This is a genomic window from Blattabacterium cuenoti, from assembly GCF_014251595.1.
Lineage (GTDB): Bacteria > Bacteroidota > Bacteroidia > Flavobacteriales > Blattabacteriaceae > Blattabacterium > Blattabacterium cuenoti_Q.
Genome location: NZ_CP059192.1, coordinates 210,637 through 325,979 on the forward strand (window position 1 = coordinate 210,637; position 115,343 = coordinate 325,979).

Sequence of the window (115,343 nt, forward strand, 5' to 3'; positions counted from 1 at the left end):
ATTTAAATAAAAACGAGATGGAAGACCATTTAATTGCTTTTTGGATGATATTGGTTTAATTCCAGGGATAATAGGAACAGAAATTCCTTCTGATCTACATTTTTTTACGAAAGTAAAAAATTTTTTATTATCAAAAAACATTTGAGTGACAATATAATCAGCTCCTGCTTCTATTTTTTTTTTCAAAAAAAATAAGTCACTTTCTATATTTGGAGCTTCTAAATGTTTTTCTGGGTATCCTGCAACTCCAATACAAAAATCAAATAATGGATATTTTTTTTTTTCGACAAAAGTTTTATCGAGATATTTTCCAATATTTAAATCTTTAACTTGTTTGACTAATTCTACAGCATATTTATGTCCATCTTTTTGTGCAAAAAAACTTTTTTCAGATTTTAGAGGGTCCCCTCTAAGAACTAAAACGTTATCTATTCCTAAAAAATTTAGATCTATTAAAGCATTTTCCGTCATTTGTTTACTAAATCCTCCACAAATTAGATGAGGAACTGCATCAATTCCATATTTATTCATAATAGCAGCACAAATACCAACAGTTCCTGGACGTCTTGAAATTTTTCTTCTCTGCAAAAGTCCATTATCTTTTTCTACATAAATAAATTCTTCACGATGATAAGTGACATCAATAAAAGGAGGACAAAATTCCATTAGTGGATCTAATGTCGCAAAAATATCTTTAATATCACACCCTCTTAAAGGGGGTAATATTTCGAAAGAAAATAAACTTTTTTTTGCTTTAGCTATATGATCAATCACTTTCATAACACAAAAATTTTTACTTAATATGATCAAATTCTGTATAAGGAATCAAAACTTTAGGAATATTAATTCTACTTTCAGTTTGATTATTTTCTAACAAAGCGGCCATAATTCTCGGTATAGCTAAAGCGCTACCATTAAGAGTGTGACATAATTCTATATTTCCTGTTTTAGATTTTTTATATCTAAGATGTAATCTATTAGACTGAAAATCAGTGCAATTAGATATAGAACTTACTTCTAACCATTTTTTTTGTGCTAAAGAATAAACTTCAAAATCATAAGTTATAGAAGAAGAAAAACTAAGATCTGGTCCACTTAACTGTACAAGACGAAAAGGTAAATTTAAAGATTGTAAAATATTTTTTACATGTAAAATCATTTCTTTTAGAGAAAAATAAGAGGAATCTGATGTCGTTATTTGAATAATTTCTACTTTATCAAATTGATGCAATCTATTTAGCCCTCTAACTTTTAAACCATAAGAACCTGCTTCTCTTCTAAAACAAGAAGTATAAGTCGTAGCTTTAATAGGAAGATCTAAATCTGAAAATATTTTATCTTTATAACAATTCATAATAGGAACTTCTCCAGTAGGAATCAAATATAAATTATCTTTTTCTATAAAATACATTTGATTTTCTTTATCCGGAATTTGTCCTGTAGCATATACAGATTTTTCATTAACAAGGTAAGGTAAACTATATTCTTTGTATGATGCTTCTCTATTTTTATCTAAAAAATATTGAATTAAACTTCTATGTAACTTTGCTCCTTTTCCTACATAAACTGTAAAACCAGAACCACATATTTTCGTTCCTAAATTTGAATCGAATAAACAAAACTTTTTTGATAACTCCCAATGAGGTAAAAGATTTATGATGGAAGAATGAATTTCTCCTTCTTGAAAAAGAATATCATTTTTTTCAGAATCTTTTTTTATTTTTTTATCAGGAATATTAGGGATCTGATTTAATTTTTTTTCTAAAATATCATTAATTTTTTTCAATTTAAAAATAATACCTTTTCTTTCTTTTTTGAGGAAAGAAGATTTTTCTTTTAAAATTTTTATTTCATCATTATTATGATATGAATATAAAATTTTACCTATTTTTTTCGATAAAAAATTTTCTCTTTCTAATATTTTATTAAGAACGTTTTGAATGATTTTTTTTTTTTCATCCAAAATTAATATTTCATTTATAAGATGCAATTTTCTAAAATTGCGTTTTTCTAATCCCAATAAAACTTTTTCTTTATTTGTTCGTATAAAAGAAGTTTTAAGCATATTATATGAGAAACTAAAATCGTATTCTATACAATACGGTTTTTTGATGAACACAAGATACAAATAATATTTTCTATATTTGCATAACATAATGCAAATACATAAACTTACTTGTAAGAAAAAATTTGATCAACATTTTTTAAAAGATCAAAATATTGCTAAAAAAATTGTAAGTTTTCTTTCTTTTGAAAATTACAATACAGTAGTTGAAATTGGACCCGGTTTAGGCATTTTAACGAAATATTTATTAAATAATCCATATCATCATATTTTTTTAATAGAAATTGACAAAGAATTAATTTCTTTTTTAAAGAAAAATTTTTCAATTTCCAAAAATCAAATTATTCATAAAGATTTTTTAAAATGGAATCCTGAAGAAATGAACTTACGAAATTTTGCTATTATTGGAAATTTTCCTTATAAAATTTCTTCTCAGATACTATTTCATATATTAAAATATAATCATTATATACCAGAATGTATTGGTATGTTTCAAAAAGAAGTAGCCAAACGGATTACGTCTTATAAGGGTAAAAAAACTTATGGAATTTTATCAGTTTTAGTTCAAACATTTTATGATGTAAAATATCTTTTTACTGTAAAAGAAAAAGTATTTTTTCCTATACCTAATGTACAATCTGCAGTAATTTCTTTAAAAAGAAAAAAAAACATGATTTATTGTAATAAAAAGATGCTGTTTAAATGTGTTAAAATTGCTTTTAATCAAAGAAGAAAAAAGTTAAAAAATTCTTTACAAGAATTCAATCATATTCCAAATTTTTACAAAATTCCATTTTTAAACAAAAGAGCAGAGGAATTATCTGTAAAAGAATTTCTTCAACTAACAAAAGAAATAGAAATTAAAAAATGACAACCAAATTATTAGATGGAAATCTGTTAGCCAAAGAAATAAAAAACGAAATATCTAAGACAATAGAAAAAAAATTTTTAAATAAAAACAAACGTATTCCTCATCTGGGTATTATTTTGACGGGAGATAACACGGCTAGTATAACATACGTTAACAACAAAATTAAAGAGTGTCAAAATATTGGAATCGAATATTCTTTAAAACACTTACCTATTAACACTTCAGAAAAAAAGTTATTGGAAGAAATACAAAAAATGAATCAAAATTCATATATCGATGGTTTTATTGTCCAATTTCCTTTAGAAAAACATATCAATCAAGACAAAATTATTCTATCTATTAATCCTAAAAAAGATGTAGATGGATTTCATCCTGAAAATTTCGGAAAAATGGCTTTAAACATGAAAGCTTTTTTTCCTGCTACGGCATTAGGAATATTAACTTTATTAGAAAAATATAAAATTCAAATGTCAGGAAAATACACTGTAATAATTGGAAGAAGTAGAATAGTGGGAAGGCCTATTAGCATACTGATGAGCAGAAAAAATTACCCTGGAAATAGTACGGTAACACTTACTCATAGTAATACTAAAAATATAGAATGTTATACAAAAAAAGCTGATATCGTTATAGTAGCGGTAGGAATTCCTGGTTTTCTTAAAGGAAAAATGATTAAAAAAGGAGCTGTGGTTGTAGATGTAGGAATTCATAAAAATGAAAAAAAAATATTAGGAGATGTTGATTTTTGTAGTATTTATGGAAAAGCTTCTTATATTACACCTGTTCCAGGTGGAATAGGGCCAATGACTCGTATTATGTTACTTAAAAACACTTTGATAGCAGCATTAAATAATAGATTATAAAATGAAAAAAACCATTTACCCTATAAAAGAATCATTTTATTCTATTCAAGGTGAAGGTTTTTATTATGGAACCGCTGCTTATTTTATTCGTTTTGAAGGATGTAATATAAAATGTGATTGGTGCGATACTAAAGAAAGTTGGGATATTAAAAAAAAAGATTTTATTTCTGTTCATAAAATTATTTCTAGTATCAATAATTTTCAAGTAAAAACTGTTATAATTACTGGAGGAGAACCCACAATGTGGAATTTGTATCCTTTAATTAAAGAACTTAAAAAAAGAAGATATCGTATCCATATTGAAACTTCAGGTTCTTATCCTATTCAAGAAAAATATATAGATTGGATTACAATTTCTCCCAAAAAGAGAAAATTACCTTTGCAAGAAAACTACAAAAAAATTAATGAATTAAAAATTGTAATTTCAAATGAAAATGATTTATACTTTGCCGAAGAACAAGCTAAATATGTGTTATCTACTAATTGTTTTCTATTTTTACAACCTGAATGGAAAAATATTTTTGGAGTTCTTCCAAAGATAATTTCTTATGTTAAAAAAAATCCTAAATGGAGAATATCACTTCAAATTCATAAGATGTTAAATATTTCTTAAGATTTTGAATGTCTATTTTCTAGAATTTTAATAACGTCTTGTATTTCGACCCCTTTTTCATTCAAAAGAATGAGATAATGTAAAAGTAAATCCGCTGATTCATTTAAAAATAAATCTTTATTATCATCTTTAGATTCAATGATAAGTTCTATTGCTTCTTCTCCTAATTTTTGGGATATTCTGTTAATACCTTTTTTTGATAATTGATATATATAAGAATTTTTTTGTTTTTTTTCAATTCTGTCTGATATAATATTTTCCAAAAAAAATAAAAAATTATTACGATTGATTTCTTTCCAACATGTATCTGATCCTTTATGACAAATCGGACCTGTTGGTTTTGCCTTAATTAATAATGTATCTTTATCACAATCAATTAATATTTTTTTAATAAAAAGATAATTTTTACTAATTTCTCCTTTAGTCCATAACCTTTTTTTAGATCTACTATAAAAAGTCACTTTTTTTTCCTCAATACTTTTTTGATAAGCTTCTTGATTCATATAACCTAACATTAATACTTTATCTGTTCTTGAATCTTGAATAATCGTAGGAATCAATCTTCCTTTAAAATTTATCATTTGGATTTATATTATTAGTATATTCTGTTCTTATAGGGATGTCTAGTCGATTTAAATAACATTTTAATTTTGGAATTTCTATTTCTCTATAATGAAATATACTAGCTGCTAAAGCGGCATCAGCTTTTCCTTTATTAAATATTGTAAAAAAATCTTCTAATTTTCCGGCTCCACCTGAAGCAATTACCGGTGTATAGATATTTTCGGATATTTTTCTAGTGATGTCTAATGCAAATCCATTTTTTGTTCCATCATGGTTCATTGAAGTTAATAATACTTCTCCTGCTCCTCTACTGGTTCCTTCTTTAGCCCAATCTAAAGTTCTGGTATGAGTTGAAATTCTTCCTCCATTTAAATAAACCCACCATTCATTTGCTTCATATTTAGTATCAATAGCCAAAACAATACATTGACTTCCGAATCTTTTCGATAGATCTTCTAAAAGATTCGGATTTTTAAAAGCAGCAGTATTAATCGATATTTTATCTGCTCCTGCATTTAATAATAATTCTACATCTTTTTCCTCTTTAATTCCTCCACCAACCGTAAAAGGAATGTTGATATGACGAGAAATTTCTTTTACTAGACTAATTAGTGTTTTACGTTCTTCATTTGTAGCTGTAATGTCCAAAAATATTAATTCATCTGCTCCTTGTTTTGTATACCAAATCACTAATTGTATTGGATCACCTGCATCCTTTAAATCTTTAAAATTTATTCCTTTTACTGTTCTTCCATTTTTTATGTCTAAACAAGGGATAATACGTTTTGTTAACATGTTGAATTGTTGTTATTATTTTTTTTTATCCAATTTTTAATATGAGATAATGATATTTTATTTTCATATATAGCTTTTCCAATAATAACTCCATCGCAACCTAAATGAAATAATTTGTTTACGTCATTTATATCACGAATACCTCCACTTGCTATAAATTCAAAATTTGGAAATTTTTTAATAATTTTTTTATACAAAAGAAAAGAAGGACCAGATAAAGCCCCATCTTTTGATATATCTGTACAAAAAATTTTTTTAATTCCATGATTACTTTTTTCTTCTAAAAAATCCCAAAATGGAAAATCAACAAGTTTAGTCCAACCATGGGTTGCTATTTTATTATTTTTAACATCTACTCCTAATAAAATTTTATCTTTTCCATAAATTTCAATCCATTTTTTTAAAAGAAGAGGGTTTTGAACAGCAATACTTCCAATAGTCGCCATATGTCCTCCATTTTCAAATACAATACGTATATCATTTTCAGAATGTATACCACCTCCAAAATCTATAATTAGATGTGTATACTTTGCTATTTTTTCTAAAATTTTCCAATGAACAACTTTTCCTTTTTTGGCTCCATCTAAATCTACCAAATGAAGTCTAGATATTCCATAATTTTCTAATAAAAAAGCAACCTCTAGTGGATCTTTATTATAAATTTTTTTTCTTTTAAAATCACCTTGTATTAATCGAACACATTGTCCATCAATTAAATCTATAGCTATTATAATATCCATTATTCATATATTTATAATTGAATAAAATTCTCTAATATTTTATGTCCTACATAAGAAGATTTTTCAGGATGAAATTGCACGGCATAAAAATTATTTTTTTGTATTGCAGCACTATAATTAATAATATATTCTGTTTTTGCTGTTGTGTATTTTCCTAAAGGAACATAATAACTATGAACAAAATATTGATAACTACCATCCGGTATTTTTTCAAACAAAGGTCCTTTCAATTTATGAATGGTATTCCAACCTATTTGAGGTATTTTATTATTTTTATTAATAGATTTAAATTTCTTGACTAATAAATCAAATATTCCTATACATGTAGTACTACTTTCTTCCGAATATTTACAAAGTAATTGCATCCCTAAACATATACCTAATACAGGTTTTTCTATTTTTGATATAAGTAAATCTAATTTTTTATCTTTTAAATATTTCATGGCACAATTTGCTTCTCCAACTCCAGGTAAAATAATTTTTTCTGCATTTTGAATCAACTCTTTTGAATCTGTTACTGTAGCCTGTACTCCTATTCTTTCTAAAGAAAAAAGAACTGATTGTACATTTCCTGCAGGATATTTGATGATAATCGTTTTCATAATATTTGTAAATTTTACACCATACCTTTGGTACTAGGTATTTTAATAGAAGAATTTTTTTGTATTGCCATTTTAATAGCTCTTCCAAAACATTTAAAAATAGATTCTATTTTATGATGGTCATTTCTTCCTATAGCATGAATATGCAAATTGCATTTAGCGTGTAGAGAAAAAGATTTAAAAAAATGAAAAAACATTTCAGTAGAGATTTTGTTGATTTTTTCTCTACAAAATTTGACTTTCCAAGATAATTGGCTTCTTCCTCCAAAATCTAATGCTATCGTAGCTAAACTATCATCCATAGGAAGAGAATAAAAACCATAACGTTCTATTCCTATTTTATTTTTTAAAGATTTATCAAAAATTTCTCCTAAAGCAATAGCAGTATCTTCTATAGTATGGTGATCATCTATATAAAGATCTCCTTTTGTTTGAATATACAAATTTATACAGCTATGAAATGCCATTTGTTGTAGTAAATGATCAAAAAATCCAATTCCTGTTTGAATATTATACTTTCCTTTTCCATAAAGAATAATGGTAATTTTAACATTTGTTTCCAATGTAGATCGTTGATGAACGAATTTTTTTGCATGGATTGATAATAAATATTCATAAATTTTTTCCCAACTACTAGTTTTTAAAGATATTATATTTTTCAAATTTTTTTCGTCTATATCGTCTATAGTAGAAAAATAGTCTTTTTCTTCTTTTATTAAATTTTTATAATGATGATTCTTTTTTATCCAAATAGATTTGCATCCTAAATTTTTAGCTAATAAAACATCTGTTAATCTATCTCCAATTACAAAAGATTGAGAAATATTGTAATAATCTGATTTTAAATAATCAGTTAACATTCCTATACCCGGTTTTCTATTGGGCGATTTATCTTCGGGAAATGTGTTATCTATATGAACAGAAGTAAAATGAATATTTTCAGACTTTAAAATTTTTAATATGTGATTATGTATAGGCCAAAAAATACTATCAGGAAATTTATCTGTCCCTAATCCATCTTGATTAGATATCATAACTAAATCATAGTCTAATTCTTGTACTATTTTTGACAAGAAAAATATCACTCTTGGATAAAAATTGACTTTATCAATAGAATCAATTTGATAACTAGGAGGATTTTCTTCTATAATGGTTCCATCTCTATCAACAAATAATATTTTTTTTTTCATCACATTTTTATTTTATTAATGGAGTATTTTCGAATTTGATCTATTAAATACTCGTTTTCTTTATGAGTTCCTACTGTAATTCTTAAACAATTATCACATAACATTATTTTGGATCGATCTCTAACTACGATTTTTTTTATCATTAAATATTGATAAAGATTTTTTGAAGAGATATTTATTTTTACTAATAAAAAATTAGTTGAACTTGGATATACTTTTTGTATGATAGGAATTTTTTTTAAAGATTCTTGCATATATTTTCTTTCTGATAAAATATTTTTTAAATGAAAAAAAAACAAATCTCTATTTTCTAAAGCTTTAATAGCTATTTTTTGAGAAATAATACTGATGTTATATGGATATTTTATTTTATTCATCCATTGAATTATTTCTTCTGAAGCAATCGCAATTCCTATCCTTAATCCTGCTAATCCCCAAGATTTTGAAAGCGTTTGTATAATAATTAAGTTTGGATATTTATCAATATCTTTCGATAAAGATTTTTGAATGGAAAAATCTATATACGCTTCATCTAAAACAACAATTCCTCTAAATTTTTTTATAATATTTTCAATATCTTCTAATTTTATATCATTTCCAGTAGGATTATTAGGCGAACAAATAAAAATAATTTTACTATTTGAATTCAAAAATTTTTCTAGTTTATCCAAATTTAATTGATAATTATCTTCTGTAAGAAGAATTCTTATTATATCTACTCCATGAATTTTTCCAATAACTTCATACATTCCATAAGTTGGAGGAAAAATAATAGTATTATCTATTTTTGGACGAGAAAAAATACGATATATTAAATCAATAATTTCATCACTTCCATTTCCCAAAAATATCTGAGATGGAGGAATATTTTTTAAATTTGATATTTTTTTTTTCAATTTTGTCTGTAAAGGATCCGGGTATCTATTATAAGAATTAAAAAAAGATAAAGGAGAACCAAAAGAATTTTCATTAGCATCTAAAAAAATAAAATTTTTTTCTTGATGATGTTCCATTCTAGCAGATATGTAAGGATCCATATCTAAAATATTATCTCTAATTATAGAATTCAAATTAAATTTATTCATGTATTTATACATTTAAGATTCATTTTTTAATCGAATATTAATAGATTTTTTATGAGCAAATAATCCTTCTTCTGAGGATAAAATATTTACACATTCCGATAAATTTTTTAATCCTTTTTTAGATATTTTTTGGAAAGTAATTTTTTTTACGAAGCTATCTATAGATACTCCACTATAACATTTGGCATAACCATAAGTAGGAAGTATATGATTAGTTCCTGAAACATAATCTCCTGCACTAACTGGAGAATAATTACCTAAAAAAACCGATCCAGCATTAATTACTTTTTCACCCCAATAAGAAGCATTTCTGCAGTTTATAATCAAATGTTCTGGCGCTATTTGATTTATTAATGTCATACATTCATCTAAAGAATTAAAAATAACTATTTTGCTGTTCTTCAAAGATTTTTCAATAATATCTTGTTTATTAGAAATATCCAAAAATTGTTTTTTTAATTCTTTTTGAATTTTTTCTATCCAAAATTGATTATTGGTAGTGACCAAAAGAATATAACTTTCTGGATCATGTTCTGATTGAGATAATAAATCGGAAGCAACATATTCTGGATTTGCTGTATCATCAGCCATAATTACAACTTCAGAAGGACCAGCAGGCATATCTATAGAAACTATTCCTTTTTGAAAGACAATTTCTTTAGCTATTGTGACATAAGAATTTCCTGGACCAAATATTTTATATACAGAAGGAATACTTTCTGTTCCATAAGCCATAGCAGAAATCGCTTGAGCTCCTCCAACTTTATATATACGTGTAATTCCTACATATCTAGCTGTATATAAAATAGCTGGATGAATATCTCCATTTCTGTTTGGAGGTGTACATAATATAATATTTGAACATCCAGATAATTTTCCAGGAATTCCTAACATTAATATGGTGGAGAACAAAGGAGCAGATCCTCCGGGGATATAAAAACCTACTTTTTCAATTGGAATCATTTTTCTCCAACAAAAAACTCCTTTCGAAACTTCTATTGGAGTTTCCTCATGAATTTGTTTTTGATGAAAACATTTTATATTCTGATATGCAATTTCAATAGATTTTTTTAATTGATTTGAAACTTTCATATCAGCTTCATCAAAATCTTTTTCTGTTACCTGAATACATTTTACATCTGCATAATCATATTTTTTTGTATAAGTATTTAAAGCTAAATCTCCATATTTTTTGACATTATCAATAATAGGATATACTAATTTTTTTATGTTAGAACTATCTTGTATAGTTCTATTCAAAATAGATTTACATATTTCGGATGTAGGACGAATATATACTTGAATCATATTTTTATATTTTAGAGTATAATTTTTTCTATAGGAAGTACTAATATATCTTGAGCTCCAAGAGCTTTTAAGTTTTCTATTATTCCCCAAAAATCATTTTCATTAACGACAGAATGTACAGAACTACATTTTGAATTAGCTAAAGGAAGAATAACTGGACTTTTAATTCCTGGAAGATAAGATATTATTTTTTCCAACTTTTCATTAGGAACATTTAATAAAATATATTTATTATTTTTAGCTTTTCTTACAGCTCTAATCCGAAATAATAATTTTTCCATTATAATATTTTGTGGAGAACCTAAATGTAGATGTGAAGCTAATACGGCTTCAGATTGAAGAACGGTTTCTACTTCTTTTAATCCGTTCATAAACAGTGTTGATCCACTACTAACTAAATCACATATACAGTCTGCTAAACCTATTCCAGGAGCAATTTCTACAGCTCCAGAAATTTCGTGAATTTCTGTATTTATATATCTTTTTTTTAAAAATTCCCTAACTAAAAAGGGATAACTTGTAGCAATGCGTTTACCATTCAAATCATTAATTTGATTATAAACTAAAGATTTAGGAACGGCTATAGATAGCCTACATTTTCCAAACCCTAAAGTTTCTTTGATTCTTATTCTTTTCCTTTTTTCTAAAAGAACATTTTTTCCCACGATTCCTATATCAGCGACTCCATCTTCCAAATATTGAGGAATATCATCATCTCTAAGAAAAAGTATTTCTAACGGAAAATTTAAAGCCGTTGTTTTTAACTTGTCTATACCAATATTAACTTCAATACTGCAATCTTTCAATAACTTGATTGAATCATCATAAAGACGGCCAGATTTTTGAATTGCTATTTTAAGTTTATCCATAATTAATACAGTACAGAAAAAAATAATAAAAGCTTACTTTTGTAAGCTTTTATTATTATTACGTAGATCTAATCTCATTAACACATGACATACATGTATTGTCGCAAATATAAAAACTATTTTGAATATTTTCTAATTAATTTATTTAGTCTATTTCTTTAATTAAAGTTAAATAATGAAAATTATTAGTTATAATATAAACGGAATTCGATCTGGTATTCGTAAAGGGTTATATAATTGGATTGAAACAAATCAACCTGATATTTTATGTTTACAAGAAATAAAAGCATTTCCAGAACAAATAAATACGAGTATTTTTGATAATTTAGGATATAATCACTATTGGTTTCCTTCAAAGAAAAAAGGATATAGTGGGGTAGGAGTTTTATGTAAAAAAAAACCTATTCATATAGAATATGGTATAGGATTAGTTCCTATAGATGAAGAAGGAAGAGTATTACGTATAGATTTAAAAAATCTATCAATCATTAGTCTTTATGTTCCTTCAGGAAATGATATGGGAAAAAGATTGAATTTTAAGTTCTTTTTTATGGAAAAATTTTTTTTATATGTGAAAAAAATATATGAAACATTTAATAATCTTATTATTTGTGGAGATTTCAATATTTGTCATCATGAAATAGATATTTATGATCCTATTAAAAATCAAAAAGTTTCAGGTTTTTTACCTCAAGAAAGAAAATGGATGACGCATTTTTTGAAACTAGGTTTCATAGATAGTTTTAGAAATTTTATTCAAGAAGGTCATCATTATAGTTGGTGGAGTTACCGTTTTAATGCTAAAAAAAATAATAGAGGATGGAGAATTGATTATGCTATGGTTAGTGATTCTTTAAATAAAAAAATAAAAAATGCTTATCTCATGCCGGAAGTCTTATATTCTGATCATTGTCCTGTTGTATTAGAAATTTCTCAATAAATTATTATGAAAAATGACCTGACTGGGATTCGAACCCAGGACCCTTACATTAAAAGTGTAATGCTCTACCAGCTGAGCTATCAGGTCTTTATAATGTTTTCTTGAAAGAGTGTTTATTAATTTAAGCAAATATACTATAATTTTTTTCTTTTTATGAAAATCACTTTAATTGGATATATGGGAAGTGGAAAAACTACTATAGGAAAAATGTTATCTAAAGAATTGGATTTAGATTTTTACGATTTAGATGCTATTCTTGTTATTGAAAATAAGAATGATTCTATTTTTAATATTTTTAAAAAAAAAGGAGAACTTTTTTTTAGAAGAAAAGAACATTTTTTGTTAAAAAAATTTTTGAAACAAAAAAATGAATATATTTTATCAATTGGTGGAGGAACTCCTTGTTTTTACAACAATATTTATTTGTTAAATAAATATTCAAATACATTTTATTTAAAAACGGATAGTTATACCTTATTTAAAAGATTATGTCTAGAAAAAAAAACAAGACCTTTAATTTCTCATTTTTCTAAAAATGAATTATTTCAATTTATTATCAGGCATTTATTGAAAAGAGCGTATTTTTATGAACAATCTTTAAAAAAAATAAATGTATATGATAAATCCAAATATGATATTGTTCAAGAAATTATTAAATATATTAAAAATAAATCATGAAAAAAATATCATATCATCATTTATTTCTAGATAAAATAAGAAAGTATTTTTTGTTTAAAACAAGAAAAAAAGTATGTGTAGCTGTAAGCGGAGGATTAGATAGTATGGTACTCATTAATTTATTGCTTGAAATTCCGGAAATTGAATCCGAAGTTGCACATTGTAATTTTTTTTTAAGAAAAGAAGAGTCTGATGAAGATGAAATTTTTATTAAAAATTTTTGTAATCAAAAAAATATAATATGTCATGTGAAAAAATTTGATACTTTAAATTTTTCTCAAAAACACAAGTTATCGATACAAATGGCTGCTAGAAAACTTAGATATAATTGGTTTTCGGAATTATTAAAAAAAAATTCATACGAATATATGGTATTAGGGCATCATTTTGATGATTCAATAGAAACTTTTTTTATGAATGTTTTCAGAGGTACGGGTATTAAAGGTTTGTTAGGTATTCCTAATAAAAATAAAAAATTTATTCGTCCTCTTTCTCATTTTACTAAAAAAGAAATTTTAAATTATGCAAAAACAAAGAATATAAAATGGAGATTGGATAGTAGTAATCAAGAAATTAAATATTTAAGAAATAAAATTCGTTTGATTTTATCTAAATTTTATTTTTTTTCATTTTCTTTTCACAATGGATTAAAAAGAACTATAAGTCATCTTCATGATGAAAATTTATTAATAGAAAAAAAAATAGAAGAAGTTTGTCAAGAAATTACAATAGAAAAAAAAAGAAATCCATTTTTTTGGAAAATAAGATGTAAAAAGATAAAAAAGTTAGAACCTATATCTTTTTATTTATTCAGATTATTTTCTCCATATGGGTTCAATGATATAAATGGGATGAAACATCTTATTGATGCACAATCGGGTAAAAAACTTAAATCTAAAAATTATTGTATTATTAAAAATAGAAACAATTGGATTTTAGTTTCTCATAAATTTTTATCAAAAAATCAAAATAAAATATACATAATATCCAATCTCTCTATTGTTAATAAAATGTTATTACCTATTGATATAAAGTTTTTTGTTAATACAGAAAATACAGAAAAAAAAAATGAAAAAAATATCTATCTTGTAGATTTTGAAAAAGTTCAATTTCCATTATTATTGAGAACATGGAGAAAAGGGGATTTTTTTTATCCTTTTAATATGAAGGGCAAAAAAAAATTAAGCAAATATTATAAAGAAAAAAAATTTTCTATTTTGGAAAAAGAACATATATGGTTACTAATTAACGGAAATGGATATATTATTCTAATTATAGGAAACCGTTTAGATGATCGATTCAAAATTACGGAAAATACAAAGAAAGTATTAGGTATAAAAATATAATTAATTGAGTAGTTATATGTTTATTTGATAGTTTTAATTGATATAGTATTTTTTTTTAATTTTGAAAAGAATCAGTTATTTCATTTATGTATGAAAATACACAATTTCAATGCAGGTCCTTCTATTCTACCGAAAGAAGTAGTTAAAAAATCAGCTCAATCCGTAATTAATTTTAATGATACTGGATTATCAGTCCTTGAAATTTCTCATAGAAGTATGGATTTTTTAGAAATAATCGAAAAAACAACGTTTTTAATAAAGCGTATGATGGGATTAAATGAGGATTATGCTGTTTTATTTCTTCAAGGAGGGGCAACCCTACAATTTTCAATGATTCCATATAATTTAATGTATAAAAAAGCCGCTTATCTAGATACAGGATTTTGGGCTTATAACGCCATTAAAGAAGCTAAAAAATTTGGAGTGGTAAAAGTTTTATTTTCAGGTAAAAATATAAACTATACATCTATAGAAAAAGATTATCATATACCATGTAATATGGATTATTTTCATTGTACATCTAATAATACAATAGTTGGGACACAAATGAAAATATTTCCGAAAACATCTACTCCTATAGTTTGTGATATGTCTTCCGATATTTTTAGTAGAAAATTAGATTTTTGTCAATTTTCTTTAATCTATGCTTCTGCACAAAAAAATATTGGTTCTGCAGGAATGACTATTGTGATAATAAAAAAGGAAATTTTAGGAAAAAATAAAAAAAATATTCCTTCTTATATGGATTATAAAATCCATATACAAAATAATAGTATTTTAAATACTCCAAATGTTTTTTCCATTTATACTTCTATGTTGACTTTAGAATGGATTGAAAATCAAGGTGGTCTTTTTGTTTTGGAAAAAAAAAATCAACATAAAGCGAAATTGTTATACAATGAAATTGATAAAAATAGTTTATTTGAAAATAAAATACATGAAGAAAATCGTTCCAATATGAATGTTTCTTTTTTTTTAAAAAATAAAGATTTAGAAAAAGAATTTAATAAAATATGGAAAAAAGAAAATATTGTGGGATTAGATGGGCATAGATATTTGGGAGGATATCGTGCTAGTATATATAATGCTCTTCCATTAGAAAGTGTTCAATTTCTTATTGAAATCATGAAAGAATTTGAAAGAAAATTTTCATAATGAATATAATAGAAAATAGATTTTATAACATAAATAAACTCATTCCAAAACATGTAACAATTTTAGCCGTATCTAAAAATCAAAATATTTCTTACATAAAAAAATTATATCAATTAGGACATAGAGATTTTGGAGAAAATTATATTCAAGAAATCGTGAAAAAATATGAAAAATTACCCAAAGACATTCGATGGCATATGATTGGTAGAATACAAAGTAATAAACTTAAATATATACTACCTTTTATTCATTTAATTCATAGTGTTCAAAACTTAAAACAAATTAACATAATAAATAGAATAGGATTCAAGCATAAAAAAATCATAAATTGTCTTTTACAAATCAAAATTTGTGATGAAAAAAGTAAATCAGGAATCTCTTATCAAGAAGCTTTAAAAGTATTGGAATATTTGGAACATAACGCTTATAAAGAAATGAAAAATATTAAAATTATAGGAATAATGGGAATGGCATCTTTTCAAGAATTTACAAAAGTACATCATGAATTCTCATATTTACATAAAGTATATAATGAATTTAAAAATAAATACGGCCATTATGTCCTTTCTATGGGGATGAGTAGAGATTATAAAATAGCTATAAAACATGGAAGTACAATGATTCGATTAGGTACTATAATTTTTGGTCATAGACAAAAGCCTATCTAATAGATTTAATATATTTTTCAATACTTCCTTCTAAATTATTATGATCTAATGATTGAATAAAAGCACTTCCAATAATTCCTCCATTAGCATACTGACATGATATACTAAAAGTTTTTTTATCTTTTATACCAAAACCAATCAATTTTGGAATCTCAATAGACAATTTTTTGATACGTTGAAAAAAAGATGTTTGTTCTTTACCAAAAAAGAAATGTACATTTCCTGTAATAGAATTAGAAGATACTATATATATAAATCCATCACTGATTTTACTCAACATAGATATTCTGGATAAACAAGTTTTTGGAGTAATTAAAAATATCATAGATAACAAATATTGTTTGAAAGTATTTTGATATTTTTTTACAAAAATATCAACTGGTAGATCTGGTAAAATTAAACCGGAAATCCCTGATGTTTGACATCTTTTTAAAAATTTATCTTTTCCAAACTGATAAAACTGATTATAATATCCCATCAAAATAATGGGTATTTTTATTTTTTCTTTAAATTGTTCTATTTGATCAAATAATAAATCAATATTCATTCCATTATTTAACGAAATTTGATTACTTTTTTGTATAATCATTCCATCTGCTAAAGGATCAGAATAAGGGATTCCTATTTCAATTAAATCAACAGAAAGATTTTGTAAAATTTCTATTATTTTCACTGTACTATTTAAATAAGGAAATCCTGCTGTAAAATAAATACACAATATGTTTTTATTTTTCTTTTTAAATAAATTATATATTTGATTCATCATTTAATAATTTAACAAAAAATTTATTGTAAACATTAATATCTTTATCTCCTCTTCCAGATAAAATTACAATTACTATATCCTCTTTTTGAAAAGATATTTTTTTTAATGCTGCTAATGCATGAGCACTTTCTAAAGCTGGAATAATTCCTTCTGATCGAGTGAGTTCAAATCCAGCCCGTAAAGCTTCTTCATCTGTAGAATGCAAAAAACTTACACGTTTTTTTACAAAAAGATTAGCAAACATAGGGCCAATTCCTGGATAGTCTAATCCTGGAGATATGGAATGAGCAGGAAGAACTTGACCATCTTGATCTTGTAAAATAAAAGTCATACTTCCATGCAAGACTCCTTTAGATCCACAATGAATAGCCGCAGCTGTTTTATTTGTTTTTATCCCTAATCCTGAAGCTTCTACTGCTATAAGATGAACTGAATTATTATCCAAAAAATGATAAAAAGATCCAGCAGCATTACTTCCTCCTCCTATGCAAGCTATTACATAATTAGGGAAAGATACGCCTTCTAATTCTGTTAATTGTATTTGGATTTCTTCGCTTATAATGGATTGAATATCTGCAACCATTTGAGGATAAGGATGAGGGCCTACAGTCGAACCGATTAAATAGTAACTTTCAGGGTGGTTAATCCAATAACGAATAGATTCATTAACAGCATCTTTTAATGTTTTACTTCCACTTAATACTGGAATGACTTTAGCCCCTAAAGATTTGATTCTGTTAACATTACTCAATTGACGTTTAATATCTATTGAACCCATAAAAATTACGCATTCTAAATCCATTAATGCACAAGTTGTAGCTGTAGCTACTCCATGTTGTCCAGCACCTGTTTCTGCAATAATTTTTTTTTTCCCTAATTTTTTTGCCAATAAAACTTGACCTATTGTATTATTGATTTTATGCGAACCTGTATGATTTAGATCTTCTCTTTTAAGATAAATTTTAGCATTATATTGATCAGAATATTTTTTACAAAAAAATAACGGGGTAGGTCTTCCTACATAATTTTTTAGTAATTTTTTATATAGTTTTCGATACTCATAACTTGTGATAATATTTTTATATTGAGATTGTAATTCTGTTATATTATAATATAACATTTCAGGAATAAATGAACCTCCAAATTCTCCAAAATATCCATTTTGATCAACAAAATATTTCATAATTTTCTTATTTTCTTTATAAAAGAGTTGAGCTGTATGTCATCTTTATATCCTGGAAAAATTTCAAATTTACTGTTCAAATCAATTCCAAACATTTTAGAATGATAAAAATTTTGAATTTTATCAAAATCTTGTGCTCCTATTCCTCCACTTAAAAAAAATGGGACTTTAAAAGTATATTCATGAAGTTTTTTCCAACAAAATTTTTGTCCACTTCCTCCATAGAAAATTGTATTACTATCAAACAAAAAATAAATACAAAAAGGAATATAATCTATAATTTTTTGAAAAGAAAAAAAATTATCTATTCTAAAACTTTTAATTAATTTCAATCCTTTTTTGAATAATTTTTCACAATAAAAAGGACTTTCTGATCCGTGTAATTGAATAAAGTCTAACTTATTTTTTTTTTGTATTTCCAATACAAATTTTTCTGATTCGTTTACAAATACACCAATTTTTAATATTTCTTTTTTTATTCTAGGAATAGAAAAATCGAAACCTATAAATCTAGGAGAATGAGGATAAAATATAAAACCTATAAAATCAGGTAGTAAATTTGAAATTTTTTGTATATTAAATTTCATTCCGCATATTTTAATTTTCATAGACTAAAATTTCATATTTATTGATCAATTTTATTCAATTTTTTTGATAAAGATTCTATAAAATGTTTACAAGCTTTTCCAGGATCCTTTTTTTTCATAAAATATTCTCCAATTAAAAAACCTTTAAATCCTTGTTTTATTAATTTAACTACATAATCGACATTATCAATTCCACTTTCTACAATTTTTACATAATGATTAGATATTTTCGAGTATAATTTTAAACAATTATTATGATCTACAATAAAAGTTTGCAAATTTCGATTATTAATTCCTATTATATCCAAATTTTCTGAAATTTTATCTATTTCAAATTCATCATGAATTTCAATAATAACTTCTAAACCAATACTTTTTGCAATTTTAGAAAAATTATATATTTGATTTTTAGATAAAATTCTGGCAATTAGTAAAATTGCATCAGCTCCTATAGATTTAGATTCTATAATTTGATATTCATCAATAATAAAATCTTTTCTCAAAATAGGAACAGAAGCAATAGAACGTGATTTTTTTAAATTTTCCTTTTTACCAGAAAAAAAATGTTTATCTGTAAGAATAGATACTCCACTAACTCCTGATGTTTCATAATCTGTAATTACTTTTTCTATTGATCCCGTATTATTAATAATCCCTTTAGATGGAGATTTGCATTTAAATTCTGCAATAATACCACCAATATGATTCTTTATATTTTTTACAAGAGAAAAAGTCTTTCTATTGAAATAGGAACTATTTTCCAATTTTTTTATTGGATGTAAAATTTTGTTATTATAGATTTCTTTTCTTTTTACAGAAATAATTTTTTCAAGAAAATTCATAAACTTAACAATTTTTTTAGAATATTTTTCGCTTGACCACTTTTTAATGAATGTTTTGCTTTATCATAATTGTTTTCAAGACTATCTTTATTTAATAAACTTAATGCAAATGTGGCATTTGCTAAGACAACTTCATTTTGAGATAAAGTTCCTTCTCCAGACAAGACTCTCATGAATATGCGAATATTTTCTTTTGTATTATTTCCTCCTTTTAATTCATTTGGATTTACCTTAATATTTCCTATTTCTAATTCTTTTATAGAATAAAATTGTTCTCCTTTTGGAGTATAACATTTTATATCACTAGTTAATGTGATTTCATCGTAACCATCTAAACTATGAACAATAGCATAATTATTATTTGTATTTTGATACATATAATAATATATTCTGGCTAATTCTAAATTATTGACTCCTAATAATTGATTTTTAGGTTCTCCGGGGTTAAGCAATGGACCAAGTGTATTAAAAATAGTTTTAACTCCTAGTTCTTTTCTGACTTCAGATATAGTATTCAAAATGGGATGAAATATAGGAGCATGTAAATAGCATAACCCTACTTTATCCAATTGATTTTTTAAATTTTCTTCTTTATTAGTAAAATGATATCCTAATCCTTTTAATATATTTGAAGATCCAGTGATAGAGGAGGAACTGAAACTTCCATGTTTGATTACTTTTTCACCTGTTCCTGCTACTATAAAACTTGCTAAAGTGGAAATATTAAAAGTATTTTTTCCATCTCCTCCTGTTCCTACAATGTCAATGGCATTAAATTCTGTAAGATTAACTTTTATAGATAGATCCATCATAGCTTGTCTAAATCCTATTATTTCTTCTAAAGTAGGAGATCTCATATTATATATGGTGGTTAATGCTATAGCTTGTGTTTTATTAATTTTTCCTTTTGATATTTTTATCAAAATGTTTTTAGCTTCTTTTTTCGTTAATGTTTTTTCTAAAAAAAGATTTTCTAATATTTTATTCATATTTAATTTAAATTCAACCAGTTATCTATAATTTTTTCTCCATATGGAGTTAAAATTGATTCTGGATGAAATTGGACGCTACGTACATCATAAAATTTATGACGTAAAGCCATAATTTCTCCTTTATCTCCAATTGCTGTTATTTTAAGTTCTTTAGGAAAGTTATCTGGAGATATAATCCAAGAATGATAACGTCCAACTTTAATCTCTTTAGGTAATTCTTGAAATAAAATTTCTTTTGGATCAACTATTTTTATGAAACTAGATATTCCATGATAAACTTCTTTTGTATTCATAAGAGTAGCGCCAAATACTTCACCTATTGCTTGTTGACCTAGACAAACGCCCAAAATACTTTTAGTGGAAGCAAATGTTTTTACTAGAGGTTTTAAAATATGAGCTTCATCAGGTATTCCAGGTCCTGGTGAAAGAATAATTTTCTTGTATTTTTCTATATCTGAAAGTTTAATTTCATTATTTCTATATACTTTTATGGGATTTTTAGTTAGTTTCTTTACAGCATGAACAAGATTATAAGTGAAAGAATCATAATTATCCAAAATTAGTATTTTATTTATCATAATACTTTTATATATTTTTAGCTAATTCTATAGCCTTAAATAAGGCCATGAGCTTGTTATTTACTTCTTCTAACTCTTTTTCTTCTTTAGAATCAGAAACAATACCTGCCCCAGCTTGAAAAAATAAAGTACTATTTTTACTGACAAAAGAACGAATAACTATAGCTGTATTAATACAAGAATTTTTTAATCCAAAAAAACCAACTGCTCCTCCATATATTCCTCTATGTTGATTTTCGATTTTATCGATTAATTCCATAGCTTTATATTTAGGAGCGCCAGAAAGAGTTCCTGCAGGAAAAGTATCTCCAAATACTTTCATTATTGAAATATTTTTTCCTATTTTTCCAGATACTTTAGATACCATATGCAATACATGAGAAAAAACTTGAATTTCTTTAAACCCTTCTACTTTGACATTAGAAGAATTTTTACTAAGATCGTTTCTAGCTAAATCAACTAACATAACATGTTCTGCATTTTCTTTGGGGTTATTTGAAAGATCATCGGATAATTTTTTATCTTTATTTTCATTTCTCGATCTTTTTATTGTTCCTGCTATTGGATTAATATAGGCTATTTGGTTTTGAATAATGAGTTGTGATTCTGGAGAAGAACCGAACAATTTATAGTTCCCATAATCAAAGTAAAAAAGATATGGGGAGGGGTTTATAAATCGTAAAGCACGATATACATTAAATTCATCTCCTTTAAATTTTTGTTGAAATTGACGAGATAATACTATTTGAAAAACATCTCCACGCAAACAAGCTTTAATTCCTAGAGATACCATTTTTTTGTATTCTACATCTGTGACATTTGAATAACGAGTTCCAACTGATTTAAATGGAAAGGATGTAAAATTTTTTTTTTGTATTAATTTTATTAATTGATTTATATAAGTTTTTTTTTCAATTTTATAAAATTGATGTTCAATGACATATATTTCATGATGAAAATGATGAAATACAATTAAATTTTTATAAAAACCAAATCGTATTCTTGGAATATTATATATTTCTTTAATTGGAGTATAAAATTGAATATTTTCAAAATATTGAATACTATCATAAGATATATATCCATATAAACCTGAATAAGAAATGGTGGGATTTTCATTTTCAAATTTTTGAAAAAAATCCTCAATTAAAATTTTTATATCTAATTTATCATTTATAAAAATATGCTTATGAACACAATTGGGATATGATATTCGTAATACATTTTGATCTAAAATAAGTTCAGAAACAGGATTAATACAAATAATCGAAGAATGATTTTTGAAAATTTGATCATCAGAATATTCTAATAATAATATTTTAGGAAAAACATCTCTTAGTTTTAAATATAATTCTATTGGTGTAGCACTATCAGCCAAAATTTTTTTCTGAATAGTTCTAAAATTAAATTTAAACATGGTTTATGGTATTTTGACATGATAAAAAAAAGGCCGTCATAAAGACAAGCCTCAAAAATATTGGATCAACAATATTTACCTGAATTGAAGAATACCATTTACATTAGAAATGACATTTACATCATGCAAATATAAATAAATTTTTTCTATTTATGGATAATACTATTTATAATTCAATTATATGAAAATATTCATTTCTATTTTATTTCTTTTTGTATCTAATAAAGTGGATCAAAATAAGGTGGATAAAGATAAAGTGGAATATTATCATCCTACTTATCAAGATTACAAATTTTGGACGGAAGAAAAAAACTCAAAAGAAACTTTTATAGAGAAAAATTTTTCTATAAAAAAATATTATTCTCATAATTTTTTTAAACATGATAATATTGGTTTTTTTTTCAGGTATAGAAAAATTTTATCTATTCCTAATAGATATAAGCAATTAAATCAAGAAAATTTTAATGCAAATATGCCTAAAAATATGCTTTTTTTTAAAGATCCTTTTTTTTATCGCGAAAAAATTAAATATTTTGATGTTAAAACTCCAATTTCCGAAATTTTTTATATAAGTGATTTTTTCAAAAAAAAAAAAATATTAGGTGGTTTTTTTTCTCAAAATTTTAATAAAAAAATAAATTATTCCATAGAATATAGGAATTTTTATTTAGAAAATGAATTTGATTTAAAAGAAAGTAAAAATTTATTATTAACCACTTTTAATTATCAAGATAAAGATGATTATAATTATAAATTATGGGGACATTATATTAATCAAAAATTTGAAATAGAGGATAAAAAAATAACCCCAAAATGGAATATTAAAAATTATAAAAACGTTTTTTTATCCCATAAAGAATTTTTTCAAAATAGATTTTATATAAGTCTTATCCAAAAAATTTCTTCTTTCAAAGAAAAAAATAGATCATTTCTATTAAAAACTTATATGGAATACGAAAAATATTCCAATCAAAATTTACAAAAACAAAAAATCAATCATTCTTATTTAAGAAATAGTTTTTTTCTCATTTTTAATCATAAAAAAATGAATATAGAAATAGGATCTATTTTTGATAAAATCAATTATCAATTATTTAACAATAATCATAAAAAAGATAAAGAAATCAATAGTTTTTCAATTCAAACTAAAGTTTTTTATCCTATTAATAACATTTTTGAATTTTATTCAAATGGAAAATGGATTATAGAAAATTATAAAAAGTCTTATTTGAAGACTAATATTATGTTAAACGTATTTTTATTACCTAAATTTTTGTTTTTAACTCAATTAAGTATTAATGAGAACAATAATTTGATTCCTATTTTTATTATGAATAAAAATAAAGATTGTTACAATAGTCATGAAGAAAAAAATATCTTTTTTTTTGAAAAAGAAAAAACAATAAATTTTTCTTTAAGTTCTCATGAAAAAAAATATTATATTTCTTTTTACATATCCAGATTAAATCATTTTTTACGACATGAAGAAAAAAAAATAAAAGAGTTTTTATATCCTAAACATATTCAATTATATGGATTTAACATAAAAACTACACATGATCTATGGAGATTTCAATTTAATAATATTTTATTATATCAAAAATATAATTCTAATCCATTAATTTTTTCTGTTCCAAATTTTATATTGAGAAGTACAATTTTTTATCAAGATTATTTTTTCCATAAAGCTTTATTTGTAAAGACAGGTTTTTCTTTTCATTATTTTAATGAATTTTATTCCAAAAAAGTTTATTATCCTTTTAATTTTCAAACTTTTTCTTTTGATAAAGAATGTATTCCTAATAAAATTGGGGGGAGGCCTTTTTTAGATTATTTTTTTAATTTCAAAATATATAAAACTATATTCTATTTCAATATCCAAAATATTGGATTTTATGACAATGAAAATAAATTTTTTATTAAAATTGGTTTTTTGTGGAATCTTTTTACTTGATTATAAAAACGAATCTATAAAAAAAACGTAATTTTATTCGTCAAAAGTTAATAAAAATGAAAAAATTTTTTTATTTTATATTATTCTTTTTGATGTCATTATTTTCTTTTTTACAAGGAAAAGGAAATAAAAAAGAAATGGAAAATGTGATTGAATATATTAAAAAATATGCTGTTTTTGCTATTGAAGAAATGGAAAAATTTGGGATCCCAGCTAGTATTAAATTAGGACAAGGTATTTTAGAATCTTCTAGTGGAAATAGTTTTTTATCCAAAGAAACAAATAATCATTTTGGAATTAAATGTGGAAAGAGTTGGATGGGAAAAGTTTATTACTATAATGATGATCTTCCAAAAGAATGTTTTCGAAAATATAATTCTGTTCAAGAATCTTTCCATGATCATTCCAAATTTTTACATCAACCACGTTACTCTAAATTATTTCTTCTTAAAAAAAATGATTATCAAGGTTGGGCTTATGAACTTAAAAAAGCAGGTTATGCTACATCCTTAAATTACGCTAATTTATTAATTGATCAAATAGAAAAATATTATTTATGGAAATTTGATGAAAATACTACTTCTAGTATAGAAAAAAGAATTCATCAATATTTAAATTATATGGAAAAAAATAAAAATAAAGATTCTTTTTTCAGAATTTTTAGGAAAAAACTACATTTTTTTTATAAAATATTTTCATCAATTAGAAAAAAATTGGATAATATAAAAAATCGTTCTTCGAATTAAATTTATTGAATATGAATCCGAATAATTTAAGGTATAGTAAAAATCATGAATGGATAAGTATACCAAATGAAAAAAATCAATCTTATGTAGGAATTACTTTTTTTGCTCAGAATGAGTTAGGAGATATTGTTTATTTAGATGTAGATAGCTCTATAATTGGAAAAAAATTGAAAATAGAAAATACGTTTGGAACGATAGAAGCCGTAAAAACTGTTTCAGATTTATTTATGCCTGTATCGGGTTTGATTCTTGAAATTAATAAAAAATTATTGTCTAAACCAGAACTCATTAATAAAAATTCTTATCATGAAGGATGGATTCTTCGAATCAAAATTCTACATATGAAAGAATATGATCAATTAATGTTTTCGGAAGAATACCAAAAATATATACAGGGATCTAAATAATTATTCAGACAGAAAATAAAATATGAAAAAAAATAAAATTTTTGATTTTATTGATGATGAAAAAATCGCGAATCAAATAATTGATTTTAGTCATAAAAATATCACTACTGTTCGTTTTCTTATTCCTTCTATTCATTGTAATTCTTGTATTTTTATTTTAGAAAACTTACCTAAGTCACATCATAATATTTTTGATTCTACTGTAGATTTTTATAGTAAAAAAATTTGGATTACGTTCAATAACATTGAATATAAATTAAGCGACATAGCTCAATTACTTGATTCTATGGGTTTTACTCCTTCTATTGATTTTGAATCGATAAAAAATAAAAAAAATAACCCCAATTTTTTTTATAGAAAATTAATAGGAAAACTGGCTATTTCTTTTTTTTGTTTTGGAAACATTATGCTTTTAGCTATTCCAGAATATGTTGGAGCTAAACAAGAAGACATATGGTTTATGGAAAATCGTGATTTTTTTCGCTATTTAATGGTTATTTTATCTTTACCTATAATAATATTTTCTTTTACCGATCATATAAAATATGCTGTATTAGGATTAAAAAAACATGTTTTAAACATAAATATTCCAATTTCTATTGGTTTACTAGTTCTTTTTATATGGAGTTGTTATGAAGTTTTTTTTGATTTAGGATCGGGCTATTTTGATAGCCTTTCTAGTTTTTCATTATTTTTACTTTTGAGTAAAATATTTCAAATGCATACTCATAACAAAATTTTATCTTTTGATAAAAATTATAAATCTTTTTATCCAGTTTTAATAACCAAAGTTTATAGGAATAATAGAAAAGAAGAAAAAATTTTACTTTCTTCTTTGAAAAAAGGAGATTTTATTTTAATTAGAAATGAGGAAATTATTCCTGCTGATTCTATCCTCATAAAAGGATCAGCTGTACTAGATAATAGTTTTATAACAGGGGAATCCTATCTCATTAATAAAAAAATAGGCGAACAAATTTATGCTGGATCAAAGCAAAAAGGAGAAGCAATTATTATAAAAGTAATCAAAAATGTAGACCATAGCTATTTAAGCTTATTATGGAATAAAAATAAATCTAAACAATATCGTTATCATAAATTATTCGATTTAAATTTAATATCTACTAGATTTAGTCAGTATTTTACCCCAATTATTTTGATGATTTCAATTGTAACTGGAATTTACTGGTCATTTAGCTGTAATATTTCAAAAATTTTTCAAACAGTTTTTTCTGTTTTAATTATTACTTGTCCTTGTGCTTTGGTTCTTTCTTCTCCATTAATTTTTGGAAATATTATACGTTTTTTTTCCAAAAAAGGGTTTTATATAAAAGATATTTTTACAATGGAAAGAATATCTTCAGCCAAAACTTTAATTTTTGATAAAACAGGAACTATAACTGATCCTAATAAAGATAAAATATATTTTATAGGAAGTATGAAAAATGAAGAAAAAAAAATTATAGCTTCTTTGTTAAAAAACTCAAATCATCCTTTAAGTCAAAAAATATTATCAGAGTTATCTATAAAAGATTTTTATTTTATAAAAAATTTTAAAGAAATCATAGGTCAAGGATTAGAAGGGATCGTGAAAAATATACCGGTAAAAATTGGTTCCCCAAAATATTTAGGTATTGAAAATAAAGTCATTGATAAAAATAAAATTAATCAAACAACAGTTTTTATTTCAATAAATCATAGATTCATTGGTTATTTTCTATTTAGAAATTACTACCGTGAGGGTATAGAAAATATGTTCAAAAATTTAAAAGAATATAAAATTATTATTCTTTCTGGAGATCATAATAATTTAGAAAAAAAGTATTTAAAATCGATTTTACCAAAATCAAGTCATGTTTTTTTTAGTCAAAGTCCAGAAGATAAAATGAATTATATTAAGAAATTACAAAAAAAAGGAGAAAGAATTATAATGTTTGGAGATGGTATTAATGATTGTGCAGCATTAAATCAAAGTGAAGTGGGAATTTCTGTATCTGAAAATCCAACCAGTTTTTTTCCAAGTTGTGATGCTTTTATGCAATCTAATCATTTGAATAAAATTTTTTTATTCTTAAAAATATCTAAAGTATCTGCAAAATTGGTATTTATTAATTTTACAATTAGTTTAATTTATAACAGCATAGGAATTTTGTTTGCTGTTACCGGAAATTTAAGACCTTTGATCGCAGCTATTTTAATGCCTTTAAGTTCTTTTTCTGTTATTTTTTTTTCTATTGTATCTACTTGGTTTCTTTCACGAAAATTAATCTTTTAATTATGGATGTATTAATCATTATGATATTATCTAGTATTTCTTTGGGAGCGTTTTTTCTCATTATATTTTTAATAGGTCTTTATTTCGGTCAATTTGATGATTATGAATCTCCTAGTATTAGAATTTTAATTGATGATTTTGACAAAAATTAAATTTTCTGATGAAATTAAAAACATATTATTATAATAACAGGATTGTAAAAGCTTTTTTATATGCTACAATGTTTTGGGCTCTTATTGGATTTTTAGCCGGTTTATTTGTAGCTCTATTATTATTTTGTCCTGAAATTCCTGAATTTATATTTGGGAATAAACTTAAAAATTCTCAGGGGGTTATGGGTTTTGGTAGATGGAGGATGTTACATACGAGTACGGCTATTTTTGCTTTTGTAGGAAATATTATTTTTACAGGTTATTATTATGCATTACAACGTTTATTAAAAACGAGAATTTTTAGTGATATTCTTAGTTGGATTCATTTTTGGGGATGGCAAATATTTATCATTTCTACTTGGATTACTTTTTTATTAGGAATAAATACAAGTAAAGAATATGCTGAACATGAATGGCCCATAGATATAGGAATATTAATCATTTGGATCATTTACGGCATTAATATGATTGGAAGTATTTTAAAAAGAAAAATTAAACATTTATATGTAAGCATTTGGTTTTTATTAGGAACATGGGTCGCTGTAGGGATGTTACATGTATTCAATAATCTTGAACTTCCTATATCTCTTTTATCTTTTAAAAGTTATTCTATATATGCTGGAGTACAAGATGCTTTAATGCAATGGTGGTATGGTCATAATGCTGTAGCATTTATTTTAACTACACCTATATTGGGATTAATGTATTATTTTGTTCCAAAAGCATCTAACCAACCTATTTTTTCCTATAAACTTTCTATTATCCATTTTTGGTCATTAATATTTATATATATTTGGGCAGGGCCTCATCATTTAATGTATACATCTCTTCCTAATTGGGCTCAAATGTTGGGTACTATTTTTTCAATTATGCTAATTGCTCCTTCATGGGGAGGAATGTTGAATGGGTTGCTGACTTTAAGAGGTTCTTGGAATCAAATGAAAACAAATCCTGTTTTAAAATTTTTTGTAGTTGGAATTACTTGTTATGGAATGGCTACTTTTGAAGGCCCTATGTTAGCAACGAAAACTCTAAATTCTATAGGACATTTTACGGATTGGGTTATTGCTCATGTTCATTTAGGGACTTTGGGATGGAATGGTTTTATGGCTTTTGGAATTATGTATTGGTTAACACAAAAAATATGGAATACAAAATTGTATTCTATATCATTGGCTAATATTCATTTTTGGTTAGGTGTTTTAGGTATTATTTTATATATTTTTCCTATGTATTTTGGTTCTATTTTGCAATCTATTATGTGGAAAAAATTCAATCCTGATGGAACCTTAGCTTATAAGAATTTTTTAGATTCTGTTTTATCTATTATTCCATTCTATAAAATAAGATTTATAGGTGGGATTATTTACTTTATAGGTTTTATTTTAATGATTTTTAATATCATTAAAACAATAAAACAAGGTTATTTTTTAGATAATGAAGAATTCAAATGCGATCCATTTTATGGAAATCGTAATGTAAAAGATAAAGGAGAATCATTTCATGGATGGTTAGAAAAAAAACCAATCCAATTTACAATTTTATCTTTTATAGCAGTAGCTATTGGTGGATTTATTGAAATTATACCTACTTTAGTCATTAAGTCTAATGTTCCCACTATTCATAATGTTAAACCTTATAAAGCCTTAGAATTAGAGGGTCGAGATTTATTTGTTAGAGAAGGATGTAATGCTTGTCATAGTGCACAAGTTCGTCCATTTAGAGATGAAGTGCTTCGTTATGGAGAGTATTCTAAAGCTGGAGAATTTGTATACGATCATCCATTTCTTTGGGGATCAAAACGAACTGGACCGGATTTAGCTAGAGAAGGAGGAAAAAATCCTAATTCCTGGCACTTTAATCATATGTATGATCCTCGTTCTACTTCTCCTGGATCAATTATGCCAAAATATCCTTGGTTAATTTATAATAAATTAGATAGATCTAATACAGAAAAAAAAATAAAAGCAATGATAAAATTAGGTGTTCCATATACTTTGGAATATATAAAAAATATCCATCAAGATATGGACTATCAAGCCAATCAAATTGTACATGATATTTATAACGAATCTCCCAGTTTGAAAAAAGAAATAGATCAACAAAAAAAAATAGAAAAAGAAAAATTTATTCCATTGGAAAAAAGAGAAATTATAGCTCTTATTGCTTATTTACAGCGATTAGGTACTGATATAAAATCTTAAAATATAATTGATAATATAAAAGTTTATGACATGATAAGTTTCTTTAAACAATATTTGACAGGAGAAAAAAATATAGGTATTTTTCAATCTATTATGTTAATTTTATTTTTTTTGTCATTTTTTTTTATAATATTTTTTGTTTTTTCAAGATCTAAAAAATATTATCATAAAATCAGCTTAATTCCTTTAGAAATAGAAAAAAAACTAGAAAAAGAAAGGTTATGAGATCTAAAATTCCTTCCTTTATTATAATTCCTTCTATTTTATCTGTTATAATATTTATGCTTTATGTATTTCTTACAAGCTATAATCATATATCTTATTTAATCCATCCTATTATTATATTTTTTTTCATTATAACTACAATATTACTATCTGTTTTAGAATCTATTAATAAATTAATTTTTAAAAAAAAATTACAATTTCTTTCAAAAGAAGAAAGAACTAAAATTATTGAAGAAAATGAAGGAAATTATTTTTATAGACTTTACAGATTTATATTTTATGATTATAAAAAAATCAGTCATGATAAAGTTGAAAAAATAGACCATGGATTTGATGGGATTATAGAATTAAATAATAAATTACCCATGTGGTGGATTCATCTTTTTTATTTTACCATTGTTTTTTCTGCAATTTATTTTTTTTCTTATTTATTATTAGATTTTTCTAATCCCTATAAAGAATATGATATAGCTTATAAAAATCAATTAAAAGAAATTGAAATGTTTGAAAAAATGACTCCACAAATCACTATAGAAAATGCATCTTTTAAAGAAAATTTAATCAATAGGGGAAAAGTTCTATTCGAGGAAAATTGTGCGACTTGTCATCAATCGGATGGAAGCGGAAATATAGGTCCTAATTTAACAGATAATTATTGGATCAATATAAAAGAAAAAGATTTATTTAAAAATATATTTTTTATAATATGGAATGGAAGTGAGAATAACCCAACTATGCGTGCTTTTGGTCAATCAGGAGAAATTAAAGGGAATGATATTGAAAAAATATCTAGTTATGTTTATTTTATTAATCAAAAATCTGTTAAACCTTTAACAGGGAAAGTTCCTCAAGGAATAAAAATAACAACATGGAGTAAAATATAAGCCCATCTTTTTTTAATCAAGTTTACAATTTTTTTTGTAAAAAAAAACTTTTATCATGAAAATGAAATTCAATTGGGATACTGGAATTGTGTTATCTTTAGTTGTTTTTATAATCTTTATTATTTACATTGCTTTCTTTTTTCCACATGTAGGAAGTCAACTTGTATCAGATAGATATTACGAAGAAGAAATGAGATATCAAGAAATTATAAATGAGAAAAAAAATGCGCTAAAACTTCCTGTAAAAATAAAAGTTATTTCTTTACATTATGGTATTGAAATAACATTTCCTCCTGTTAATCATGATATTCATGGGTTTTTTACCTTATTTAGATCTTCTTCCAAAAATTTAGATTTTACAAAATCTTTTAAGATATTAAAGTCTTCCAAAAAAATTTTGTTAATTCCTAAAAAATTTTTAAAAAAAGGATATTATAAACTTATAATTAGATGGAAAACAAACAAAAAATATTTTTTTGAAAAAGATATTTTTTGGAATTAACATAAATAATAAATAATTGTACGATTTCAAAATTTTAATACTTTTAAACATAATGAAATGAGAAAAAACATAAGTAATTTTCGTGAAGAATCTTTAAACTATCATAGTCAATTTCCTTCTGGAAAAATACAAATAACTCCTACGAAAAAATATAGCAGTCAGAGAGATTTATCTCTTGCATACTCTCCAGGAGTTGCTGAACCTTGTAAGGAAATAGCTCGTTCTTCCATAGAAGCCTATAAATATACTTCTAAAGGAAATTTGGTCGCAGTAATCACTAATGGTTCGGCTGTATTAGGATTAGGACATATTGGGGCTTTAGCATCCAAACCTGTTATGGAAGGTAAAGCTCTTTTATTTAAGATATTTTCTGGTATTGATGTTTTTGATATAGAAATTGATGAATCTGATCCAGAAAAATTTATAGAAATAGTGAAAGCCATTGCTCCTACTTTCGGGGGAATTAATTTAGAAGATATAAAAGCTCCAGAAGCTTTCGAAATAGAAAAAAGACTTAAAAAAGAACTTAATATTCCGATCATGCACGATGATCAACATGGAACCGCTATTATTTCTGGAGCAGCATTACTTAATGCTATTACTTATGTAGGTAAAAAAATTAATAAAATTAAAATGATAATAAACGGAGCTGGAGCTGCCGCTATTTCTTGTGCACGAATATACAAAAAACTTGGAGTTAAATCGGAAAATATTCTTATGTTTGATAGTAAGGGTTTATTACATATTTCCAGAAAAGATTTAAATGAAGAAAAAAAAGAATTTTCTGTTAATATTTATCCAGTTAAAAAATTGGAAGAAGCTATTAATAATTCAGATGTTTTCATAGGTTTATCTGTTGGAGGAATTTTAACTCCCAAAATGTTAAAAAGTATGGCAATAAATCCAATTGTATTTGCTATGGCGAATCCTGATCCGGAAATAGATTATAATTTAGCTATTAAAGTCCGTCCAGATATTATTATGGCTACAGGAAGAAGCGATTATCCAAATCAAGTAAATAACGTATTAGGATTTCCTTATATATTTAGAGGAGCATTAGATGTTCATGCTAATGTTATCAATGATGAAATGAAACTCGCAGCAGTTTATTCTATTGCTTCTTTAGCAAAAGAACCTGTTCCGGAACAGGTTAATATTGTTTATAACAAAAAAAATATTTCTTTTGGAAAAGAATATATAATTCCAAAACCTTTTGATAATCGTTTAATAACTCGTGTAGCTCCTGCTGTAGCAAAAGCGGCAATGGATTCTGGAGTTGCAAAAAATCCTATTTTAGATTGGGATATTTATCAAGAAAAATTACTTGATAGGATGGGATATGAAAGCAAAATGCTTAGAATGATTCAAAATAGAGCTCGTACAAATCCTAAAAAAATTGTTTTTTGTAATGGAGAAGAATACGACATTTTAAAATCAGTTCAAATTCTTTATGAAGAAGGCATCATTTCTATTCCCATAGTTTTAGGAAATGAAGATCGTATAAAACGTTTAATTAATCAAAATAATTTAGATATTGAATTAGAAATTATAGATCCAGAGAAAGAAGAAAATATAAAAAAAGTCGAAGAATATGCTCTAATACTTTGGAAAAGAAGAAATAGAAAAGGTTTAACTTTATATGATTCCAAAATTCGTATGCGAACCAATGACCATTTTGGTGCGATGATGGTGGACCAAGGAAAAGCAGATGCTGTTATTACAGGATATTCTAGAAGTTTTTCATTAAGTTTACGTCCTATGTTAGAAGTTATAGGAAAAGCAGATCCTATTCATAAAACAGCAGGAATGATGATTTTATTAACGAAACGTGGTCCTCTATTTTTAGCGGATACCGCTGTTATACCAGATCCAACAAGTGAAGAATTAGCTAGAATAGCTTTAATGGTATCTCAAGTAGTTAAAGAATTTGATATTGAACCACGTATAGCAATGTTATCTTTTCAAAATTTTTCATCTAATTCAAAAACATCTTATAAAGTTTCTCAAACAGTAGCTTTTTTACATAAAAAATATCCAGACTTAATTGTAGATGGAGAAATTCAACCTGATTTTGCTTTAAATGAATTTTTATTATCTAGTAAATTTCCTTTTTCTAAACTTGTAAAAAAAAGAGCAAATATTTTTATTTTTCCAAACTTAGAATCAGGAAATTTAACCTATAAATTTATTAGAGGATTAGGAGACGTTCAAACCATTGGCCCCGTAATACTAGGAATGAGAAAACCTGTACATGTCATGCAAATGCAATCCAGTATAGAAGAAATAGTGAACTTATCTACTTTAGCTGTAATAGATGCACAAATGAGATAAAATTAAAAAAATATGTGTTTTAAAAAACACTTTTTTTCCAAAAAGAATTCGTACTTTCTCTTCAAAGAAAAAGGGAATAGAGCTAGATGTATAAAAAATAGGAAATCGATTCCATATAGGACGAAAACATAATAATTTTTTTTCATCTAATTTTTTTTTTATTTCTTGTACTACTATTTTTTGAATATCAATTAAATGAACTTTTCCATGAAAAAAATTTTTTATTTCTTGTTTTAAAAATAAATAATGAGTACAAGCTAATAATATTGCGTCTATTGATTTTAAATGATTTAAATAATTTTTTATAATAGGATTGATTTTTTTTATTTCCCATCCATTTTCTATAATAGGAGCTAATAAAGGAGTAGGCATTTGAATTATATCTAGATGATGATAGTTATTTTTTATTTTTCTTGTATAAAAATTTGAATATATAGTAGCAGGTGTTGCAATAATTCCTATTCTTTTATAAGAAAGAAAAACTGTATTTCTAACGACAGGATCTATGACATTAAATATTAATATTTTTTTGTGAAATTTTTTGTGAATCAAATCTAAAGCATTAGATGTAATAGAATTACATGCAATAACTAACGCTTTACACTTTTTTTCGTAAAGAAAAGAAGCTATCTTCATTGAATTCTTTATGATAAAATCTTTAGATTTTTCTCCATAAGGCATATTTTTTGTATCGCCGAAATAAATAAAGTCTTCGTAGGGCATTTGAATTTTTATTTCTTTAGCTATAAGAAGTCCGCCAATTCCAGAATCAAATATTCCTATTGGAGATAATGGACTTATTTTCATATTCAAATTGTGTAAGTAATCTTTTTATATAATTTTTACAAAAAAATGAAATATAAAATATATACCAAAATCGTTATAATTCTATGTTATACCAATTTTGACTTGAAAATATTTTGATTTATAAAATTATAACAATCATAAACATGATGAAATTTTAACAAAAAAATTAATTAAAAATAATTTTTTTACTTAATTTTTTCTTCAATCGAGCAGCTTTATTTGCATGTATAATATTTTTCTTAGCCAACTTATCTATCATAGAAATAACAATAGAATATTGTTTTTTATTTTGATCCAAAAAAAATTTTTTTATAGCCGTTTTCGTACTTTTATATAGATATTTATTACGTAATCGTCTAACATAGTTTTGTCTAATTCTTTTTAAAGAAGATAAATGATTTGCCATAAAAATTAATTATAGCCCATAGGGGAATCGAACCCCTCTTTCCAGGATGAAAACCTGACGTCCTAACCAATAGACGAATGGGCCTTTGATTCAATCATTAAGCGTACAAATTAAATTTTTTTTATATTTAATACAAGTATTTTTCTTATATTTGGTTATTTCTATTTATTTTATTATTTTTCATCGGGTTTTGTTTAAAACAAGAAAAAAAGATTTATTATAAATTCTAAAATCCTTTTATTTGTAATTTTTTATTATCATTTTATTTCTATTTCATTATATGGAAATAGATATATAGATATGGAATATAAATATGAAAGAATTTTTTTCAGAAAAAAAAAACAAAATATACATAAGAATAATTCAAAAAATTATTTTCAATTTATTAATCAAAAATTGTTTTTTCAGAAACAAATAGAATGCATTATAAAAAAAGCTATAAATTACATGTATACTCCATATAAATATGGAGGGAATACCAAATATGGAATAGATTGTTCTGCTTTTATTAAAAATATTTTTGCTTCTTATAAAATCTTATTACCACGTATTTCTTACAATCAAGCTAAGAAAGGTTTGTTTATCCCAAAAGAAAAAATAGAAAAAGGAGATTTGTTATTCTTCGCTACAGGAACATCTAAAAAAATTAATCATGTAGGAATGGTAATACATATTAGTAATAATAATATATTTTTTATTCACGCATCTAGATCTAATGGGGTTATTATATCTCAACTATATCAAAAATATTGGAATCATAAATTTATTATGGCAAGAAGAATTCTTTATTCTTCATAAGAATTAACTAAAAAACCTAAAGATTTTAAGTCTTTCCAAAAATTAGGATATGATTTTTCTACAACATTGGGGTTTTCTATTTCTATAAAATTAGAACATAATCCAAATACAGAAAAAGACATTGCCATTCTATGATCTTGATAAGTTTTAATTCTAATCGAAGAATCAATTTTTTTTTTATAAAAGTTTGTTATTTCTAAACAAGAATCCGTGATTTTTGTGATTACTCCAAATTTGATAAGTTCTTTTTTCAATGCTTGTAATCTATCTGTTTCTTTAATTTTCAATGTTTCTAATCCTTTTAAATAACATTTAATGCCAAGAGATGCACAAGTAATAACAATAGTTTGAGCTAAATCGGGAGTTTTATTTAAATCTAATTCAATAAATTTGGGGAATAAAAAATTCAATTTTTTTTTCAATGTTATTATATCTTTATTTAAGATGGTAGATATTCCAAAATATTTTTCATATATATAAGAAACTTTTTGATCTCCTTGTATACTGGTGTCAGTACTATATGAACGTAAATTAATATGACTTTTATTTGCAATAGTAGCCATAGAATAATAATAAGAAGCAGAACTCCAATCTGACTCTATATAAAAATATTTTTTACCCTTATTTTTAACTGGATAAATATGAATAACCCTTTCCTCCCAATTCGCTTTTATTCCGGATATAGTCAATAAATCAAAAGTCATTTTTATATAAGGAATAGATGTTATATTTCCTTGAAGAAATATTTTTAAACCCATTTTAAATTGACTAGCAATTAACATAAGAGAACTGATATATTGACTACTAATTTTTGCATTCATATTTATTTCACCTCCCATAATTTTTTTTCCAAAAATTTGTATTGGAGGATACCCTTTTTTTTCTAAATAATGAATTTCGGCTCCTAACTTTTTTAAAGCTTCTACAAGTATAAGAATCGGTCTTTCTTTCATTCTATTTGATCCTGTCAATATTACTTTTTTTCCTTCTTGTATAGATAAATAAGAAGTTAAAAAACGCATAGTTGTCCCAGCATGATGAATATCTAATATATTAGAAGGGTTCATCAAACTTTTTTTTAATATTTTTGTATCTTCACAGTTAGATAGATTATCAATATGAATATCATCTTTATAAAGAGCTTGCAAAATTAAAAGACGATTAGATATACTTTTAGAACCCGTTATAGATACAGATCCATATAAGGAATTCCTATTTTTGTAAATCTTAATATAAGAAGACATATTTTATTGTAGTTTTTTATTTTCATGATGTCTGTCATGATCTCTAATTTCCTTTTTTTTTAACTTTTTATAAAAGGACTTTTCTAGATCAATTCCAGTTTGATTGGCTAAACAAAGAATAATAAATAATACGTCTGATAATTCTTCTCCAAGATCTTCATTTTTTTTACAGCTTTTTTTTGGTGATTGTTCACCATAATTTCTAGCAATAATTCTAGAAACTTCTCCTACTTCTTCAGACAAAAGAATAGTATTTGTTAATACATCAAAATAACGAATTCCATGATCAAGTATCCAATGATGAACTAATTTTTGTAATTTTTTGATTTCCAAAATTTATTATTTGTTTTTATTTTTTAAAACAAATTGTATATGATTGATAATAGAATCACGATCAATATTATATTTCTTTAAAAGTTCCATGGGTTTTCCACTTTCTCCAAAGGTATCATTAACCGCTACGAAACTTTGAATCCGTTTATTATATTTATGAGTTGTTAATATTCTGGCGATACTCTCTCCTAATCCCCCCCAATAATTGTGTTCTTCTGCGGTCACAATACATTTTGTTTTATCAACAGATTTTAAAATAGCATCATCATCTAACGGTTTAATAGTATGAAGATTAATAACTTCGCATTCTATTCCCTTTGTTTCATATAAAATCCTAGAAGCTTCTAAAGATTCCCAAACCAAATGTCCTGTGCTCACAATAGTAACATCTTTTCCTTCCGTTAATACAACAGCTTTTCCTATTTCAAATATTTGATTTTCATCTGTAAAATTAGCAACAGAAGGACGACCAAAACGTAAATATACTGGGCCTATATGATTCGATATAGCTAAAGTGGCGGCATAAGTCTGATTATAATCACAGGTATTAATGACTGTCATACCGGGTAGCATTTTCATCATTCCTATATCTTCTAAACTTTGGTGTGTAGCTCCATCTTCTCCTAAAGTTAAACCAGAATGAGAAGCACATATTTTGACATTTTTATAAGAATAAACAATCGATTGACGTATTTGATCATAAACACGCGATGTAGCAAAATTTGCAAATGTTCCAGCAAAGGGTATATATTGACCAATACTAAGCCCTGCTGCTATCCCTATCATATTAGCTTCCGCTATTCCTATTTGAAAAAATCTTTCAGGAAATTCTTTAGAAAACTGATCCATAAATAAAGAGGTCGTCAAATCTGCACATAATGCAACCACTTTAGGATTTGTTCTACCCAAAAAGGTTAGAGCTTCACCAAAACCTGCTCTAGTTTCTTTCAGTCCTTTATTTTCATATTGTTTCATAAAAAATAAATATAAAATTCATATCCATGATTATAATGTATAGTCTCCTAAAGTAGTTTCAGGAAGCTGATATAAAGCTTTTTTTAATTCTTCTTTATTAGGAGATTTTCCATGCCAAGCATTATTTCCTACCATAAAATCTACACCATATCCCATTTGAGTATACAAGATGATTAAAATAGGTTTTTTTTTACCAGTTTCATTTTTAGCTTTTTTTAAAATATTAATCACTTTTTCAATATTATTTCCTTCTAATTCTTCTAAAACCATCCAATCAAAAGATTCAAATTTTTTTTTTAAATTGCCCAAAGGCAATACTTCATCTGTGGTTCCATCTATTTGTTGTCCGTTATAATCAACAGTGGCTATATAATTATCTATTTTTCTAGAACCAGCATATAAAACTGCTTCCCAAATTTGTCCTTCATTTAGTTCTCCATCTCCATGTAAACTGTAAATAATACTATTTAGTTCTTTATCCAGTTTTTTTGATAAAGCAGCTCCAATGGACACAGACATTCCTTGTCCTAAGGATCCAGAAGAAATTCGTATTCCAGGAAGTCCTTCATATACAGTTGGATGTCCTTGTAAACGGGAGTTTAATTTTCTAAAAGTGGATAGTTCTTGAATTGAAAAAAAACCAGAACGAGCTAATATACTATAATAAACAGGAGATATATGTCCATTAGATAAGAAAAAAAGATCTTCTCCTTTTCCATTTATAGAAAATTTTTTGGGATTATAACGCATTATTTTTTGATATAAAGCAACAAAATACTCTGTACACCCCAAAGATCCACCAGGATGTCCTGATTCTGCGTTGTTGACCATACGTAAAATATCTCTTCTCACCTGAATACACAAATCTTTCAAATAACGTACATTCATTTTTTTCAATTTTTGTTTGTATATTTTCATTCGAATTCATTCGAAGATTTTACAATTTTACAAAAGTAATAATTAAATTTAATTATGAGTATTTCCAATAAAAAAGCAAAATTTAGATATCATTTTTTAGAATATTATATAGTTGGAATACAACTTTTTGGAACAGAAGTCAAATCAATAAGACAAAATAAGGCTAATATAATGGAAAGTTTTTGTCAAATGAAAAATGGGGAATTATATTCTATCAATATGTTCATAGATAAATATAATTTTGGGACAAATTATAATCATTCAATTAAAAGAGAAAGAAAATTATTATTAAAAAAACAAGAATTAATAAGAATAAATAAAAAATTAAATCAACCAGGGGTAACTATGATTCCCATAGAATTATTTATAAACAAAAAAGGATATATAAAAATGAAAATAGTTTTAGCCAAAGGAAAAAAAATATATGATAAACGTGAATCTTTGCGAAAAAAAGATTTTTTGAGAGAAACTAAACAATCTTTAAAATTAAAAAATCGTATTTAATTTATTTTTAAATTTTAAAATCAAATATTTATATTTGTTTAGATTTAAAGAAATTATAGTTTTATGAAAAACGTCAATTTTTTTATTGTTGCTTTATTCGCTTTTTTATCATTTGTGTTTTCTCAAGAATCGAAAGAAAAATGGTTTATTCGAATAGGAGCACATGATATTAATTATTATCCTATGACGTCTCCTTTTAAAGGGTTTCTTCTTAAAGAAAATAATAGTTTTAATCCCATTATTTCCAGTATAGAATTGGAACATAATATAAAGAAACACATAGGTTTGTATTTAGATGCTTCACTAGGAATGGTAAACAATCCCAGATGGAAAATAGAAAAAGAAAATAATTTTTTTGTGAAGTTAAGTAATGGAGTAAATTTGTATCTTTTACCTCATTACAGATTTGATCCTTATTTACGATTAGGAGGTGGTTATCATAAATTTAACAATTATCTCAACAGAGAATTGAGATTATCAGAAACAAAATATTTTAGAACAAATAAAAAGAACTTTTTTCTACTAGATGGAGGTTTAGGTTTAAATTTATGGTTGGTTTCTAACTTTGGAATCAATTTACAAAGTACTTATAATCATGTATTTGCAAAACAATCAAGAGATTATTTAAATTTTTGGAAACATAATGTGGGATTGATTTTTCGTTTTGGAAATTTAAAATTGGATAAAATTAATCATGAACATAAAATTGTAGTAGAAACTGATCAAGATAATTCTTCTTCTATTCCTTCTATTTCTGTTCCGAAAAAAGAAGGGATCGAAGTAGAACTAGAAGAAAAAGAAAATAAAATTTGTTGTCAAGAAGACTCAGACCATGATGGAATTGTAGATCAGGAAGATTTATGTCCAAATCAATTTGGGTTAAAGAAATTCAAGGGTTGTCCTGATTCAGATTCAGATAATATTCCGGATTTTGAAGATAAATGTCCTAACAAATTTGGAAAAAAAGAAAATCAAGGATGTCCTGATATAATTTTTAATCCTATTTGGTTTGAGAGAGGTAAATTTTCACTATCTCATCGTTCTTTAAGAATTATCAATGAAATCGCTGACATCATGATAAATCGTATTCCAAATTCTAAATTCTACATAAATGGATATACAGATGCTAATGGAAAATACTCCTATAATAAAGTATTATCTGTAAAAAGAGCTCATTCTGTATTTGAAGCTTTAGTTTCTAAAGGAGTTTCTTCTTCTAGGATAGAAGTTAGAGGATTAGGAATAGAAAAGAAAAAAGGACGACGTGTTGAAATCATAATACGAAAATATTAAGAAAGAAAAAAAAGTCTCTTGAAAAAAATCAAGAGGCTTTTTTTTTTGTATAAAAAGAGATATATATACTCACTTGATAAAGTATTAAAAGAGGAATCAAAACTATAATTGTACTTAAAATATCTCCAGGGGTTATAGCAGAAGCTATAATCAACATAATCAAAAAAGCATGTTTTCTGTATTTTTTTAAAAACGAATAAGAAATTAATTCCATTTTGGTAAAAAAAAATATAAAAAATGGAAATAAAAAAATAATTCCCATAGAAAATACTGAATGTACAATTAAAGAAATATAATCCGATAAATCAAATATGTTTTTTGGAATATTACTTATTTTAAAAGAATATCCGAAATGAATTAAAAATGGACACAATATAAAATATCCAAAAAAAATCCCTAATAAAAACAAAAAAGTAACCATAATCAATATCCACATTGAATATTTTTTCTCTTCATCTGAAAGAGCCGGTTTTATAAATGTCCAAAATTCATAAAATACATAAGGAAAAGACACAATAATTCCACCTATAAAGCAAGTCCATATATAAATATTGAATTGACCAAATATTTGTCTATTCTGTATTTCTATATTTTTATATAAAAAAGAAAAAGAATTTAAATGAATGCCTAAAAATGAATTTGATAATTTTTGAAATATACGGTAAGTAATAAAATCTGTTTTTGCGGGACCAAAAATAATATGATCAAATATAATATTTCTATTATTCATTAAAATAATTGTTATAATGATTATTGCACAAATACAATGAATAATATGTTTTCTTAATTCCTCAATATGTTTCCAAAACGGCATTTTATTTTCATTCATCCCAACTAAATTTTTATAAAAAAAATATTTATTTATTATTAATAAAATTTGTAATTTCTGTATTAAATTTCACATAAATGAAATGTGGCATTATAGGACTACCAAATACAGGAAAATCTACATTTTTTAATCTTATTTCCAATTCTAAAGTTTTATCAGAAAACTTTCCTTTTTCTACTATAGAGCCTAATTATGGAATTACAAAAGTTCCAGATGAAAGACTGTACGAACTAAAAAAAATTATTCATCCCAAAAAAATAATTCCGTCCGAAATAAAAATAGTAGATATAGCTGGATTAATTAAAGGATCACATAAAGGAGAAGGTTTAGGAAATCAATTTTTATCTCATATTAGAGAAACAAATGTGATCATACACATGATACGCTTTTTTCACAATATCAGTGTTCTCCATGTAGAAGGATCTGTAAATCCAATTAGAGATAAAGAAATTATTGATATGGAATTACAGCTTAAAGATTTAGAAACGATAGAAAAAAGATTAGAAAAAATCATTAAAAAAAATTCAATTAATAAATCTAAACATATACTGGAAAAAATTTTTTCTTTTCTAAAAGAAGGAAAAAATATCAGAATGTATCCATTTCAAGATATGGAAAAGAAATACATAAAAAATTTACAATTACTAACGATTAAACCTGTTATTTACATATGTAATATAGATAATGAGTTAAATTATCAAACTAATTTACATATAGAAAATCTGAAAAAAATAATAAAAATGGAAAATTCTACTTTAGTAATTTTTTCATTGAAAAATTATTCTACAGGGATTAATGAAGTTCTAAAAGAAACTTACAAGTTATTAAACTTACAAAGTTTTTTTACAGTAGGAAAAAAAGAAATTCGATCTTGGTCAATTCCTAATCCATGTACAGCTTATGAGGCTTCTTCTGTTATTCATTCCGATTTTAAAAAAGGATTTATTCGGGCACAAATTATTCATTATGAAGATTTTATAAAATACGGATCTGAAGAAAATGTAAAAAAAGCAGGAAAAATATTATTGGCAGGAAAAAATTATGTAATTCAAGATGGAGATATTATTTATTTTCGATTTAATCAGTAATTCAATCAATAAAAATTGATTGATGATTATTAATGAATTGTAAAGTTTCAAAAATAAGCAATACAGTTTGTTCTACATCTTTTTTATGAACCATTTCTACTGTAGTATGCATATATTTAAGAGGAATAGAAATTAAAGCAGATAACACCCCTTTATTAGAATAAGCGAAAGCATCTGTATCTGTTCCCGTATATCTAGATGAGACTAAACGTTGAAAATGTATTTGTTTATTATGAGCAGTATTAATAATCAATTCTCTAACATTTTTATGTATTGAAGGAGCATATCCAATAACAGGACCTAATCCACATTTAATATCCCCTTGTATTTTTTTATCAATCATAGGAGTAGAAGTATCATGTGTCACATCTGTAACAATGGCTATATTGGGTTGTATAGTTTTAGATATCATTTTAGCTCCTTTTAATCCCACTTCTTCTTGAACAGAATTTACTATATATAATCCAAATTTTAAATCAATTTGATTTTTTATTAGCATTTTTGCTACTTCTGCTATAATAAAACCTCCTATTTTATTATCTAATGCTTTAGATACAAAATAATTATGATTCATAACAAAAAAATTATTAGGATAAGTAATTATAGAACCGATATGAACGCCCATGTTCATCGCTTCAACTTTACTGGAAACACCAATATCTACAAATAAATTATCTACACTAGGAGATTTTTCTTCTAAAGGTTTTCTTGTATGAATAGCAGGCCAACCAAATACTCCATGAACAAATCCTTTTTCTGTATGAATAAGAACTCTTTTAGATGGAGCAATTTGATGATCAGATCCTCCATTACGAGAAACATATATTATTCCTTCTTCTGTGATATAATTGACGTACCATGATATTTCATCAACATGCGCTTCAATAATTAATTTGTATGGAGAATTAGGATTAATGATCCCCACAGCTGTTCCATATAAATCGGTTTTTATTTTTTCTACATAAGAACTAATATAGTTTATCCATATTTTTTGTCCTTTATTTTCATCTCCTGTTGGAGAAAATTCATTCAAATATTTTTCAAGAAATTTAATAGAATTACTATTAATTGAATATGAATAATGATTCATTATTTATTTTTATTTATGTCGTCAATAATATCGTCCATCATGATGGATCCTTTAAATATAAATTTAACATTTCCGGTTAAGGAAACATTTTTATATTCATTTTTTGTTTTTATGAATGAAACCCATAATTTTCCTCCAAAAGTATGAACTAAAATTACTCCAATATTATTTTTTATTTTTATTTTATTTGTTTCACATGCAGCAATAACAGAAGCTACAACTCCTGTCCCACAGGACAAAGTTTCATTTTCTACTCCTCTTTCATAAGTACGAACTTGTAACATATTATGTTCAAGTATTTCTACAAAATTAACATTAACTCCTTTTTCTAAATAAGGATTTTTAAATCTAATTTTTTTTCCTTCTTGGTATACATTTTTTTCTTTTATTTTTTCTACAAATAAAACATGATGTGGAGATCCTGTATTTAAAAACACATATTTCGGATAAACATATATTTTATTTTTATCTACATCAAGCAAATTTATAGAAATTAAATCTTTATCTCTTATAAATCCATCATGATATCCATCTATAGCTCTAAAATAAATTTTATTATTTTTTATAATTCCTAATTTTTTAGCAAAAGAAACAGCACATCTTCCTCCATTTCCACACATAGTACTTTCTTTTCCATCAGAGTTACAATATTTCATATAAAAATCACTTTCATATTTATCATCATTTTGAATCAAAATAATTCCATCTGCTCCAACTCCAAAATGTCTATCACACAATCTTTTGAATAAAAAAGGATTTTCTATTTTTTTTTGTCTTGAATCTATAAGTATAAAATCATTTCCCGTTCCTTGATATTTATCAAAATTTAATTCCATGATAACGAAGTTAATATTATTTTTTCAACTGGAAAATTATTAATTTCCATATATTTGTTTTTGTGAATATTAATACAAAATTTTATATGAAGAAAATAGTTTTTTATATTGTACTAAGCAGTGTTATGAGTTCAATAGTAACTATTGCTGCATATAAACAATACGCTAAAGAAGAATCTTTTTTGTTTCCATATACATCATCTTCAACAAAAACAAAGTTAACTTCATCTGATTCCTCATCATTAGTGAGTTCTGCAGGACTTCCTGATTTTACTAGAGTTGTATCAAAAACTATACATGCAGTAGTCAATGTAAAAAATTATTCAAAAAAATATAACAATCAGTTTGACCCATTTGATTTCTTTTTTGGTTTTCCCGATGATTTTGGAAATCATAGAGGGAAGAAACCTCAAAGAAATGATATTCCAGGACTTCATGGATCTGGTGTTATCATATCGCCTGATGGTTATATTGTTACTAATAACCATGTTATTAAAGATGCAGAAAAAATAGAAATCACGCTTAATGATCAAAGAACTTACAAAGCTAAATTAATAGGAACAGATAATAGTACCGATATAGCTTTATTAAAAATAAATGAAAAAAATTTACCTTTCATTTATTTTTCGGATTCTAATAAAGTACAAGTAGGAGAGTGGGTTCTAGCGATAGGAAATCCTTTTGATTTAAATTCTACAGTAACAGCCGGTATTATAAGTGCGAAAAATAGAAGTTTAGGAATATTAAGAGGAGAAACACAATCTTCTATAGAATCTTTTTTTCAAACAGATGCGGCTGTTAATCCTGGAAACAGTGGTGGAGCTTTAATCAATACAAATGGAGAATTAATTGGAATTAATACCGCGATTTCTTCAGCTTCAGGAAATTTTATAGGATATAGTTTTGCGGCACCTTCTAATTTGGTATCAAAAGTCATACAAGACATCAAAAAATACGGAACCGTACAACGTGCATATTTAGGAGTAAGAGGAATGGATCTTTCGAAAACAGAATATTTAAAAGCTTATAATAAAGAAACACATCAAAATATAAAATCACAACAGGGTTTTTTAATAGGAGAAATTTTTGAAAAAAGTGGAGCGTCAGATGCCGGACTTAAAAAAGGAGATATTATAAAAAGCATAGATGGAAAATCTATACAAAATATTGCAGATTTATCATTTATCGTGGGGACAAAACATCCAGGAGATAAAGTAAAAGTAAATATTATACGGAACAGACAGAAAAAGACTTTTCACGTTATTTTAAAAGATTTGCAAGGAAGGACAAAAATAAGAACCAAAGAAGAAATTACTCCATCTGAATTATTAGGGGCAATATTTGATCCCCTTAGTCAAGAGGATAAAAAAGATTTCGGAGTTGATTATGGTATTAGAATTAGAGAGATAAGAACAGGTCGTTTAAGTGCTATAGGGTTAGAAGAAGGTGACATTATTTTATCTATTAATGGGGAAAAAATGAAAAAACCTAATGATGTTGATAGAGTTCTCAAAAAATATTACGGAGATGTAACCATAAAATCTATTAAACAAAATGGACAAGTATATATAGCAGGATTTGAAATGAATGATTAGTTGATACTTCTATTCCAATAAAAAAATAATGTAATTATTCCATAAACTATATTTGGAATCCAAACTGCCAAATAAGAAGGAATATAATCCTTGTTGGAATATATTTTTGTAATTTCTATAAAAAAAATGTAAAAAAAAGCTAACGCCATACCTATAATCATGTTATAAGCTATTTCTCCTTTTTTTCTTTTTGTTGATATAGATAATCCCAAAATAGTGAATATTAAAGTAGAAAAAGGCAAACTTGTTCTTTGATAATATTCGTTTAAATGCATATTCATATTTATTTTATTTTTTTCCGTATCAATAAATTTTTTTAATTCATGAATATTCATAGTTTCTGCTATATATTCTTCTGGTAAAAATTGTTTAGGGGTTATAGAAAATTTTATAATTTTATAATCTCCTGTAATAAAAAAATCGTGATTTTTATAAATTTTAGTTTCTTTGTAATCAAAGAGAATATATATTTTCTGTTTTTTAGACCAAAAAATATTTCTAGATTTTAGTAGGTATATCAATTTTTTTCCATTAAATTTTTGATATACACATTCCTGTCCTATATTTTCTTTTTTTGAAAAATTTCTAATAAAAAAATATTCATTTTTAGAAATTTGAGCACTAATCGGTTGATTTTTTTCATATTTATTTTTATATTTTGGACTTAATAAATATTGATAATGAAATTGATTTTTTTTTTTGTTAGCTACAGGTAAAAAATAATAATTTATTGTTAAAGAAACAGATCCGATCATAATAGATGATATCAAATAAGGAATTGTTAATCTGATAAAACTAATTCCACTTGATAGAATTGCCATAATTTCTGAATTATGGTTTAATTTAGATGTAAAAAAAATCACAGATAAAAAAACGGAAATAGGAGAAAAAGTATTCATTAACCATACAGACCAAAAAGGATAATAAAAAATTAAAGCTTCTTTAATTGATCCTTGATTATTCTCTAAACGATGCATACGTTGAGATATGTCTATAATTACAGATAATAATTGAAGTGAAACCGTAATAAATATAAAAGTCACGATGAAATTTCGAATTATATAACGATCAATAATCTTCATATTATAAACGTTCTTGTAACAAAGGAATAATTGATTTTTTCCAAGAAAAAAACTTATTGTGCATAATGTTAATTTTTGCTGTTTGAATAAGATGAAAATAAAAAGAAAGATTATGAATAGAAGCTATTTCTTTTCCTAGATTTTCTCTAGATAAAAAAAGATGTCTTACATAAGATTTACTATAAAATTTATCTACATAAGAATTTCCAAATTCATCTAAACAAGAATAATCTTTTTCCCATTTTTTGTTTTTGATATTCATGATTCCTTTCCACGTAAATAATGTCCCATGACGTCCATTTCTTGTAGGGATGACGCAATCAAACATATCTATCCCAAGGGCTATTCCTTCCAAAATATCTATAGGATTTCCTATTCCCATTAAATATCGAGGTTTTTTTTTAGGTAAAATATCCGTTAATAAATCAATAATACTATATGTTTGTTCTTTTTGTTCTCCTAAACTTAACCCTCCTATAGCATACCCTTCTGCTTCTAACAAAGAGACTTCTTCTGCAGAAGATTTTCTTAGATCGTTATAAATACTTCCTTGTACAATAGGAAAAAAACTCTGTTTATAATTATATATTTCTGAATGATTTTGTAAATAAGAATAACATTTTTTTAGCCAACGATGTGTTTTTTTGACCGATTTTTTAGCTTCTATATAACTACATGGAAAAGGAGGGCAATCATCGAAAGCCATAATAATATCTCCACCAATAAAACGTTGAATTTTCATGGATTTTTCAGGAGAAAAAAAATGAAGAGATCCATTTATAATAGACTTAAATATAACTCCATCTTCAATAATTTTGTTTAATTTTTTCATAGAAAAAATTTGAAAACCTCCACTATCTGTTAAGATAGATCCATTCCAATTTAGAAAAGAATGAATTCCTCCAGCTTGATGTAATATTTCAATACCGGGTTGAAAATATAGGTGATATGTATTTCCAAGTATTATTTTATATATTTTTTCAAGTTCATGTATAGGTACAGATTTTACAAAACCTTTTGAAGCGACTGGCATGAAAATAGGAGTTTCTATTTTACCATGATCTGTTTCTAAAATTCCTATTCTTGCTTTTGAATAGATATCAGATTTTATTAAATTAAATTTCATTTAATGAATAATTAAAACGAAATATATCAATATTTAATTATAAAATATAAAAATATAATTTCGTACTACATTATAAATAAAATGAATTTTCATCATAAACCAGTTCTTATAAAAGAAAGTATAGAAAATTTGATAACAGATCAAGACGGTATTTATGTAGATGCTACATTTGGTGGAGGAGGACATTCTTATGCAATTTTAAATAAACTTAATCAAAAAGCAACTTTAATCGCTTTAGATCAAGATAAGGAATCTATCAAAAAAAATTTCATTATAGATGAACGTTTTCATCTATTTCACAACAATTTTATTCATATACGTGATATTTTGAATCATAATAAAATTGATAAAGTATCAGGAATATTAGCAGATTTAGGTATTTCATCTTTACAAATGGATAATCCTATAAGAGGATTTTCAAATCGATTCAATTGTTTATTAGATATGAGAATGAATACAGAATCCTTATATTCTGCTCAAAACGTTCTAAATGAATACTCAAAACAAGAGTTATTTCATATATTTTATGAATATGGAGAATTTAAAAATGCACAAAAAATTGCAGATAAAATATTAAAAAAACGTTTAAAAAAAAATATCACAACAACTTGGGATTTAGTTCATCTTTTTTTTGTGAAAGGATCTTTCAAAAAAAGAAAAAGATTTTTTGCCAGACTTTTTCAGTCTATACGAATAGAAGTTAATAATGAAATAAATGTTTTAAAAAATTTTTTGTTGGAATCTTCTAAAATTATTTTACCAAAAGGTAGAATTGCTGTGATTTCATATCATTCTGTGGAAGATCGAATTGTTAAATATTTTTTAAAAAAGGGAATAATAACAAATCAAATAAATTTTCAAACCATTCCATTCAGAATGATTCATAAAAAAGCAATTAAACCTAGTTTTCAAGAAATTATAAATAATCCACGATCTAGAAGTGCAAAATTAAGAATTGCAGAAAAAACTTAACCAATATTGTATCGTAAAATGAAAACAAATATACAGGATATTTTAAAAGGAAAATTTTTAGTAAAAGAAGACGCTTATCGGAGTTGGAATTTTATTGTTTTTATGACTGTATTATCTTTAATTAGTATAACCAGTTCACATATGATGGACAGAAAAATTAGAAAAATAACTAAAATTAGTGAAGAAATCAAGGAATTAAAATCTGAATATGCAGATTTACATAGTAAATGTATGAAAATGCAATTAGCTTCTTTTATCAAAAAAAAATTAGTTAATGGATTAAAACATTTAGAATCTCCTCCATATGAATTAGTAGTTATAGAAAATACAAAAAATATGGAATAATAAAATAAATCATGAAACGAAAAAGATATATTTTATTATATAAGTCTTATTTAATTGGTTTTTTATTCATATTTATTGCATCACTAATTATTTTCAATTTATTATATATTCAAAATTATTCAGAAGGATATAAAAAATCTGTTATAGAAAAAACGATTAGAACTAATTTAATTAAGGCAAAACGTGGAAATATTTATGCATCAGATAGTAGTATTCTAGCAATGTCTATTATAAGATATGATATTCATATTGATTTTAGATCTATATCCGAAAAATTATTTCAAAAAAATATTTATTCTTTATGTCATTCTTTAGAATATTTGTTTAAAAAACCAAAATTTTTTTTCTATAAAAAATTTCGATACGAAAAAAAAAAAGGAAATAGATATTTTTTATTAGCAAAAAACTTAGATTATCCGCATTTTAAAATGCTACGAAATTTTCCCATTTTCAATAAAGGACAAATACGAGGTGGATTCATAGTCGAAAAAAAGATATGTAGAATTCACACACTGGAAAATATTGGAAAAAGAACATTAGGATATGATGATCATAGAGGAAAAGCTGGTTTAGAAGGAGCTTTTAGTAAATATTTAAAAGGAAAAGACGGAAAAAGATTAGAACAACGTATTAGTTTTAAAATATGGAAACCGTTGAAATCAGAAAATGAAATTTATCCAGAAGATGGAAAAGATGTTTATTCCACCATAGATATATATTTACAAGATATCGCCTATCATGCATTACTTCAAGAATTATCCATTTCTCAAGCGGATCATGGATGTGTGATTTTGATGGATGTTAAAAGTGGAGAAATTCCTGCTATGATCAATCTGGAAAGAACTAAAAAAAATACTTACGAAGATTTAAGAAATTTTGCTGTATGGGAGGGGAGTGAACCTGGTTCTACTTTTAAAACTATGTCGATTCTTGCCGCTTTAGAAGACAAAAAAATAGATATCAATATGATTATAAATATCCAAGGAGGTATTTTAAAATTGAAAGGAAAAAAAATACGTGATAGTCATTATAATGGGTATGCTGAAATAAATCCCAAGCAAATTTTAGAATTATCTTCAAATGTGGGGATAGCTAAAATTATTTATGAAAATTATAAAAATAATCCGGATAAGTTTATAGAACATTTACATAAATGGAAATTAGATAGAAAGATAGGGATAGACATTCCGGGGGAAAGCATGCCTTTTATACCAAAACCTGGAGAAAAAAATTGGAGTAACATTACTCTACCATGGATGACTTTTGGATATAATATTAAATTAACACCTTTACAAATACTTACATTCTATAATGCCATTGCAAATCATGGAAAAATGATTAAACCTTTGTTTATAAAGGAAATAAAACATCATGGAAAAAGTATCAAAAAATATACAAAACCTATAGTCATAAATCCTTCCATAGTTGGAAAATCTTCTTTAATGAAAATTAAAAATATGTTAGAAGGAGTAGTAAAAAATGGAACGGCTAAAAAATATTATAACCCAAAATATCCTTATGCAGGAAAAACGGGGACAACTCAGTTAAATTATTGGATAAAAGGGAAACCCTTATCGTACAATAGTTCTTTTGTAGGATATTTTCCCGCTAAAAATCCAAAATATTCTTGTATTGTTGTTATTTCAAAACCAGAAAAAGGATATTATGGGATCGAGGTTGCCGTTCCTGTCTTTGATAAAATAGCTAAATCTATTTACCCCAGAATAGAAAGGAAAACATTTTTAAAATGTAAAGAAAATCAAAATAATTTACTAAACAAAATTATAGAATCAAAAAATTTATTTATTGATAATAAATGGATAATGCCTAACATCGTATCTATTCCTGGAAAAGAAATAATACCTATATTAGAAAATAGGGGGTTTCAGATCCAATATGAAGGAATAGGAAAAGTTGTGAGTCAATCTGTTCAACCAGGTAATAAATTGAAAAAAAATCAAATTATATTTTTGAAACTAGAAGAATGAAAAAACTATTAAAAAATATTCTGAAAAAAGTACGTGTATTAAAAATAATAGGACAAAATCCTTCTAAATTTGTAGAAGGAATTTCTATAGATTCAAGAATGGTACAACCCAATATGATTTTTGTTGCCATTAAAGGAAAAAAAATAGATGGACACCAATTTGTTATAGATGCAATACAAAAAGGGGCTAATAGTATTATTTATGAAAAAGATTCTTTTTTTATTCATCAAAAACATGTCACTTATATACTTGTTCAAGATTCTATGGAAACTTTAGGGGTTATATCATCTAATTTTTATGATCATCCTACAAAAAAAATAAAATTAATAGGAATTACCGGAACAAATGGAAAAACCTCTGTAGCTACAATATTGTATCAGTTATTTTCTAGAATGGGAGAAAAAAATATTCTGATTTCTACTATGGGAATTAAAATATTGTCTGAAGAATACCCCACAACACATACAACGCCAAATATTATTGAAATTAATAAATACTTGAATATTTCAGTGCAAAAAGGGTGCAAATACGCCTTTATGGAAGTTAGTTCACATGGGATACATCAAAAAAGAATTTCAGGATTATTATTTCAAGGAGGGGTTTTTACTAACATTACACATGATCATATAGATTACCATAAATCGTTTGATCATTATTTATCTACTAAAAGGCTTTTTTTTGAAAATTTATCTAAAAAAGCTTTTTCATTAATTAATTCCGATGATAAAAACTCATATGAAATAATAAAAAAAACTTTATCTAAAACTTATTTTTATGGTTTAAAAAAATATGCCAATTTTAAAATTAAAATTTTAAAAGAAAATATTTACGGAAATCAATTACTTATTGATGGTCATAAAGTCTTTACTCCTTTGATCGGAAGATTTAATATTTATAATTTATTAGCTAGTTACGCAACAGCTATTTTATTAGGAATAAATAAAAATGATATTCTTAAAAAAATAAAATTTATTAAACCCATAAAGGGTCGATTTGAACAATTTTTATCCAATTCAGGGATACATGTTATTGTAGATTATGCACATAATCCAGATGGATTAAAATCTGTTTTCAATGCTATTAAAACCATAAAAAAAAATGATGAAAAATTAATTTGTATCATAGGTTGTGGAGGAGATCGAGATGTAAAAAAACGTTCTTTAATGGGAAAAATTGTTTATGAAACATGTGATATATCGATTTTTACATCGGATAACCCCAGAAGTGAAGATATCAATAAAATATTAAACGATATGAAAGATTTTAAATCCCATATAAAAAAAAAATCTATTTTAACTTTTGTGAAACGAAAAGAAGCTATTAAAACGGCAATTCAAATTGCCAAAAAAAAAGACATTATTTTAATTGCTGGAAAAGGACATGAAACTTTTCAAGAAATAAAAGGAATCCGTTATTCTTTCAACGATATGAAAATTGCTCAAGATTTGTTAAAAACTTACGACAAGTAGGATGATAAATTTTTTCAAATGCTTTTAATTACTATTTATTTTTTTTTTAATATAAATTCTGTTTTTTACAGAGCCATTATAGGCTTTTTTTTATCATTTTGTATCGCTTTCATTTTATATCAAAAAATTATATGTTGGAATCAAAAAAGTAGTATGTTAGGAGAGAAAATACGAGATCTGGGACTTATGGGGCAAAAAGAAAAAGAAGGGACTCCCACGATGGGTGGATTTGTTATTATATTTTCTACATTAATTTCTACCATATTTTTTTCTAAATTAAATAATGTATATGTATTCATGTTGATAATGACGACATTGTATATGGGATGTGTTGGATTTATAGATGACTACATAAAAATAAAATATAATAAAAAAGGACTAGGTGTAATGGGGAAAATATTGAGTCAAATTGTATTAGGAATTTTTATTGGGTTTACTATGTATTTTAACACAAACCTTTCTATTCATGAAGAAAAAATAGAATCAAAAAATTTACATTTTTTCCGATACAAAGAACATGGATTTAAAACGACTATTCCTATTTTTCCTCCTATATATCATAATCATGAATTTAACTATGCTTCTATTTTGAGTTGGTATAATCCAAAATGGAAGAAATATGCATGGATTGTTTTTATACCTATTGTTGTCGTAATCATTACGTTTTTATCCAACGGAGCTAATTTAACTGATGGAATAGACGGATTAACAGCTGGTATTTCTTCTATCATTTTTGCTACTTTATCTTTATTATCTATCATTTCTAGCAATAAAATATATTCTTCTTATTTTCATTTTATATATCTTCCTCATCTAGAAGAGATCATCATATTCTCTTTTTCTTTTTTGGGATCTTTAATAAGTTTTCTTTGGTATAATACTTATCCAGCTCAAATTTTTATGGGGGATACTGGAAGCTTAACTATAGGAGGAGTTATCGCTACATTGTCGATTATCAATCGAAAAGAGTTGATATTGCCTATTTTATGTGGAATTTTTTTTATAGAAAATATTTCTGTAATCATGCAAGTATTGTATTTTAGATATTCTAAAAGAAAATATGGCATAGGAAAGAGAATTTTTCTCATGGCTCCTTTACATCATCATTTTCAAAAATTAGGATATCATGAAAATAAAATTTTCAATCGTTTTATCATTATACAAATGATGCTATCTATGTTAGTCTTTATTTTATTAATTATATAAATAAAAATCAAAACGAACAATGAAAAAAAAATTCATAGTTATATTAGGTGGAGGAGAAAGTGGAGTAGGGGCCGCTTTATTAGCTAAAAAAAATGGATTAAAAATATTTTTGTCAGATTCTGGAATAATTCGAGAAAAATACAAAAAAATTTTAATAAAAAATGAAATTCCTTTTGAAGAAAAAAGACATACAGAGAATTTTATTCTTAAAAATGCTATGAAAGTGATAAAAAGTCCTGGATTTTCTCGAAATCATCCTTTTATAAAAAAAATTATTTCGTTAGGAATTCCTATACAATCCGAACTAGAATTCGGAAAAAGTTATATAGAAAATTCTTATGTGATTGGAATCACAGGAAGTAATGGAAAAACAACAACTTGTTCTATTATTTATAAAATACTTAAAAAAAAAGGAATCAATGTAGGACTAGCAGGAAATATTGGATATAGTTTTTCTAAAGAAGCCATAAAAAAAAAGATGTTTATATATTAGAAATGAGTAGTTTTCAATTAGATGATTGTTTAAATTTTTGTTCAAATATTGCAGTTTTATTAAACATAACAAGAGATCATTTAAATAGATATGATCATATTGATCATTACATTGATTCCAAATTTAGAATAGCACTTTTTCAAAAAAAAGAAAATATTTTTATTTATAATCATGACGATCCTATTATAAGAGAGGGGTTAAAAAAATATTCGATTGTATCTCAATGTATTCCTTTTTCTATAAAGGAAGAATTACGTATCGGTGCTTATATAAAAGATCAAAAAATATTTATTCGAAATCAAAAAAATCAAGAAGTATTTTTTATAAACGTAAAAGATATTCCTTTAATCGGAGATCATAATCTATATAATATTATGGCTTCATTAATTATATCCGAAATATTAAATATTAATAAAAAATCAATAATTTCTACATTATTGAAATTGAAAGCAATAGAACATCGCATGGAAAAAATACGAAATATAAATGGAGTTCATTTCATAAATGATTCTAAAGCGACTAATGTAAATGCCGTTTTTTATGCATTAAAAACGATGAATGGGCCTATTATATGGATAGCAGGAGGAGAAGATAAAGGAAATAATTATGTAGAATTAATTCCTTTAGTTCAAAAGAAAGTGAAAGCTATAATTTTTTTAGGACAAAACAATGAAAAAATTTTCAATTTTTTTAAAAATATCATTGATATTATTTTAGTCACAAAAAATATTCGAAAAGCTGTTTATATGGCTTACATACTCTCTTCTCATGGAGATAATGTTTTGTTCTCTCCTGCTTGTTCTAGTTTTGACCTTTTTAAAGATTACAAGGAAAGAGGAAATAAATTTAAACAAGAAGTAAGAAAGTTGATTTATGAAAATTTATGAAAAAATAAATTTATTTTTAAATAGATATATAAAAGGAGATAAATATTTATGGGCTTTCATATCTTTGTTGGCTATATTTTCTTTTTTACCGGTTTATTCTGCTAGTACAAATTTAGTAACTACATATGGAGGGACAAATACAGTATTTAGTTATTTATTCAAACATGCTCTTTTTTTATCGGTTGGATTTTTGATTCTTTTTTTCACTCAATTTATAGACTATAAATATTTTTACCGTATATCTATTCTTTTTATGCCTATAGTATTTATTTTATTAATTTTTACGATGAGTCAAAGAAAAGAATTAGATGGAGTAAATGCTTCTCGTTGGTTACATATTCCTATCATTAATATATCTTTTCAAACTTCCAGTATAGCTGGATTGGTCCTTTTTATTTATTGTGCCAGATATTTAGATCAAAAAAAAAGAGAACGAATAAATTTTATAAATTCTTTTTTTCCCTTATTATTTCCAATATTTTTTATCATTGGATTGATTTTTCCGGCTAACGGATCAACTGCTGTGATTGTTTTTATATCTGTTTTGATTTTACTTTTTATAGGAGGGTATCCATTAATCAGTGTTATCGGAGTTCTTTTCATAGGAATTTTATTTGCAGGAATATATATTTTTTCTGTCATAAAATGGGGTGATCAAAAACCTATGAATAGGGTTTATACATGGAAAAGTCGTATAGAAAAATTTTTAGATCATGAATCTGAAGAAAGTTATCAAATGAAACAATCTAAAACGGCTATTGTTTTAGGAAACAAATTTGGTCGTGGACCCGGAAAAAGTGTTTTAAAAGCATTTCTTCCTCAATCTTCTTCAGATTTTATCTATGCTATTATAATAGAAGAATATGGGTCTTTCGGGGGAATAATTCTTCTATTTATTTATATTCTAATTCTTATGAGAATTATGATAATAGCTACGAAAGTAAAAAATTATTTTTGTTCTTTATTGGTGCTTGCTGTAGGTTTTCCTATTATAAATCAAGCCCTTATTAATATGGGGATTGCAGTGGGGTTATTTCCCGTTACAGGACAAACTTTACCACTGATTAGTGCTGGAGGGACTTCTATGTGGGTTACTTTTTTTAGTTTTGGAATCATATTAAGTATCAGTCGTATGATATATAATAAAAATTCGATGGACAACACTCAAATTATAACTCATCATGAACCATAATATTGCACCTAAAATAATTATTGGAGGTGGAGGAACCGGAGGGCACATATATCCGGGAATAGCTATTGCTAATGAACTTAAAAAAAAAATTCCAAAAATTGATATTTTGTTTATTGGATCTAAAAATCACATGGAAATGCGAGAAATTCCTAGATTGGGGTATTCTATTGAAAAAATTTGTATTTCAGGTGGAAAAAATAAATTTTTTTCTATATCAGGGTTGATTTTATCTATACAACTAATATATAGTTTATTTTTAGCAAATAAAATTATAAAAAAATTTTCTCCAGATATCGTTATCGGAACAGGTGGATTTGTCAGTTTTCCTACTTTATATGCCGCCAAAAAAAATAAAATACCTATTTTGATTCAAGAACAAAATGCTTTTCCTGGATTGACTAATAGAATATTTTCTCGTTATGCAAATAAAATATGCATTGCTTATGAACAAGCAAAAAAACATTTTCCAAAAGAAAAAACGATTATAACTGGAAATCCAGTCAGATCTGAAATATTAAAATTGCCTAGTAAAGAAGAAGCTTGTATTCATTTAGGATTAAAAATTACAAAACCTATTATTTTGTCTATAGGAGGAAGTCAAGGATCCAATAGTATGAATAATGCTTGGATAAAAGGATTAAAAAAAATAATAGAATTGGATATGCAGCTTATTTGGCAAGTAGGAAAATTTGATATAAATAAAATAAAAAACAATAAAATGTCTTATCATTCAAATATTATTTTTATGGAATTTATTGAAAATATACCGATATGTTATGCGGCTGCAGATATTATTGTATCTAGAGCTGGTGCTTTAACGATATCAGAAATATGTTTAATAGGAAAACCATATATATTAATTCCTTTTCCTTGGTCTTCAAATAATCATCAAAGTCAAAACGCTAAAATATTAGAAGAAAAAAAGGCCGCTGTAATTATAAAAAATGAAGAAATAGAACAAAAATTAGTGAATTCTGTTATTCAATTGGTGAATGATTGCAACATGAAAAAAAAAATGATAAAAAATATATTAGGTTTAGGGAAACCTAAAGCAACAAAAGATATTGTAAATGAGATTTTACAAATTATTTTATGAATTTAAACAAAATTAATTTTTTTTATTTTATAGGAATAGGAGGAATGGGAATGAGTTCTCTGGCTAAATATTTTCATACTATGGGGAAAATTGTTTATGGTCATGATCAAAATAAAACTTTTTTGACAAAAAAATTAGAAAAAGATGGAATATCCATCAATTATCATGATAATATTGAAATATTACCCAAGTGGGTTTTGTCCAAAGAATGTTTAATTGTGTATACCCCAGCTATTCCTAATCACCATAAACAATGGATATATTTAAAAAAATATAGTAAAAATATAAAAAAACGTTCTCAAGTATTGTCTTTACTTATAGAAAATGATATTTGTATAGCTATAGGAGGAACACACGGAAAAACAACTACTTGTACTGTGTTGGGACACATTTTATATAATGTTGGAATCAATGTAACTGCTTTTTTAGGAGGGATATCCGAAAATTATAAATCCAATTTAATATTGAATAATGGATTAAGTGGAACAAAAATTTTTTTGGTAGAAGCCGATGAATTTGATCGTTCTTTTTTATATTTATCTCCCAATATAGCATGTATCACATCTTTTGATCAAGATCATGTAGACATTTATCCCAAAAATGAATCCTTAAAAAAGGCATATATAACTTTTTCAAATAGAATAAAAAAACCATATAAAAAAATATTTTTATGTTCAGAAGAATCTTTTCAGTCTAACAATGCTATATATTTTTCTGTATTAAAAAAAGAAAATTATTATTCCGATCATCTTTATATCAAAGAAAATAAATGGTATTTTGATTTTCATACTCCTACAGAAATATGGAGATCTTTACCTTTACCTATTCCAGGTCTACATAATTTAAAAAATGTTACAGCGGCATTAGCTATATCTGACTATCTAAAAATTTCTAAAGAAAAAATAAGAAAAGCTTTATTTTTATTTAAAGGAATACAAAGAAGATATTTCATTCATTATCAATCTTCAAAAAAAATATATATAGATGATTATGCTCATCATCCTACAGAAATCAATGCTTTAATTAATACGGTTAAAGAATGTTTTCCAAATAAAAAAATATTAGGTATTTTTCAGCCTCATTTATTTAGTAGAACTAAATTTTTTGAAAAATCTTTTGCAAAAAGTTTAGAACATCTTGATATTTTAATTCTACTAGATATTTATCCAGCTAGAGAATTTCCCATAAATGGAATCAATTCTAATAGTTTATTGAAAAAAATAAACATGAAATATAAAGAAATATCTACTTTGTCCAAAGTTTTAGAAAAAATTGAAAAAAAAAATTTTGATATCATTTTAACAATAGGGGCTGGTGATATAGATTCCTTAATTTTTCCTATAAAAAAATGGTTGTGCCAACGATATGGATCAAAATAAATGAAACATAATAAAACATACTTTTCCATTATTTTATTATTATATATGATTTGCATGATATCACTTTTTTATTTTTCTCAAAAAACACATCAAAATAGAACTTTAAAAAAGTTGAATATTTTCATTGATCCTTTATCTAAAAATCATTTTGTAGATGATAAAATTATTAAAAATATTCTATTTTCTAAAACAGAAAAAATTGAAAATAAAATCGGTCAATTATGTATATTAAGAATGGAAAAAAAATTAAATAATTACCCTTTTATAAAGAAATCTGAAGTATTTCTTAGTGTTGATGGAACTCTCAATGTTCAAGTTTGGCAAAAAGAACCCATATTAAGAATCAAAAATGGAAATAAAGAATATTATCTTACTAAAGATGCTGAAAATTTAGAACTTTCTTCTTTTTATTCATCAAAAGTCATATTGGCGAAAGGACCATTTTTAAAAGAAGAAAAAAAATATTTAACAAGTTTAATCAATTTCATAAATTCCGATAAATTATTAAAAAATCAAATTATTAGTATCAAAAAAAATCATAAGAATTCATTTATTTTAATTCCAAAAATTGGTAATCATCATATTATATTAGGAAATATAAAAGATTTTAAAAATAAATTGAATAAATTAAAAGCATTTTATAATCAGTACCTAAATAAAATAGATATTAATCAATACAAAAGTATTGATTTACAATATAAAGACCAAATAGTCGCAAAAAAAAGATAAGTCTATGGAATATCAAGATATAGCTATAGGTCTTGATGTGGGAACCACGAAGATTGTAGCTATGGTAGGAAGGAGAAATGAATATAATAAAATTGAGATCTTAGGCATAGGTAGATCTAAAAGTGTAGGGGTGCATATAGGAGTTGTTAATAATATAACTCAAACCATTGAAGCTATTCGCGAAGCAGTATCCGAAGCAGAGCATAGTTCTGGTTTAAAAATAAAAGAAGTTATTGTTGGAATAGCGGGACAACATATTAGAAGTCTACAACATAATGATTATATTACGAGATTAGATTTTGAAAATGTTATCAATCAAAAAGATATACAAAAATTAATAGACCAAGTCCATAAACTAGTTATGCAACCAGGAGAAGAAATCATTCATGTTCTACCACAAGAATATAAAGTCGATAGTCAAGCAGAGATTGGAGAACCAATAGGAATGTATGGAAGTCGTTTAGAAGCAAATTTTCATGTAGTAATAGGACAAATTTCTTCTATACGAAATATTGGAAGGTGTGTAAAAGCTTCAGGTTTGAATTTAGCTGGAATGACTTTAGAACCTTTAGCTTCTGCTGAAGCGGTATTAAGTACTGAAGAAAGAGAAGCAGGTGTCGCTTTGGTGGATATAGGAGGAGGAACTACGGATATTGCTATATTTAAAGATAACATAATACGGCATACTGCCGTGATTCCTTTTGGAGGAAATGTCATTACTGAAAATATAAAAACAGATTGTTTAATTATTGAACGGCAAGCCGAATTATTAAAAATAAAATTTGGATCTGCATGGCCAGGAGAAAACAAAGAAACTGAAATTGTTTGTATTCCTGGATTAAGAGGTCGTGTCCCTAAAGAAATTTCTTTGAAACATCTTTCACAAATTATTCATATACGAGTATGTGAAATTTTAGAACAAGTAAATGTAGAAATCAAAAATTATGGAAATGAAGAACAAAAGAAAAGACTTATTGCTGGATTGGTCATGACAGGTGGAGGATCTCAACTTAAACATATTCGTCCATTAACAGAATATCTTACTGGAATGGACGTTCGTATCGGTTATTCTAATGAACATATTGCAGGAGGTGAAAATGGTATTATAAGCAATCCAGAATATGCAACATCTATAGGATTAGTCATTAAAGGACTTGATGATAAAAGAAAATATCTTTGTACAACTACAGATATGGAAAGGCATAAACATGATGAAAATTATGAGTTCATTTCTACAAAATTTTATAATAAAAATCGTAGATTAAATTATGAGGAAGATCATAATAAAAAAAATAAAACAAAATCAAAATCCTTTCTTGAAATTTGGGCAGATAAATTCCGTCAAATATTGAATGATACAGAATAATAAACCATGAAATGAAAAAAGAAGATTTAATTACATTAAAAAAAGAACACACACAATTGGAGTTTCCAAAAAATCGTTCAGCTTCCATAAAAGTAATTGGAGTAGGAGGAGGAGGAAGTAATGCTTTAAGTCATATGTTTGAACAAGGAATAACCGGTGTAGATTTTATAGCATGTAATACAGATGCACAAGCATTAAATAATAATCCAGTCCCTATAAAAATTCAATTAGGAGCTTCTATTACAGAAGGACTTGGTGCAGGAGCCGATCCAGAAGTGGGAGAAAAGGCCGCATTAGAAAGTTTGGAGGAAATAAAAAGTATTTTAGATTCTAATACTAAAATGACTTTTATTACAGCAGGAATGGGTGGTGGGACGGGAACAGGTGCTGCTCCAATTATTGCAGGAATTTCTAAAGAAAAAGGAATTCTGACGGTAGGTATAGTTACAATTCCATTTCATTTTGAAGGAAAAATGAGATTACAACAAGCTCAAAAAGGGATAGAAGCATTAAGAAAAAATGTGGATTCTCTTATTGTTATTAATAATGATAAATTGAGAGAATTATATGGAAATCTAGGATTTAAAGCCGGCTTTGCAAAAGCAGATGAAGTTTTGACTACTGCAGCTAAAGGGATTGCAGAAGTGATCACTCATCATTATAAACAAAATATAGATTTAAGAGATACAAGAACCGTTCTCAAAGAAAGTGGAACGGCTGTTATGGGTTCTTCTATTGCTGTTGGAGAAAATAGAGCAAAGGAAGCTGTTGTTCAAGCTTTAGATTCTCCGTTATTAAATGATAATAAAATTACAGGAGCCAAAAATGTTCTTCTTCTTATTGTTTCAGGAAAAATAGAAATTACTATAGATGAAATAGGAATTATCAGTGATTATATACAAGCTGAGGCAGGTAACAATGCAAATATTATTATGGGGCTTGGAGAGGACGAAAGTTTTGAGGAAAGTATTTCAGTCACAATAGTGGCGACAGGATTTCCAACGGAAATACAACGGGTGATTAATCAAGAAGAAAAAAAAATATTTCATAGGTTAGAAGAACCTTATGAACAAAAATTAAATAAAATGGAAGATATCCATTCTTATTCTAAACGTATTGATCCTTTTTTTTCAAAAAATTATTCTAAATCAAATCATTTAGAGAAATTTTTTTATAAAAATAAAAAAGACAATTATTCGTCAAATCAAAAACAAAATATTTTTGATCAGTCTATCAATTCAAGTTTTTTAGTCAAAAAAAAGCATAAAAAATATATGCTAGAAGATAGTTTTGATCTTCCTATTTCATACAAAAATGAAAATAAAAAAACATTAAAAAATAGCATTCATCAAAAAAAAGAAAATAATAAAAATCAAGAGAACAATTGATATTTCCTAGTATTCCAAAAGGAACCAAAGATTTTTCATCCATTGAGATGAGTAAACGAAATTATTTAATCCAAACGATTCGAAAACAATTTGAACTTTTTGGATTTGATACTATAGAAACACCTTCTATAGAAAACATTTCTACTCTTATTGGAAAATATGGAGAAGAAGGAGATTCCTTAATATTTAAATTATTACATTCAGGTAATTTTTTAAAAAAGAAAATTTTAGATTTTTTTAAAAATCTTGAAAAGAATCAAAAAACGGTGAATGTTGTAAAATATTTATCTGAATACATGTCCAATAAAGCTCTTAGATATGATTTAACGGTTCCTTTTGTTCGTTATGTTGTCATGCATAAAAATGAAATTGTTTTTCCTTTTAAAAGATACCAAATACAACCTGTATGGCGTGCAGATAGACCTCAAAAAGGAAGATTAAGAGAATTTTATCAATGTGATGCAGATATGATATCATTTTCTTCTTCTTTATGGGAAGAAATCGAATTAATTCAACTTTGTGACGAAATTTTCGATAAGTTAAATTTTCCTATCATTGTTTATATGAATCATAGAAATATATTATATGGATTGGTTGAAATAGCTGGAATCAAAGATAATTTATGGAAAGATTTTACTGTATCTTTAGATAAATGGAATAAAATTGGACGAAATTTAGTCAAAAAAGAAATGCTTAACAAAGGAATTTCATCTCAATCTTTTGATAAAATTGCGTTTTTTTTCGATATGGAGGGAAATTTCGATCAAAAAGAAAAATATTTGACTACAGCCTTACAAAATTCTGAAAAAGGAACAAGGGGGATCCGAGATCTTAGTTTTATTTATAAGAATATAAATCATATTTCTTTAAAAAAAACAAAATTAGAATGGAATCTTTCTTTAGCTAGAGGAATGAATTATTATACAGGTACAATATTAGAAATCGTTCCATTTAATAATAAGAGTTCCATTTCTATTGGAGGAGGCGGAAGATATGATGAATTAGCTAATTTATTTGGAATCAACAATATTTATGGAGTAGGAATTTCTTTAGGTTTGGATAGAATTTATTTAGCAATGGAGCAAGAAAATTTATTTCAAACTATTTGTAATAGTCCTTCAAAAGTTTTGTTTATCAATTTTGGAAATGAAGAAGTTTTATACGCATATAAAATAATAAAATTTTTGAGACAAAAAGGGATTTCGACTCAACTATACCCTAATGCGGATAAAATCAAAAAACAATTTAGATATGCTAATGATAACAATATTCCATTTGTGATTAGTATAGGAAAAAATGAAATCAACAAAAAAAAAATAAGAATGAAAAATATTCAAAAAAGAATAGAAAAAGAATATGATAACATTAACGACATTGTGATTCAATTAACAAAAAAATTATGAAAAAATTTGGTTGATTGCTTTTTTTTTCCAAATAAAAAATCCAATTATAGCCAATATAACAAGAATAATAAATAAAATTCCTGTCAATATAAATCCCTTAAAAAAATAAATAGGAACAGAAATTACATTTCCCACTATCCAAAATATCCAATTTTCTACTTTTTTCATGGACATTTGATACATACCAGAAAAATAAATTCCTGTTGTCAGGATATCCATCCAATCAAAATGAGATTTAAGTTTTCCATAAAAACAATAAACCATCATACTGAAAATACAAGTGAAAAAAAATAAAACAGAGGTGTAAAAATAATCTTTTGGTTTGCAAAAAGTAATAGATTTTTTATTTTTATCCTTTTTATACATCCATGCATACCATCCATAAAAACTCATAAATGTGTAATACAAATTAATAATAAAATCTCCATAAAGAGAAGTATTAAAAGTTAAATAACTGTATATCATCGTGCTCATTATTCCTATTGGATATACCCATATATTATTTTTTTGAGCACAAAAAACACTAAATATTGTAAATGTTACAGCTATAAATTCTAAAATTGTATGAAAAAAACTATTATGATAATAGGGATATAAAAGAAAGTTTATCCAATCATGTGTCATATTCACATTATTTGTCTATAATATAAACTAAGTAATGTTTCTCTATTTTTCTATAATAAGCATAAAATCGTTTACTATAGGAATCTTTTATAATCCAGCATGATATATAAGAATCCTTTTGAATACAAAAAGGAGAAACTTTATAATGATTTAAAAAACTATAAAAAACTCCTCCTTCTAGTTTATATAAACTTTCTTTAATTCCCCATATAATATGCAAATAATCTTCTTCATAATTTGGATGAATAAAAATAGATTCATCATCTCTAATAAATTTTTTTTTGATTTTCACTATTTTTTTATCTTCTCGTAATTTTTCTATGTCTATTCCTATATGATAAGAACTTATTGCTATAGCTACTCTTTCAAAAGAATGACTTAAAGAAATATGTTTTCCTGTATTTCCTGTATCAAAAATAAAAGGTTTTCTTTTTTCATTATAAGAGATATTCATTTTTATGCCTACATATCTCAAAACATAACGTATTCCTAAAAATTCTTTTTTTCGTTTTTTTGATAATGATAAAAAAAATATTTTCTCTTTATCGGAAAAAAAAAGTTTTTTTTTTCTTAAAAACATAGTTTCTGAAAAATGATTCCATCTAAAAACCATGATTATAGTATGAAACTTATAGCTCCAAAAATTCATTATATAATTATAATATATTTTTAAATCTAGCCATTTTTTTTGTACTATTGTGAATATTATATATGTATGAAAAAAAAAGTTGAAAAAGCGTTAGAAAATGTTATAATTATCGATAATAGAAATATTGTTGAATCTGGATGGGTCAAAAAGATAGATTTTATTAATAATGAAATAATAATCTATTTGAGTTTATCCAATCCTGCTATGCATATAAAAAATAAACTAATCAGAAATATTTCCCATTCTATAAAAAATAAAAATATTTTATATCCAGTACGGATTAAAATAGAAATCAAATCAGATCCCAAAATAAAACCTGTAATAAAAAATATAATAGCTATAGCATCTGGAAAAGGAGGAGTAGGAAAATCTACAATCGCAACAAATATTGCTGTTACTTTAGTTCAAATGGGTTTTCATGTTGGATTATTAGATGCAGATATTTATGGCCCTTCTATTCCATTAATGTTTCATATTAATGAAGAATCTGTTAATTTACAACATAAAAATGGAATTATGATTCCTATTACTAGTTACGGAGTTAAAATTATATCTATAGGTTTTTTTTCCCATCATGGGGAGGCTATTGTTTGGAGAGGCCCCATGGTTACTAAAGTTTTGAGACAATTTTTGCATGAAACCAATTGGGGAGAATTAGATTTTTTAATTGTAGATTTACCACCAGGAACAGGAGATATTCATTTATCTCTTTTAGAAGAAATTACAATAAAAGGAATTGTGATGGTAAGTACATCTCAAAAGATAGCCTTATCGGATGTACATCGATCTATAGGAATGTTTCGCATTAGATCTATTTATGCTCCCATACTTGGAATTATAGAAAATATGTCTTATGTTTTTTCAAAAAAAACTAAAGATAAAAGCTATTTTTTTGGAAAAAATGGAGTTATAGATTTTTCAAAAAAAATGAATCTTTTTTTTCTTGGAGAAATTCCTATGTTACAAGAAATACGAGAATATTCAGATTTAGGAATTCCTGTTGTTTTAAAAAACAAGGACGTTCAAAATATTTTTCGAAATATTTCGAAAAATATTATTAACCAATTATCTCAATGATAATTGTTTATTTATAAACAAAGTTTTATAAATTCTTTTACTATTAGTATTAATATAGATATAGATTTTTCTGTTTCTTGATAACAAAATGACTTATAAGAATTCATTTTATCGTCATGATTAGAATTATTAACCTGTTTTCCCATATGTTCTCCCATAATAGATATAGCAAATACTCGTAAATTTATATATCTAGCTATTATGACATCTGTTATAATATTCATACCTACACTATCTCCTCCCATAGATCGTATCATGGCATGTTCTGCATAAGTTTTATAATTAGGGTAAGGATAAGCAACATATATTCCTTTTTGAATAATGATATTATGATTCATTGCAATATTTTCTGCAATTTCTATCATTTTTTTATCATATGGCTCTGTAATTTCAAAAAATCTATTTTTTGTAAATTTATTTATATTAGAACATTCCGGAAAAAAATTAATATGATCCTTAATCAACATAATATCTCCCATTTTGTAGTTGGGATTAACTCTACCAGAAATATTAATCAATATTAATTTATCTATTCCTATATTTTTACACAATAGAACGGAGAAATTGTTTTTTCTATTCTTTTCATAAAAAGGTTCTATTAAAAAAACTACATTTTTATCTTCTATTTTACCGAATAAAAATTTTCCATATAATTTTTTTTTAGAAAAAAAGGGAATTTCTTCATAAGAAATACATATAGGATTTTTAATTTCTTCTATTAGTTGATCGAATTGATTTTCTAATAATAAAATTCCAAAATCAGGTTTTTCTTTGATTTTGTTTTGTATATATTGTTTTGATTTTTCTAAAGTCATAGTCATTGACATAAATTCAAGTTTTTATCAAATTATACGAATCTAACATCCTAAAAAGGAAAATAAAGTAAAATTGTATCATGATTTATTTTATTATTTGATTCATTGTCATTTTGACTTATTGTATGACAATTACTTCTCTTGATAAAGAAATACCAAACTTTTTTTTTATATTTTTTGTTATTTTTTCTGAAAAAGAAAATATATCTATTCCAGTAGCTTTTCCATAATTTAGCAAAATAATAGGTTTTTTTTCATATATTCCTACATTTCCAATTTTATTTCTTTTCCATTTCATATTTTGAATTAATGAATTAGCAGACAATCTGACTTTATGATTAGAAATATGATAACCTATAATAGTTGGATATTGATGTTTCATTTTTTCAAAATACAATTTTTCTACTACAGGATTTTGAAAAAAACTACCAGCATTTCCAATTTTTTTAGGATTGGGAAGTTTTTTTTGTCTAATATTAAAAATAGCCTGACTTAAATCGTTAATAGTCGGCGTTTTGATGTTCATATTTTCTAATTCTTTTTGAATTTCCACATAAGATGTATTTAATTGTTTATATTTTTTTTTTAAAATAAAAAAAACAGATACAATCATAAATTGATTTCTATAATGAGGATCTTTAAAGAAAGAATAACGATATTTTAATTGACATTCTTGACGTGTTAATTCTCTTATTTTTCTTTTGTTTGTTTCATATGCTTGCACTTTGATTAAAGTGTCTTTAACTTCTGCTCCATATGCTCCAATGTTTTGAATGGGAGCGGCTCCAACTGTACCAGGAATAAATGATAAATTTTCTAAACCACTAAATCCTTTTTTTATTGTCCAGTTTACAAATTCATTCCAATTTTCTCCAGCAAAAGCTTGAACAACGACTTGATCGTCATTTTCCTTAATGACTTTCTTTCCCTTTATTCCCATTTTTATGACTAATCCTGGATAATAACTTTTTAAAAAAAGAATATTACTTCCATTTCCTAAAAAAAGTTTTGAAACATATGGATATATATCGAAAATTTTTTGTATTTCTTCTATACTTTTCACTTCTACAAAATAACGAGCATAAACATTTATTCCAAATGTATTAAATTTTTTTAGAGAAAAATTTTTTTTAATAAACATGTGAAAAATATTTCATAAATATATAAATACAATTTTGTACGTAAATATTGTATGATTAAATTTATTCATAATAAAAATATAAAATTAATTTATGAAAAAAGTAGGAAGTTTTTTTTGGGGAGTTGTTTTAGGAACCATGGCTGGTTTAATAGCGGGAATAATATTATATCCAAAAAAAGAGGAAAAAATAAAAAATATATTAGAAAAAAAAACAGAAGAACTAAGAAATAACTTACAAGAAATTAGTAAAAAAATTGTAAAAAAAGTACATAAAATTAAATCGGATTTTGAAAATAAGTGGAAAAAAAATAAAGTAGAAAAAATAGATAAAGATAAAGTAGAAGATGAATTAGGAACTTAAAATTTAACTTTAAGTATTTTATTAAAATGTTCATTTTTATTAAAAATTTTATCCATAACAAATGGTGTATTTTTAGAAATGAAGTCATTCGAATATTGATTTTCATTATGACAGAGATTTTTTTGAATTTTTTATTATTAATATTTTGTATTATTATTTTTTTTTTAGTCAGCCTTGCTTTATGTTTTTTTATTTCTTTTTATTTTGGAAATTATGTTATAGGATTTGGAATTATAACTATTTTATATTTTTTAATTTTTATTATCATATTTTATCTTGGTAGAGATATTACGAAACTGATTATAAAGGATTTACTTAATAAATCTTTTATTAAAATTTTTGATCATAAAAAATAATATAAGATATTATGAAAAAATTAGAAATTGTTTATGGAATACATCCATTAATCGAAGCAATTATGGCTAAAAAAACAATTAAAAAGCTTTTTTTTCAAAAAGGATTGAGACAAGGATCAAGTGCTTACAAAAAATTAATAAATCTTTCCAAAAAAGAGCATATTTCCACTCAAACCGTTTCAAAACAAAAATTTTATCAATTAAAAAATAAAAATCATCAAGGAGTTTTTGGTATTACTTATCCTATAGAAACTTTTCATATAGAAAATTTACTTCCTCTTTTTTATAAAAAAGGGAAAAATCCACTTTTAATAATTTTAGATCGAATTACAGATGTCAGAAATTTTGGATCTATTATACGAACTTCGGCATGTGCAGGAGTAGATGCTATTATTATTCCAAAAAAATACACATCCATGATTGGATCTGATGCAATTAAAACTTCTTCAGGTGCTTTATTTAAGATTCCAATATGTCAAGAAAAAAATATATTGAATACAATCAAATTTTTGACGAATTCTGGATTAAAAATCGTTTCTGCTACAGAAAAATCCAATATATATTGGTATAATATTGATTTTTCCGGTCCAACAGCTTTAATATTGGGAAACGAAGAAAAAGGAATTTCTTCCAAATATTTAAAAATTTCCTACGAAAAAGCAAAAATTCCATCAATAAAAGGGATTTCATCTTTAAACGTATCTGTTGCTTGTGGTGTTATATTATATGAAATTTTTAGACAAAGAAAGTATCAATCTAAAATTCATTTTTAAATTGTTTTAAAAAACGAATATCATTATTAAAATAAATTCTAATATCTTTTATTTGATAAATTATTAGAGCTAAACGTTCAATTCCCAATCCAAAAGCAAATCCAGAATAAGTTTCTGAATTTATATTTACATTTTTCAAAACTTGGGGGTCTATCATTCCACAACCCATAATTTCGATCCATCCATTATTACAATATATATCTACTTCAGCACTAGGTTCTGTGAATGGAAAATAAGAAGGACGAAATCTAATCTTAACTTTTCCAAAAATAGAAGTGATTAAATAATCAATCGTTTGTTTTAAATCATAAAAAGAAACTTTTTTGTCTATATAAAATCCTTCCGTTTGATGAAACATAAAATTTGAACGTGATGATATCGTTTCATTTCTATATACTTTTCCAATGGACAATACACGAAATGGCGGTTTATGTTTTTTCATGTACCGTATTTGCACAGAGGAAGTATGTGTTCTTAACAAGATATCTGGATTTTTACACAAAAAAAATGTATCTTGCATATCTCTAGACGGATGATAAATTGGAATATTTAAAGCCGTAAAATTATGCCAATCATCTTCAATTTCAGGTCCATATACATAAGTAAATCCAATTTTCATAAAAATATCTATGATTCTATTTTTTATAATAGACAATGGATGTAGTCCTCCAATTTCTATTGATTTTCCCGGGACAGTCGGATCAAACTTTAATATTTTATCATTATTATTTTGGGATTGAAAAATATTTATTTTATTTTGAACTTCTTTTTTTAATTCATTAATAATTTTTCCGTAAATTTTTTTTTTATAAATGGAAATTTTTTTTAATTCTTTAAATAAACTTGTTATAATTCCCTTTTTTTTACTTATAAATTTAATTCTAAATGTTTCTAAATCATTGTATGTTTTAATATGAAAACATTTAATTTCTCCTTTAATTTTTTCGATTTTTTTATCCATATTTTATTCAAGAATATTTTCTTCATTCATATAACGAATAATTGCTTTTTTAATTAAAAATAATTGTCCTTCCTGATTAAAAGGAATTTTATTTTTCAATATATAATGTGGCCATCCTTCTTTATCTCTTCCAATGAAAAAATAATAACCAAAAGGTTCTAATATTCTACATATCGCAATATGTAAAATATTAATCTTATCTTCTTTATTGAAAAAACGATTCGTTCCTTTTCCCAATTCCTGTATTCCTATTAAGTAAATAATTCCAATTATATCAATTTTTCCTTCTATAGAAAAATTATTTTGTATATATGACGTGACTTTATTCCAATTGATATGAAATTGTTGCATAAATTTTATTTCCATTTTACTTAGTATTATATTATAATAAAAATAGTTATGTTAGATATAATTATTGTAATCCTAGTTTTATATGGAGGATATCATGGATATAAAAAAGGATTAATTTCTCAATTTTTAATATTTATGATATTTTTTATATTGATTTTTAAAGGGTTTTATATTTATAATTTTGTACAAGAAATATTAAAAAATATGAATATAGTACACAAAAAATCATATATTTTTATAATATATTCTGTAATCATTTCACTTTTTTTGATTATTTTTATGTCTTTTATAACTAAAAAAATAATAGAATTCATAATGATTATCACATGGATGAGACCTATAGATAAATTGGGAGGAGGAATATTAGGCATGATTAAATATTTTTTTTGTATTTCAATATGTATTCTTTTTATAAAAGAAGCAAATCAAAAAATAGATCTTTTTTCTGATGAAAATTTCTTGAAAAATTCCTTTGAAAAAAAATTTCAATTTTTTTTCTATCAAAAAGAATCTTTTTTTAATAAATTAAAAGAATTATATTTTAAATTTTATGAATTTTAGAGAAAAAATTTTCTCGATATCTTCAAAACAAGAATTCGATAATTTGACATGGGATATATTCCATTATCAAATTAATAATAATAAAATTTATAAAACTTATCTTCAACGCTTAGGGATAAATCCATTTGAAATAAAAAATATTTCTAAAATTCCTTTTTTACCTATTTCTTTTTTTAAAACACATCGTATTTTGAATAGTAATGTAATGGATTCTTATGATATCATTTTTAGTAGCAGCGGAACCACTGGAATAAAAAGTAAACATTATGTAAAAGATTTGAATGTTTATCTTGATAGTATTATAAAAAGTTTTGAATTTTTTTATGGTCCTATAGAAAAGTTTAAGTTTTTAGGATTTTTTCCTATAGATAGAAAAAATTCTTCTTTAATTTATATGGTCAAATATTTCATAAAAAAAACATATAAAAATGGAAGTCATTTTGTTCCCTATACTTCTTATCAAGATATCCATCTTATTCCTCATCAAAATGATAAAAATATTTTCATTTTTGGACTTAGTTTCTCTTTATTGGATTTTATAGAAAAAAATAATAAAATGAAACAAACTAAACATAAAAATGAAATCATAATTATGGAAACAGGAGGGATGAAGGGAAAAAGAAAAGAAATTATTCGAGAAGAATTACACAATCTTTTGAAAGATTTTTTTTGTGTAAAGGAAATTCATTCTGAATATGGAATGACAGAATTACTTTCTCAAGCATATGCGAAAAAAAACGGTATATTTCAATGTCCTCCTTGGATGAAAATATATATAAGAGATACTGAAGATCCTTTGATCCATATTGATAATAATAGAATAGGAGGAATCGATGTTATCGATTTATCGAATTATTTATCTTGTCCTTTTGTTTCTACCGAAGATTTGGGAAAAAAAATAAATTATAATAAATTCGAAGTGTTAGGAAGAATAGATTTTTCGGAAATACGGGGATGTAACACGATGGATCCCTAAAAAGCTAAAAAAGATGCGTCTTTTTTGGAGGAAATATGGGATAAAGACTTGTGATACAATATGATAATATTTTCTATGTTTTCCGTTATTTTTTTGGATTGTAAAAGAATGTCTAACATCAATAAAGTGTTTTTCGTTCCATATCTCTTATTTATGATTCCCATTACTTGTTGATTCATTTGCTCCTCAATTTTTTTGATAATTTGATTTTGTATCATACAAGAAAATTGAATTTTCTTATAATTTTCATCTATTGTGATTTTTTTTATGATATTGAAATGTTCCATCATAAGAAGCTCAAGTATAAGTAAATTCTTTTTTTGTTTATATTTTAAAGGTTTATGGCTATTGATAACATGAAATAATGTATGATTCGTTATAATATCCGAAGATTCAATAATTTCTTTAATTTTATTGTATATATGTAGATAAAAAATTCCAGCAATTGGTTCGCGATTTTTCGTTTTTCTAATCACTTTAATTAGAGAATTATGTATATCTGCATAGTTTTCTTTTACTTTTAAAAAATTATTACGACTTTTATGAAGAGTTTTTAAATTTTCTTGAGTAATACCTTCTATACTATTTTTGTATATATTCTCAATATATTCAAGCATCGGTTTTATAATATCGAAAGTTTTGCTTAAAGTAGTCTCTAAAGTAAGGTTTTCTATACCCAAAAACGGTTTTTCCTCTTTTTTTTGATTTTGTATTTTATTATAGTTTTTATAACTCCTATAAAAAACAAATAAAATCAAAAAAATAATAAAGGATAAAGCCCATGCTTGAAAAAAGTATAAAAAAATGGCCGTGATTCCTGCCATAGTAAAGGCAATTAAACCTGTTAAAAACCATCCTCTTATGACTTTTAATACCCCTGAAACTCTATAAACAGCACTTTCTCTATCCCAAGCCCTATCTGAAAGAGACGTCCCCATAGATACCATAAAAGTCACAAAAGTTGTCGATAATGGAAGTTTTTGAACTGTAGCTATAGATATCAAAATGCTGGATATAGTTAAATTAGCAGAAGCTCTAACTAAATCAAAAGCGATATTTTCTTCTTTTTGTATTTTTTTTTGTTTAAAGTTTTTTTCTATTTTTACCAAAAATCTTTTGGGAAATAATTTAAATAAATGATTTCCTAAATATAAAAAAAATCGAACAATTCCTCTAGAAAAGGAATTGGATAAAAATTTTTCTGGTCCTTCGTTTTGTCTACTTAAATTGATTTCTGTACTTGTAATATTTTTTGTTTTTTTGGAAAACCAAAGAGTCAATATCATAATCATTCCTGCAAAAATTAAAACGGAAGATGGTACTTTTACATTTCCAGATAAACTTTTCATATTGAACTTTTCAGCAGGAGGACTACCTGATTCTTTCCATATATTATATGATTGTAAACTCGCTATAGGAATTCCAATAAAATTGACCAAATCATTTCCTGCAAAAGCCATAGCTAAAGAAAAAGTACCATATAATACAACAAATTTTAATATGTTATATCCTAAAGAAACAAATATCTTTGCTATAATAGCCCATGTTGAAAATAATATAAATAAAAAAATAAAAAAATTATGGTGAATCCACCTGATGAAGTATTGAATATATAAGGAAAATCCTGTTAAATTTTCATCCATAAATCCCTGTAAAGTACTATGCAATCCTTTCACAATTAGAAAATAAGTCATACTACTCAATGAAATGGCACTCCATATTACTCCTACATATTTTAATCTCGTTTCATATTCAAAACTAAAAAAATAACGAATAAAATAATGGATAAAAGCACCGGAAGTAAAAGAAATGATAATAGATAAAAAAATCCCCATACTAATGGTCAATGTTTTCTCCGTTTTAATATATAAAGTTAAATGATGAAATGGTTCATTATTGAACGGAGAAATCATTTTTATCATGGCTATGCTGAAAGCTGACCCTAATAAACAAAAAACCATAGATACTGTAGTTGAAGTTGGTAAACCCAAAGTGTTAAAAACATCTAGTAAAATAATATCGGATATCATAACTGCTAAAAAAATAAAAATAACATCTGAAAAATAGAAATAAGAAGGATCAAATACTCCTTTTCTAGCGACCTCCATCATTCCACTAGATAAAAAAGCACCTAATAAAATTCCCAAACTAGCAAAAATCATAATAGTTCGACGGGAAGCTACTTGAGATCCAATAGCAGAATTTAGAAAATTAACGGCATCATTAATTAAACCAACAATAATATCAAATATAGATAAGAAAAAAAGAACCACTATAATTGAGGGATAAAAAAGTTTCATAATAATAAATATTACTGAATTCACAAAAAAACAAAAGTATATTATTAATGGAATGTTTATTTTTTATATTTATAATTTATAATAAATAGTGAATCATTTTTATGATTTTACAATTCTTTTTAAAGACTCTTTAATGAGGTTTTCTACAGAAAATATTGGATTTTCATCCCAAATATCATCTATAACTTTTTTAGCCTCTTGATGAGAAAATCCAAGTACACTTAAAGCACTTAAAGCTTCTTTTTTTATTAAATAAGATGTATTTTCCAATGGTTTTACGTTTTTTTCTTTTATAGGAATAATATCTTTAATAATTTTATCTTTTAGTTCCATAATAATTCTTTGAGCTGTTTTTGTTCCAATTCCTTTCACTTTTTTAAATACTTTTATCTCTTCTTGAGATATAGATTTTTCTATTTCATATGGAGTCATAGAAGATAATAATATGATAGCAGAACTTGGACCTATTCCATTGACGGATATCAAATCAGAAAATATTTTCCTTTCTTTTTGACCAAAAAAACCATACAAAACATGTTGGTTTTCTTTTATAAATAGATAAGTATATATGCATATATCTTTTCCTTCTATTTCTAACAAAGAATAATAGGTGTATGAGGATATATGAATATGATATCCTATTCCATGACAATCTATGATTAAATAAGATTGATTTTTCTCTACTAACTTGCCTCTTAAATACGTTATCACGATATTATCATCAATAGATAATAGTTATTTCTTTCTAAAAAAAATTTGTATGGGTGATCCTATAAAATCAAAATGAAAACGAATTTTGTTTTCAATAAATCTTTTATAAGATTCTTTTATGTATTGAGGATAATTCGAAAAAAAAATAAATTTGGGTGTGCATGAAGGCAACTGAGTACAATATTTTATAGTTATATATTTATTTTTTTTATTGGTAGTAGGAGGATTTTTTTTCAAAATTGGTAACATAATTTTATTTAAAATATTCGTTTTTAATCTGTTTTTACGGGATTTTAAAACTTGATAAGCTATGGGTAAAATATTGTGTATTCCATCTTGATTTTTAGCGGATATAAAAATAATGGGAACATTATCAAATGGAGAAATTTTTTTTCTGATAATAAATTCGTAATCTTTTTGTGTACAAAAATTTCTTTTATCAAATAAATCCCATTTATTAACAAGAATTATAATCCCTTTATTATTTTTTTCCACTAATCTAAAAATATTTATATCTTGTTTTTCCCATCCACGATTTGCATCGACCATTAAAAAACAAACATCCGCATATTTTATTGTTTTTAATGTTCTCATGACAGAATAAAATTCAATGTTATCTTTGATTTTGGATTTTTTTCTGACTCCAGGTGTATCTACTAAAATACATTCATATTCCCATTTTTTATAAAATACATCTAGACTATCTCTGGTTGTTCCCGAAATATTTGTCACGATATGATGATTTTTATTTAGAAAAGAATTAATTAAAGTCGATTTTCCTACATTAGGACGTCCTATTATTGAAAAACGAGGAAGAAATTCATATTTCTCTTCTTTTTTTTTCAATAACTTATGTTCAAATATTTCTATTAATTCATCCAACAATTCTCCCGTTCCACTCCCATTTATAGCTGATATATAATGATATTTTTCAAATCCTAAACGGAAAAAATCTGTATTAGAGTGTATAGATTTTACGTTATCTACTTTATTCACAATTAATAGAATGGTTTTTTGACATTTTCTTAATATTTGAGCTATTTCTCTATCTTCATCTAATATTCCTATTTTCATATCTACTAAAAATAAAATAACATCAGATTCTCTGATAGCCATGAAAATTTGATTTTGGATTTCTTTTTCAAGTGCATTATGATTTGAAACAGAAAAACCTCCAGTATCTATGACAGAAAATTTGACTCCATTCCATTCTGAATTTCCATAAATACGGTCTCTTGTTACTCCACTTGTCATATGAACAATCGCTTTTCTTCTTCCTACAAGACGATTAAACAAAGTCGATTTTCCTACATTAGGACGTCCTATTATAGATACGATATAATTCATTTTTATTTAATAAATTATTCACAAAGGTAGAATTTTTTCATTCATTATTAGATTATTAGTCAAATTACATATTAACAAAAAAAAATAATAGATTGCGTATAGATATTGTTAGCATAGTCCCTGAAATTCTTCATAGTCCTTTTTCCAATTCGATTATTAAAAGGGCAATGAATCAAGGTTTAATTGATATTCATGTTCATGATTTACGTAAATATGGATTAGGAAAACGAAAAAATGTAGATGATTATCCTTATGGGGGTGGATCAGGAATGGTAATTAGAATAGAACCTGTATATCGATGTTTTTCTAAACTTATATCAGAAAGAAATTATGATGAAAAAATTTTTATGACTCCTGATGGAAAATTGTTTTCACAAAAATATGCTAAAGATTTAATTAATAAGAAAAACATTATTATTCTTTGTGGGCGTTATAAAGGAATTGATCAAAGAATTAGAGATCATTTAATTTCCAAAGAAATATCTATTGGAAATTATATTTTATCTGGAGGAGAACTAGCTGCTGCTGTTGTTGTAGAATCTATAGTTAGATTGTTACCTGGAGTCATAAAAAATCAAGATTCTATTATGACCGATTCTTTTCAAATAGAATCGGTCATAGCTCCTCCTATTTATACTCGTCCCCTCATTTATAAAGGTTGGTCTGTTCCAAAAATACTTCTGTCAGGACATCATCAAAAAATACAAAATTGGTTAGAAAAAAAATCAAAAGAATTCCAACAAAAATCGGATGATTAGAGGATCTATCAAAATAAATTTTACTATAAATTAATCGTTTTATAATTTTATCTACTTTATCGAAATCAAATTCTTTGATAACATCTTGCATCAAATTTTTAATTTGTGTGTTACACAAATTTCCTATACTCCCTTCATGAGAATAACAAACCTTAGTATTAGTAAAGGGTTTAAAACATCCATTTTGGATATCAGAACCTACTTTTCGATAAGCTTCTCTAAAAGAATATCCTTTTTCAACAACCAAACTGTTAACAACTTCAACACTAAATAAATATTTATATTTATCATCCTGAAGGATATCTTTTTTGATCATGATATGATTTAACATATATTTAAACATAAAGAAACATTTTTTAATTTCTTCAAAAATCGGAATAAATCTTTCTTTAATAATTTGAAAATCTCTATGATATCCGGAACATAAATTAGAAGAAATCAAAGAAATTTCATGAGGTAATGATGTTATCCTGTTACATTTAGCTCGTATCATCTCAAAAACATCTGGATTTTTTTTATGAGGCATAATACTAGATCCGGTAGTTAAATCATCAGGAAAATTAATAAAATTAAAATTTTGACTTAAATACAAACAAATATCTTGTGCCATTTTGCTTAAAGTTCTTGCTAAAGATGAAATAGATTCTGAAACAATTCTTTCCATTTTTCCACGTCCCATTTGAGCATATACTACATTATAATTTAAATTTTCGAAACCCAATAAATCAGTTGTCATTTTTCGATTTAAAGGTAAAGAAGAACCATAACCTGCCGCGGACCCTAAAGGATTTTTGTTTACAATACGATATGCTGTCCTTATTAATAGTAAATCATCTATTAAACTTTCTGCATATGCGGCAAACCAAAGACCAAAAGAAGAAGGCATGGCTATTTGATAATGAGTATAACCAGGCATTAATATGTTTTTATGTTGTTCACTTAATTTTAATAATAAATCAAAAAAAGAATAAGTCATGTATACGATTTCTTTGATTTCTGTACGAATAAAAAGTTTTAAATCCAATAAAATTTGATCATTTCTAGATCGACCACTATGAATTTTTTTACCAACTTCTCCTAAACGATTGGTTAACAAAAATTCTATCTGAGAATGAATGTCTTCTATTCCCTTGTCAATCTTAAAATTATTTTTTAAAATCTCATGAATATAAATGTTACGTAGTTCCTGAATTAAAATTTCTAAATCTTTTTTATTCAATAATTTGATACTTTTCAACATAATAACGTGAGCTATAGTTCCGATAACGTCATGTGGTGCTAAAAGTAAATCGATTTTTGAATCCTTACTTGAAGTAAAATTTTCTATTTCTTTATTGAAATTAAAATTCGTTTTTTTCTCCCAAATTTTCACGGAATAATATTTTTTCTATCTTTAGATAAAACTATAAATTTTATGTAAAAAATAAAAAAATTAATGGATTATGAATAAAAAACATAATACAATCAAAGATTATACAGCAGATAGTATTCAATCTCTTGAAGGAATCGAACATATTCGACTTAGACCTTCTATGTATATTGGAGATATAGGAACTAGAGGATTACATCATTTGGTTTACGAAGTCATAGATAATTCTGTGGATGAAGCTTTAGCAGGTTTTTGCAATAAAATATCGGTAACAATTCATAAAAATGGATTTATTACTATTCTTGATAATGGTCGTGGGATTCCAATAGATATTCATAAAAAAGAAGGAAAATCGGCTCTAGAAGTTGTCATGACTCAAATTGGGGCAGGTGGAAAATTTGACAAAAATTCTTATAAAGTTTCTGGAGGATTGCACGGTGTAGGAATTTCTTGTGTTAATGCTTTGTCTAATAAACTTATAGTCACAATTTATCGTAACAGAAAAATTTATCAACAAGAATATTGTAAAGGAAAACCGCTTTATTCTGTAAAATATTTAGGTGAAACTAATATGCAAGGAACAAAAATTACCTATATTGCTGATCATTATATTTTTAATTCCATTACATATAATTATGAAATTTTAGCTAATCGATTAAAAGAGTTATCTTTTTTAAATAAAGGTCTACGTTTATTTTTGAAAGATGAAAGAGTGAATATAAAAGAACATTTTTTTTCTAAAAATGGATTAAAAGAATATTTACCGATTTTAGATAAAAATAAAGAATCTTTAACCAAAAATATTATTTGTATTGAAGAAGAAAAAGATAATACTCTTGTCGAAATTGCCATGCAATACAATACTTCTTTTAAAGAAAAAATTTACTCTTATGTTAATAACATCAATACTTATGAAGGAGGAACTCATATTTCTGGTTTTAGAAGAGCTTTAACAAGAACGTTTAAAAAATATATAGATGTATATGGATTTATATCGAATAAAATCGAATTGACTGGAGATGATTTTAGAGAAGGAATTACGGCAATTATATCTGTTAGAGTAATGGACCCTCAATTTGAAGGACAAACTAAAACAAAATTAAGCAATCACGAAGTAGGAGGTATTGTAGACAAAATTGTGGGAGAGACATTGTATAATTATTTAGAAGAACATCCTAGTGATAGAAAAAAAATTATTGATAAAATAATATTATCAGCTAAAGCACGTCAAGCTGCTAAAAAAGCTCGTGAATTGATACAGAAAAAAACTCCTATCAGTAGTATTTTGCCTGGTAAACTAGCAGATTGTTCTTTCAATAATCCCGAAAACTGTGAAATTTATTTAGTAGAAGGAGATTCTGCAGGAGGAACGGCTAAACAAGGAAGAGATAGAAATTTTCAAGCGATTTTACCTTTAAGAGGTAAAATATTAAATGTAGAAAAAGCTGTACAGTATAAAATATTTGAAAATGAAGAAATTAAAAATATATTTTCTTCTTTAGGAGTTTCGATTGGGACAGAAGAAGATCAAAAAATTTTAAATATAAAAAAACTTAGATATAATAAAATTATTATTATGACAGATGCTGATATAGATGGAAGTCATATTTCCACTTTAATTTTAACATTATTTTTTCGTTATATGAAACCTTTAATAGAAAAGGGTCACATTTATATTGCTACGCCTCCACTTTATTTAATTAGAAAAGGAAATCATTATCAATATGCTTGGAATGATCAAGAAAGAGAAAACATTATCCATCAATTGGGAGGAAGAAAATATGTCTATATACAACGATACAAAGGATTAGGAGAAATGAATGCAGAACAACTTTGGGAAACAACTATGAATCCTAAAAAAAGAACTTTACGTAAAGTGAATATATCTGATTATTCAGAAGCCGATAATATATTCTCAATTCTTATGGGAGACGAAGTTCCTCCAAGAAGAAATTTTATAGAAAAAAATGCGATACATGCAAAAATTGATGTTTAATTTTTTTTTAGTTAAAAAAATCAATCAAAATGAATTATATTCAATCGATCCTATTAGGGATTATTGAAGGAATTACAGAATTTTTTCCTATTTCTTCTACAGGACACATGATTTTTGCAGCATCCATAATGGGAATTATTAAAAATAAAATAACAAATTTATTTATTGTTTCTGTTCAGTTTGGAACTATTTTATCTGTAATTTTTTTGTATAGAAAAAAGTTTTTTTTTCAAAAATGGGATTTTTATATAAAAATTTTTTTAGCGACTTTTCCTGTAGGTATTTTGGGTTTTTTTTTCAACAGGATAACCAATTTTTTTTTAGATAAACCACTCATCATCGCTTTATCTCTATTGATAGGAGGATTATTGATTTTGAAAGTAGAAGTTTTTTATGAAAAAAATTTTTTTCATAAAAAAAATGGGATTACTTATTTTACCGCTTTTATTATTGGATTATTTCAATGTATGGCTTTAATTCCAGGTGTATCTAGAAGTGCAACGACTATTGTTGCTGGTATGCTTCAAAACGTAAATAAGATAAAAACCATTGAATTTTCTTTATTTTTATCTGTACCGGTTATTGGAATTGCTACATGTAAAAAGTTATTTGACTATTATTTTCAATTAAGTTCTTTTACATTTAAAGATATAGAATTACTGTTATTAGGAAATATAGTATCTTTTATAACCGGAATGATAACTATAAAATGTTTCATAAAATATTTAAAAAATTTTAAATTATTTGGATACTATAGAATTATTTTAGGAACTTTTTTTATCATTGTCCATTATTTAATAAAACCGATTGAAAAATTTTGATTCAAAGTTTATCAGAATTTAAAAATGGAAAAATATTATTGGTCGATAAACCATGGGGATGGACTTCTTTTGACATTGTCAAAAAAATAAAAAGTCATATTCTATCCGAAAAAGAAAATTTAAAAATAGGACATACAGGAACTTTAGATCCTTTTGCTACAGGTTTATTAATAATATTAACAGGAAAATATACTAAAAAAGTAAATGAAATTCAAAATTATAAAAAAGTTTATACCGGAATTATGAAATTAGGTTGTGAAACCTTGTCTTTTGATTCAGAAACAGAAGAGAATAATTATTCTTCCATTTCCCATATTACTCCTACATTGATTAAAAAAATATCTCAAAAATTTTTGGGAGAAATCGATCAATATCCCCCATCTTTTTCTGCTTTGAAAATAAAAGGAAAAAGATTCTATGAATATGCTAGAAAAGGAATCAAAATAGGACTTAAATCTAGACGTGTAAAAATTTATAAATTTCATATCCTAAAAATAGCAATTCCCTACATAAAATTTTTTATAGAATGTGGAAAAGGAACTTATATTAGATCTATCGCCCAAGATTTTGGTAAAGCACTTAATAGCGGTGCTTATATCCTTTCTTTAAGAAGAGAAAAAATCGGAAATTTTTCTATGAATTCTTCTTCCATCAAATTAAATGTTTCAAAAAAATTTCCGTGTTATTTACTATAAATTAAATTTTGTATTTTTTGTACCATATATTAAACTTTTTTTGGATTTCTTCATGAGTTAATGCCCCTTTTTTGACTCCTTCTAATAAATGTTTTTTGAATAAAACACCGTTTTTAGAAAAAATGGATTTTACCGTATGAGTTGGTTGTGCTCCTTTGATCAACCATGATACAGCATTTTTCATTTTTAATACAGTAGAAGGAGGATCTGTATGAGGATTGTATGTTCCTAGTTTTTCAATAAATTTTCCATCTCTAGGAGAACGAGAGTCAGCTACAACTATATGATAAATAGGTTTATGCTTTTTTCCAATTCTTTTTAAACGAATTTTTACAGACATAATTTGATTAGATTATATTAATGAAACTTTATTCAGGTTTTTATAGTCTAGTGGTCTAAATTTAGATATAATTATCATGTTTTTGAAAAAAAATGATATATATTTACATTTTTCATAGACCCGTTGTGTAACGGTAGCACAGCAGATTTTGGTTCTGTTAGTTGGGGTTCGAGTCCCTACGGGTCTGTTCCCTTGTATATAGTTTTGGGATTTTAGAGAACAAAATGAAATGAGTATTGGAATGAAAATCAAAAAAGAAAAAGTTTTATTAATAGCTTTTTTAAGTGTTTTAGCATATATATTTATTCATTTATCAAAATCCTTATTAGGATTGGATAAATTTTCTCTTTGCATATTAAGATGTTTCGTTATATCAATTTTCACATTGTATTCTTTTATGAAAAAAGATTTAACGACTTGGATCTTATTATCTATTATCATAGGAATAGAAATGGGATTAGATATGCCAAAAATTGCTGTGGAACTCAGATTTTTATCTCAAATATTTTTGAGATTGATAAAAACTATTATTTCTCCAATATTATTTTCAACTTTGGTAGTTGGAATAGCAAGTCATTCTAATATTAAACAATTAGGTAGCATGGGGTGGAAATCTCTATTATATTTTGAAGTGGTGACAACTTTAGCTTTGTTTATTGGTCTTATAGCCATTAATGTATCTCAAGCAGGGGTGGGTATTGTGATGCCTTCAGGAATGATGCAACAACAATTACCAAAAGTAGAAAGTAGAACTTGGCAAGATACAATTCTTCATGTATTTCCGGAAAATTTTATAAAATCGATCTATCATGGAGATGTATTACCCATAGTGATATTTTCCGTTATATTTGGTGTATCCATGGTTTTCTTAGAAGATAAGAAACGAAGTCCTATATTACTATTTGCAGAAAGTCTTTCAGAAATCATGTTCAAATTTACTAAAATTATTATGTATTTTGCCCCTATAGGGGTGGGATCTGCCATTGCTTATACAGTAGGACATATGGGATTGGATATTTTATATAATTTATTTCAATTATTATTGACTCTTTATATTGCTTTATTGATTTTTTTGATCGTTGTTTTATTTCCTATTCTTTTGTGGATTAAAGTTCCTTTAAAAGGTTTTATAAAAGCATTAACGGAACCTGTATCACTCGCGTTTGCTACTACGAGTTCCGAATCTGCCTTGCCTTTACTTATGGAAAATTTAGAAAAACTAGGTGTTCCTAGAAAAATTATAGCTTTTGTAATTCCGACAGGTTATAGCTTTAATTTAGATGGAACTACTCTTTATTTATCATTAGCAACCGTTTTTGTAGCACAAGCATCTGGTATTCCTTTGAGTTTTAGTCAGCAAATATTTATAGGACTTACGTTAATTTTAACCAGTAAAGGAGTTGCTGGAGTTCCTAGAGCATCTTTAGTAATTCTTTTAGCTACTGTAGCTTCTTTTGGATTACCTACTTGGCCCATATTAGCAATTATAGGAATAGATGAATTAATGGATATGGCTAGAACTACCGTAAATGTTATAGGAAATGGATTAGCAAGTTGTGTAATTGCTCGTTCGGAAGGAGAATTGGATGAAAAAAAAATGTTAGATTATATCCAAGGAGAAAATGGTAGAAAATAATTTGTAATTGAATTTTGAAAAAAATTGTTTTTTTATAGGAAAAAAATGTTCTATGCCCACCGGAGTAGTTACCAGCAAGTGTAATTCCAATATAGCTTTAATTAAATACTGGGGAAAACATAATAATCAAATTCAAATACCATTGAATTCGTCTATTAGTTATTCTTTAGGAAAAGTATACACAGTTACACGATTAATTTATAAAGAGAAAAAAAATAAAAAGAAAAAAAAATCTATAAGAGTATTTTTTTCAGGAAAAGAAAAAACTAGTTTTCTTCCAAAAATTTTAGAATTTTTTCATAGAATTTCATTTTATTGTTCCTACTTACGAGATTTTAATTTTATTATAGAAACCTATAACACTTTTCCACATAGTAGTGGAATAGCTTCTTCCGCTTCTTCCATGAGTGCTTTAGCATTATGTATCATGAAAATAGAAAAAAAATTGGTCTCTTCTTTAAAAGAAGATTTTTTTTTACAAAAAGCTTCTTTTTTAGCTAGATTAGGTTCTGGAAGTGCATGCAGATCAATTTATCCTGGACTCGTTATTTGGGGATATCATCAATCTATAAAAGGAAGTAATAATCTTTATGCAATCCCATATCCATATGAAGTTCATTCCATTTTTAAAAAAATAGAAGATACTATTTTAATCATAGATGATGAACCCAAAAAAATATTGAGTTCAAAAGGACATCAGTTAATGAGTAACCATCCTTATGCTAAAGAAAGATTTAAATGTGCTAATAAAAACATGAATCGACTTATATCGATATTAAAAATAGGAGATTTTCAAGAGTTTGGAGAATTAATAGAGCATGAAGCTTTGACTCTTCATGCCATGATTATGACCTCTCGTCCCTATTTTTTATGGATGAAACCTAATACACTGAATGTAATTCATACAGTATGGGATTTTAGAAAAAAGAGCAATAAAAATATTTATTTTACATTAGATGCAGGCGCTAATGTTCATCTATTATATCCTATTCAAGAAAAAACATCCATTATTAAATGGATATATAGTGATTTATTTTCTTTTTGTAAAAAAATTATAGAAAGTTTCTGTTTGTATAATTAATAATTATCTTTGTTTTTATTTTGGTGGACGTAGCTCAGCTGGTTTAGAGCATCAGATTGTGGTTCTGAGGGTCGCCGGTTCGAATCCGGTCGTCCACCCCATAATTTCAATTTAATATCTTTTTAATTCTTTTGAAAGCTTCTATGATTTTATCTTCTGATGAAGCATAAGAAATACGTAAACATTCATTATCTCCAAAAGCACTTCCACTAACGGTAGCTACTTTCGTTTTATGAAGTAAAAATTCAGAAAATTCATCTGAATTTTTAATGATCTTTCCATGTAACTTTTGTCCAAAAAAATATGAAACTTTTGGAAAAATGTAAAAAGCTCCGTTAGGTTTATAAAATTGAAATCCATCAATTTCTTTTATCATATCTAAAACTAGATTTCTTCTTTTTTCAAACTCTTTGATCATATATTCTATTTTATTGGGATGAGCATCTAACGCAGTCACAGCAGCCATCTGTGCAATTGAATTGGCGCAAGATGTCATTTGTCCTTGTATTTTATCACAAGATTGAGCAATCCATTCTGGAGCTCCAATATATCCAATTCTCCAACCTGTCATTGAAAAAGCTTTAGATAATCCATTCACGGTAATAACTTGATGATAAATTTCAGGAAATGTAGCAATACTAGTATGTTTTTCGGAATAACAAATATGTTCATAAATTTCATCAGAAATAATCATGATTTCTGGATGTTTTTTTAAAACTTCCGATAAATTTTTGAGTTCTTCATAAGAATAAACACTTCCGGTAGGATTACAAGGAGTACTAAAAATAAACAATTTTGTTTTAGATGTTATCGCTTTTTCCAATTGTTCTGGATCAATCTTAAAATTGTTATTCATAATTGTTGGAATGATAACAGGATAAGATTCACAAAATTTTACCATTTGTAAATAACTAACCCAATAAGGAGCAGGGATAATTACTTCATCGTCTTTATTCAATAAAGACAAAAGAACATTCATGATAGCTTGTTTAGCTCCGTTAGAAACTACAATTTGAGAAGGTGTATATTTTAAATGATTATCACGGTAAAATTTTTGGCATATTACTTTCTTAAGCTCTAAATATCCGGATACGGGAGTATAATGGTGATACCCTTTATCTATAGCTTTTTTTGCATCGGATAAAATAAAATTAGGTGGTGAAAAATCAGGTTCTCCCAAACTCAAATTTATAACGTCATAACCTTGATTTTTCAATTCTCTGGCTTTAGACGACATAGCTATGGTTTGTGAATAAGATATATTCTGTAAACGATAGGATAGTCTATTTTTCATATCATAAATATTTATTAATTATTGGAATTATTTGAAATGATTACAAATCTAAATAAATTTGATTATAAATTTATTGTTCATTCATAATATGGAATTAATTCAAAAATATTTTCCAAATCTATTGGATCAACAAATCTATAAACTGTCTTCTTTAAAAAATTTATATGCATATTGGAATACATATGTAAATTTAATTTCGAGAAAAACATTTAACGATTTTTATCAACAACACGTTCTATTTTGTTTAGGAATTGCTAAAGTATTTTCTTTTTATCCTGGTTCATGCGTCATGGATTTAGGTACAGGAGGAGGATTTCCGGGTATTCCTTTATCTATCGTTTTTCCTCATACAAAATTTATATTAGTAGATTCTATTAGAAAAAAAATAAAAATTATAGAAAAAATTATATATCATCTTCATTTAAAAAATGTGTTTCCTATTTGTATACGTGCAGAGAAATTAGAAAATCAATTTGATTTTGTAGTTACTCGATATGTCAAAAAAATAGACATCATCCATAATTGGATAAAAGATAAATTTAAATACAAATCTACTTATAAAATACAAAATGGAGCTTTCTATATAAAAGGAGGAAATCTTTATGATGAATTAAAAAGATTTCCTCATGCAGTAGAATATCCTTTAAATCATTATTTTAATGAACCATTTTTTATCACTAAAAAAATTGTTTGGATTTCCAATATTTAAACGAATGAAAAATGAATCCTAAAAAAATTTTTGTAAAAAAAGTAAAACAAAAAGGAGGATGGGTCAATGCTCATGCTCACTTGGATAGAGCTTATACTCTAACAAAAAAAAATTTCAAATACTCTTATTATCCTCTTAAACAAAAATGGTATTTGGTTGATGAAATGAAACGTTTAGCGACTGCAGAAGACATTTATATCCGTATGGAAAAAGCCTTAGAATATTTTTTAATGCAAGGAACTCAAGCTTTATGTTCTTTTATTGATGTAGATGAAGTTATTGAAGATCGCGCCTTAAAAGCCGCTAAAAAATTGAAAAATAATTATGAAAATTCTATTCATATTTGTTTCGCAAATCAAGTTCTTAAAGGTATTTTGAATCAAAAGTCAAAATATTGGTTTGATCAATCAATAGAATTTGTAGATATTATTGGTGGATTACCTGCTATAGATTCTGGAAAAGAAGATGAACATCTAGATATTTTATTACAAACAGCTAAAAAAAAAGGAAAAATTGTACATGTACATGTGGATCAATTTAATACAATAGATGAAAAAGAAACTGAAAAACTAGCAAAAAAAACAATAGAACATGGAATGCAAGGAAAAGTAGTCGCCATACATAGTGTTTCTTTAGCCGCACATGCAAGAAATTATCGTTATCAAATATACCAATTAATGAAAAAAGCAGACTTAATGGTAATATCTTGTCCCATTGCTTGGATTGATCATACTAGAAGTGAACGTTTAACTCCTACTCATAATTCTATCACTCCAGTAGACGAGATGGTTCCTGAAGGAATTATAGTGGCTTTTGGTACAGATAATATTTGTGATATCTATAAACCTTTTTCTGATGGAAATTTATGGATAGAACTAAGAGTGATGTTGGAAGCTTGTCATTATTATGATATAGATCATTTGGTAAAAATTGCGACAATCAATGGATTAAAAGTATTAGGATTGAAAAAAAAGTAATTTATTTTTTTATCTTTTTTTTTCTGGACGCATTTGTGGAAAAAATAACACTTCTTGAATTGATTTTTTTTGAGTCAATAACATTACTAAACGATCGATTCCAATTCCAATTCCTGCAGTCGGAGGCATACCAAATTCCAAAGAACGTATAAAATCTTGATCAATTGATATAGATTCGTCTTTTATGTTTTTTTCGGAAAATTTCATTTGTTCTCGTAAACGATTCAGTTGATCTATAGGATCATTAAGTTCGGAATAAGAGTTAGCAATTTCTTGACCATTGATAATGAGTTCAAAACGTTCGGATAAATTTTCTTTATCACGGTGTTTTTGGGTTAAAGGACTCATTTCTATAGGATAATCAATAATAAAAGTAGGATCGATATAATTTTTTTCGCATTTTGTTTCAAAAATATTTTCAATCAGTTTAGCCTTACTCATTTTTATATTTTCTTCTATATGCAATTTCTGACAAACTTTTCTTAGTTTATCCTTTCCCATTTCTTTGATATTAAATCCGGTATATTTTTGAATCGAATCTAGTATTGGGATACGAGGAAAAGGAGTTTTAAAATTAATATGATGATTTTTTTGAAATTTATTACAGATACATTTCATTAATTTTTCTGTAAAATTCATCATCCAGTAATAATCTTTATAAGCAACATAAAGTTCTAATACGGTAAACTCTGGATTATGAAAACGATCCATCCCCTCATTTCTAAAATTTCTGGAAAATTCATATACCCCATGAAATCCTCCTACAATCAATCTTTTTAAATAAAGTTCATTAGCGATACGTAAATATAATGGAATCCCCAGTGTATTATGATACGTTTTGAAAGGACGAGCTATAGCTCCTCCAGGAATGGATTGTAGAATGGGAGTATCTACTTCTATATATTCTTGATCATTTAAGAAATTCCTTATTTTTTGTATGATATGTGTCCGTTTTAAAAAAATTTCTTTTACATGATCATTGACTATAAGATCAACATAACGCATACGATAACGCTGTTCCGTATTGGAGAAAGCATCATATATTTTTTTATTTTTATCCACTTTGACTTGTGGTAAGGGTCGTATAGATTTAGACAATAAAGTGAATTGATGAACATGTATGGTGATTTCATCCATTTTTGTCTTAAATAAAAGACCTTTTATTCCAATGATATCTCCTATATCTATAAGTTTTTTCAAAAAAATATTATAAGCATCTTTTTTTTTCATGTTATTCGAAGATAACAATAAATGATCCTGAGTAAAATATATTTGTATACAACCCGTATGATCTTTTATCTCCCCAAAAGAAGCTTTTCCTAAAATACGTAAACGCATTAAACGTCCAGCTATACTTATAGTTTCTTTTTCCTTAAAATTTTTTTGTATCTTACAAATGGTCGTCGTTGTAATATATTCTTCTGATGGATAAGGATTGATTCCCAACAATTTCAGTTTATCTAGTTTTTTTCTTCGTATAATTTGTTGTTCTGATAAATAGATCATAGAATGATTTATGTGTATGTCTTCCATACGAAACGAACGAATTGAATGAAACGAAGGTACATTTGTTATATAAATTTTTCACAAACTATGAAAAAAAAAATACTTTTTTTAGAAGATTTAGGAAAAAAAGAATATCAAGAAACTTGGAAATATCAAAAAAAATTATTTGATGATATCATACAAAAAAAAATAAATAAGACACCCGATCAAAAAGCGGGATATTTTCTATTTGTAGAACACCCTCATGTATATACCATAGGAAAAAATGGAAAAAAGAATAACCATTTATTGGTTTCATCTGATTTTTTAAAAAAAATAGATGTTTCTTTTTATCAAACAGATCGAGGAGGAGATATCACTTATCATGGGCCTGGACAATTGATAGGATATCCCATTTTAAATATGGATTATTTTTTTACGGATATTCATAAATATCTCCGTCTTTTAGAAGAAGTGATTATCCATTTTTTATGGAAAAATTATGAAATCAAGGGAGAACGAAAAAAAGGAAAAACAGGAGTTTGGTTTAATGTAAAAAATGGAAAATCCAGAAAAATATGTGCAATAGGAATTAGAATGAGTCGTTGGGTAACGATGCATGGATTCGCTTTAAATGTCAATACAGATTTACAGTATTTCAATTATATTATACCTTGTGGAATTGATAATCAAGAAGTAACTTCTTTAAAAAAAGAATTAAAAAATAATGATATCTCTTTTCAAAAAGTGAAACATATGGTAAAGGAATCTTTTCAAGAAATTTTTGATGTCGAATTTATAAATATACCAAAAAAAATGGTATTTTAATTGATGGGTTCGACTATCATAATTCCATCTTTATCTATTTTTTTGATCAATACATCTTGTAATGTATTTTCATATATGGAAAAATTGTATGAATGTAATCGCATTTTAGTTCTAATATAATTTTCTGTATATCCATACAAATATTCTTTATGACGAGAATTTTTTTCGAATAAAACGGTTTTTTTAGTATAAATTTGTTTTTTACAGAAAAAACGGTATTTTTTGTTTGAAAGGATTCTTAAAACTTGATTTCGTTTCCCTTGTATTTTTTTAGATACATTTTCCTGTATTGTGCTAGATTGTGTATGAGGTCTAGAAGAATAGGTAAATATATGTAAAGATGAAATTTCTAATTTTTTCAAAAAATGAAAAGTTTCCAAAAAATTTTGATGTGTTTCTCCAGGAAAACCAACAATAATATCAGAACCTATATAAGCATCTGGCATTAAAGATCGAATTTTATTTACTTTTTCTTGATAAAGTTCTCGTCTGTAACGTCTATTCATTTTTAATAATATTTCATTACTTCCAGACTGTAAAGGGATATGAAAATGAGGGACAAAATGTTTACTTTTAGATAAAAATTCAATACATTCATTTTTAAGCAAATTAGGTTCTATAGAAGATAAACGAATTCTTACTTTTTCTTGTATTTGATCTATAGCTTGTATTAAATCAAAAAATGTATATAACGGTCTATTTTTTTCGTTTTTTCTATAATCGCCTATATTGATGCCTGTTAACACGATTTCTTTAACTCCTTTATTAAAAAGAAATCTAATATTTTTCAATATGTTTTCGATTTTTTCAGAACGAGAAGGCCCTCTTGATATAGGAATAATGCAATAACTACACTTATAGTTACATCCATCCTGGATTTTCAAAAATGAACGAGTTCTATCTCCAACGGAAAACGATGTAAAATAAGTTTTTTTCGAAATAATATTTGCATAATATTTTTTTCTCAAAAACCATTCTCGATTTATATAATCTATAATTTTAAATTTTTCTTCATAACCTAAAACCAGATTAACTCCAATGATAGAAGATACCTCTTTAGGATTTAATTGAGCATAACATCCGATTGCGACAATAAAAGCTTTTGAATTTTTATTCATAACATTACGTACGATATGCTTAAATTCAATTTCTGCATTTTTTGTGACAGAACAACTATTGATCACATAAATATCTGCATAACTATTGAAAGGAACATGTTGATAATCTAAGTTAGAAAACTTTCTTGCTATGGTAGAGGTTTCTGCGTAATTGAGTTTACAACCCATGGTATGAAATGCTACTTTTTTTTTCAAGATTTTTGGGGGCTCTTTGAGGAAAAATAATCTACAATTCCACTATGACTAGCTTTTATCGTTCTTTTTCCTTTTGTCCAATTTGCAGGACATACTTCTCCACTTTTTTCATAATATTGAATAGCATCTATCATACGAATAGCTTCATGGACATTCCTTCCTATAGGAAAATCATTAATTAAAAGATGTTTGATAATCCCTTCTTTATCTATTAAAAATAAACCTCTATAAGCAATAAGTTCTCCCGTTGCTTTTAATTCTTCATTATTGCAAATCCAATTTCCAGATAATACTCCATAGTTATGAGATATAGTCTTATTTATATCCGAAACAATAGGATAAGTGACTCCATGTATTCCTCCTTTTTCTTTTGGCATCTGTAACCAAGCCCAATGAGATTGTTCTGTATCCGTAGATACGGCTATAATTTGTACATTTCTCATTTCAAAATCATGAATTTTTTCTTGAAATGCATATATTTCTGTGGGACAGACAAAAGTAAAATCTTTAGGATAAAAGAAAAGTAAAACATATTTACTTCCTTGAAATTGTTCTAAAGTAAAATTTTGTACAATATCTTTCCCATTTAAAACCGCATTTGCCGTAAAATTTGGCGCTTTTTTTGAAATTAATGTATTCATTTTTCACATATTTATACGCACGAATTTACCAAAACTTAAAAAAATAAAAAAATAAAACAAAAAAAATCAGACATATCTATGTAATTTTTTATGAAGTTCATTTTTAACATTTGTTAAATACATGATTTTTTTAAAAAAAGCTTCTCTATCCTCATCTTTTGTAAGATAATTTTGATAATGTATGATTTCTTTTTGAATCAATTTAGAGATATGTAAAGATTTATATCTCAATAAAACATCATGAATATATTGATTCATGTGATCCTCTTGAGAGGATACTTGTATTCCTTTTCTATCCCATTTGGATAATGAATACGATTTTGTATTTTTTTTGTTTGAAGAATTTGAAGAAATTATTTGTTTATTTCGTAAACAAACTTGATTAAATATTTCTTGATTCTTTTTTAAAAAAAAACGTAAGTTATAGGATTTAAATACGCGTAATACTTCTTCTATAACCGTTGTATTGTGTGCTTTTTTTTTGATGATTTTATTTCCATGATTTAAGATTAATTGAATTAATTCTTCTTCAAGAAGAAGAAGAGTATTTCTTTTTTTGAAAAAAAACTTAGAGTCTCTCTTAATCTGAATAGAACTAAATTTATGTGCATTTTTTTCCTTTATTCTTCTCAATTCAGAAATCAGAATTTTTTGACGAATATTTAGTATTTTTGAAGCTTCTTGCAGGTATAATTCCTTTTGAATAATATTAGATATTTTTGAAATACTATTCAAAATATTTTTGACTAAAAATGATTTCTTAATGGGATCATCTTTATGGAATTTTTCATATATTTTTTGTTTAAAGGAAACAAAATTGTAACTATTTTTGGCTACAAAATCTTTGAATTGAGAAAAAGAATATTTTTTAGATATAAAATCTGGATCTTCTCCATTATAAATGAATAATATACGTAAATTCATTTCTTGTTCTAGTATCATATTTATCCCTCTTAAAGAAGCTTTAATTCCAGAACGATCTCCATCATAAAAAAGAACAATATTTTTTGTAAATTTTTTGATCAATAGGATTTGATCTACGGTGAGTGAAATACCAGAAGAAGAAACTACATTTTTTATACCAAATTGATGTAAAGAAATCACATCTGTATATCCTTCCACTAAATAACAAAAATTTTCTTTCAAAATATTCTTTTTAGCTTGAAACAAGCCATATAAAATTTTACTTTTTTGAAAAATATTACTTTCTGACGAATTTATATATTTAGTGCTTGAATATACAGAATTAATATTTCTTCCTCCAAAACCTATAACTTTTCCTGATAAATTATGTATTGGAAACATCACACGTTGACGGAAACAATCGAAAAAATGATTAGTTTTTCTAAAAACTGTTAATCCAGATTGTTGAATATCCCGTATTTTAAATCCTTGTTTTGATACAGTTTTTGTAAGTAAATTACAAGAAATAGGAGCATAACCTAATTCGAATTTTTGAATAATTTTTATATCAAAACCTCTTTTTTGAATTAAATAATTCAATCCATTTTTTTGTCCTTCTTTAGTGTCATATAATTGATGAATAAAAAAACGTTTCGCATAATCTTGAATCAAATACAATTTTTCTTCTTCTTCATTATCCTTGTTGTCTTCTATCTCATCAATCTTGACATCATATTTTTTGGCAAGAAAACGTAATGATTCCTTATAAGTAAAATGTTCATGCTCCATCAGAAAAGTGAGTATATTTCCCCCTTTTCCAGAACTAAAATCTTTCCATATTTTTTTTGTAGGAGACACTATAAGAGAAGGTGTTTTCTCATTAGAAAAAGGGCTTAGTCCTCTATAATTAAAACCACTTTTTTTTAATTCTACAAAATCTCCAATAACATCTTCAATACAAGAAATAGAAAGTATTTTTTTTACAGTTTCTTTAGAAATCATTAAATAATGTTTAAATTCCTAATTTCATTTTATGAATAATTTTTTTTGGATTAGAATCGGAAAAAATAGTAGTTCCTGATACCAATATATCTGCTCCATTTTTGAATAATAAAGAAGAATTTTCTAAATTAATTCCTCCATCTACTTCTATGAGAGCAGAAGAATCTTTTTTTAATATTAAATCTTTAGTATCTTCTAATTTTTGATATGTTTGATGAATGAATTTTTGTCCACTATAACCAGGATTAACACTCATTAATAAAACAAAATCTATATCTTTAATAATATCTTGTAAAAGAACAACTGGAGTATGTGGATTCACAGCTACACCTACTTTCATTCCATTTTCTTTAATGTAAGAAATTGTTCTATTTAAATGAACGCAAGCTTCGTAATGAATATGTAAATGATTAGCTCCACAAGCTTTTAACTCTTCAATATAGCGTTCTGGTTGGAAAATCATTAAATGGACATCCATAGGTTTATCTGCATATTTTTTTACATATTTCGTAAACAAAAATCCAAAAGAAATATTAGAAACAAAAGAAGAGTCCATTATATCAAGATGAAACCAATCTGCCTCACTTTTATTTAACATTTCTATTTCACGATATAAAAAAGCTAAATTTGCTGAAAATAAAGATGGAGCTATAATTTTTTTCATATTTTTATTTTATAGTAGGAATATAGGAATATTTGATCAAATCATGACTTCACTAATTCCAGTATGAGAAAACCCTCCATCATGATATAAATTTTGCATGGTTACTTTTCTTGTTAAATCTGAAAATAATGTAATTATATAATTAGCGCAATCTTGTGTAGAAGCGTTTCCTAACGGAGATATTTTTTCAGATAATATTAAAAGTTTATTAAACCCTTTAATGGCTTTTGCTGCTCGTGTTATACTAGGAGACTGTGATACAGTATTAACCCTTACTTTTTCTTTAATTCCCCAATGATAACCAAAATTGCGCGTAATACTTTCTAAATAAGATTTATAATCTGACATATCTCCATAATCTGGAAAACTTCGCTGAGAAGCAATATATGTAATAGCGACAATAGAACCCCATTTATTCATGGCTTTTTTATTCCAAGCTGTCTGCATAATTTTATGATAAGATACAGCAGATATTTCCCATCCTTTTCTCAAAAATTCATAATTTAAAGAAGTATAAGTTAAACCTTTTCGTATGTTCATAGACATAGCTATGGAATGTAATAAAAAATCTATTTTTCCTCCAAAATAATCTAATGTTTTTTCAAATAAAATATTAAGATCTGATATAGAAGTCGCATCTGCTGGAATCACCATAGATTTTGTTTTATGAGATAATTCATAAATTTTACCTACCCTTAAAGAAGCTGGTGTATTAGTTAATACAAAAGATGCTTTTTCTTCATGAGCACGTTCGGCTACCTTCCAAGCAATCGAACTTTCATCCAAAGCTCCAAATATAATTCCTTTTTTTCCTTTCAATAGATTGTAAGACATAGTTAAAATATTTCACTAAAAATACCTATTTTTTGAAATATTAAATATATCCTTGATTACGGATAAATAATCCAACTTTTCCCATGTAAAAAGTTCTACTTCTTGTTTTTTTTGATTTCCTTTAATATCCAAAAAAGACTTATACACTTTTTTTGGAGTTTTACCCATATGTCCATACACAGATGTTTCCTCATACATTGGTTGACGCAATTTCAACCTTTTTTCTATAGCATAAGGACGCAAATCAAAAATTCTTTTGATATTCAACGCAATGTTTTCATTATCTATTTTTGATTTACCATAGTTATTGACAAAAATTCCAATGGGTTCTGCAATCCCTGCAGCATAAGATATTTGTATGAGCAATTCATCTGAAATTCCTGCAGCCACCAAGTTTTTGGCGATATGTCTAGCCGCATAAGCTCCAGATCTATCCATTTTAGATGGATCTTTTCCCGAGAAAGCTCCTCCACCATGAGCCCCCCTTCCTCCATAAGTATCTACTATTATCTTCCTTCCGGTCATACCGGTATCCCCATGGGGGCCTCCCGTGACAAACTTTCCTGTTGAATTAATGTAATATTTTGTTCGATTCGTAAATAATTTTTTTATATTTTTGATATTATTCATTACTCTTGGAATGAGAATATTTTTAACATCATCAACTATGCGTTGATGCATTTTTTCTTTTGTATCAAATTCATCATGTTGAGTGGAAATGACAATAGTGTGAATATATAACGGAACATGAGCATCAGAATATTCTAAAGTGACTTGAGATTTTGCATCTGGACGTAAATAAGTCATTTTGTCTCCTTCATTTCGAAGAAATGAAAGTTCTCTTAATATACAATGTGATATTTCTAATGATAAAGGCATATAATTTTCCGTTTCATTCACAGCATAACCAAAAACTAAACCTTGATCTCCAGAACCTTGCTCTTCTTTTTTCGATTTTTGAATTCCCTCTAATAGATCCAAAGATTGTTCTTGAATTGAAGAAAGAACGCCACAAGAATCTGCATGAAATCTATATTCATTTTTATTGTATCCTATTTTTCTAAGTATATCACGAGCTATTTTTCTTACATTCACCCAGGTATTAGAATTGACTTCTCCAGCTAATATAATTTGACCCGTGGTAACTAAAGTTTCTATAGCTACTTTTGCATTTGGATCATACGCTAAAAAATGATCTAATATAGAATCAGATATTTGATCTGAAATTTTATCAGGATGACCTTCTGAAACAGATTCGCTGGTAAATAAATAAGACATTTTTAGAAATCAAATAATAGAATTTATTTTTTTTTTACAATGAATTATTTAACTTGATTCTGAATTTTCATAGATTCTTGATGTAACAATTTAAAAACTCCTTCAAGTAATTCTTCAGAAATTCCTAAACTTTTCCCCAAATTCATAGATCTTTTCATAATATCTTTCCATCTATTAGGTTGAAAAATAGCAATATCTGAATCTTTTTTTAAAGTTCCCAATTTTTTGGAAATATTCATTCTTTCGGCTAAAAGTGCAATAATATTTTCATCAAGTTCATCAATTAAAATCCTAAAAGAATTTAAATATCTTTGATTTTTTGGATCACATTTTTCGATATTTCTTAATTCTTTTAACATTTCCAAAAGATTTTCTGGAGTGATTTGTTGTTGAGCATCGCTCCAAGCATGATTAGGATCACAATGACTTTCGATCATTAATCCTTCACATTTAAAATGATAAGCTTTTTTTGCGATATCCAAAATTCCTTTTTTATTTCCACAAATGTGTGAAGGATCACATATAATAGGAATTCGAGGAATAAGATCTTTTAAACTCAATAATAGATTCCAATTAGGTTGATTACGATATTTTGAGTTTTTATAGGTATAAAATCCACGGTGTATCACTCCTAATTTTCTAATTCCTTTACCCAATAAACGTTCTAAAGCTCCTATCCATAATTCTATATCAGGATGAATTGGGTTTTTTACTAAAATAATTTTATTTTTTTCTCCTTCTAGTTCTAGAGCATCTGCTATTTCTTGAATGGTAAAAGGACTCGCCGTACTTCTGGCTCCTATCCAAAGAACATCTACTCCAAAAGAAATAGCTAATTTTATATGTTCTGCATTGGCGATTTCTGTCGCTATCATTAACCCCGTACTTTTTTTAACTTTATGAAGCCATTCAAGTCCTTTTTTTCCAATACCTTCAAAATTATTGGGTTTTGTTCTAGGTTTCCATATTCCAGCTCTAAATACTTGAATATATGAAGAATTCAATCTATGAGCTGTTTCTAATATTTGTTTTTCACTTTCTGCACTACAAGGACCGGATATAATGAAAGGTTGATTCCACTTATCAATCCAAGATCTATCTATATTATTATTCAAGTTTTCCATTACAACACATTTAATTTACACATATTTTTTATTTTTTATATTGTTTGCCTCTTTCATATATTGATTTATTTGATGAAATTTCTTTTTTATTAAATAATTACGAAATTTATTTAAATGATCAATATAAAAATCTATAGCTTGAATGACATTATTTCTATTTGAAATAAAAATAGGTAACCATGTTTCAGGATTGCTTTTCGCCAAACGTGTAGTTGAATTTAAACCACTTCCCATCATATTATTAAAAATTTTTTCTTCATTTTTAAATTTTTTTAAAACGGTATTAGCTAAAGAAAAGGAAATGACATGAGGTAAATGAGATATATAAGAAATATATAAATCATGTTCTTTGGATGTCATATAAATCACACGCATTTTCATAATAGAATAAATTTCTGTAGCGGTAGATATTGCATCTGGAGCACTAAGTTCAGAATCACAAATAATGCATTTTTTTTTATAGAATAAATCATAATCAGCTGAAATAGGGCCAGAATTTTCAATTCCTGCAATTGGATGTGTTGCAACAAAACGACTTCTTTTAGGATGAGAAAAAATCCTATTACAAATATCATATTTCGTAGATCCGGTGTCTAAAATGACTGTATCCATACTAATTTGATTTAGAATGTTTGAAAGTATATTTTCGATTTTGTTTACAGGAATAGATAAAATAATTACGGAAGATTGTATAATGAGATCCTGCAAGGGAATTATATCATCTACAATTCCAAGTTGTATAGCATGTAATTCATTTTCTTTATTAGAATCCGTTCCTATAAATTTATCTCCAAAATTGTATTTTCTCAATCCTAAAGCAATGGATCCACCAATTAAACCTAATCCTATTATTCCAATATTCATGACAAAATTCGATTTTTAGCTTCTTCTAAAATTTTTATTGGACAACACATAGAAAATCTTAGATATCCTTTTCCATTAGAACCAAATATTCGCCCAGGCGTTACAAATATGTGATAAGTTTTTAAAAAATTTTCGGACCATATACTATCATTTTGATCTACATCAGTAATTTTTGCCCAAACAAATATTCCCGCACTTTTTTTTTCATATTTTAAATTCAAATAATCACATAACTCCCATATAATTCTTCTTCGTTTAATATATTCTACATTTAGTTCTTCAAACCATTTTGAATTGTGATTCATAGCCTCTATCGCTCCAATTTGAATGGGATAATACATACCAGAATCCATCTGACTTTTTATTTTCAATATATTTTGAATAAATTCCTTTTTTCCTATTATCATTCCCACACGCCATCCAGGCATATTATAACTTTTGCTTAAAGAATTTAATTCCAAAGCTATATTTTTAGCCCCTTTTACATTAAAAATACTTAAAGGATGTTCCTGATTTAATATCAAACTATAAGGATTATCATGAACAAGTAACACATGATTTTTTTTCGCAAAAAAAACAATTTTTTCTAATTTTTCAAAGTCAATTGTAGCTCCCGTCGGCATATGAGGATAATTAATCCACATCATCTTGACTTTTGATATTGAAAGATCTTCTAATTTAGGAATCCAATTTTCATCCTCATGAAGGTCATAATAAATAATTTTTGCTTCTAAAAGTTCTGATATAGAGGAATAAGTCGGATATCCGGGATTTGGAATTAATACCTGATCCCCCTTATCTAAATAAGACATACTTATATGCATAATTCCTTCCTTTGAACCCATTAATGGCAAAATTTCATGTTTAGGATCAACATCTACTTGATAGACTTTTCGATACCAACTAGAAATAGAATTACGTAGGGTTTCTATTCCAATATAACTTTGATAAGTATTAGCATGCTTTAATTCTGACGCTTTTTTCATTTTATGTACAACCTCATATGGGGGAAGAAGATCAGGATTTCCAATTCCTAAATTAATGATTTTTACTCCATCTTTTTCAAGATTATGAATTTCCTTCATTTTTTTTGAAAAAAAATATTCTGATATTTTATACGTTCTTTTTGCTGCTACAATCATTAGGATGTAATTCTACCATTTTGATATTCTCCCATAATAGATAATTGATGAAGACAGGGAATTTTTTGTATTCGTTTTTTCATTTTTTCATAATCTTTCATATTGTTAAATATAATATCGACATAAAATGAATATTCCCAAGGTCTTTGAATGATAGGAATAGATTGTATTTTTGTCATGTTAATTCCAATACTAGATATAAGACTCAATATCTGAGATAAACTACCAGTAGTATGCAATATTTTGAATATCAATGAAGCTTTATTGAAATAATCATTTTTTTGTTTATAACAATTTTTAATAATAAAAAATCTGGTAAAATTACTTGTAATAGTTTGTATATTTTTAGAAATGATTTCCAGACCATACTCTTTAGCCGCATTTTCGGACGCTATGGCAGCTAAACCTTTTTTTCTGCATATAGAAATATATTTAGCAGCAGCAGCTGTGTCCGAATATTCAGATATTTTTATATAAGGATGTGTATCTATAAATAATTCACATTGTAAAATAGCCATAGGATGAGAATATATCTCCTTAATATCTTTTATATTTTGTCCTGGATAAGGGTAAGCCATGAGATGATGTTGTATTGGCATATATACCTCTCCCACTATTTTTAAATTATATTCAGATAAAAGACTGTAATTTGTCAATATCGTTCCCGCTATGCTATTTTCTATAGCCATGACACCGATATCTACATTAGATTCAGAAACAGAAATAGCTACTTCTCTAAAAGAAGAACATTCCATTAACTTATAATTACATCCTTCAAAATATTTAGAAACAGCTGCATGATGAAAACATCCTTTAACTCCTTGTATTGCTATTTTTTTCATGAAACCAAAAAAAAGATAGAATCACTATCAATCAAGCGGAAAAATTTGAAACAAATATAAAAAATTATTCTATTTTATACAATTTTTACAATTGAAATGATCAAATATGAATTGATCACAAAAAAATTAAAACGGTTAACTTTATGTTTTCGTATTCTACTATTTTATTATGCAAAAGAAAAAATCTTCTATAGGATGGAGGAATGAGAACCAGCGTCCTTCTCTTTCAGAAGTTTTTTCTTCCGTTTCTGTTCCTAAACAGAAAGGAATATGGAAAAAACTTTTTGCTTTTACTGGTCCAGGATTATTAATTGCTGTAGGATATATGGATCCAGGAAATTGGGCTACAGATATTGCTGGTGGTTCTAAATTTGGTTACATGCTTCTATCCGTTATTTTTATATCCAATTTTTTTGCTATTATTTTGCAACATTTAGCTTTAAAATTAGGAATTGTTTGTGAAAGAGATTTAGCTCAAGCTTGTAGAGATCATTATCCATCTTTTATTAGTTTTATACTATGGGTATTATGTGAGATTGCAATTGCCGCTTGTGATTTAGCTGAAATTATTGGTTCTGTATTGGCTTTAAAATTGCTTTTTGGCATTCCTATTACATGGGGTGTATTAATTACAGCTGTAGATGTTTTAATTATTTTATTTTTTCAATATAAAGGGTTTAGATATATTGAAAGTGTAGTTGCCGCTTTAATTTTTACAATATTAGTTTGTTTTAGTTTTGAAATTATTAGTTCCAAACCTGAAATTTTTCCCATATTAAAAGGAATTATTCCGAATCCTGAAATCATAAAAAATTCGCATTCTTTTTATATATCTATAGGAATATTAGGAGCAACGGTAATGCCTCACAATCTTTATCTTCACTCAAGCATCATACAAACCAGAGATTATCCACGTACTATTGAAGGTAAAAAAATGGCTATAAAATATGCGACTATAGATAGCACCTTATCTTTATCTTTGGCTTTTTTTATTAACGCAGCTATATTAATTATATCTGCATCTACTTTTCATAAAGCTGGATATACAGAAGTAGCAGACATCATGGATGCACACGAACTATTAACTCCTATATTGGGGTCTAGTCTATCTGGAGTTTTTTTTGCATTAGCTTTACTTGCATCGGGACAAAATTCAACATTAACCGGAACACTAGCTGGACAAGTAGTCATGGAAGGGTTTCTTAATATAAAATTAAAGCCTTGGATTCGAAGATTAATCACAAGACTTATAGCTATTGTTCCAGCTATAATCGCCTCGATTGTTTATGGAGAAAAAGGAACAACTAAATTATTAATAATTAGTCAAATTATTTTATCAATACAATTAAGTTTTGCTATTATTCCACTGGTGAATTTTACGGGAAATTCTGAAAAAATGGGAATATTTGTAAATGGAATGATTCTACAAATATCAGCTTGGTTGATCACCATTATTATTGTATTATTAAATTTATTTTTATTATATAATACTTTATTGGGAAAAAGATAATACTTCAAAATTTAACGTAAATTCTCGTTTCCGATGTAATCGGATAGTTGCTTGATGTTTCCCTATTGATTTAATGACTTTATTTCCAGGTATTCTAATAAATTTTTTATCTATAGAAATTCCTTCTTTATTCAAAATTTTCATCAGATATTGATTATTAATAGAACCGAAAAGTTTACCTCCTTTTCCTACCTTTACTGGGATTTTAATGGTTAAATTTCTTAATTTATCTTCTATTTCTTTTGATTTTTCAATTAAAAAACGTTCCTTTTTAGAACGTTGTTTCAATATTTCATGAATATTTTTTATAGTTCCAGGTAATGCTAAAACAGCATATCCTTTAGGAATTAAATAATTTCTAGCATAACCAGGTTTTACATCTAATTCATCGTATTGAAATCCTAAGTTTTCTATATCTTTTTTGAGAAGAATTTTCATTTTATCTTAAATCATCTGTAATAAAAGGTAAAAGTCCAATATGCCTACATCTTTTAATAGCTGCATTTAATTTATTTTGATTTTTTTGTAAAGTTCCTGTAATACGACGTGGCAAAATTTTACCTTGCGCATTCAAAAATTTTATTAAAAATGTAGGATCTTTATAATCTATATATTTAATATTACTTTTTTCAAAAAAGCAATATTTTTTTTCTACTTTGGTTTCTATTTTAATAGGAGATAAATATCTTAATTCATTATCTACTATTGATTTGGGATGTTGATTATTTTCCTCTAATATCATAATTTTTCATCTTTTTTTAACAATTTTTTTCTTCTACTTTCAGCATATTTGATTCCATACTTATCTAATTTTACAGTTAAAAAGCGTAAAATACGCTCATCTTGTCTTAATTTCAATTCTAAATCAGAAACTAAATCAGAATTTAACAAAAATTCAAACAAGTGATAACAACCACTTTGTTTTTTTTGAATGGAATATGCTAGTTTTTTTAAACCCCAATGTTCCTGATAAACGATTTTTCCTTTTTTTTGTATGATGTAATTTTCATATTCTTTTGCTGTTTCTTTTGCTTGAGCATCCGATAATATAGGTGTTATTATTATAATATTTTCATAATGTTTAAGCATTGATTTTATTTTTATAAAAACGTAAATCTATATTTTTATGTTATTTTTTCAAAAAAAATTCTAAATTTTTTCTTTGATTTGATTCATCAGTTTTTCGATACGTCGTATACTTTCTTCTTTTCCTATCATTTCCAAAATGATGAAAATATCAATTCCTTTTAGAACCCCTACTAAAGCTAAACGAAATAATTGCATGATTTTATATTTATTTTTTGTTTTTTGAAACAAAAATTTCAAATTTAAAGAGGTAAATTCATTTATATTGATATTGCATAATAATGTCTTGGCTTGATCTAATTGATCAATAGTGTTTTCATGACAAATTTTACTGAAAAAATTAGCTTCATAAAAACTAGGAGAAATAAAAAAATAAAAAGAATGTTCCCATATTTCATGAATAAAATGAATCCGATCCATTGTTAAATGAATAACTTTCCATAAATAATCTTTTTTACATAAAATAGAACGTGTTTGGATTTTTTCAAAAAGAAAAGCAAATACATCTTCTTTTTTTAAATGTTTTTTATTAAACCAACTCGCTTTTTTAATATCAAAACAAACACCATATTTTTTTATTCTTTCTAAAGAAAAAAAACTGATTAATTCTTGTAAAGAAAAAATTTCCTTTTCAACTCCAGGATTCCATCCTAATAAAGCTAACATATTTACAAATGCTTCTGGAGAATAACCTAATTCTCTATATCCTGGTATGATAATTTTGGTTTTTGGAATTTTCCATTGTATAGGATATATAGGATAATTTAAATTGTCTATATTTCTTTTGCTAATTTTTCCTTTTCCATTATGTTTTAAAATTAAAGGTAAATGTGCAAAATGAGGAGGAGTCCAATCCAATGCTCTATATAATAATACATGCAAAGACATAGATGGTATCCATTCTTCTCCTCTTATCACATGAGTAATTTTCATTAGATAATCATCTATTATATTAGCTAAATGATAAGTCGCAAAACCATCTGATTTTAACAAAATTTTATCGTCTAAATAATCTGTATCAACTATTATAGTTCCACGTATAATATCATACATTTTTAATTTTTCTCCAGGTTTGATTTTAAATCGAACAACATAAGAACAAGATAGCAATTTATCATGTAATTGTTCTTTCGTCATAGTTAAAGAATTATTCAAAGACATTCTAATTCTAGAATTGTAAGAAAAAGTGAACCCATTATGATTATATTCTTTTCTTTTTTTTTCAATATCTTGATCGGAATCAAAAGCATAATAAGCATGTCCTTTTCTTAACAATTTATCGATATACATACGATAAATATTTCCCCTTTTAGATTGATAATAAGGAGAATAAGAACCTCCATACCCAACTCCTTCATCGGGTTCTATCTGACACCATTTTAATGTTTCCAAAATATATGATTCAGAATTATCAACAAATCTTTTTCGATCAGTATCTTCTATTCTCAGAATAAATGTACCACCATGTTTTTTAGCAAAAAGATAATTATATAATGCGGTTCGAATTCCACCTAAATGAAGTGGACCTGTCGGACTAGGAGCAAAACGAACTCTTACAGAATGTAGTGACATAATTTAATAAAATTTTATTTTCCAATACAAAATTTTGAAAAAATATTTTTGAGTATATCTTCACTTGTGATTTCTCCCGTAATTTCTCCTAAATATCGTAACGCTTCTTTAATATATACCGATATCAAATCCACTGAAACTCCTTGATTAAAAGCTTGATGTGCTAATGATAGTTCTTTTAATGATAGCTTTAAAGCTTCATAATGTCTATATTGTGTTACCACTATTTTTGTTTCTTTCAATTTATTCAAAAATAAAGAACTCAAAGTATTGAGTACTATTTTGACTTCATGATAATTTTTTGCCGAAATTTCAAAAAAATAAGGAATTTTTGACTTGAAATTTTCAAAATCATGACAAACGGATATATCTGATTTATTCGCTATGACAAAAATATTTTTCAATGGATATTTTTTATAAATATTTTGAATATCACTAATAATTTTTTGTTTTTTTTTATTCGAAGAATCAAAAATGTATAATATGACTTGAGCCTCTTCTATTTTTTTCATGGTTTTTTCCACTCCCATAATTTCTATAGGATCCTGTGATTTTCTAATCCCTGCTGTATCTAAAAAATGGAAAATAATTCCATTTAAAATAATTTCTCCTTCCACACAATCTCTAGTCGTTCCTTTTATATGAGATATAATGGAACGATCTTCTTGAATGACTTGATTAAAAAAAGTAGATTTTCCTACATTTGGTTCTCCAATAATGACCACATAAATTCCTCTTTTTATAGCGTTTCCTAACGAAAAAGATTCAATTAAATCTTTTAAAATTTTTTCTATATCTTGTAAAAAAGAAAAAAGTTCTGATCTTTTAGCAAAAATTATATTTTCTTCATAAAAATCCAATTCCAATTCTAGTAAAGAAGAAAAATTCAATAATTTTTTTCTTAATCCATGAATCATATTAGACAATCTCCCTTTGATATGTTGTAAAGATAGTTCGTGACAGATTTTATTTTCAGATACAATCAAATCAGCTATAGCTTCCGCTTGTGATAAATCTACTTTTTGATTTATAAAAGCACGAAATGTAAATTCTCCAGGACGAGCCAAACGGATTCCTTTTCTAATGAGCAATTGCAAAATTTGTTGTTGAATATAATAAGAACCATGGCATGAAATTTCAATCATGTTCTCTCCTGTATAAGAAAAAGGAGATTTAAAAATTGAAACTAAAACTTGATCTAATAAATTATGATTTTCTGCTTTAATATATCCTAAATGAATAGTATGTGTAGATTGATTCTCCAGTTTTTTTCCAGGTTTAATAGAAATAAAAATATTTTCAACAATAGATATGGAATTTTTTCCTGAAATACGAATAACAGAAATGGCACTAGATCCAATAGGAGTTGCTAAAGCAACAATGGTATCATCATCTAACATAAAAAAATTATTTAATAAATATTTTTTTTTGAAATTCGCATCATTTTAACTTCATAAGTTATGATATATTTGGACAAGTTTTATTGTTTTTTTCAAAAAACTCTTAAAGATTTATATACAGAATCTAAAGAAAGAGAAAATCTATTTTTTTTACTCACTACTCATATTTTTAAATGCGACAAAACAACTATTTTATTACGATTAAGTCAAAAAGAAAAAATAAATTTTTTGATTTACGATAAATTAATAAAAAAATTATGGGAATTAAAAAAAAATAGACCCATACAATATGTCATTGGTCATTCCTATTTTTTAGGAATTAAATTCATAGTTAATGAAAAAGTATTCATTCCAAGACCAGAAACAGAAGAACTTGTATACTGGATATTACAAGATCATAAGGTTTACAATCATGATAATAAAAATCCCGTTCAAGTATTTGATATTGGAACAGGAAGTGGATGCATCAGCATTACTTTAAAAAAAAAAAAACCTGAAATTGTACATATTTATGCTATTGACTTTGATACAGAAGCTCTGGATATAGCTCGTAAAAACGCAAAATTACATAATGTGAAAATTTCATTCAAAAATGTAGATATTTTAAAAGATATAATGTCTATCCCCGCAAGTAAAAATTATGTTAACATTATTGTTAGTAATCCTCCTTACGTAAAACTATCTGAAAAAAAACTTCTACATCCAAATATTGTTCAATACGAACCTTATCAAGCTTTATTTGTTCCTGATGAGGATCCTTTGATTTTTTATAAAAAAATTTCTTTTTGGATCCAAAAAAAACTAACTGGAATTATTTATGTTTATTTTGAAATCAACCAATTTATTTATTTAGATATTATTAATTTTTTGAGAAAAAAAGGATTTTTAAATATAGAAATCAAGAAAGATTTTCAAGGTTTTTTTAGAATGGTTCGTGCCGTTTATTACACAAAATAAACAAAATTACAATATAAAATGGATAAAAAAATAGAAAAAAAAATATATAAAATCAGAAAAGAATTATTAAAATATAATGACCAATATTATAATTATGATACTTCGGAAGTATCCGACTTATATTTTGATCAAAAATTAAAAGAATTATCTTTTTTAGAGAAAAAATATCCTGAATTACAGGATACTACTTCTCCTACAATGAAAGTCGGATCAAAAATTCATGAAAAAAATTCTATTTCTACTGTGAATCATCAATACAAAATGTACTCTCTTAGAAATACCTATTCTAAAAAAGAATTAATGATTTGGAAAACCAAAATCAGTCAATCAGTTCATTCTTTATCTTTTGTTTGTGAACCCAAATATGATGGAGTGTCTGTTAATTTAATTTATCAAAACGGATTTTTAAAAAATGCGGTTACTCGTGGTGATGGAGAGAAAGGAGAAGATGTTACAAAAAATATAAAAACGATCCCATATATTCCTTTAAAATTAAAAGGGAATCACTATCCTACGTATCTTGAGATACGTGGAGAAATTATTCTTTCTATAAGAAATTTTATAGAAATCAATAAAAAACGTATCAAAAATGGACAAATTCCTTATGTCAATCCTAGAAATACGGCGAGTGGAACATTAAAAATTCATGATACTCAAGAAGTACGTAAAAGAAATTTATTTTGTATCGTATTTCATGTTGTAGGAAATAATTTACCTTTTGATACACAATATGAAGCAATAAAATATATAAAATATTGGGGATTTAAAGCTCCGGATACAACACGTTTTTGCAAGAGTATGAAAGAAATATTCCATTTTATAGACTTTTGGAAAATTTATCAAAATCAACTTCCTTATCAAACGGATGGAATAGTCATCAAAGTTAATGAATATCAAAAACAATTCCTGTTAGGATTTACGAATAAATATCCACGTTGGGCTATCGCCTATAAATTTAGACAAAAATTATATGAAACCCAATTATTAAGTATTACATTTCAAGTAGGACGTACGGGGATTATTACACCTGTTGCTAATGTTGTTCCTACTTTTATAACGGGAACTACAATAAAAAGAGTCGTGCTTTATAATGATCGTTTCATACAAAAAATGGGGATTCATTATGGAGATACACTTTTGTTAGAAAAAGGAGGGAATATTATTCCAAAAGTAACAGAAATAAATATAAAAAAAAGATCAAATCAAACTTTTCCTGTATTTTTTTTGAAAAAATGTCCATCATGTAATAGTATTTTGACGAAAAAAAATGAATTATTTTATTGTACTCATCAAAATTGTTTTTCTCAAAGAATAGAAAAAATCATGCATTTCGTAAAAGTTATGAATATAAAAAAAATTGGAAAAAAAATAATTCATAAACTATATAAAAAAGGCTTTTTATATAGTTTTTATAATTTATATGAATTGAAAAAAAAAGAACTACTTCAAATTGATGGAGTTAAAGAAAAACTAGCATGTAGTATTTTAAATAATATAGAAAAATCGAAAGAAAACCCTTATTACAGGATACTATTTTCCTTGGGAATTCGTCATGTAGGAGAATATATTTCCAAGAAATTGACAGATAATTTTTGGAATATAAATTCTTTAATGCATGCAAGTTATCATCATTTAATTTCGATTTCTGGTATAGGTAAAGAAATTGCAACAAGTATCATTACTTATTTTTCAAATACAGAACATAAGCACATCATTAAAACGTTGGGAAAATATGGATTACATTTTTACAAATGTCCTATCACGAAAAAATATTCTTTTTTTGAAGGAAAATCTTTTGTATTTACAGGTAAATTATCTTGTATGACTCGTGATGAAGCTAAAAATATAATAGAATCTTTAGGTGGAAGAGTATATAATACCGTAAATAATGAAATTAATTTTATAGTAGTTGGAAAAAATTTCGGTTCCAAATTAAAAAAAAGTATGAAAAAAAATCATGTAATTATTTTAACAGAACATATTTTTTTGAAAATGCTTAAAAAAGAAAAAAAATGAAAATCAACCAATTTTAATGGTTACTCGTGATTAATTTAAGTCCGTATTGATGGTTTTTTTTTTCATATAGAAAACAGTATATTTAATTGTGGAGATTGATTCTTAGATGAGTTAATCCATCATTTAAGTCAGAAATCTATTTTTTTATGTTATTAAAAAATATATTTACAGAATCTGGATTCGAGTCTGAAGCTGAGTTTATACCCTTAATGAGTCAAGATGAAGAAGATCAGTTACTTAAAGACGATATTCCTGAACAATTATGTATCTTAACAGTAAGAAATATGGTTTTGTATTCTGGAATTGTTTTTCCAATTATAGCAGGAAAAAGTGGATCCATACAATTGTTACAAGATGCTTATGGTTTAGATAAAACAGTAGGAGTATTAACACAAAAAAATTCTGGTATAGAAAATCTTAGTGAAAAAGATTTGTATTCTATTGGAACGGTTGCTAAAATATTGAAATTATTGAAAATGCCTGATGGAAATACAACCGTTATTTTACAGGGAAAAAGAAGATTTAAAGTCAATCGTTTTATTCAAAATGATCCATATTTTAAAGCAGAAATTATAGCCTTAGAAGAAAATAAACCTTCCTGTAAGGATAAAGAATACCTTGCTTTAGTCGAATCTATAAAAGAAATAGCTATAAAAATTATTCAAGATAATCCCAACATTCCATCAGAAGCTAGCATTGCTATTCGTAATATAGAAAGTCCTTCTTTTTTAATAAATTTTGTAGCAGCTAATATGAATTTAGCGACTAGAGATAAACAAAAGTTATTAGAATACGATGATTTGAAAAAAAGAGCAATGGAAACGTTACGTTTTCTCAATGTGGAACATCAACAAATTAAATTAAAAAACGATATTCAATCCCGTGTTCGTAGTGATATGGATCAGCAACAAAGAGAATATTTTTTACATCAGCAAATTAAAGCCATACAAGAAGAACTCGGAGATATTTCTTATGAAAAAGAAATAGATGAAATGCGGGCTAAAGCTTCCAGAAAAAAATGGCCAAAGGAAGCAAAAAAACAATTTGATAGGGAATTACTAAAAATGCAAAGAACTAATCCTCAAATGCCAGAATATACAGTACAGAGGAATTATTTGGAATTAATGATTGATCTTCCTTGGGGGAGATATTCTAAAGATAATTTTGATTTAGAATATGCACAAAAAATATTAGATAGGGATCATTATGGACTGGAAAAAGTAAAAGAACGTATTGTAGAATATTTAGCTGTATTAAAATTAAGGAAAGATATGCGTTCTCCTATTCTATGTTTTTACGGTCCACCTGGAGTAGGAAAAACTTCTTTAGGAAGATCTATAGCTACCGCCCTGAAAAGAAAATACGTTCGTATTTCTTTGGGCGGATTACATGATGAATCAGAAATACGAGGACATAGAAGAACTTATATAGGAGCTATGCCGGGTAGGCTATTACAGTCTATTCGAAAAGTAGGGACTTCAAATCCGGTTTTTGTTATAGACGAAATTGATAAGATGGGAATAGGGGCAAATGGAGATCCTTCTTCTGCCATGTTGGAAGTTTTAGATCCTGAACAAAATACCTCTTTTTACGATAATTTTTTAGAAATGGGGTACGATTTATCAAAAGTATTATTTATTGCTACAGCTAATTCACTTTCTCATATTCAACCGGCATTAATAGATAGAATGGAGGTTATAGAAATGAATGGATATACTGTAGAAGAAAAAACACAAATTGTCAAAAAACATATATTACCTAAACAATTAAAAGAGAATGGATTAAAAAAGTCTGATTTGGTACTTGGAACAAAACAAATAGAAAAAGTCATTGAAAGTTATACAAGAGAATCCGGATTGAGAACTTTGGAAAAACATATTGCTAAATTAGCACGTTATGTAGCTAAACATATTGCTATGAATAAGAAATATGTAAAAAATTTAAGTATAGAAAAAATAGAAAATATTCTTGGAATTCCAAATGATCCAGATCGTTATGAAGAAAATAATGTTCCGGGTGTAGTTACTGGTTTAGCTTGGACTCATTTTGGAGGAGATATTTTATATATTGAATCTAGTTTATCTAAAGGTAAAGGTCATTTAAGTATTACTGGTAATTTAGGGGAGGTGATGAAAGAATCTGCAACAATTGCTTTACAGTATATTAAAGCTCATTATAAAGAATTTAACATAGATCCTATCATGTTTGAAGAAAAAAATGTACATGTTCATGTTCCTGAAGGAGCAGTTCCTAAAGACGGTCCATCTGCAGGAATAACAATGTTAACATCTCTAGTATCAAGTTTTACTAAAAGAAAATTAAGACCTCATTTAGCTATGACAGGAGAAATTACCTTAAGAGGGAAAGTTCTTCCGGTGGGTGGAATTAAAGAAAAAATTCTAGCAGCGAAACGTGCGAATATTAAAGAAATTATTCTTTCACAGGATAATAAAAAAGATGTAGATGAAATTAAAACCGAACATTTAAAAGGATTAACCTTTGATTATGTTAGAAATATGAATGATGTAATTCATTTATCTTTATTGTAAATTATGATGCATGAATTAGAAAATAATAGCTATCCAGTTCATAGAGAATACTTAATACAACTCGCAAAAAAATATGGAACTCCACTTTACGTATACGATTCTCAAAAAATAAAGAAACAATATATCAAGATGAAAAATGCTTTTAGTGGTATAAAAAATTTAATTATTAATTATGCCTGTAAAGCTAATACTAATCTTAATATATTAAAATTTTTGCAAAAATTGGGAAGTGGATTAGATACCGTATCTATTCAAGAAGTAGAAATAGGATTAAAAGCAGGTTTTTCACCTAAAAAAATTATATTTACACCAAATTGTGTTTCTATTCAAGAAATCAAAAAGGCTGTAAATTTAGGAGTTAGAATCAACCTAGATAATTTATCCATTTTAGAACAATTTGGAGAACATTATCCTGATTACGCCATAGGAATCAGAATCAATCCACATATTATGGCAGGAGGAAATTCTAAGATTTCAGTAGGACATATTGATTCTAAATTTGGTATTTCTTACTATCAAATCCCTCATATGAAAAGAATATTACAAAATACCGGACTTAAAATAGAAGGATTTCATATGCATACAGGATCTGATATATCAGATATTAAGGTATTTTTAGCTGGAGCAAAAGTCTTGTTTAAAACAGCTATAGATTTTCCCAATCTTAATTATATTGATTTTGGAAGTGGATTTAAAGTACCATACAAAAAAAATGATATAACAACGGATCTAAATTCTTTAAGTCATTCTATTACAGAAAAATTCGAATTTTTTTGTAAAACTTATGGAAGTCAAATTACTTTGATATTTGAACCAGGTAAATTTATAGTTAGTGAATCGGGATATTTTTTAGTAAATGTAAATGTCATTAAACATACTACATCTACTGTATTTGCTGGAGTGGATTCAGGATTTAATCATTTTCTTCGTCCTATGTTTTATGATGCTTATCATTGTATTGAAAATATTTCTAATCCCAATGGTCGTTTTCGTTTTTACACAGTGGTGGGATATATTTGCGAATCAGATACTTTTGGGTTAAATCGAAAAGTTCAAGAAATACGCGAAGGAGATATTTTGTGCATTAAAAATGCGGGAGCTTATTGTTTTTCTATGTCTTCTAATTATAATTCTCGTTATAGACCTTCTGAAGTTATGATTTTTAAGGGAAAAGATTTTCTTATAAGAAAAAGAGAAACAATGCAAGATCTTATGAAAAACATAATAGACATACACATGTAATCTGGAGAGATGGCAGAGTGGTTAATTGCGGCGGTCTTGAAAACCGTTGAGGGTGATACCTCCGGGGGTTCGAATCCCTCTCTCTCCGCCAAGTTTATTATATTTTTTCCAGTTTTTTCATTTGTTTTTCAATACTTTCGTTGGTTATTTTTCTAAATAAAAATTTGGGTTTTCCTAA

Annotated in this window: 113 protein-coding genes and 5 tRNA genes (2 of these 118 only partly in view); 59 read left to right on the forward strand and 59 right to left on the reverse strand. The window is 25.9% G+C overall.

Annotated features, from left to right (window positions below; genetic code table 11):
- Positions 1-780 carry the 5' portion of a methylenetetrahydrofolate reductase [NAD(P)H] gene (metF, locus tag H0H66_RS00970; RefSeq protein ID WP_185858123.1) on the reverse strand. 183 nt of this gene lie to the left of the window's left edge, so the window shows 780 of its 963 coding nt (coding positions 1-780); the start codon lies at positions 778-780; its stop codon lies off the left edge, out of view.
- 13 nt (positions 781-793) lie between these two features.
- Complete coding sequence (serS, locus tag H0H66_RS00975) at positions 794-2,065, reverse strand: serine--tRNA ligase (RefSeq protein ID WP_185858124.1); 1,272 nt, start codon at positions 2,063-2,065, stop codon at positions 794-796.
- 91 nt (positions 2,066-2,156) lie between these two features.
- Here serS and rsmA point away from each other — a divergent pair, with 91 nt between their 5' ends.
- From rsmA to H0H66_RS00990, 3 genes are read left to right on the forward strand one after another with little or no spacing between them, the layout of a single operon-like run.
- Positions 2,157-2,936: a 16S rRNA (adenine(1518)-N(6)/adenine(1519)-N(6))-dimethyltransferase RsmA gene (rsmA, locus tag H0H66_RS00980; protein ID WP_185858125.1), complete on the forward strand. Its 780-nt coding sequence runs from the start codon at positions 2,157-2,159 to the stop codon at positions 2,934-2,936.
- Positions 2,933-3,799, forward strand: coding sequence for a bifunctional 5,10-methylenetetrahydrofolate dehydrogenase/5,10-methenyltetrahydrofolate cyclohydrolase (locus H0H66_RS00985; RefSeq protein WP_185858126.1), 867 nt, complete (start codon positions 2,933-2,935; stop codon positions 3,797-3,799). The genes rsmA and H0H66_RS00985 overlap by 4 nt, the downstream gene beginning before the upstream one ends.
- Before the next feature lies 1 nt (position 3,800).
- Positions 3,801-4,412, forward strand: a complete 612-nt coding sequence (locus H0H66_RS00990) for a 7-carboxy-7-deazaguanine synthase QueE (RefSeq protein ID WP_185858127.1) — start codon at positions 3,801-3,803, stop codon at positions 4,410-4,412.
- On the opposite strand, the gene hisIE is transcribed toward H0H66_RS00990, so the two are convergent.
- The 8 genes from hisIE to hisG are packed head-to-tail and all read right to left on the reverse strand — an operon-like array spanning position 4,409 to position 11,565.
- Positions 4,409-4,993 (reverse strand): bifunctional phosphoribosyl-AMP cyclohydrolase/phosphoribosyl-ATP diphosphatase HisIE, encoded by a 585-nt coding sequence (gene hisIE / locus H0H66_RS00995; RefSeq protein WP_185858128.1) that lies wholly within the window; start codon positions 4,991-4,993, stop codon positions 4,409-4,411. The two genes, H0H66_RS00990 and hisIE, sit on opposite strands and share 4 nt — an antisense overlap.
- Positions 4,980-5,771, reverse strand: coding sequence for an imidazole glycerol phosphate synthase subunit HisF (gene hisF / locus H0H66_RS01000; protein WP_185858129.1), 792 nt, complete (start codon positions 5,769-5,771; stop codon positions 4,980-4,982). Before hisF ends, hisIE begins: the two co-directional genes overlap by 14 nt.
- Complete coding sequence (gene hisA / locus H0H66_RS01005; protein ID WP_185858130.1) at positions 5,765-6,511, reverse strand: 1-(5-phosphoribosyl)-5-[(5-phosphoribosylamino)methylideneamino]imidazole-4-carboxamide isomerase; 747 nt, start codon at positions 6,509-6,511, stop codon at positions 5,765-5,767. The genes hisF and hisA overlap by 7 nt, the downstream gene beginning before the upstream one ends.
- A gap of 11 nt (positions 6,512-6,522) precedes the next feature.
- Positions 6,523-7,113 (reverse strand): imidazole glycerol phosphate synthase subunit HisH, encoded by a 591-nt coding sequence (gene hisH, locus H0H66_RS01010; protein ID WP_185858131.1) that lies wholly within the window; start codon positions 7,111-7,113, stop codon positions 6,523-6,525.
- Between the two features lie 14 nt (positions 7,114-7,127).
- Positions 7,128-8,303, reverse strand: coding sequence for a bifunctional histidinol-phosphatase/imidazoleglycerol-phosphate dehydratase HisB (hisB, locus tag H0H66_RS01015; protein WP_185858132.1), 1,176 nt, complete (start codon positions 8,301-8,303; stop codon positions 7,128-7,130).
- Positions 8,303-9,388 (reverse strand): histidinol-phosphate transaminase, encoded by a 1,086-nt coding sequence (gene hisC / locus H0H66_RS01020; protein ID WP_185858133.1) that lies wholly within the window; start codon positions 9,386-9,388, stop codon positions 8,303-8,305. Before hisC ends, hisB begins: the two co-directional genes overlap by 1 nt.
- A 12-nt stretch (positions 9,389-9,400) precedes the next feature.
- A complete protein-coding gene (gene hisD, locus H0H66_RS01025; protein WP_185858134.1) occupies positions 9,401-10,696 on the reverse strand; it encodes a histidinol dehydrogenase in 1,296 nt (431 codons plus the stop codon).
- A gap of 11 nt (positions 10,697-10,707) precedes the next feature.
- Complete coding sequence (gene hisG, locus H0H66_RS01030; protein ID WP_185858135.1) at positions 10,708-11,565, reverse strand: ATP phosphoribosyltransferase; 858 nt, start codon at positions 11,563-11,565, stop codon at positions 10,708-10,710.
- A gap of 175 nt (positions 11,566-11,740) precedes the next feature.
- On the opposite strand from hisG, the gene H0H66_RS01035 reads away from it, so the two are divergent.
- The gene (locus H0H66_RS01035; RefSeq protein WP_185858136.1) at positions 11,741-12,505 is read left to right on the forward strand and encodes an exodeoxyribonuclease III; all 765 of its coding nucleotides are present in this window, start codon (positions 11,741-11,743) and stop codon (positions 12,503-12,505) included.
- 14 nt (positions 12,506-12,519) lie between these two features.
- On the opposite strand, the gene H0H66_RS01040 is transcribed toward H0H66_RS01035, so the two are convergent.
- Positions 12,520-12,592, reverse strand: a tRNA-Lys gene (locus tag H0H66_RS01040).
- A gap of 66 nt (positions 12,593-12,658) precedes the next feature.
- Here H0H66_RS01040 and H0H66_RS01045 point away from each other — a divergent pair.
- The 4 genes from H0H66_RS01045 (at position 12,659) to H0H66_RS01060 (ending at position 16,352) form a co-directional block, all read left to right on the forward strand.
- Entirely contained in the window at positions 12,659-13,183 is a 525-nt protein-coding gene (locus tag H0H66_RS01045; RefSeq protein ID WP_185858137.1) for a shikimate kinase, read from the forward strand.
- A complete protein-coding gene (gene tilS / locus H0H66_RS01050; protein ID WP_185858138.1) occupies positions 13,180-14,529 on the forward strand; it encodes a tRNA lysidine(34) synthetase TilS in 1,350 nt (449 codons plus the stop codon). The genes H0H66_RS01045 and tilS overlap by 4 nt, the downstream gene beginning before the upstream one ends.
- 90 nt (positions 14,530-14,619) lie before the next feature.
- Positions 14,620-15,684: a 3-phosphoserine/phosphohydroxythreonine transaminase gene (gene serC / locus H0H66_RS01055; protein WP_185858139.1), complete on the forward strand. Its 1,065-nt coding sequence runs from the start codon at positions 14,620-14,622 to the stop codon at positions 15,682-15,684.
- Entirely contained in the window at positions 15,684-16,352 is a 669-nt protein-coding gene (locus H0H66_RS01060) for a YggS family pyridoxal phosphate-dependent enzyme (RefSeq protein WP_185858140.1), read from the forward strand. The genes serC and H0H66_RS01060 overlap by 1 nt, the downstream gene beginning before the upstream one ends.
- Here H0H66_RS01060 and trpA read toward each other — a convergent pair.
- Genes trpA through H0H66_RS01095 form a run of 7 tightly spaced genes read right to left on the reverse strand, consistent with a single transcriptional unit; the run spans position 16,345 to position 22,717 of the window.
- Positions 16,345-17,115 carry a tryptophan synthase subunit alpha gene (trpA, locus tag H0H66_RS01065; RefSeq protein ID WP_185858141.1) on the reverse strand — a complete coding sequence of 257 codons (771 nt, stop codon included), beginning with the start codon at positions 17,113-17,115 and terminating at the stop codon, positions 16,345-16,347. The two genes, H0H66_RS01060 and trpA, sit on opposite strands and share 8 nt — an antisense overlap.
- Positions 17,099-18,301 (reverse strand): tryptophan synthase subunit beta, encoded by a 1,203-nt coding sequence (gene trpB / locus H0H66_RS01070; RefSeq protein WP_185858142.1) that lies wholly within the window; start codon positions 18,299-18,301, stop codon positions 17,099-17,101. The genes trpA and trpB overlap by 17 nt, the downstream gene beginning before the upstream one ends.
- A complete protein-coding gene (gene trpF, locus H0H66_RS01075; protein WP_238785062.1) occupies positions 18,298-18,909 on the reverse strand; it encodes a phosphoribosylanthranilate isomerase in 612 nt (203 codons plus the stop codon). The genes trpB and trpF overlap by 4 nt, the downstream gene beginning before the upstream one ends.
- 17 nt (positions 18,910-18,926) lie before the next feature.
- Positions 18,927-19,730 carry an indole-3-glycerol phosphate synthase TrpC gene (gene trpC / locus H0H66_RS01080; RefSeq protein ID WP_185858143.1) on the reverse strand — a complete coding sequence of 268 codons (804 nt, stop codon included), beginning with the start codon at positions 19,728-19,730 and terminating at the stop codon, positions 18,927-18,929.
- Positions 19,727-20,719 carry an anthranilate phosphoribosyltransferase gene (trpD, locus tag H0H66_RS01085; RefSeq protein ID WP_185858144.1) on the reverse strand — a complete coding sequence of 331 codons (993 nt, stop codon included), beginning with the start codon at positions 20,717-20,719 and terminating at the stop codon, positions 19,727-19,729. Before trpD ends, trpC begins: the two co-directional genes overlap by 4 nt.
- Before the next feature lie 2 nt (positions 20,720-20,721).
- Positions 20,722-21,300 (reverse strand): anthranilate synthase component II, encoded by a 579-nt coding sequence (locus H0H66_RS01090; RefSeq protein ID WP_185858145.1) that lies wholly within the window; start codon positions 21,298-21,300, stop codon positions 20,722-20,724.
- Positions 21,301-21,307: 7 nt separating this feature from the next.
- A complete protein-coding gene (locus tag H0H66_RS01095) occupies positions 21,308-22,717 on the reverse strand; it encodes an anthranilate synthase component I family protein (protein WP_185858146.1) in 1,410 nt (469 codons plus the stop codon).
- A 181-nt stretch (positions 22,718-22,898) separates the two neighbouring features.
- Here H0H66_RS01095 and H0H66_RS01100 point away from each other — a divergent pair, with 181 nt between their 5' ends.
- The 10 genes from H0H66_RS01100 to H0H66_RS01145 all read left to right on the forward strand — a co-directional run bounded on the left by H0H66_RS01100 (position 22,899) and on the right by H0H66_RS01145 (position 34,397).
- Positions 22,899-24,671: a putative porin gene (locus tag H0H66_RS01100; RefSeq protein ID WP_185858147.1), complete on the forward strand. Its 1,773-nt coding sequence runs from the start codon at positions 22,899-22,901 to the stop codon at positions 24,669-24,671.
- Positions 24,672-24,763: 92 nt separating this feature from the next.
- Positions 24,764-25,417: a glycoside hydrolase family 73 protein gene (locus H0H66_RS01105; RefSeq protein ID WP_238785063.1), complete on the forward strand. Its 654-nt coding sequence runs from the start codon at positions 24,764-24,766 to the stop codon at positions 25,415-25,417.
- An 11-nt stretch (positions 25,418-25,428) separates the two neighbouring features.
- On the forward strand, positions 25,429-25,824 hold the full coding sequence (gene gcvH / locus H0H66_RS01110; protein ID WP_185858149.1) for a glycine cleavage system protein GcvH: 396 nt from the start codon (positions 25,429-25,431) through the stop codon (positions 25,822-25,824).
- 22 nt (positions 25,825-25,846) lie between these two features.
- On the forward strand, positions 25,847-28,099 hold the full coding sequence (locus tag H0H66_RS01115; RefSeq protein ID WP_185858150.1) for a heavy metal translocating P-type ATPase: 2,253 nt from the start codon (positions 25,847-25,849) through the stop codon (positions 28,097-28,099).
- Between the two features lie 2 nt (positions 28,100-28,101).
- On the forward strand, positions 28,102-28,251 hold the full coding sequence (ccoS, locus tag H0H66_RS01120) for a cbb3-type cytochrome oxidase assembly protein CcoS (protein WP_185858151.1): 150 nt from the start codon (positions 28,102-28,104) through the stop codon (positions 28,249-28,251).
- An 8-nt stretch (positions 28,252-28,259) separates the two neighbouring features.
- On the forward strand, positions 28,260-30,455 hold the full coding sequence (ccoN, locus tag H0H66_RS01125; RefSeq protein WP_185858152.1) for a cytochrome-c oxidase, cbb3-type subunit I: 2,196 nt from the start codon (positions 28,260-28,262) through the stop codon (positions 30,453-30,455).
- Between the two features lie 30 nt (positions 30,456-30,485).
- Positions 30,486-30,680, forward strand: coding sequence for a cytochrome oxidase (locus H0H66_RS01130; protein WP_185858153.1), 195 nt, complete (start codon positions 30,486-30,488; stop codon positions 30,678-30,680).
- Positions 30,677-31,564: a cbb3-type cytochrome c oxidase N-terminal domain-containing protein gene (locus H0H66_RS01135; RefSeq protein WP_185858154.1), complete on the forward strand. Its 888-nt coding sequence runs from the start codon at positions 30,677-30,679 to the stop codon at positions 31,562-31,564. The genes H0H66_RS01130 and H0H66_RS01135 overlap by 4 nt, the downstream gene beginning before the upstream one ends.
- Positions 31,565-31,625: 61 nt before the next feature.
- The gene (locus H0H66_RS01140) at positions 31,626-32,066 is read left to right on the forward strand and encodes a FixH family protein (protein ID WP_238785064.1); all 441 of its coding nucleotides are present in this window, start codon (positions 31,626-31,628) and stop codon (positions 32,064-32,066) included.
- A 57-nt stretch (positions 32,067-32,123) separates the two neighbouring features.
- Positions 32,124-34,397, forward strand: coding sequence for an NADP-dependent malic enzyme (locus H0H66_RS01145; protein WP_185858156.1), 2,274 nt, complete (start codon positions 32,124-32,126; stop codon positions 34,395-34,397).
- Here H0H66_RS01145 and murI read toward each other — a convergent pair.
- The 3 genes from murI to H0H66_RS01160 form a co-directional block, all read right to left on the reverse strand.
- Positions 34,368-35,204: a glutamate racemase gene (gene murI, locus H0H66_RS01150; RefSeq protein ID WP_185858157.1), complete on the reverse strand. Its 837-nt coding sequence runs from the start codon at positions 35,202-35,204 to the stop codon at positions 34,368-34,370. The two genes, H0H66_RS01145 and murI, sit on opposite strands and share 30 nt — an antisense overlap.
- Positions 35,205-35,370: 166 nt before the next feature.
- Positions 35,371-35,610, reverse strand: a complete 240-nt coding sequence (gene rpsT, locus H0H66_RS01155) for a 30S ribosomal protein S20 (protein WP_185858158.1) — start codon at positions 35,608-35,610, stop codon at positions 35,371-35,373.
- Positions 35,611-35,622: 12 nt separating this feature from the next.
- A tRNA-Glu gene (locus H0H66_RS01160) sits at positions 35,623-35,694 on the reverse strand.
- Positions 35,695-35,910: 216 nt separating this feature from the next.
- On the opposite strand from H0H66_RS01160, the gene H0H66_RS01165 reads away from it, so the two are divergent.
- On the forward strand, positions 35,911-36,408 hold the full coding sequence (locus tag H0H66_RS01165; protein ID WP_185858159.1) for a C40 family peptidase: 498 nt from the start codon (positions 35,911-35,913) through the stop codon (positions 36,406-36,408).
- On the opposite strand, the gene H0H66_RS01170 is transcribed toward H0H66_RS01165, so the two are convergent.
- Genes H0H66_RS01170 through H0H66_RS01185 form a run of 4 tightly spaced genes read right to left on the reverse strand, consistent with a single transcriptional unit; the run spans position 36,396 to position 39,848 of the window.
- Complete coding sequence (locus tag H0H66_RS01170; protein ID WP_185858160.1) at positions 36,396-37,652, reverse strand: 3-phosphoshikimate 1-carboxyvinyltransferase; 1,257 nt, start codon at positions 37,650-37,652, stop codon at positions 36,396-36,398. The genes H0H66_RS01165 and H0H66_RS01170 overlap by 13 nt on opposite strands.
- 3 nt (positions 37,653-37,655) lie before the next feature.
- Positions 37,656-37,985 carry a nucleotide pyrophosphohydrolase gene (locus tag H0H66_RS01175; RefSeq protein WP_185858161.1) on the reverse strand — a complete coding sequence of 110 codons (330 nt, stop codon included), beginning with the start codon at positions 37,983-37,985 and terminating at the stop codon, positions 37,656-37,658.
- 6 nt (positions 37,986-37,991) lie between these two features.
- Positions 37,992-38,960, reverse strand: a complete 969-nt coding sequence (locus H0H66_RS01180; RefSeq protein WP_185858162.1) for a transketolase family protein — start codon at positions 38,958-38,960, stop codon at positions 37,992-37,994.
- A gap of 30 nt (positions 38,961-38,990) precedes the next feature.
- Entirely contained in the window at positions 38,991-39,848 is an 858-nt protein-coding gene (locus H0H66_RS01185) for a transketolase (protein ID WP_238785068.1), read from the reverse strand.
- Positions 39,849-39,932: 84 nt separating this feature from the next.
- On the opposite strand from H0H66_RS01185, the gene smpB reads away from it, so the two are divergent.
- Together smpB and H0H66_RS01195 are read left to right on the forward strand one after the other, a co-directional pair.
- On the forward strand, positions 39,933-40,382 hold the full coding sequence (gene smpB / locus H0H66_RS01190) for an SsrA-binding protein SmpB (RefSeq protein WP_185858164.1): 450 nt from the start codon (positions 39,933-39,935) through the stop codon (positions 40,380-40,382).
- Positions 40,383-40,445: 63 nt separating this feature from the next.
- Positions 40,446-41,675 carry an OmpA family protein gene (locus tag H0H66_RS01195; protein ID WP_185858165.1) on the forward strand — a complete coding sequence of 410 codons (1,230 nt, stop codon included), beginning with the start codon at positions 40,446-40,448 and terminating at the stop codon, positions 41,673-41,675.
- A gap of 28 nt (positions 41,676-41,703) precedes the next feature.
- On the opposite strand, the gene tatC is transcribed toward H0H66_RS01195, so the two are convergent.
- Positions 41,704-42,504 (reverse strand): twin-arginine translocase subunit TatC, encoded by an 801-nt coding sequence (gene tatC, locus H0H66_RS01200; protein ID WP_185858166.1) that lies wholly within the window; start codon positions 42,502-42,504, stop codon positions 41,704-41,706.
- A gap of 77 nt (positions 42,505-42,581) precedes the next feature.
- Between tatC and H0H66_RS01205 the strand changes: the two genes are divergently transcribed.
- A complete protein-coding gene (locus tag H0H66_RS01205) occupies positions 42,582-43,592 on the forward strand; it encodes a redox-regulated ATPase YchF (protein ID WP_185858167.1) in 1,011 nt (336 codons plus the stop codon).
- Position 43,593: 1 nt separating this feature from the next.
- Here H0H66_RS01205 and H0H66_RS01210 read toward each other — a convergent pair whose 3' ends face one another.
- Together H0H66_RS01210 and dapF are read right to left on the reverse strand one after the other, a co-directional pair.
- Positions 43,594-44,682 carry a zinc-binding metallopeptidase family protein gene (locus tag H0H66_RS01210; protein WP_185858168.1) on the reverse strand — a complete coding sequence of 363 codons (1,089 nt, stop codon included), beginning with the start codon at positions 44,680-44,682 and terminating at the stop codon, positions 43,594-43,596.
- A complete protein-coding gene (gene dapF / locus H0H66_RS01215; RefSeq protein WP_185858169.1) occupies positions 44,682-45,518 on the reverse strand; it encodes a diaminopimelate epimerase in 837 nt (278 codons plus the stop codon). The genes H0H66_RS01210 and dapF overlap by 1 nt, the downstream gene beginning before the upstream one ends.
- An 86-nt stretch (positions 45,519-45,604) precedes the next feature.
- Between dapF and H0H66_RS01220 the strand changes: the two genes are divergently transcribed.
- Complete coding sequence (locus H0H66_RS01220; protein ID WP_185858170.1) at positions 45,605-47,113, forward strand: Do family serine endopeptidase; 1,509 nt, start codon at positions 45,605-45,607, stop codon at positions 47,111-47,113.
- On the opposite strand, the gene H0H66_RS01225 is transcribed toward H0H66_RS01220, so the two are convergent.
- Together H0H66_RS01225 and tgt are read right to left on the reverse strand one after the other, a co-directional pair.
- A complete protein-coding gene (locus H0H66_RS01225) occupies positions 47,110-48,195 on the reverse strand; it encodes an LptF/LptG family permease (protein ID WP_185858171.1) in 1,086 nt (361 codons plus the stop codon). The two genes, H0H66_RS01220 and H0H66_RS01225, sit on opposite strands and share 4 nt — an antisense overlap.
- Before the next feature lies 1 nt (position 48,196).
- Positions 48,197-49,321 carry a tRNA guanosine(34) transglycosylase Tgt gene (gene tgt, locus H0H66_RS01230; RefSeq protein WP_185858172.1) on the reverse strand — a complete coding sequence of 375 codons (1,125 nt, stop codon included), beginning with the start codon at positions 49,319-49,321 and terminating at the stop codon, positions 48,197-48,199.
- 81 nt (positions 49,322-49,402) lie between these two features.
- Here tgt and rsmH point away from each other — a divergent pair, with 81 nt between their 5' ends.
- Genes rsmH through hisS form a run of 14 tightly spaced genes read left to right on the forward strand, consistent with a single transcriptional unit; the run spans position 49,403 to position 65,234 of the window.
- Positions 49,403-50,293 (forward strand): 16S rRNA (cytosine(1402)-N(4))-methyltransferase RsmH, encoded by an 891-nt coding sequence (rsmH, locus tag H0H66_RS01235; protein ID WP_185858173.1) that lies wholly within the window; start codon positions 49,403-49,405, stop codon positions 50,291-50,293.
- Between the two features lie 18 nt (positions 50,294-50,311).
- On the forward strand, positions 50,312-50,638 hold the full coding sequence (locus H0H66_RS01240) for an FtsL-like putative cell division protein (RefSeq protein ID WP_185858174.1): 327 nt from the start codon (positions 50,312-50,314) through the stop codon (positions 50,636-50,638).
- Between the two features lie 11 nt (positions 50,639-50,649).
- A complete protein-coding gene (locus H0H66_RS01245) occupies positions 50,650-52,626 on the forward strand; it encodes a penicillin-binding protein (RefSeq protein WP_185858175.1) in 1,977 nt (658 codons plus the stop codon).
- Positions 52,623-54,095 (forward strand): UDP-N-acetylmuramoyl-L-alanyl-D-glutamate--2,6-diaminopimelate ligase, encoded by a 1,473-nt coding sequence (locus H0H66_RS01250; RefSeq protein ID WP_185858176.1) that lies wholly within the window; start codon positions 52,623-52,625, stop codon positions 54,093-54,095. The genes H0H66_RS01245 and H0H66_RS01250 overlap by 4 nt, the downstream gene beginning before the upstream one ends.
- A gap of 18 nt (positions 54,096-54,113) precedes the next feature.
- Positions 54,114-55,301: a phospho-N-acetylmuramoyl-pentapeptide-transferase gene (gene mraY / locus H0H66_RS01255; RefSeq protein ID WP_185858177.1), complete on the forward strand. Its 1,188-nt coding sequence runs from the start codon at positions 54,114-54,116 to the stop codon at positions 55,299-55,301.
- Between the two features lie 19 nt (positions 55,302-55,320).
- Positions 55,321-55,794, forward strand: a complete 474-nt coding sequence (locus H0H66_RS03130) for a Mur ligase family protein (protein ID WP_317167873.1) — start codon at positions 55,321-55,323, stop codon at positions 55,792-55,794.
- A 2-nt stretch (positions 55,795-55,796) separates the two neighbouring features.
- Positions 55,797-56,681, forward strand: a complete 885-nt coding sequence (gene murD, locus H0H66_RS01260) for a UDP-N-acetylmuramoyl-L-alanine--D-glutamate ligase (RefSeq protein WP_317167874.1) — start codon at positions 55,797-55,799, stop codon at positions 56,679-56,681.
- Positions 56,668-57,873, forward strand: a complete 1,206-nt coding sequence (locus H0H66_RS01265; RefSeq protein ID WP_185858178.1) for an FtsW/RodA/SpoVE family cell cycle protein — start codon at positions 56,668-56,670, stop codon at positions 57,871-57,873. The genes murD and H0H66_RS01265 overlap by 14 nt, the downstream gene beginning before the upstream one ends.
- Complete coding sequence (gene murG / locus H0H66_RS01270; RefSeq protein ID WP_185858179.1) at positions 57,863-58,969, forward strand: undecaprenyldiphospho-muramoylpentapeptide beta-N-acetylglucosaminyltransferase; 1,107 nt, start codon at positions 57,863-57,865, stop codon at positions 58,967-58,969. The genes H0H66_RS01265 and murG overlap by 11 nt, the downstream gene beginning before the upstream one ends.
- Positions 58,966-60,348 carry a UDP-N-acetylmuramate--L-alanine ligase gene (murC, locus tag H0H66_RS01275; RefSeq protein WP_185858180.1) on the forward strand — a complete coding sequence of 461 codons (1,383 nt, stop codon included), beginning with the start codon at positions 58,966-58,968 and terminating at the stop codon, positions 60,346-60,348. The genes murG and murC overlap by 4 nt, the downstream gene beginning before the upstream one ends.
- Positions 60,349-61,077 (forward strand): cell division protein FtsQ/DivIB, encoded by a 729-nt coding sequence (locus H0H66_RS01280; protein WP_185858181.1) that lies wholly within the window; start codon positions 60,349-60,351, stop codon positions 61,075-61,077.
- 4 nt (positions 61,078-61,081) lie between these two features.
- Entirely contained in the window at positions 61,082-62,443 is a 1,362-nt protein-coding gene (gene ftsA, locus H0H66_RS01285) for a cell division protein FtsA (protein ID WP_185858182.1), read from the forward strand.
- An 11-nt stretch (positions 62,444-62,454) separates the two neighbouring features.
- On the forward strand, positions 62,455-63,831 hold the full coding sequence (gene ftsZ, locus H0H66_RS01290; RefSeq protein ID WP_185858183.1) for a cell division protein FtsZ: 1,377 nt from the start codon (positions 62,455-62,457) through the stop codon (positions 63,829-63,831).
- Positions 63,828-65,234: a histidine--tRNA ligase gene (gene hisS / locus H0H66_RS01295; protein WP_185858184.1), complete on the forward strand. Its 1,407-nt coding sequence runs from the start codon at positions 63,828-63,830 to the stop codon at positions 65,232-65,234. The genes ftsZ and hisS overlap by 4 nt, the downstream gene beginning before the upstream one ends.
- On the opposite strand, the gene pnuC is transcribed toward hisS, so the two are convergent.
- On the reverse strand, positions 65,229-65,858 hold the full coding sequence (gene pnuC / locus H0H66_RS01300) for a nicotinamide riboside transporter PnuC (RefSeq protein ID WP_185858185.1): 630 nt from the start codon (positions 65,856-65,858) through the stop codon (positions 65,229-65,231). The two genes, hisS and pnuC, sit on opposite strands and share 6 nt — an antisense overlap.
- Before the next feature lie 7 nt (positions 65,859-65,865).
- On the reverse strand, positions 65,866-66,507 hold the full coding sequence (locus H0H66_RS01305; RefSeq protein WP_185858186.1) for a 4'-phosphopantetheinyl transferase family protein: 642 nt from the start codon (positions 66,505-66,507) through the stop codon (positions 65,866-65,868).
- A gap of 66 nt (positions 66,508-66,573) precedes the next feature.
- Here H0H66_RS01305 and H0H66_RS01310 point away from each other — a divergent pair, with 66 nt between their 5' ends.
- Positions 66,574-67,584, forward strand: a complete 1,011-nt coding sequence (locus tag H0H66_RS01310) for an Mrp/NBP35 family ATP-binding protein (protein ID WP_185858187.1) — start codon at positions 66,574-66,576, stop codon at positions 67,582-67,584.
- Positions 67,585-67,595: 11 nt separating this feature from the next.
- On the opposite strand, the gene H0H66_RS01315 is transcribed toward H0H66_RS01310, so the two are convergent.
- Together H0H66_RS01315 and murB are read right to left on the reverse strand one after the other, a co-directional pair.
- Positions 67,596-68,411, reverse strand: coding sequence for a purine-nucleoside phosphorylase (locus tag H0H66_RS01315; protein WP_238785065.1), 816 nt, complete (start codon positions 68,409-68,411; stop codon positions 67,596-67,598).
- 106 nt (positions 68,412-68,517) lie between these two features.
- Positions 68,518-69,540 (reverse strand): UDP-N-acetylmuramate dehydrogenase, encoded by a 1,023-nt coding sequence (gene murB / locus H0H66_RS01320; RefSeq protein WP_185858188.1) that lies wholly within the window; start codon positions 69,538-69,540, stop codon positions 68,518-68,520.
- Between the two features lie 91 nt (positions 69,541-69,631).
- Between murB and H0H66_RS01325 the strand changes: the two genes are divergently transcribed.
- A complete protein-coding gene (locus H0H66_RS01325) occupies positions 69,632-69,901 on the forward strand; it encodes a YtxH domain-containing protein (protein WP_185858189.1) in 270 nt (89 codons plus the stop codon).
- Positions 69,902-70,268: 367 nt separating this feature from the next.
- Positions 70,269-71,030 carry a 23S rRNA (guanosine(2251)-2'-O)-methyltransferase RlmB gene (rlmB, locus tag H0H66_RS01330; RefSeq protein WP_185858190.1) on the forward strand — a complete coding sequence of 254 codons (762 nt, stop codon included), beginning with the start codon at positions 70,269-70,271 and terminating at the stop codon, positions 71,028-71,030.
- On the opposite strand, the gene pheS is transcribed toward rlmB, so the two are convergent.
- Both pheS and H0H66_RS01340 read right to left on the reverse strand, forming a co-directional pair.
- Entirely contained in the window at positions 71,014-71,991 is a 978-nt protein-coding gene (gene pheS / locus H0H66_RS01335) for a phenylalanine--tRNA ligase subunit alpha (protein WP_185858191.1), read from the reverse strand. The genes rlmB and pheS overlap by 17 nt on opposite strands.
- Positions 71,992-71,994: 3 nt before the next feature.
- Entirely contained in the window at positions 71,995-72,357 is a 363-nt protein-coding gene (locus tag H0H66_RS01340) for a hypothetical protein (RefSeq protein WP_185858192.1), read from the reverse strand.
- A 33-nt stretch (positions 72,358-72,390) separates the two neighbouring features.
- Here H0H66_RS01340 and H0H66_RS01345 point away from each other — a divergent pair, with 33 nt between their 5' ends.
- Both H0H66_RS01345 and H0H66_RS01350 read left to right on the forward strand, forming a co-directional pair.
- On the forward strand, positions 72,391-72,903 hold the full coding sequence (locus tag H0H66_RS01345) for a CvpA family protein (RefSeq protein WP_185858193.1): 513 nt from the start codon (positions 72,391-72,393) through the stop codon (positions 72,901-72,903).
- Positions 72,893-73,879, forward strand: a complete 987-nt coding sequence (locus H0H66_RS01350) for a long-chain-fatty-acid--protein ligase (protein WP_185858194.1) — start codon at positions 72,893-72,895, stop codon at positions 73,877-73,879. The genes H0H66_RS01345 and H0H66_RS01350 overlap by 11 nt, the downstream gene beginning before the upstream one ends.
- Here the strand turns inward: H0H66_RS01350 and H0H66_RS01355 are convergent.
- From H0H66_RS01355 to der, 3 genes are all read right to left on the reverse strand, one after another.
- Complete coding sequence (locus tag H0H66_RS01355) at positions 73,876-76,179, reverse strand: inorganic phosphate transporter (protein ID WP_185858195.1); 2,304 nt, start codon at positions 76,177-76,179, stop codon at positions 73,876-73,878. The two genes, H0H66_RS01350 and H0H66_RS01355, sit on opposite strands and share 4 nt — an antisense overlap.
- Positions 76,180-76,278: 99 nt before the next feature.
- A complete protein-coding gene (gene ruvA / locus H0H66_RS01360; protein ID WP_185858196.1) occupies positions 76,279-76,890 on the reverse strand; it encodes a Holliday junction branch migration protein RuvA in 612 nt (203 codons plus the stop codon).
- A 24-nt stretch (positions 76,891-76,914) separates the two neighbouring features.
- Positions 76,915-78,237, reverse strand: a complete 1,323-nt coding sequence (gene der / locus H0H66_RS01365) for a ribosome biogenesis GTPase Der (protein ID WP_185858197.1) — start codon at positions 78,235-78,237, stop codon at positions 76,915-76,917.
- 92 nt (positions 78,238-78,329) lie between these two features.
- Here der and trmD point away from each other — a divergent pair, with 92 nt between their 5' ends.
- A complete protein-coding gene (trmD, locus tag H0H66_RS01370; protein ID WP_185858198.1) occupies positions 78,330-78,995 on the forward strand; it encodes a tRNA (guanosine(37)-N1)-methyltransferase TrmD in 666 nt (221 codons plus the stop codon).
- On the opposite strand, the gene argH is transcribed toward trmD, so the two are convergent.
- Positions 78,883-80,367 carry an argininosuccinate lyase gene (gene argH, locus H0H66_RS01375; protein ID WP_185858199.1) on the reverse strand — a complete coding sequence of 495 codons (1,485 nt, stop codon included), beginning with the start codon at positions 80,365-80,367 and terminating at the stop codon, positions 78,883-78,885. The two genes, trmD and argH, sit on opposite strands and share 113 nt — an antisense overlap.
- A gap of 70 nt (positions 80,368-80,437) precedes the next feature.
- Here argH and gyrB point away from each other — a divergent pair, with 70 nt between their 5' ends.
- Genes gyrB through truB form a run of 3 tightly spaced genes read left to right on the forward strand, consistent with a single transcriptional unit; the run spans position 80,438 to position 83,876 of the window.
- Entirely contained in the window at positions 80,438-82,360 is a 1,923-nt protein-coding gene (gene gyrB / locus H0H66_RS01380) for a DNA topoisomerase (ATP-hydrolyzing) subunit B (RefSeq protein ID WP_185858200.1), read from the forward strand.
- A gap of 29 nt (positions 82,361-82,389) precedes the next feature.
- Positions 82,390-83,181, forward strand: coding sequence for an undecaprenyl-diphosphate phosphatase (locus tag H0H66_RS01385; protein WP_185858201.1), 792 nt, complete (start codon positions 82,390-82,392; stop codon positions 83,179-83,181).
- A complete protein-coding gene (truB, locus tag H0H66_RS01390; RefSeq protein ID WP_185858202.1) occupies positions 83,178-83,876 on the forward strand; it encodes a tRNA pseudouridine(55) synthase TruB in 699 nt (232 codons plus the stop codon). Before H0H66_RS01385 ends, truB begins: the two co-directional genes overlap by 4 nt.
- A 1-nt stretch (position 83,877) precedes the next feature.
- On the opposite strand, the gene rpsP is transcribed toward truB, so the two are convergent.
- Positions 83,878-84,216, reverse strand: coding sequence for a 30S ribosomal protein S16 (gene rpsP / locus H0H66_RS01395; protein WP_185858203.1), 339 nt, complete (start codon positions 84,214-84,216; stop codon positions 83,878-83,880).
- A 116-nt stretch (positions 84,217-84,332) separates the two neighbouring features.
- Here rpsP and H0H66_RS01400 point away from each other — a divergent pair.
- From H0H66_RS01400 to H0H66_RS01415, 4 genes are all read left to right on the forward strand, one after another.
- Positions 84,333-84,403 (forward strand) — tRNA-Gln (locus H0H66_RS01400).
- 42 nt (positions 84,404-84,445) lie between these two features.
- The gene (locus H0H66_RS01405) at positions 84,446-85,852 is read left to right on the forward strand and encodes a dicarboxylate/amino acid:cation symporter (RefSeq protein ID WP_185858204.1); all 1,407 of its coding nucleotides are present in this window, start codon (positions 84,446-84,448) and stop codon (positions 85,850-85,852) included.
- A gap of 52 nt (positions 85,853-85,904) precedes the next feature.
- On the forward strand, positions 85,905-86,933 hold the full coding sequence (locus tag H0H66_RS01410; RefSeq protein WP_185858205.1) for a diphosphomevalonate/mevalonate 3,5-bisphosphate decarboxylase family protein: 1,029 nt from the start codon (positions 85,905-85,907) through the stop codon (positions 86,931-86,933).
- 23 nt (positions 86,934-86,956) lie between these two features.
- Positions 86,957-87,034 (forward strand) — tRNA-His (locus H0H66_RS01415).
- Between the two features lie 5 nt (positions 87,035-87,039).
- Here H0H66_RS01415 and H0H66_RS01420 read toward each other — a convergent pair.
- Entirely contained in the window at positions 87,040-88,227 is a 1,188-nt protein-coding gene (locus H0H66_RS01420; RefSeq protein ID WP_185858206.1) for a pyridoxal phosphate-dependent aminotransferase, read from the reverse strand.
- 88 nt (positions 88,228-88,315) lie between these two features.
- Between H0H66_RS01420 and rsmG the strand changes: the two genes are divergently transcribed.
- Entirely contained in the window at positions 88,316-88,936 is a 621-nt protein-coding gene (gene rsmG / locus H0H66_RS01425; protein ID WP_185858207.1) for a 16S rRNA (guanine(527)-N(7))-methyltransferase RsmG, read from the forward strand.
- 11 nt (positions 88,937-88,947) lie between these two features.
- Positions 88,948-89,913: an amidohydrolase family protein gene (locus H0H66_RS01430; RefSeq protein WP_185858208.1), complete on the forward strand. Its 966-nt coding sequence runs from the start codon at positions 88,948-88,950 to the stop codon at positions 89,911-89,913.
- A 9-nt stretch (positions 89,914-89,922) separates the two neighbouring features.
- On the opposite strand, the gene lysS is transcribed toward H0H66_RS01430, so the two are convergent.
- Positions 89,923-91,419 carry a lysine--tRNA ligase gene (gene lysS, locus H0H66_RS01435; protein ID WP_185858236.1) on the reverse strand — a complete coding sequence of 499 codons (1,497 nt, stop codon included), beginning with the start codon at positions 91,417-91,419 and terminating at the stop codon, positions 89,923-89,925.
- 87 nt (positions 91,420-91,506) lie between these two features.
- Between lysS and lipB the strand changes: the two genes are divergently transcribed.
- On the forward strand, positions 91,507-92,226 hold the full coding sequence (gene lipB, locus H0H66_RS01440; protein WP_185858209.1) for a lipoyl(octanoyl) transferase LipB: 720 nt from the start codon (positions 91,507-91,509) through the stop codon (positions 92,224-92,226).
- On the opposite strand, the gene mtaB is transcribed toward lipB, so the two are convergent.
- From mtaB to H0H66_RS01490, 10 genes are all read right to left on the reverse strand, one after another.
- Positions 92,223-93,542 (reverse strand): tRNA (N(6)-L-threonylcarbamoyladenosine(37)-C(2))-methylthiotransferase MtaB, encoded by a 1,320-nt coding sequence (mtaB, locus tag H0H66_RS01445; RefSeq protein ID WP_185858237.1) that lies wholly within the window; start codon positions 93,540-93,542, stop codon positions 92,223-92,225. The genes lipB and mtaB overlap by 4 nt on opposite strands.
- On the reverse strand, positions 93,536-94,180 hold the full coding sequence (locus H0H66_RS01450; protein ID WP_185858210.1) for a peroxiredoxin: 645 nt from the start codon (positions 94,178-94,180) through the stop codon (positions 93,536-93,538). The genes mtaB and H0H66_RS01450 overlap by 7 nt, the downstream gene beginning before the upstream one ends.
- 66 nt (positions 94,181-94,246) lie before the next feature.
- A complete protein-coding gene (gene dnaG, locus H0H66_RS01455; protein ID WP_185858211.1) occupies positions 94,247-96,085 on the reverse strand; it encodes a DNA primase in 1,839 nt (612 codons plus the stop codon).
- A 10-nt stretch (positions 96,086-96,095) separates the two neighbouring features.
- Positions 96,096-96,749, reverse strand: a complete 654-nt coding sequence (rpe, locus tag H0H66_RS01460) for a ribulose-phosphate 3-epimerase (protein ID WP_185858212.1) — start codon at positions 96,747-96,749, stop codon at positions 96,096-96,098.
- Between the two features lie 36 nt (positions 96,750-96,785).
- Positions 96,786-97,583, reverse strand: coding sequence for an enoyl-ACP reductase FabI (locus tag H0H66_RS01465; RefSeq protein ID WP_185858213.1), 798 nt, complete (start codon positions 97,581-97,583; stop codon positions 96,786-96,788).
- 15 nt (positions 97,584-97,598) lie between these two features.
- Positions 97,599-98,861 carry a methionine adenosyltransferase gene (gene metK, locus H0H66_RS01470; RefSeq protein ID WP_185858214.1) on the reverse strand — a complete coding sequence of 421 codons (1,263 nt, stop codon included), beginning with the start codon at positions 98,859-98,861 and terminating at the stop codon, positions 97,599-97,601.
- Positions 98,862-98,905: 44 nt separating this feature from the next.
- Entirely contained in the window at positions 98,906-99,985 is a 1,080-nt protein-coding gene (locus tag H0H66_RS01475; protein WP_185858215.1) for a bifunctional 3-deoxy-7-phosphoheptulonate synthase/chorismate mutase type II, read from the reverse strand.
- A gap of 15 nt (positions 99,986-100,000) precedes the next feature.
- Positions 100,001-100,849 (reverse strand): prephenate dehydrogenase, encoded by an 849-nt coding sequence (locus tag H0H66_RS01480; protein WP_185858216.1) that lies wholly within the window; start codon positions 100,847-100,849, stop codon positions 100,001-100,003.
- Positions 100,846-101,991, reverse strand: a complete 1,146-nt coding sequence (locus H0H66_RS01485) for a pyridoxal phosphate-dependent aminotransferase (RefSeq protein ID WP_185858217.1) — start codon at positions 101,989-101,991, stop codon at positions 100,846-100,848. The genes H0H66_RS01480 and H0H66_RS01485 overlap by 4 nt, the downstream gene beginning before the upstream one ends.
- Entirely contained in the window at positions 101,991-102,833 is an 843-nt protein-coding gene (locus tag H0H66_RS01490; RefSeq protein WP_185858218.1) for a prephenate dehydratase, read from the reverse strand. Before H0H66_RS01490 ends, H0H66_RS01485 begins: the two co-directional genes overlap by 1 nt.
- Before the next feature lie 169 nt (positions 102,834-103,002).
- Between H0H66_RS01490 and H0H66_RS01495 the strand changes: the two genes are divergently transcribed.
- Positions 103,003-104,343 (forward strand): Nramp family divalent metal transporter, encoded by a 1,341-nt coding sequence (locus H0H66_RS01495; protein WP_185858219.1) that lies wholly within the window; start codon positions 103,003-103,005, stop codon positions 104,341-104,343.
- Here H0H66_RS01495 and rplI read toward each other — a convergent pair.
- Genes rplI through mnmE form a run of 5 tightly spaced genes read right to left on the reverse strand, consistent with a single transcriptional unit; the run spans position 104,326 to position 108,401 of the window.
- Positions 104,326-104,781, reverse strand: coding sequence for a 50S ribosomal protein L9 (gene rplI / locus H0H66_RS01500; protein ID WP_185858220.1), 456 nt, complete (start codon positions 104,779-104,781; stop codon positions 104,326-104,328). The two genes, H0H66_RS01495 and rplI, sit on opposite strands and share 18 nt — an antisense overlap.
- Before the next feature lies 1 nt (position 104,782).
- Positions 104,783-105,085 (reverse strand): 30S ribosomal protein S18, encoded by a 303-nt coding sequence (rpsR, locus tag H0H66_RS01505; protein WP_185858221.1) that lies wholly within the window; start codon positions 105,083-105,085, stop codon positions 104,783-104,785.
- Positions 105,082-105,432 (reverse strand): 30S ribosomal protein S6, encoded by a 351-nt coding sequence (gene rpsF, locus H0H66_RS01510; RefSeq protein ID WP_185857700.1) that lies wholly within the window; start codon positions 105,430-105,432, stop codon positions 105,082-105,084. Before rpsF ends, rpsR begins: the two co-directional genes overlap by 4 nt.
- Before the next feature lie 60 nt (positions 105,433-105,492).
- Complete coding sequence (gltX, locus tag H0H66_RS01515; RefSeq protein ID WP_185857701.1) at positions 105,493-107,001, reverse strand: glutamate--tRNA ligase; 1,509 nt, start codon at positions 106,999-107,001, stop codon at positions 105,493-105,495.
- Between the two features lie 14 nt (positions 107,002-107,015).
- Complete coding sequence (mnmE, locus tag H0H66_RS01520) at positions 107,016-108,401, reverse strand: tRNA uridine-5-carboxymethylaminomethyl(34) synthesis GTPase MnmE (RefSeq protein ID WP_185857702.1); 1,386 nt, start codon at positions 108,399-108,401, stop codon at positions 107,016-107,018.
- Between the two features lie 60 nt (positions 108,402-108,461).
- Here mnmE and prmC point away from each other — a divergent pair, with 60 nt between their 5' ends.
- From prmC to H0H66_RS01545, 5 genes are all read left to right on the forward strand, one after another.
- The gene (gene prmC / locus H0H66_RS01525; protein ID WP_185857703.1) at positions 108,462-109,358 is read left to right on the forward strand and encodes a peptide chain release factor N(5)-glutamine methyltransferase; all 897 of its coding nucleotides are present in this window, start codon (positions 108,462-108,464) and stop codon (positions 109,356-109,358) included.
- An 18-nt stretch (positions 109,359-109,376) separates the two neighbouring features.
- Positions 109,377-111,374, forward strand: coding sequence for an NAD-dependent DNA ligase LigA (gene ligA / locus H0H66_RS01530; RefSeq protein ID WP_185857704.1), 1,998 nt, complete (start codon positions 109,377-109,379; stop codon positions 111,372-111,374).
- Positions 111,375-111,520: 146 nt separating this feature from the next.
- Positions 111,521-113,923, forward strand: coding sequence for an endopeptidase La (gene lon / locus H0H66_RS01535; RefSeq protein ID WP_185857705.1), 2,403 nt, complete (start codon positions 111,521-111,523; stop codon positions 113,921-113,923).
- Between the two features lie 3 nt (positions 113,924-113,926).
- Positions 113,927-115,165 carry a diaminopimelate decarboxylase gene (gene lysA / locus H0H66_RS01540; RefSeq protein WP_185857706.1) on the forward strand — a complete coding sequence of 413 codons (1,239 nt, stop codon included), beginning with the start codon at positions 113,927-113,929 and terminating at the stop codon, positions 115,163-115,165.
- A 3-nt stretch (positions 115,166-115,168) separates the two neighbouring features.
- Positions 115,169-115,256, forward strand: a tRNA-Ser gene (locus tag H0H66_RS01545).
- Positions 115,257-115,262: 6 nt separating this feature from the next.
- On the opposite strand, the gene metG is transcribed toward H0H66_RS01545, so the two are convergent.
- Positions 115,263-115,343 carry the final stretch of a methionine--tRNA ligase gene (gene metG / locus H0H66_RS01550; protein ID WP_185857707.1) on the reverse strand. The gene runs 1,593 nt beyond the window's last position, so only the last 81 of its 1,674 coding nucleotides appear in the window; its start codon lies off the right edge, out of view; it ends in the stop codon at positions 115,263-115,265.

Bases quoted from the DNA above. Each gene is read 5' to 3' on its own strand.
- H0H66_RS01345 (WP_185858193.1), top strand. From the start codon at position 72,391: ATGTTAGATATAATTATTGTAATCCTAGTTTTATATGGAGGATATCAT.
- H0H66_RS01060 (WP_185858140.1), top strand. From the start codon at position 15,684: ATGAATATAATAGAAAATAGATTTTATAACATAAATAAACTCATTCCA.
- hisC (WP_185858133.1), bottom strand. From the start codon at position 9,388: ATGAATAAATTTAATTTGAATTCTATAATTAGAGATAATATTTTAGAT.
- H0H66_RS01480 (WP_185858216.1), bottom strand. From the start codon at position 100,849: ATGAATATTGGAATAATAGGATTAGGTTTAATTGGTGGATCCATTGCT.
- serS (WP_185858124.1), bottom strand. From the start codon at position 2,065: ATGCTTAAAACTTCTTTTATACGAACAAATAAAGAAAAAGTTTTATTG.
- H0H66_RS01170 (WP_185858160.1), bottom strand. From the start codon at position 37,652: ATGTCTTCTTATATTAAGATTTACAAAAATAGGAATTCCTTATATGGA.
- H0H66_RS01305 (WP_185858186.1), bottom strand. From the start codon at position 66,507: ATGAATTTTTGGAGCTATAAGTTTCATACTATAATCATGGTTTTTAGA.
- H0H66_RS01310 (WP_185858187.1), top strand. From the start codon at position 66,574: ATGAAAAAAAAAGTTGAAAAAGCGTTAGAAAATGTTATAATTATCGAT.
- H0H66_RS01090 (WP_185858145.1), bottom strand. From the start codon at position 21,300: ATGATAAATAAAATACTAATTTTGGATAATTATGATTCTTTCACTTAT.
- ccoN (WP_185858152.1), top strand. From the start codon at position 28,260: ATGAAATTAAAAACATATTATTATAATAACAGGATTGTAAAAGCTTTT.
- hisA (WP_185858130.1), bottom strand. From the start codon at position 6,511: ATGGATATTATAATAGCTATAGATTTAATTGATGGACAATGTGTTCGA.
- H0H66_RS01410 (WP_185858205.1), top strand. From the start codon at position 85,905: ATGCCCACCGGAGTAGTTACCAGCAAGTGTAATTCCAATATAGCTTTA.
- lon (WP_185857705.1), top strand. From the start codon at position 111,521: ATGTTATTAAAAAATATATTTACAGAATCTGGATTCGAGTCTGAAGCT.
- pheS (WP_185858191.1), bottom strand. From the start codon at position 71,991: ATGGATAAAAAAATCGAAAAAATTAAAGGAGAAATTAAATGTTTTCAT.
- rpsP (WP_185858203.1), bottom strand. From the start codon at position 84,216: ATGTCTGTAAAAATTCGTTTAAAAAGAATTGGAAAAAAGCATAAACCT.
- serC (WP_185858139.1), top strand. From the start codon at position 14,620: ATGAAAATACACAATTTCAATGCAGGTCCTTCTATTCTACCGAAAGAA.
- murG (WP_185858179.1), top strand. From the start codon at position 57,863: ATGAACCATAATATTGCACCTAAAATAATTATTGGAGGTGGAGGAACC.
- H0H66_RS01115 (WP_185858150.1), top strand. From the start codon at position 25,847: ATGAAAAAAAATAAAATTTTTGATTTTATTGATGATGAAAAAATCGCG.
- H0H66_RS01145 (WP_185858156.1), top strand. From the start codon at position 32,124: ATGAGAAAAAACATAAGTAATTTTCGTGAAGAATCTTTAAACTATCAT.
- ccoS (WP_185858151.1), top strand. From the start codon at position 28,102: ATGGATGTATTAATCATTATGATATTATCTAGTATTTCTTTGGGAGCG.
- dnaG (WP_185858211.1), bottom strand. From the start codon at position 96,085: ATGATTTCTAAAGAAACTGTAAAAAAAATACTTTCTATTTCTTGTATT.
- pnuC (WP_185858185.1), bottom strand. From the start codon at position 65,858: ATGACACATGATTGGATAAACTTTCTTTTATATCCCTATTATCATAAT.
- H0H66_RS01185 (WP_238785068.1), bottom strand. From the start codon at position 39,848: ATGAATGTACGTTATTTGAAAGATTTGTGTATTCAGGTGAGAAGAGAT.
- dapF (WP_185858169.1), bottom strand. From the start codon at position 45,518: ATGGAATTAAATTTTGATAAATATCAAGGAACGGGAAATGATTTTATA.
- murI (WP_185858157.1), bottom strand. From the start codon at position 35,204: ATGAAAATAAGTCCATTATCTCCAATAGGAATATTTGATTCTGGAATT.
- H0H66_RS00985 (WP_185858126.1), top strand. From the start codon at position 2,933: ATGACAACCAAATTATTAGATGGAAATCTGTTAGCCAAAGAAATAAAA.
- murC (WP_185858180.1), top strand. From the start codon at position 58,966: ATGAATTTAAACAAAATTAATTTTTTTTATTTTATAGGAATAGGAGGA.
- H0H66_RS01340 (WP_185858192.1), bottom strand. From the start codon at position 72,357: ATGGAAATAAAATTTATGCAACAATTTCATATCAATTGGAATAAAGTC.
- hisIE (WP_185858128.1), bottom strand. From the start codon at position 4,993: ATGATAAATTTTAAAGGAAGATTGATTCCTACGATTATTCAAGATTCA.
- H0H66_RS01245 (WP_185858175.1), top strand. From the start codon at position 50,650: ATGAAACGAAAAAGATATATTTTATTATATAAGTCTTATTTAATTGGT.
- H0H66_RS01035 (WP_185858136.1), top strand. From the start codon at position 11,741: ATGAAAATTATTAGTTATAATATAAACGGAATTCGATCTGGTATTCGT.
- H0H66_RS01165 (WP_185858159.1), top strand. From the start codon at position 35,911: ATGGAATATAAATATGAAAGAATTTTTTTCAGAAAAAAAAAACAAAAT.
- H0H66_RS01250 (WP_185858176.1), top strand. From the start codon at position 52,623: ATGAAAAAACTATTAAAAAATATTCTGAAAAAAGTACGTGTATTAAAA.
- H0H66_RS00990 (WP_185858127.1), top strand. From the start codon at position 3,801: ATGAAAAAAACCATTTACCCTATAAAAGAATCATTTTATTCTATTCAA.
- H0H66_RS01205 (WP_185858167.1), top strand. From the start codon at position 42,582: ATGAAATGTGGCATTATAGGACTACCAAATACAGGAAAATCTACATTT.
- H0H66_RS03130 (WP_317167873.1), top strand. From the start codon at position 55,321: ATGAAAAAAAAATTCATAGTTATATTAGGTGGAGGAGAAAGTGGAGTA.
- rsmG (WP_185858207.1), top strand. From the start codon at position 88,316: ATGGAATTAATTCAAAAATATTTTCCAAATCTATTGGATCAACAAATC.
- H0H66_RS01490 (WP_185858218.1), bottom strand. From the start codon at position 102,833: ATGAAAAAAATAGCAATACAAGGAGTTAAAGGATGTTTTCATCATGCA.
- prmC (WP_185857703.1), top strand. From the start codon at position 108,462: ATGATATATTTGGACAAGTTTTATTGTTTTTTTCAAAAAACTCTTAAA.
- hisF (WP_185858129.1), bottom strand. From the start codon at position 5,771: ATGTTAACAAAACGTATTATCCCTTGTTTAGACATAAAAAATGGAAGA.
- ftsZ (WP_185858183.1), top strand. From the start codon at position 62,455: ATGAAAAAAGAAGATTTAATTACATTAAAAAAAGAACACACACAATTG.
- H0H66_RS01405 (WP_185858204.1), top strand. From the start codon at position 84,446: ATGAGTATTGGAATGAAAATCAAAAAAGAAAAAGTTTTATTAATAGCT.
- gltX (WP_185857701.1), bottom strand. From the start codon at position 107,001: ATGTCACTACATTCTGTAAGAGTTCGTTTTGCTCCTAGTCCGACAGGT.
- rpe (WP_185858212.1), bottom strand. From the start codon at position 96,749: ATGAAAAAAATTATAGCTCCATCTTTATTTTCAGCAAATTTAGCTTTT.
- H0H66_RS01225 (WP_185858171.1), bottom strand. From the start codon at position 48,195: ATGAAGATTATTGATCGTTATATAATTCGAAATTTCATCGTGACTTTT.
- H0H66_RS01385 (WP_185858201.1), top strand. From the start codon at position 82,390: ATGAATTATATTCAATCGATCCTATTAGGGATTATTGAAGGAATTACA.
- hisH (WP_185858131.1), bottom strand. From the start codon at position 7,113: ATGAAAACGATTATCATCAAATATCCTGCAGGAAATGTACAATCAGTT.
- gcvH (WP_185858149.1), top strand. From the start codon at position 25,429: ATGAATCCGAATAATTTAAGGTATAGTAAAAATCATGAATGGATAAGT.
- H0H66_RS01130 (WP_185858153.1), top strand. From the start codon at position 30,486: ATGATAAGTTTCTTTAAACAATATTTGACAGGAGAAAAAAATATAGGT.
- mraY (WP_185858177.1), top strand. From the start codon at position 54,114: ATGCTTTTAATTACTATTTATTTTTTTTTTAATATAAATTCTGTTTTT.
- H0H66_RS01315 (WP_238785065.1), bottom strand. From the start codon at position 68,411: ATGTCAATGACTATGACTTTAGAAAAATCAAAACAATATATACAAAAC.
- der (WP_185858197.1), bottom strand. From the start codon at position 78,237: ATGAATTATATCGTATCTATAATAGGACGTCCTAATGTAGGAAAATCG.
- tatC (WP_185858166.1), bottom strand. From the start codon at position 42,504: ATGAATGAAAATAAAATGCCGTTTTGGAAACATATTGAGGAATTAAGA.
- trpF (WP_238785062.1), bottom strand. From the start codon at position 18,909: ATGAAAATTAAAATATGCGGAATGAAATTTAATATACAAAAAATTTCA.
- H0H66_RS01210 (WP_185858168.1), bottom strand. From the start codon at position 44,682: ATGAATCATTATTCATATTCAATTAATAGTAATTCTATTAAATTTCTT.
- H0H66_RS01420 (WP_185858206.1), bottom strand. From the start codon at position 88,227: ATGAAAAATAGACTATCCTATCGTTTACAGAATATATCTTATTCACAA.
- tilS (WP_185858138.1), top strand. From the start codon at position 13,180: ATGAAAAAAATATCATATCATCATTTATTTCTAGATAAAATAAGAAAG.
- rpsF (WP_185857700.1), bottom strand. From the start codon at position 105,432: ATGCTTAAACATTATGAAAATATTATAATAATAACACCTATATTATCG.
- tgt (WP_185858172.1), bottom strand. From the start codon at position 49,321: ATGAAATTTAATTTAATAAAATCTGATATCTATTCAAAAGCAAGAATA.
- H0H66_RS01100 (WP_185858147.1), top strand. From the start codon at position 22,899: ATGAAAATATTCATTTCTATTTTATTTCTTTTTGTATCTAATAAAGTG.
- H0H66_RS01265 (WP_185858178.1), top strand. From the start codon at position 56,668: ATGAAAATTTATGAAAAAATAAATTTATTTTTAAATAGATATATAAAA.
- H0H66_RS01220 (WP_185858170.1), top strand. From the start codon at position 45,605: ATGAAGAAAATAGTTTTTTATATTGTACTAAGCAGTGTTATGAGTTCA.
- rplI (WP_185858220.1), bottom strand. From the start codon at position 104,781: ATGAAAATTCTTCTCAAAAAAGATATAGAAAACTTAGGATTTCAATAC.
- smpB (WP_185858164.1), top strand. From the start codon at position 39,933: ATGAGTATTTCCAATAAAAAAGCAAAATTTAGATATCATTTTTTAGAA.
- trpC (WP_185858143.1), bottom strand. From the start codon at position 19,730: ATGAATTTTCTTGAAAAAATTATTTCTGTAAAAAGAAAAGAAATCTAT.
- H0H66_RS01475 (WP_185858215.1), bottom strand. From the start codon at position 99,985: ATGGAAAACTTGAATAATAATATAGATAGATCTTGGATTGATAAGTGG.
- H0H66_RS01095 (WP_185858146.1), bottom strand. From the start codon at position 22,717: ATGTTTAAATTTAATTTTAGAACTATTCAGAAAAAAATTTTGGCTGAT.
- H0H66_RS01105 (WP_238785063.1), top strand. From the start codon at position 24,764: ATGTCATTATTTTCTTTTTTACAAGGAAAAGGAAATAAAAAAGAAATG.
- H0H66_RS01430 (WP_185858208.1), top strand. From the start codon at position 88,948: ATGAATCCTAAAAAAATTTTTGTAAAAAAAGTAAAACAAAAAGGAGGA.
- trpD (WP_185858144.1), bottom strand. From the start codon at position 20,719: ATGAATAAAATATTAGAAAATCTTTTTTTAGAAAAAACATTAACGAAA.
- H0H66_RS01280 (WP_185858181.1), top strand. From the start codon at position 60,349: ATGAAACATAATAAAACATACTTTTCCATTATTTTATTATTATATATG.
- H0H66_RS01325 (WP_185858189.1), top strand. From the start codon at position 69,632: ATGAAAAAAGTAGGAAGTTTTTTTTGGGGAGTTGTTTTAGGAACCATG.
- lysS (WP_185858236.1), bottom strand. From the start codon at position 91,419: ATGATCTATTTATCAGAACAACAAATTATACGAAGAAAAAAACTAGAT.
- lipB (WP_185858209.1), top strand. From the start codon at position 91,507: ATGAAAAAAAAAATACTTTTTTTAGAAGATTTAGGAAAAAAAGAATAT.
- murD (WP_317167874.1), top strand. From the start codon at position 55,797: ATGAGTAGTTTTCAATTAGATGATTGTTTAAATTTTTGTTCAAATATT.
- lysA (WP_185857706.1), top strand. From the start codon at position 113,927: ATGATGCATGAATTAGAAAATAATAGCTATCCAGTTCATAGAGAATAC.
- H0H66_RS01240 (WP_185858174.1), top strand. From the start codon at position 50,312: ATGAAAACAAATATACAGGATATTTTAAAAGGAAAATTTTTAGTAAAA.
- ftsA (WP_185858182.1), top strand. From the start codon at position 61,082: ATGGAATATCAAGATATAGCTATAGGTCTTGATGTGGGAACCACGAAG.
- trpA (WP_185858141.1), bottom strand. From the start codon at position 17,115: ATGAATCAAATATATAATTTATTTAAAAAGAAAAATAAAAACATATTG.
- metK (WP_185858214.1), bottom strand. From the start codon at position 98,861: ATGTCTTATTTATTTACCAGCGAATCTGTTTCAGAAGGTCATCCTGAT.
- H0H66_RS01045 (WP_185858137.1), top strand. From the start codon at position 12,659: ATGAAAATCACTTTAATTGGATATATGGGAAGTGGAAAAACTACTATA.
- hisB (WP_185858132.1), bottom strand. From the start codon at position 8,303: ATGAAAAAAAAAATATTATTTGTTGATAGAGATGGAACCATTATAGAA.
- H0H66_RS01355 (WP_185858195.1), bottom strand. From the start codon at position 76,179: ATGAAACTTTTTTATCCCTCAATTATAGTGGTTCTTTTTTTCTTATCT.
- rsmH (WP_185858173.1), top strand. From the start codon at position 49,403: ATGAATTTTCATCATAAACCAGTTCTTATAAAAGAAAGTATAGAAAAT.
- rlmB (WP_185858190.1), top strand. From the start codon at position 70,269: ATGAAAAAATTAGAAATTGTTTATGGAATACATCCATTAATCGAAGCA.
- H0H66_RS01180 (WP_185858162.1), bottom strand. From the start codon at position 38,960: ATGAAACAATATGAAAATAAAGGACTGAAAGAAACTAGAGCAGGTTTT.
- rsmA (WP_185858125.1), top strand. From the start codon at position 2,157: ATGCAAATACATAAACTTACTTGTAAGAAAAAATTTGATCAACATTTT.
- rpsR (WP_185858221.1), bottom strand. From the start codon at position 105,085: ATGATATTAGAGGAAAATAATCAACATCCCAAATCAATAGTAGATAAT.
- H0H66_RS01140 (WP_238785064.1), top strand. From the start codon at position 31,626: ATGAAATTCAATTGGGATACTGGAATTGTGTTATCTTTAGTTGTTTTT.
- murB (WP_185858188.1), bottom strand. From the start codon at position 69,540: ATGTTTATTAAAAAAAATTTTTCTCTAAAAAAATTTAATACATTTGGA.
- mnmE (WP_185857702.1), bottom strand. From the start codon at position 108,401: ATGTTAGATGATGATACCATTGTTGCTTTAGCAACTCCTATTGGATCT.
- H0H66_RS01465 (WP_185858213.1), bottom strand. From the start codon at position 97,583: ATGTCTTACAATCTATTGAAAGGAAAAAAAGGAATTATATTTGGAGCT.
- H0H66_RS01485 (WP_185858217.1), bottom strand. From the start codon at position 101,991: ATGATTGTAGCAGCAAAAAGAACGTATAAAATATCAGAATATTTTTTT.
- H0H66_RS01495 (WP_185858219.1), top strand. From the start codon at position 103,003: ATGCAAAAGAAAAAATCTTCTATAGGATGGAGGAATGAGAACCAGCGT.
- H0H66_RS01450 (WP_185858210.1), bottom strand. From the start codon at position 94,180: ATGAATACATTAATTTCAAAAAAAGCGCCAAATTTTACGGCAAATGCG.
- H0H66_RS01135 (WP_185858154.1), top strand. From the start codon at position 30,677: ATGAGATCTAAAATTCCTTCCTTTATTATAATTCCTTCTATTTTATCT.
- H0H66_RS01195 (WP_185858165.1), top strand. From the start codon at position 40,446: ATGAAAAACGTCAATTTTTTTATTGTTGCTTTATTCGCTTTTTTATCA.
- ligA (WP_185857704.1), top strand. From the start codon at position 109,377: ATGGATAAAAAAATAGAAAAAAAAATATATAAAATCAGAAAAGAATTA.
- trpB (WP_185858142.1), bottom strand. From the start codon at position 18,301: ATGAAATATTTTGTTGATCAAAATGGATATTTTGGAGAATTTGGAGGT.
- rpsT (WP_185858158.1), bottom strand. From the start codon at position 35,610: ATGGCAAATCATTTATCTTCTTTAAAAAGAATTAGACAAAACTATGTT.
- hisG (WP_185858135.1), bottom strand. From the start codon at position 11,565: ATGGATAAACTTAAAATAGCAATTCAAAAATCTGGCCGTCTTTATGAT.
- gyrB (WP_185858200.1), top strand. From the start codon at position 80,438: ATGAATAAAAAACATAATACAATCAAAGATTATACAGCAGATAGTATT.
- H0H66_RS01350 (WP_185858194.1), top strand. From the start codon at position 72,893: ATGAATTTTAGAGAAAAAATTTTCTCGATATCTTCAAAACAAGAATTC.
- hisD (WP_185858134.1), bottom strand. From the start codon at position 10,696: ATGATTCAAGTATATATTCGTCCTACATCCGAAATATGTAAATCTATT.